Source organism: Virgisporangium ochraceum (genome assembly GCF_016863655.1).
GTDB classification, from domain to species: Bacteria; Actinomycetota; Actinomycetes; order Mycobacteriales; family Micromonosporaceae; genus Virgisporangium; species Virgisporangium ochraceum.
This window is the reverse complement of the sequence record NZ_BOPH01000083.1, coordinates 56,722-154,109: the sequence shown is the minus strand read 5'-3', so window position 1 is coordinate 154,109 and position 97,388 is coordinate 56,722. Positions and strand designations below refer to the sequence as shown.

General features: G+C 74.1%; 86 protein-coding genes (1 of these 86 running past the window's edge). 48 read left to right on the top strand and 38 right to left on the bottom strand.

Annotated elements, in window-relative coordinates; genetic code table 11:
• Nucleotides 1-93: 93 nt before the first annotated feature.
• The 9 genes from Voc01_RS29500 to Voc01_RS29460 all read right to left on the bottom strand — a co-directional run bounded on the left by Voc01_RS29500 (nt 94) and on the right by Voc01_RS29460 (nt 13,809).
• Nucleotides 94-1,083, bottom strand: a complete 990-nt coding sequence (locus Voc01_RS29500) for a LacI family DNA-binding transcriptional regulator (protein ID WP_203930849.1) — start codon at nt 1,081-1,083, stop codon at nt 94-96.
• Nucleotides 1,084-1,151: 68 nt separating this feature from the next.
• Nucleotides 1,152-3,509, bottom strand: coding sequence for an ATP-binding protein (locus tag Voc01_RS29495; RefSeq protein ID WP_203930848.1), 2,358 nt, complete (start codon nt 3,507-3,509; stop codon nt 1,152-1,154).
• Nucleotides 3,510-3,517: 8 nt separating this feature from the next.
• Complete coding sequence (locus tag Voc01_RS29490) at nt 3,518-4,390, bottom strand: alpha/beta fold hydrolase (protein WP_203930847.1); 873 nt, start codon at nt 4,388-4,390, stop codon at nt 3,518-3,520.
• Nucleotides 4,391-4,478: 88 nt separating this feature from the next.
• The gene (locus Voc01_RS29485; protein ID WP_239160567.1) at nt 4,479-7,250 is read right to left on the bottom strand and encodes an FtsX-like permease family protein; all 2,772 of its coding nucleotides are present in this window, start codon (nt 7,248-7,250) and stop codon (nt 4,479-4,481) included.
• Nucleotides 7,247-10,321: an ABC transporter permease gene (locus Voc01_RS29480; protein ID WP_203930846.1), complete on the bottom strand. Its 3,075-nt coding sequence runs from the start codon at nt 10,319-10,321 to the stop codon at nt 7,247-7,249. The genes Voc01_RS29485 and Voc01_RS29480 overlap by 4 nt, the downstream gene beginning before the upstream one ends.
• Nucleotides 10,318-10,995: an ABC transporter ATP-binding protein gene (locus Voc01_RS29475; protein ID WP_373873884.1), complete on the bottom strand. Its 678-nt coding sequence runs from the start codon at nt 10,993-10,995 to the stop codon at nt 10,318-10,320. The genes Voc01_RS29480 and Voc01_RS29475 overlap by 4 nt, the downstream gene beginning before the upstream one ends.
• Entirely contained in the window at nt 10,992-11,861 is an 870-nt protein-coding gene (locus Voc01_RS29470) for an ABC transporter ATP-binding protein (protein WP_203930845.1), read from the bottom strand. The genes Voc01_RS29475 and Voc01_RS29470 overlap by 4 nt, the downstream gene beginning before the upstream one ends.
• 9 nt (nt 11,862-11,870) lie before the next feature.
• The gene (locus tag Voc01_RS29465) at nt 11,871-13,058 is read right to left on the bottom strand and encodes a hypothetical protein (protein ID WP_203930844.1); all 1,188 of its coding nucleotides are present in this window, start codon (nt 13,056-13,058) and stop codon (nt 11,871-11,873) included.
• Nucleotides 13,059-13,077: 19 nt separating this feature from the next.
• On the bottom strand, nt 13,078-13,809 hold the full coding sequence (locus Voc01_RS29460; protein WP_203930843.1) for a carbonic anhydrase family protein: 732 nt from the start codon (nt 13,807-13,809) through the stop codon (nt 13,078-13,080).
• Nucleotides 13,810-14,040: 231 nt separating this feature from the next.
• Between Voc01_RS29460 and Voc01_RS29455 the strand changes: the two genes are divergently transcribed.
• On the top strand, nt 14,041-15,537 hold the full coding sequence (locus Voc01_RS29455) for a gamma-glutamyltransferase (protein WP_239160566.1): 1,497 nt from the start codon (nt 14,041-14,043) through the stop codon (nt 15,535-15,537).
• A 27-nt stretch (nt 15,538-15,564) separates the two neighbouring features.
• Here Voc01_RS29455 and Voc01_RS29450 read toward each other — a convergent pair whose 3' ends face one another.
• Entirely contained in the window at nt 15,565-15,708 is a 144-nt protein-coding gene (locus Voc01_RS29450; RefSeq protein WP_203930842.1) for a hypothetical protein, read from the bottom strand.
• 399 nt (nt 15,709-16,107) lie between these two features.
• Here Voc01_RS29450 and Voc01_RS29445 point away from each other — a divergent pair, with 399 nt between their 5' ends.
• From Voc01_RS29445 to fdhA, 4 genes are all read left to right on the top strand, one after another.
• Complete coding sequence (locus Voc01_RS29445) at nt 16,108-16,980, top strand: helix-turn-helix domain-containing protein (RefSeq protein WP_203930841.1); 873 nt, start codon at nt 16,108-16,110, stop codon at nt 16,978-16,980.
• A 26-nt stretch (nt 16,981-17,006) separates the two neighbouring features.
• A complete protein-coding gene (locus Voc01_RS29440) occupies nt 17,007-17,720 on the top strand; it encodes a 2OG-Fe dioxygenase family protein (protein ID WP_203930840.1) in 714 nt (237 codons plus the stop codon).
• The gene (locus tag Voc01_RS29435; protein WP_239160565.1) at nt 17,717-18,739 is read left to right on the top strand and encodes an ADP-ribosylglycohydrolase family protein; all 1,023 of its coding nucleotides are present in this window, start codon (nt 17,717-17,719) and stop codon (nt 18,737-18,739) included. The genes Voc01_RS29440 and Voc01_RS29435 overlap by 4 nt, the downstream gene beginning before the upstream one ends.
• A gap of 166 nt (nt 18,740-18,905) precedes the next feature.
• On the top strand, nt 18,906-20,123 hold the full coding sequence (gene fdhA, locus Voc01_RS29430) for a formaldehyde dehydrogenase, glutathione-independent (RefSeq protein WP_203930839.1): 1,218 nt from the start codon (nt 18,906-18,908) through the stop codon (nt 20,121-20,123).
• Nucleotides 20,124-20,235: 112 nt separating this feature from the next.
• Here fdhA and Voc01_RS29425 read toward each other — a convergent pair whose 3' ends face one another.
• From Voc01_RS29425 to Voc01_RS29410, 4 genes are all read right to left on the bottom strand, one after another.
• Nucleotides 20,236-22,713 (bottom strand): DNA gyrase/topoisomerase IV subunit A, encoded by a 2,478-nt coding sequence (locus Voc01_RS29425; protein WP_203930838.1) that lies wholly within the window; start codon nt 22,711-22,713, stop codon nt 20,236-20,238.
• Between the two features lie 14 nt (nt 22,714-22,727).
• Nucleotides 22,728-24,773 carry a DNA gyrase/topoisomerase IV subunit B gene (locus tag Voc01_RS29420; RefSeq protein ID WP_203930837.1) on the bottom strand — a complete coding sequence of 682 codons (2,046 nt, stop codon included), beginning with the start codon at nt 24,771-24,773 and terminating at the stop codon, nt 22,728-22,730.
• Between the two features lie 180 nt (nt 24,774-24,953).
• Nucleotides 24,954-25,649 (bottom strand): hypothetical protein, encoded by a 696-nt coding sequence (locus Voc01_RS29415; RefSeq protein ID WP_203930836.1) that lies wholly within the window; start codon nt 25,647-25,649, stop codon nt 24,954-24,956.
• Between the two features lie 1,729 nt (nt 25,650-27,378).
• Nucleotides 27,379-28,356 carry an ArsR/SmtB family transcription factor gene (locus tag Voc01_RS29410; RefSeq protein WP_203930835.1) on the bottom strand — a complete coding sequence of 326 codons (978 nt, stop codon included), beginning with the start codon at nt 28,354-28,356 and terminating at the stop codon, nt 27,379-27,381.
• Between the two features lie 66 nt (nt 28,357-28,422).
• On the opposite strand from Voc01_RS29410, the gene Voc01_RS29405 reads away from it, so the two are divergent.
• Entirely contained in the window at nt 28,423-29,640 is a 1,218-nt protein-coding gene (locus Voc01_RS29405; RefSeq protein ID WP_203930834.1) for an MFS transporter, read from the top strand.
• Here Voc01_RS29405 and Voc01_RS29400 read toward each other — a convergent pair.
• From Voc01_RS29400 to Voc01_RS29380, 5 genes are all read right to left on the bottom strand, one after another.
• Nucleotides 29,571-30,032, bottom strand: a complete 462-nt coding sequence (locus tag Voc01_RS29400; RefSeq protein ID WP_203930833.1) for a DUF427 domain-containing protein — start codon at nt 30,030-30,032, stop codon at nt 29,571-29,573. The genes Voc01_RS29405 and Voc01_RS29400 overlap by 70 nt on opposite strands.
• Nucleotides 30,033-30,165: 133 nt before the next feature.
• The gene (locus Voc01_RS29395) at nt 30,166-31,374 is read right to left on the bottom strand and encodes a hypothetical protein (RefSeq protein WP_203930832.1); all 1,209 of its coding nucleotides are present in this window, start codon (nt 31,372-31,374) and stop codon (nt 30,166-30,168) included.
• A 49-nt stretch (nt 31,375-31,423) separates the two neighbouring features.
• The gene (locus Voc01_RS29390; protein ID WP_203930831.1) at nt 31,424-32,635 is read right to left on the bottom strand and encodes a hypothetical protein; all 1,212 of its coding nucleotides are present in this window, start codon (nt 32,633-32,635) and stop codon (nt 31,424-31,426) included.
• Nucleotides 32,632-33,147 (bottom strand): SigE family RNA polymerase sigma factor, encoded by a 516-nt coding sequence (locus tag Voc01_RS29385; protein ID WP_203930830.1) that lies wholly within the window; start codon nt 33,145-33,147, stop codon nt 32,632-32,634. The genes Voc01_RS29390 and Voc01_RS29385 overlap by 4 nt, the downstream gene beginning before the upstream one ends.
• Before the next feature lie 77 nt (nt 33,148-33,224).
• Nucleotides 33,225-34,046: an AraC family transcriptional regulator gene (locus tag Voc01_RS29380; protein ID WP_203930829.1), complete on the bottom strand. Its 822-nt coding sequence runs from the start codon at nt 34,044-34,046 to the stop codon at nt 33,225-33,227.
• A 131-nt stretch (nt 34,047-34,177) separates the two neighbouring features.
• Between Voc01_RS29380 and Voc01_RS29375 the strand changes: the two genes are divergently transcribed.
• The gene (locus tag Voc01_RS29375; protein ID WP_203930828.1) at nt 34,178-34,522 is read left to right on the top strand and encodes a VOC family protein; all 345 of its coding nucleotides are present in this window, start codon (nt 34,178-34,180) and stop codon (nt 34,520-34,522) included.
• Here the strand turns inward: Voc01_RS29375 and Voc01_RS29370 are convergent.
• On the bottom strand, nt 34,509-35,234 hold the full coding sequence (locus Voc01_RS29370; RefSeq protein WP_203930827.1) for an alpha/beta fold hydrolase: 726 nt from the start codon (nt 35,232-35,234) through the stop codon (nt 34,509-34,511). The two genes, Voc01_RS29375 and Voc01_RS29370, sit on opposite strands and share 14 nt — an antisense overlap.
• Before the next feature lie 43 nt (nt 35,235-35,277).
• Here Voc01_RS29370 and Voc01_RS29365 point away from each other — a divergent pair, with 43 nt between their 5' ends.
• Entirely contained in the window at nt 35,278-37,206 is a 1,929-nt protein-coding gene (locus Voc01_RS29365) for a GMC family oxidoreductase (protein WP_203930826.1), read from the top strand.
• Here the strand turns inward: Voc01_RS29365 and Voc01_RS29360 are convergent.
• Nucleotides 37,183-38,133: a phosphotransferase family protein gene (locus tag Voc01_RS29360; RefSeq protein WP_203930825.1), complete on the bottom strand. Its 951-nt coding sequence runs from the start codon at nt 38,131-38,133 to the stop codon at nt 37,183-37,185. The genes Voc01_RS29365 and Voc01_RS29360 overlap by 24 nt on opposite strands.
• A 126-nt stretch (nt 38,134-38,259) precedes the next feature.
• Between Voc01_RS29360 and Voc01_RS29355 the strand changes: the two genes are divergently transcribed.
• The 15 genes from Voc01_RS29355 (at nt 38,260) to Voc01_RS29285 (ending at nt 61,026) form a co-directional block, all read left to right on the top strand.
• The gene (locus Voc01_RS29355; protein ID WP_203930824.1) at nt 38,260-39,432 is read left to right on the top strand and encodes a sensor histidine kinase; all 1,173 of its coding nucleotides are present in this window, start codon (nt 38,260-38,262) and stop codon (nt 39,430-39,432) included.
• A complete protein-coding gene (locus Voc01_RS29350) occupies nt 39,429-40,097 on the top strand; it encodes a response regulator (protein WP_203930823.1) in 669 nt (222 codons plus the stop codon). The genes Voc01_RS29355 and Voc01_RS29350 overlap by 4 nt, the downstream gene beginning before the upstream one ends.
• A 72-nt stretch (nt 40,098-40,169) precedes the next feature.
• Entirely contained in the window at nt 40,170-40,922 is a 753-nt protein-coding gene (locus tag Voc01_RS29345; RefSeq protein ID WP_203930822.1) for an alpha/beta fold hydrolase, read from the top strand.
• Entirely contained in the window at nt 40,919-42,004 is a 1,086-nt protein-coding gene (locus Voc01_RS29340; RefSeq protein ID WP_203930821.1) for an acyltransferase family protein, read from the top strand. Before Voc01_RS29345 ends, Voc01_RS29340 begins: the two co-directional genes overlap by 4 nt.
• Complete coding sequence (locus Voc01_RS29335; protein ID WP_203930820.1) at nt 41,926-45,504, top strand: DUF4132 domain-containing protein; 3,579 nt, start codon at nt 41,926-41,928, stop codon at nt 45,502-45,504. The genes Voc01_RS29340 and Voc01_RS29335 overlap by 79 nt, the downstream gene beginning before the upstream one ends.
• The gene (locus tag Voc01_RS29330) at nt 45,501-48,722 is read left to right on the top strand and encodes a DUF4132 domain-containing protein (RefSeq protein ID WP_203930819.1); all 3,222 of its coding nucleotides are present in this window, start codon (nt 45,501-45,503) and stop codon (nt 48,720-48,722) included. Before Voc01_RS29335 ends, Voc01_RS29330 begins: the two co-directional genes overlap by 4 nt.
• Nucleotides 48,719-51,976, top strand: a complete 3,258-nt coding sequence (locus Voc01_RS29325; protein WP_203930818.1) for a DUF4132 domain-containing protein — start codon at nt 48,719-48,721, stop codon at nt 51,974-51,976. The genes Voc01_RS29330 and Voc01_RS29325 overlap by 4 nt, the downstream gene beginning before the upstream one ends.
• Nucleotides 51,973-53,091 carry an ATP-binding protein gene (locus Voc01_RS29320; RefSeq protein WP_203930817.1) on the top strand — a complete coding sequence of 373 codons (1,119 nt, stop codon included), beginning with the start codon at nt 51,973-51,975 and terminating at the stop codon, nt 53,089-53,091. Before Voc01_RS29325 ends, Voc01_RS29320 begins: the two co-directional genes overlap by 4 nt.
• A complete protein-coding gene (locus Voc01_RS29315) occupies nt 53,091-55,382 on the top strand; it encodes a DUF5682 family protein (protein ID WP_203930816.1) in 2,292 nt (763 codons plus the stop codon). The genes Voc01_RS29320 and Voc01_RS29315 overlap by 1 nt, the downstream gene beginning before the upstream one ends.
• Nucleotides 55,379-56,560, top strand: coding sequence for a VWA domain-containing protein (locus Voc01_RS29310; RefSeq protein WP_203930815.1), 1,182 nt, complete (start codon nt 55,379-55,381; stop codon nt 56,558-56,560). The genes Voc01_RS29315 and Voc01_RS29310 overlap by 4 nt, the downstream gene beginning before the upstream one ends.
• Nucleotides 56,557-58,557, top strand: coding sequence for a YehQ family protein (locus Voc01_RS29305; protein ID WP_203930814.1), 2,001 nt, complete (start codon nt 56,557-56,559; stop codon nt 58,555-58,557). Before Voc01_RS29310 ends, Voc01_RS29305 begins: the two co-directional genes overlap by 4 nt.
• 97 nt (nt 58,558-58,654) lie before the next feature.
• Nucleotides 58,655-58,999, top strand: a complete 345-nt coding sequence (locus Voc01_RS29300; protein ID WP_203930813.1) for a hypothetical protein — start codon at nt 58,655-58,657, stop codon at nt 58,997-58,999.
• Between the two features lie 36 nt (nt 59,000-59,035).
• Nucleotides 59,036-59,236 carry a DUF6186 family protein gene (locus Voc01_RS29295; protein ID WP_239160564.1) on the top strand — a complete coding sequence of 67 codons (201 nt, stop codon included), beginning with the start codon at nt 59,036-59,038 and terminating at the stop codon, nt 59,234-59,236.
• 71 nt (nt 59,237-59,307) lie between these two features.
• Nucleotides 59,308-60,081 carry an MBL fold metallo-hydrolase gene (locus Voc01_RS29290; RefSeq protein WP_239160563.1) on the top strand — a complete coding sequence of 258 codons (774 nt, stop codon included), beginning with the start codon at nt 59,308-59,310 and terminating at the stop codon, nt 60,079-60,081.
• Nucleotides 60,082-60,183: 102 nt separating this feature from the next.
• Entirely contained in the window at nt 60,184-61,026 is an 843-nt protein-coding gene (locus Voc01_RS29285; protein WP_203930811.1) for a septum formation family protein, read from the top strand.
• Nucleotides 61,027-61,035: 9 nt separating this feature from the next.
• On the opposite strand, the gene Voc01_RS29280 is transcribed toward Voc01_RS29285, so the two are convergent.
• Nucleotides 61,036-61,419 carry a VOC family protein gene (locus Voc01_RS29280; protein WP_203930810.1) on the bottom strand — a complete coding sequence of 128 codons (384 nt, stop codon included), beginning with the start codon at nt 61,417-61,419 and terminating at the stop codon, nt 61,036-61,038.
• Between the two features lie 30 nt (nt 61,420-61,449).
• On the opposite strand from Voc01_RS29280, the gene Voc01_RS29275 reads away from it, so the two are divergent.
• Both Voc01_RS29275 and Voc01_RS29270 read left to right on the top strand, forming a co-directional pair.
• Nucleotides 61,450-62,019, top strand: coding sequence for a DinB family protein (locus Voc01_RS29275; RefSeq protein ID WP_203930856.1), 570 nt, complete (start codon nt 61,450-61,452; stop codon nt 62,017-62,019).
• 9 nt (nt 62,020-62,028) lie between these two features.
• A complete protein-coding gene (locus Voc01_RS29270; RefSeq protein WP_203930809.1) occupies nt 62,029-62,439 on the top strand; it encodes a VOC family protein in 411 nt (136 codons plus the stop codon).
• Here the strand turns inward: Voc01_RS29270 and Voc01_RS29265 are convergent.
• The 3 genes from Voc01_RS29265 to Voc01_RS29255 all read right to left on the bottom strand — a co-directional run bounded on the left by Voc01_RS29265 (nt 62,426) and on the right by Voc01_RS29255 (nt 63,857).
• Nucleotides 62,426-62,791, bottom strand: coding sequence for an RNHCP domain-containing protein (locus Voc01_RS29265; RefSeq protein WP_203930808.1), 366 nt, complete (start codon nt 62,789-62,791; stop codon nt 62,426-62,428). The two genes, Voc01_RS29270 and Voc01_RS29265, sit on opposite strands and share 14 nt — an antisense overlap.
• 136 nt (nt 62,792-62,927) lie before the next feature.
• Nucleotides 62,928-63,335 (bottom strand): RidA family protein, encoded by a 408-nt coding sequence (locus tag Voc01_RS29260; RefSeq protein ID WP_203930807.1) that lies wholly within the window; start codon nt 63,333-63,335, stop codon nt 62,928-62,930.
• A 30-nt stretch (nt 63,336-63,365) separates the two neighbouring features.
• Nucleotides 63,366-63,857, bottom strand: coding sequence for a VOC family protein (locus tag Voc01_RS29255; RefSeq protein WP_203930806.1), 492 nt, complete (start codon nt 63,855-63,857; stop codon nt 63,366-63,368).
• 39 nt (nt 63,858-63,896) lie between these two features.
• Here Voc01_RS29255 and Voc01_RS29250 point away from each other — a divergent pair, with 39 nt between their 5' ends.
• Complete coding sequence (locus Voc01_RS29250; RefSeq protein ID WP_203930805.1) at nt 63,897-64,835, top strand: AraC family transcriptional regulator; 939 nt, start codon at nt 63,897-63,899, stop codon at nt 64,833-64,835.
• A gap of 175 nt (nt 64,836-65,010) precedes the next feature.
• Here the strand turns inward: Voc01_RS29250 and Voc01_RS29245 are convergent, their stop codons facing one another.
• On the bottom strand, nt 65,011-65,340 hold the full coding sequence (locus Voc01_RS29245) for a winged helix-turn-helix transcriptional regulator (RefSeq protein WP_203930804.1): 330 nt from the start codon (nt 65,338-65,340) through the stop codon (nt 65,011-65,013).
• Nucleotides 65,341-65,396: 56 nt separating this feature from the next.
• On the opposite strand from Voc01_RS29245, the gene Voc01_RS29240 reads away from it, so the two are divergent.
• The 7 genes from Voc01_RS29240 to Voc01_RS29210 all read left to right on the top strand — a co-directional run bounded on the left by Voc01_RS29240 (nt 65,397) and on the right by Voc01_RS29210 (nt 71,157).
• A complete protein-coding gene (locus Voc01_RS29240; RefSeq protein WP_203930803.1) occupies nt 65,397-66,008 on the top strand; it encodes a carboxymuconolactone decarboxylase family protein in 612 nt (203 codons plus the stop codon).
• A complete protein-coding gene (locus tag Voc01_RS29235; RefSeq protein ID WP_239160562.1) occupies nt 65,965-66,984 on the top strand; it encodes a zinc-dependent alcohol dehydrogenase in 1,020 nt (339 codons plus the stop codon). Before Voc01_RS29240 ends, Voc01_RS29235 begins: the two co-directional genes overlap by 44 nt.
• 26 nt (nt 66,985-67,010) lie before the next feature.
• Entirely contained in the window at nt 67,011-67,490 is a 480-nt protein-coding gene (locus Voc01_RS29230) for a hypothetical protein (protein WP_203930802.1), read from the top strand.
• A 4-nt stretch (nt 67,491-67,494) separates the two neighbouring features.
• Entirely contained in the window at nt 67,495-67,998 is a 504-nt protein-coding gene (locus Voc01_RS29225) for a nucleotidyltransferase domain-containing protein (protein WP_203930801.1), read from the top strand.
• 76 nt (nt 67,999-68,074) lie between these two features.
• Entirely contained in the window at nt 68,075-68,452 is a 378-nt protein-coding gene (locus Voc01_RS29220) for a hypothetical protein (RefSeq protein ID WP_203930800.1), read from the top strand.
• A 19-nt stretch (nt 68,453-68,471) separates the two neighbouring features.
• The gene (locus Voc01_RS29215) at nt 68,472-70,394 is read left to right on the top strand and encodes a S9 family peptidase (RefSeq protein ID WP_203930799.1); all 1,923 of its coding nucleotides are present in this window, start codon (nt 68,472-68,474) and stop codon (nt 70,392-70,394) included.
• Between the two features lie 40 nt (nt 70,395-70,434).
• Nucleotides 70,435-71,157 (top strand): class I SAM-dependent methyltransferase, encoded by a 723-nt coding sequence (locus tag Voc01_RS29210; RefSeq protein ID WP_203930798.1) that lies wholly within the window; start codon nt 70,435-70,437, stop codon nt 71,155-71,157.
• 1 nt (nt 71,158) lies between these two features.
• On the opposite strand, the gene Voc01_RS29205 is transcribed toward Voc01_RS29210, so the two are convergent.
• The 4 genes from Voc01_RS29205 to Voc01_RS29190 all read right to left on the bottom strand — a co-directional run bounded on the left by Voc01_RS29205 (nt 71,159) and on the right by Voc01_RS29190 (nt 75,689).
• Nucleotides 71,159-71,719, bottom strand: coding sequence for an OsmC family protein (locus tag Voc01_RS29205; RefSeq protein WP_203930797.1), 561 nt, complete (start codon nt 71,717-71,719; stop codon nt 71,159-71,161).
• Entirely contained in the window at nt 71,716-72,870 is a 1,155-nt protein-coding gene (locus tag Voc01_RS29200) for an FAD-dependent oxidoreductase (protein ID WP_203930796.1), read from the bottom strand. The genes Voc01_RS29205 and Voc01_RS29200 overlap by 4 nt, the downstream gene beginning before the upstream one ends.
• A gap of 62 nt (nt 72,871-72,932) precedes the next feature.
• Nucleotides 72,933-74,546 (bottom strand): alpha/beta fold hydrolase, encoded by a 1,614-nt coding sequence (locus tag Voc01_RS29195; protein ID WP_203930795.1) that lies wholly within the window; start codon nt 74,544-74,546, stop codon nt 72,933-72,935.
• Between the two features lie 9 nt (nt 74,547-74,555).
• Nucleotides 74,556-75,689, bottom strand: a complete 1,134-nt coding sequence (locus Voc01_RS29190; RefSeq protein ID WP_203930794.1) for a hypothetical protein — start codon at nt 75,687-75,689, stop codon at nt 74,556-74,558.
• Between the two features lie 131 nt (nt 75,690-75,820).
• On the opposite strand from Voc01_RS29190, the gene Voc01_RS29185 reads away from it, so the two are divergent.
• From Voc01_RS29185 to Voc01_RS29165, 5 genes are read left to right on the top strand one after another with little or no spacing between them, the layout of a single operon-like run.
• Complete coding sequence (locus Voc01_RS29185; RefSeq protein ID WP_203930793.1) at nt 75,821-76,150, top strand: ArsR/SmtB family transcription factor; 330 nt, start codon at nt 75,821-75,823, stop codon at nt 76,148-76,150.
• A complete protein-coding gene (locus Voc01_RS29180; protein WP_203930792.1) occupies nt 76,147-77,142 on the top strand; it encodes a maleylpyruvate isomerase family mycothiol-dependent enzyme in 996 nt (331 codons plus the stop codon). Before Voc01_RS29185 ends, Voc01_RS29180 begins: the two co-directional genes overlap by 4 nt.
• A complete protein-coding gene (locus Voc01_RS29175; protein WP_203930791.1) occupies nt 77,139-77,594 on the top strand; it encodes an NUDIX domain-containing protein in 456 nt (151 codons plus the stop codon). The genes Voc01_RS29180 and Voc01_RS29175 overlap by 4 nt, the downstream gene beginning before the upstream one ends.
• 4 nt (nt 77,595-77,598) lie before the next feature.
• On the top strand, nt 77,599-78,267 hold the full coding sequence (locus Voc01_RS29170) for an MBL fold metallo-hydrolase (protein WP_203930790.1): 669 nt from the start codon (nt 77,599-77,601) through the stop codon (nt 78,265-78,267).
• Between the two features lie 39 nt (nt 78,268-78,306).
• A complete protein-coding gene (locus tag Voc01_RS29165; protein ID WP_203930789.1) occupies nt 78,307-79,092 on the top strand; it encodes an inositol monophosphatase family protein in 786 nt (261 codons plus the stop codon).
• A 27-nt stretch (nt 79,093-79,119) separates the two neighbouring features.
• On the opposite strand, the gene Voc01_RS29160 is transcribed toward Voc01_RS29165, so the two are convergent.
• Complete coding sequence (locus Voc01_RS29160; protein ID WP_203930788.1) at nt 79,120-79,560, bottom strand: VOC family protein; 441 nt, start codon at nt 79,558-79,560, stop codon at nt 79,120-79,122.
• A gap of 110 nt (nt 79,561-79,670) precedes the next feature.
• On the opposite strand from Voc01_RS29160, the gene Voc01_RS29155 reads away from it, so the two are divergent.
• From Voc01_RS29155 to Voc01_RS29145, 3 genes are read left to right on the top strand one after another with little or no spacing between them, the layout of a single operon-like run.
• Complete coding sequence (locus Voc01_RS29155) at nt 79,671-80,747, top strand: hypothetical protein (RefSeq protein WP_239160561.1); 1,077 nt, start codon at nt 79,671-79,673, stop codon at nt 80,745-80,747.
• A 10-nt stretch (nt 80,748-80,757) separates the two neighbouring features.
• Nucleotides 80,758-81,888 (top strand): erythromycin esterase family protein, encoded by a 1,131-nt coding sequence (locus Voc01_RS29150; RefSeq protein WP_203930787.1) that lies wholly within the window; start codon nt 80,758-80,760, stop codon nt 81,886-81,888.
• Nucleotides 81,889-81,929: 41 nt separating this feature from the next.
• A complete protein-coding gene (locus Voc01_RS29145; protein ID WP_203930786.1) occupies nt 81,930-82,565 on the top strand; it encodes a hypothetical protein in 636 nt (211 codons plus the stop codon).
• A gap of 49 nt (nt 82,566-82,614) precedes the next feature.
• Here Voc01_RS29145 and Voc01_RS29140 read toward each other — a convergent pair whose 3' ends face one another.
• Nucleotides 82,615-83,445 (bottom strand): PHP domain-containing protein, encoded by an 831-nt coding sequence (locus tag Voc01_RS29140; RefSeq protein WP_203930785.1) that lies wholly within the window; start codon nt 83,443-83,445, stop codon nt 82,615-82,617.
• A gap of 82 nt (nt 83,446-83,527) precedes the next feature.
• Here Voc01_RS29140 and Voc01_RS29135 point away from each other — a divergent pair, with 82 nt between their 5' ends.
• The 4 genes from Voc01_RS29135 to Voc01_RS29120 are packed head-to-tail and all read left to right on the top strand — an operon-like array spanning nt 83,528 to nt 85,138.
• Nucleotides 83,528-83,854, top strand: a complete 327-nt coding sequence (locus Voc01_RS29135; protein ID WP_203930784.1) for an NAD(P)H-binding protein — start codon at nt 83,528-83,530, stop codon at nt 83,852-83,854.
• Complete coding sequence (locus tag Voc01_RS29130; protein ID WP_203930783.1) at nt 83,854-84,270, top strand: hypothetical protein; 417 nt, start codon at nt 83,854-83,856, stop codon at nt 84,268-84,270. The genes Voc01_RS29135 and Voc01_RS29130 overlap by 1 nt, the downstream gene beginning before the upstream one ends.
• Before the next feature lie 29 nt (nt 84,271-84,299).
• On the top strand, nt 84,300-84,662 hold the full coding sequence (locus Voc01_RS29125; protein WP_203930782.1) for a metalloregulator ArsR/SmtB family transcription factor: 363 nt from the start codon (nt 84,300-84,302) through the stop codon (nt 84,660-84,662).
• Complete coding sequence (locus tag Voc01_RS29120) at nt 84,659-85,138, top strand: SRPBCC family protein (protein ID WP_203930781.1); 480 nt, start codon at nt 84,659-84,661, stop codon at nt 85,136-85,138. Before Voc01_RS29125 ends, Voc01_RS29120 begins: the two co-directional genes overlap by 4 nt.
• Here the strand turns inward: Voc01_RS29120 and Voc01_RS29115 are convergent.
• The gene (locus tag Voc01_RS29115; protein ID WP_203930780.1) at nt 85,120-85,947 is read right to left on the bottom strand and encodes an SAM-dependent methyltransferase; all 828 of its coding nucleotides are present in this window, start codon (nt 85,945-85,947) and stop codon (nt 85,120-85,122) included. The genes Voc01_RS29120 and Voc01_RS29115 overlap by 19 nt on opposite strands.
• A gap of 58 nt (nt 85,948-86,005) precedes the next feature.
• Between Voc01_RS29115 and Voc01_RS29110 the strand changes: the two genes are divergently transcribed.
• Nucleotides 86,006-86,353, top strand: coding sequence for a DNA polymerase ligase N-terminal domain-containing protein (locus Voc01_RS29110; RefSeq protein ID WP_239160560.1), 348 nt, complete (start codon nt 86,006-86,008; stop codon nt 86,351-86,353).
• A gap of 188 nt (nt 86,354-86,541) precedes the next feature.
• On the opposite strand, the gene Voc01_RS29105 is transcribed toward Voc01_RS29110, so the two are convergent.
• The 3 genes from Voc01_RS29105 to Voc01_RS29095 form a co-directional block, all read right to left on the bottom strand.
• Nucleotides 86,542-91,245, bottom strand: a complete 4,704-nt coding sequence (locus Voc01_RS29105; RefSeq protein WP_203930779.1) for a DNA repair ATPase — start codon at nt 91,243-91,245, stop codon at nt 86,542-86,544.
• Nucleotides 91,242-93,176, bottom strand: coding sequence for a flotillin family protein (locus tag Voc01_RS29100; protein ID WP_203930778.1), 1,935 nt, complete (start codon nt 93,174-93,176; stop codon nt 91,242-91,244). The genes Voc01_RS29105 and Voc01_RS29100 overlap by 4 nt, the downstream gene beginning before the upstream one ends.
• A 92-nt stretch (nt 93,177-93,268) precedes the next feature.
• The gene (locus tag Voc01_RS29095) at nt 93,269-93,886 is read right to left on the bottom strand and encodes a hypothetical protein (RefSeq protein ID WP_203930777.1); all 618 of its coding nucleotides are present in this window, start codon (nt 93,884-93,886) and stop codon (nt 93,269-93,271) included.
• 125 nt (nt 93,887-94,011) lie between these two features.
• On the opposite strand from Voc01_RS29095, the gene Voc01_RS29090 reads away from it, so the two are divergent.
• Entirely contained in the window at nt 94,012-95,151 is a 1,140-nt protein-coding gene (locus Voc01_RS29090) for a PucR family transcriptional regulator (protein WP_203930776.1), read from the top strand.
• Here the strand turns inward: Voc01_RS29090 and Voc01_RS29085 are convergent.
• The gene (locus Voc01_RS29085; RefSeq protein WP_203930775.1) at nt 95,141-96,151 is read right to left on the bottom strand and encodes a Gfo/Idh/MocA family protein; all 1,011 of its coding nucleotides are present in this window, start codon (nt 96,149-96,151) and stop codon (nt 95,141-95,143) included. The two genes, Voc01_RS29090 and Voc01_RS29085, sit on opposite strands and share 11 nt — an antisense overlap.
• Before the next feature lie 129 nt (nt 96,152-96,280).
• Nucleotides 96,281-96,766: a GNAT family N-acetyltransferase gene (locus tag Voc01_RS29080; RefSeq protein ID WP_203930774.1), complete on the bottom strand. Its 486-nt coding sequence runs from the start codon at nt 96,764-96,766 to the stop codon at nt 96,281-96,283.
• Nucleotides 96,767-96,869: 103 nt separating this feature from the next.
• On the opposite strand from Voc01_RS29080, the gene Voc01_RS29075 reads away from it, so the two are divergent.
• Nucleotides 96,870-97,388, top strand: partial view of a DUF817 domain-containing protein gene (locus Voc01_RS29075; protein WP_203930773.1) — the 5' portion only. The gene runs 285 nt beyond the window's last position; the window shows 519 of its 804 coding nt (coding positions 1-519); its start codon is at nt 96,870-96,872; its stop codon lies off the right edge, out of view.

Sequence of the window (97,388 nt, the reverse complement as noted above, 5' to 3'; positions counted from 1 at the left end):
AGCGATCAACAGACGCCCGGACCCTCGCGAAGACAGAGCGTCCGAACGCACGGTGACACACCACGACTGCGTACGAGTCAGCGACTCAGGACACTAGGTGCTGGCCCGGACGACCAGGGTCACGGGGAAGTGCTGGCGGTGACCGGGAGGGGGGTCGCCGGCCAGCAGGAGGCGGGTGGCGGCGGCGGCCATGTCCTCCACCGGTAGGCGCATCGTGGTCAGGGGCGGGTTGGCGCACACCGCGGCGATGCTGTCGTCGAAACCGACGATGCTCACGTCGTCGGGGACGCGCCGTCCGGTGGCAGTGATGGCCTGCACGGCACCGGCGGCGGTCAGGTCGCACGCGACGAACATGGCGTCGAGGTCCGGGTGCCGGTCGAGCAGGTCGCGGGCGGCCCGGTAGCCGCCCTCGCGGTCGAAGCCGCCGTCGGCGCTCAGGTCGGGGAGACCCAGCGTGCGGATGGCACGCCGGTGTCCGGTGCGGCGGTCGATGGCGCACGGGTTGGTGGCGGGGCCGTGGATCGCGGCGATGCGGCGGCGGCCGCGCTCGTACAGGTGGGTGACCGCGGCGACGGCGCCGCCGACGTTGTCGGCCTCCATGCCGGGAACGGACGGCGCGGTGCGCACCAGCGACACCGTGCGCCGGCACCGGCGGTGCAGCCGCGCGGCCAGGGCCGGGGTGATGTCGGCCAGCACGACACCCAGGCCGGCGTGGTCGGCGATCTCGTCGATGGCGTGTTCGACCGGGTCGGAGTCGCCCAGTTGCAGCCGCACCTGGGCGCCGAAGCCCTCCACGACCGGCAGGATGCCGGCCAGGACGCGGCTGAAGTACGGGTGCGTGCCGAGCCAGCCGATCCCCTGGTTGTAGGTCACCGCGACGACGTCGATCGTGCGGGGCCGGCCCGACGCCAGCGCCCGCGCCGACTCGTTCGGCTGGTACCGCAGGTCGGCGACGGCCGCGCTGACCCGGGCCCGCAGCGGCTCCGAGGCGCCGGGCGCGTTGTTGATGACGCGGGACGCGGTGGCGCGCGAGACGCCCGCCGCCCGCGCGACATCCTCGATCGTGGGCCGCTCCCTGCTCATCCGACCCGCACCCCCCTCCCAGGCTCCGAGCCGCCGCAGCGCCGTGAACCGTAGCGCCGAGAGCGCTCTCAGCGAAAGCGTCCCAGCTCCGCCAGGACCGCGGCGACCTCCAGGGCGGCACCCCGGTCGTAGGCCGCGTCGAACGTGCCGGCGGGCAGCATCGGGCGCACGACCCGGTCGCGGATCACGGCGTAGTGGATGAAGTTCGCGGTGTCGTGGAACAGGCCGCCGCCGCAGGCGCCGAGCAGTTCGGCGGCGCGCTCCGGGTCGTCGCGGCAGGCCGCCGCGTACGCCAGGGCCAGGACGCAGTCCGCGTCGGCGTTCCGGCCCTCGGACTCGGCGCGGTGCCGGGCCCGGGCCAGGTGCGGCAGGTACCCGGAGCCGGCGGCCACGTGCGCCAGGGCGTAGCAGAACAGCATGACCCAGTTCTCGCGCAGCCCGCTGCCGTGGATGTTCTCGGCCTGCCGGTCCATCCACCGCAGCAGCGCCGGCCCGTCGCGGTCGACGAGCGCGTCGACCCACGCGGCCCAGATGCAGATGTACCGGTCGTACCCGTCGGTCACGGGGGTCAGCAGGTCGACGAGTTCCGCGCTCACGCGGTCCCGCTGCCCCGACACCTGGAGCACGACGGCGCGGAACGCCCGCGCGAGCCGGTGCAGGTCGGGTTCGCCGGCCTCGTGCGCGCGCCCGGCGGCGGCGGTCAGGCCCGCCACGGCCCGGTCCGGCTGGCTGAACTGCGACAGCGACCGGTAGACGGTCGCGATCACCGCGGCGGCCGGATCGTCGACGGCGGGCGCGAGCGCCTCGGCGGCCGCGGCGGCGTCGGCCATCAGGCGCGGGTCGCCGGAGCCGAGTCCGAGGTCGGCCTCGACGATGTGCAGCCACAGGCGGTCGCGCGGGGCGAGGTCGCGGCCGCGCAGGTCGGCCACCCACCGCAGGCCCTCGGCGTACGAGACGGCGTTGCGCCACACCGTGCTCAGCCCGACAAGGAGGTCGACCGCGTCGGCGAACCGGTGCCGCGCCAGGCTCTCGTCGAACGCGAGCCGCACGTTGTCGAGGTCGTCGCGGGTGCGGGCGGCCAGCGTGGCCGACAGCCAGGCGTGCGCGCGGGGCAGGGCGGCCGTCCGCGCGACGACGTGGCGGCGCACGCGTTCGGTGGTGTCGGCGCGCCGGCCGGCGTCGAGGCGCTGCCAGGCGAACAGCCGGATCGTCTCCAGCAGCCGGTAGCGGCCCTCGTGGACAACGAGGCTCTTGGCCACCAGGTCGGCGAGGAGCGTGACGGCGTCGTCGTGGAGCGCCTCCACCGCGGCCAGGTCGAAGCCCGCCGGGAACACACCCAGGCGTTCGAACAGGTCCCGCGACGTCGGCGACAGCAGGTCGTAGCTCCACTCGATGGTGCGGGCGAGCGTGGCGTGCCGCCCGCCGGCCCGCGGCCGGCCGCCGACCAGGATTCCCAGCCGGTCGTCGAGCCGGCCCAGCAGATCGTCGAGCGTGAGGTGACGCAGCTGCGCGGCGGCCAGCTCGATCGCCAGCGGCAGCCCGTCGAGCCGCAGACACAGGTCGACCACCGCGGGGTCGGTGGCGGTGATCGACCGTCCCGTGGCGGCCGCGGCCCGCTGGACGAACAGCGTCGCGGCATCGGCACCGAGCGACCCGAGGGCGTGGACCGCCTCGCCGTCGACCCCGAACGGCTCCCGGCTGGTGACCAGGATGCGCAGCCCGGCGACGCCGTCGAGGAGCGCGTCGACGACGGTGGCGGACTCGTCGAGCAGGTGCTCGCAGTTGTCGAGCACGAGCAGCAGCCGCCGCGAACCCAGTGCTCCCACCAGCGCCGCCAGGTCGCCGGCGCCCTCGACGCCGGTGGCCTCGGCGACCGCCCGCACCACGTCGGTGCCGTCGCGGGCCGGCGCCAGTGCCACGAACGCCACCTCGGTGCCGGCCCGACGGGCCACCTCCAGGGCCAGCGTCGACTTGCCCGCACCGCCCGGTCCGGTGATGGTGACGACGCGGTGCTTCCCGAGGAGGCCGTCGAGCGCGTCGAGGTCGCAGACGCGGCCGACCAGCGGGGCGCGGGGCGGCGGAAGCGAACCGGTCGGCTGCCACCGCGGGGAGAAGGCGGTCTCGACCGCCCCGACGAACCGGTACCCGCGCCCGCGTTCGGTGCGGATCATCGCCTGGGCGGCACCGTCGTCGCCGATCGCGGCGCGGGCCGACTTCACCCGCGAGGCCAGCGCCGAGTCGGTGACGAACTGGTTGCCCCACACCGCGTCGAGGAGCTCGGCCCTCGGGATCATGCGGTCGCGGTGGGCGACCAGGTAGGTGAGCACGTCGAACACCTGCGGTTCCAGGTGCACCCGCGCCCCGTCGACGGTCAGTTCGCGCGCGCCGGCGTCGAGCCGGCAGGCCCCGAACGCGTAGACCGTCATGCCGCAGGCTACTCCATGACGAACCCCACCACGTGCGCGACGACGTCGGGGTCGGCGAGCAGCCGCCGGTGGCCGAGGCCGTCGGTGGTGCGCATCCGGGCGCCGGGCCAGGCCGCGTACACGTCGGTGCCATCGGTGACCGGGATCGACCGGTCGCCCCGGTCGTGGACCACCAGCGCCGGCGGCAGCGCCACCGCGCGGGCCAGCGCGGGGACGTCGAAGTGGTGCAGCGGCGCACCGATGCGGCGCTCGACGCGGCGGACGAGCCGCCGGTGGGTCCGCTCGCCGCAGCCGAGCAGCGCGGCGAACCGGCGGGCGTACCCGGCGGCGCTGGCCATCGGCGCGAGCAGGGCCACCCGCCGGGCGGGCAGTCCGTCGGCCAGCGCCGCCACCACCGCCGTGGCACCCAGCGAGTGCGCGACCAGCGCGTCCGGGGTCCCGAACTGGCCGACGACCGCGGTGAGCGCCGCGACGAACTCCGGCAACGACGAGGCCCGCGGCCCGAACGCGCCGGCCGCCGACGTGCCGTGGCTGGGCGCGTCGAACGCCACCACGCGGCGGCCGCGGGCGACCAGCGGTGCCACGAACGCGTGCAGATCCTCGCGGCGACCGGCCCAGCCGTGCACGAGGAGGACGGTCGGGCCGCCGCGTCCCCACACCGCCCCGCGCACGGCGCGGCCGTCGAGCGTGACCTGGAAGAGGCGCCCGCCCGCCGGTCTCTTCGGCGCGGCCCGGGCGGGTAGCCGGAACCAGATGCGCTCGGCCCAGCGGGCGCCGGCCCAGGGGGCGACGTGCTCCAGGACCCGGAAGGCGGCCCGCACCGGCGTGGGCGCGGTGTGGAAGCGGACGACGGTGGCGGTGCGTTCGGTCGTAACGGTCATGTGGACACTGTCCGTTCCCGGGGCGCCGGCTGCTTGGACGCGGGATGGAGGGTGGATGGAGACGCGCGTCGACGGGGGCTCCGTCGAGTCAGCCGCCGGCTCGGAGGACCTCGCCGAGCAGCCGCCGGCGGCGGAGGGCCGCCTCGACGGGAACGACGACGGCCACGGCCGCGAGCAGGGCCACCGCGACGACGCCGAGGCCCCACCACGGGACCACCAGCGGCGGGTCGTCGGTCTGCCCGGTCAGTACGAGCAGGGACAGGGGACCGAACGTCGCCGCCGCGAGGAGCAGCCCGAGCAGGGGACCGCCCACGGCGGCCACGACCACCGGGGGCAGCAGTTCGCCGGCCGCCACCCGGCGGGTGTCGCGTTGGCGCAGGCCCAGGGTGCGCAGGCGGCTGAGGGTCTGCCAGCGCTCCGGTGCGCCGGCGGCCGCGCCCAGGCACAGGGCCAGCAGGCCCAGGGTCAGCAGGACGGCCGCCGTCACCAGCGCCAGCCGCAGCAGGCCGGCGGTCAGCGGAGCGGTGCGGCGGTCGTGGGCGACAGCCGCGCGCGAGACCACGTCGGCGGCGGTGCCGGCGGCGTCCTCGGCGCGGGCCGCCGCATCGGCGCCGGGCCCCCGCAGCCACACGGTGTCCGGCACCATGTCCACGCCGGCGGCGGCCAGGGCGGCGGCGTCGACGATGACGACGTCGGGAACGTCGCCGACGTACGGGGCGGTGCCCACCGCGCGCAGCGGCACCGGGTCGGCGCCGTCGCGGGGGAGTTCGAGCCGCATGCCCGTGCGGAGGGTCCCGTCGCCGGAGCGGACCAGGGCCGGCACCTCGCCGCCGGTGCCGGACGCGAGCCGGGACAGCTGCGGTGCGTCGGGCAGCGGGGTCGACGCCAGCAGGCGCTGGAACGCGGCGGCGTCGACGACCACGAGGCGCGGCGTGGCCAGCGTCTCGCCGGTCAGGACGCGGGCGCCGTCGGTGACCTGGGCGGGCACCACCTGCCGCACGCCCGGCGCGGCCGTGAGGCGGCGTACCAGGTCCACCGTGGACACCTGGGCGGCGGGGTCGGCGCTGAGGTCCAGGCGGGCGTCGGCGCCCACGGTCCGCCAGGCGCCGTCGGCCACGCCGCGGTCGGCGGTCGCGTCGAGGGTCAGCGCGAACGCGGCCAGCGCGGCCGCCGACACCATCGCCAGCACCGGCAGCGCGCGTCCGGCCGTCGCGGCCGCCCGCGCCGTGCCGACAAGCGCGAGGGGACCGCGTGAGCGCAGCGCCCGGCGCAGCGCGAGCCCCAGCGTGGCGGGCAGCAGCCGCAGCAGGACGAGCGCGCCCGCGATCACCCCGAGGGCGGGCGCACTGGCCGGCAGCGCGGCACCACCCCCGGAGAAGGACCCGTCGGCGGGGGGCAGGATCCCGCGTTGGTGCAGCGCGACGACGGCGGTGGCCGCGGCCACGGCGACGGCGATCTCGACAGCGGCCCGGCGCAGGTCGGCCGTGTGCCGCAGGAAGCGCCGCGCCGACCGGTTCGCCGGCGCCCGCCGGTCGCTGGTGGCCCGGGCCGCGGCGAGCGTGCCGAACCCCGGACCGGCGAACGCCGCCGCGACCACCACCGGCAGCGCCCACCACCACGACACCCCCGGCGTCACCGCGCGGGCCACGGCCACGCCCACCCCGGCGGCGAGCACCGCCAGGAGCACCGACTCGACGAGCAGTTCGGCACCGAGGTCGGGCAGGCCCGCGCCGCGCTGACGGGCGGTGGTCAGGGCCCGGGCGCGGCGGCGCACCAGCAGGTCGGCGGCGAGCAGCAGCACCAGCACCGCACCGGCGAGCACCGCGACCAGCAGCACCGACGCCTGCGCCGACGCCGCGTCGACCCGGGCCCGCACCGCGCGCAGCTCGACGTCGAGCCGCGACTCCCACTTGAGGACGTCGTCGCGGGCGGCCGAGGAGCCCGACCGCACCTTCAGCGCCACGACCGACTCGGCGACCGCCTCACCTCTGTCGACGGTCAGCACGTCCGGCCGGGGCGCGAACCGGACGGTGCGGACCAGCTCGTCGGACTCGAACGCGAGCCGGGCGTCGGGCAGCGAGTCGGGGGAGAGCAGACCGCCCAGCCGGGTGGTACCGATGCCGTCGGAGCCGCTGACCGGGTGCACCAGCCACGGCGCCAGCCGCCACCCGGGGTCGTCGTCGGGCCGGAAGACGCCGCTGATCACCACGTTCATGACCCGCTTGCGCTCGTCGACGAGCGGGATGCGGTCGCCGGGGCGCACGGCGAGCGCGGTGGCGTCCACTTCGGACAGTCCGATGTGGACGGACCAGGGTGGGCCGTCGTACGGCGAGGTGGCCTCGCGGGCGACGCTGGGACCCGGCGGGCCGCCGGCGACCCAGGTGACCCGGCCGGCGCTGAACGGCCCGCGGTCGTCGGCCAGGTAGGTGAGCTGGAACGTGCGCAGCACGCTGCCGTCGGTGACCCGCAGGGACGGCGAGGTGACGATCGCCGACGGGGGACCGAGTGCCGCCCGCAGCCCCGGATCGAGGGCGCTGGAGGCGCGGCGGCGGAACGCGTCGACGTCCTCGGCGAGGTCGGGCGTGCGGTCCCGGCCGCCGCCGGGAGCGTCGTCGGGGAGCCAGCCGGCGTGGACGAGGACGTCGGCGCTGTCGCCGGCCCGGGCGATGGCCTCGCGGACGGCGTCGTCGGCGGTGGTGCGCAGCAGCGGCGGAGCCGCCGTCGACAGCAACGTGACCACGGCGACGACGACCGCGGCGAGCAGGAGGGGACCGGCGTCGGCCCGGGCCCGGCCGCGCACCGACGGCCAGTGCAACCGGGGAAACCAGTGCAACCGGGGAAACCAGCGCGCCGGGCTCACGCCGTCACCCGCAGGTCCGCCGCGTCGGCGCGGCGGGACTGCAGCGTCGCCACGACCGTCACCGCCACCGCGCAGCCGGCCAGCAGCACCGCGAACAGCACGGCCTCGCGGCCCCAGGGCCAGTGCGGCAGGACGACCGGTACCGGTTCGGCGCCCGTGTCGGACCGGATCATGTGGGGAGCCACCAGCCAGGTGGCCAGCGCACCGACGAACGCGCCGGCCAGCAACGGCGGCAGCAGCACCGCGGCGTGCTGGCCGAGCAGCACCGCGCGGATCTCGCGCCGCGACACGCCCAGCCCGCGCAGGCGCGCCACCTCCACCGCCCGGGCGCGCAGGTCGAACGTCACGTGCAGGGCGATGCCGGCGAACAGGAGCAGTGCCGCGGCCGGCACCAGCAGGCGCAGCGCCGCCGGCAGGCCGGCCCGTGGCGGGCTGCCGGTGAGCCGGGCCGTCTCGCCGGCACGGGTGGTGACGGCGCCGAGGTGCAGGCCGGCGAGCCGCTCGGGGGCGTCGGCGCGCGGGTTGCCGACCCACCAGGCGTCCATGGGGAACGTCGGGTCGCCGCCGCGGATGACGGCGCGGGAGAGCAGGTCGACGTCGGCGAGGATCGCCGACGCGCCCGGTGCGCCCGGCACCGACGGCACCACCGCGGTGATCAGGGCCGTGACCGAGGTCGTGCCGACGGTGAGCGAGACCCGGGAACCGGTGCCCACCTTCAGCTCGGCCGCGAACCGCTCGGAGACCGCCACCGGAACCGATCCCGGGTCCTCGAACGCGGTGGCGACCAGGGTCCGCGGGCTGTCGTAGACGCCGTAGAACTGGGCGTCGGCGGTGAGCGTCAGGGCGGTGGGCGTCGCGGCGACGGCCGGGTTGGACAGCCGGCCGGGCTCCGGGGGAGCGGAGAACGCGTGCCAGGGACCGGAGCCGCCGGGCATCGTGAGGGTCACGGCGACGGCGGCCGGGGACGGCTCGACCTCCGTCGACGTCATCGACAGGAACACCGCGACCAGTCGCCCCGCGCAGCCGGGCAGCGGGTGCGGGCGGCCGTCGAGGGGGAACGGGTCGCCGGTGCACGAGGTGCGCAGGCCGGTGCCGTCCTGCACCAGCAGGCGCGGGGACACCAGCACCGGACCGGTGCCGGTCGAGGTGCCGGAGATGCTCAGGCCGGCCGGCACCGGCGCTCCCACCACGGGCGCCACCGGCACCAGACCCGCGCTCACGTGCGTCCACTCCGATCCCTTGCCCGAACGGCCGCGCAGCAACGACGCGGCCCGGCCGGTGTCGAGCGCGACCAGGCGCGGCGCCGCGCCGCCGCCGCCGACCCATTGCCCGACGGCGATGCCGCGGTCGACCGCGGGGCTGACGGTGCCGCCGGTGGCCGCGGAGACCGCTTCGCCGTCGCCGGATGCGGGCGGGGCGGCGACGCGCAGCGCGAGATCGGTGCCGACCGACAGATCGGCCTGGTCGTGCTGCGAGCGCTGCCAGGTGGCGTCGAATGCGGTGCCGAACGTGCCGGCGGCGCACGCGAGGCTGATCAGCAGCCCGGCGGCGACCGCGTGCGGCCGCCGGGCCGCCTCGAACGCGGCCAGCGGCCACGCGAGGCCGCGCGAACGTCGCGCCATCCGGTCGGCGGCCTTCAGCACCGGGACCGCGACGCGCAGCGCCAGCGCGGCACCGGCGGTGAGCAGCAGCGCCGGCGCGGCGACCCGGACCACGTCGGCGCGGGTGCCGGAGCCCGACGGCTGGGTGGCGAGCTGCCAGTACCCCACCACCGCGAACGCGAGCAGCAGCAGGTCGGCGCCGGAGCGGGCGAACCGGCGCTGCGACGCCGGCACCACGAGCACCGCCGCGAGCCCGGCCGCGCCCGCGACCACCGCGAGCACCTGCCACCCGGTGACGCGCGGCGACGCCGCCAGCCCGGCGTCGACCAGCGGTGGCAGGTGCGTCAGCCACGCGTGGACCGCCGCCGACGCCGGCACCGCGACCGCGGCGGCGAGACCCGCCAGCACCAGCGCCTCGACGCCCGCCGCCGCGGCGAACTGCCCCCGGCTGATCCCCAGCGCCGACAACAGGTCGGACTCGGTCGAGCGCACCCCCGCGGTGAGCCGGCCGGCGAGCGCCAACGCCGTCGCCGTGAGCACCGCGCCGACCACGGCGACCGCGAGCACCGCAGCGACGGTGACCTGCTGCTGCTCGCGCGCCTGCCGCAGCGTCGCCGGCAGGAACGACTCGACCCGCTGGATCCGCACCCGGTCGCCGAGCGTGCGGTCGAGCCGCCGGTCGGCGCCGGTGATGCTCGTGGTGACCGCGTCGAGGTCGGCGCGGTCGGCGCGGCTGAGGTCGGGCCGGGCGGTGACCTCCAGCCGCTCGATCGTGGACGCGCCGGCGAGCAGGTCCTCGATGGTGACGAGGAACGGGCCGTAGGCGTGCACCGGCTGCATGCTGCGGCCGTCCTGGAACGCGAAGTCGTAGCCGGCGCCGCCGAGCGGGTCACGGTCCCAGCCGGTGCCGCCGAGCGGACGGGCGACGCCGACCACGGTGACCGCGACCGCCGCCGCCGGATCCTGCCGCAGCTCGGCGCCGAGGCCGACCCGGTCGCCGGGCTTCAGGCCGAGCACGCGCGCGGTGGACTCGAGGATCACGGCCTCACCGGGCGCGCCCGGCCACCGCCCGTCGACGAGCTGGGCGCGGGCGGGCAGGTCCTCGACCGCGGCGAGGTAGGTCTCGGCGGCCGACCCGTTGCCCTCCGGCGCCGACGGCAGCGACCGGATCGCCGACGACGCGCGGGCGACCGTCGTCGACGCGAACGGGCTCAGGGTCTGCGTGAGGAGTGCGCGGGTGTCGGCCGCGACCGAGCGGGCGTCGGCGCCCTTCATGTCGACGGTGAACGCGGTGACCCTGGTGTCGTCGGGATCGGCGCGGGCGGCGACGACCTCCAGCGCGCGCTCGCCGGTGCGGGTCACCAGGAGCGCGCAGGTGCCGAGCAGGGTGGCGCCGATCGCGACCACGGCGAGCAGGGCGGCCAGCAGCGGCCACTGTGCCCGGGCGCGGCGGCCGACGAACCTGATCACGCGCGGCCACCCGCGTCGGCGCCGCCGACCCGGCCGTCGCTGATGGTCAGAACGGTGTCGGCGAGGGCCATCATCACGGGGTCGTGCGTGGAGACGAGGACCGTGATCCCCTCGGACTCCACGACCCCCCGTAGGAGCGCCATCACCGACAGGCCGGTCTCCGCGTCGAGCTGGCCGGTGGGCTCGTCGGCGATCAGCAGCCGCGGCGACGCGGCCAGCGCGCGGGCGATCGCCACCCGCTGCTGCTGGCCGCCGGACAGCTGGTCGGGCCGCTGGCGCGCGTGGTCGGCGAGCCCGACGAGGTCGAGCAGCGTCGCGACCCGTTTCTCCCGCTCCTGGGGATCGGCGCGGGCCAGCCGCAGCGGCACCCCGACGTTCTCGGCCGCCGACAGCACCGGGATCAGCCCGAACGTCTGGAACACGTACGCGACCTTGTCCCGCCGCAGCCGCGACAGCCCGTCGTCGTCGAGCGCGGTGACCTCGGTGCCGTCGACGAGCACCGACCCGGTGTCGGGCCGGTCGAGGCCGCCGACGACGTTGAGCAGCGTCGTCTTGCCGGAGCCGGAGCGACCGACGAGCGCGGTCATGCTCCCGCGTTCGACCCCGAAGCTGACATCGGTGAGCGCTTTCACGGCGCCGAAGCTCCGGCTGACGCCGGTTACCTGGAGGATCACGCGTCCGGCCTGATCTCTACCCGGTCGGCCTCCAGCGTGAGGCGCACCCGGCGGGTCAGCGCAAGCGCCTCCCGGTAGTCGCGTGGCACCTGGACCCGTCCGGCGCGGTCCATCACCGCGTACTCCTCCGCGATCACGTGCGTGTCGCCGTTCTCGGCGGTGGCGGTGCGGCGCAGCACCTCGCTGCTGGTGCGCCCGTCGCGGATCGCGACGGTCCGCTCGACCTGGCCGCTCACCGCGGGATCGTGGGTCACGACCACGACGGTGACCCCGAACTCGCGGTTCACGGTGCGCAGCGCGCCGAACACCTGCTCCGACGTGGCGGTGTCGAGCTCGCCGGTGGGCTCGTCGGCGAGCAGCACGCGCGGCCCGTTGGCCATCGCGGTCGCGATGGCCACCCGCATCTGCTCACCGCCGGACAGTTGCGCCGGTCGCCGGTCGGCCTTGTCGGCGATGCCGAGCGCTGTCAGCAGCTCGGTCACCCTTTTGTGGGACTCTTTCTTGGACGGAGTGCGCGCGGCCGTCATCGGCAGGTCGACCATCTGCCGGGCGGTGAGGTACGGGACGAGGTTGCTGGCGGTCTGCTGACGCACGAACCCGACGGTGTGCCGCCGGTAGTGGACCCGGTCGCGGCGCGACATCGACAGCAGGTTCCACCGGTCGACCCGGGCCCGCCCGGCGGTGGGCGCGTCGATGCCGGCGAGGATCGACAGCAGCGTCGACTTCCCGGATCCCGACGCGCCCACGACCGCGATCATCTCGCCACGGTCGACCACGAGGTCGAGCCCCTGCAGCGCCTGCACCTCGACCGAGCCCGACTGGTAGATCCGCACCAGGCTCTCGCAGACGATCAAGGGTTCGGACATGCGGCGATCTTAAGGTCGGACGGCGGCCGCGCGCAGCGCACCCAGCTCCACCGAGGACGGCCAGACCCGCGTGTGGTAGCGCGGGGGCGACCACCCGGGCTCCCGCTCGATACCGGTGACCCGGACGACCGTGTCCCACGGCACGAGGCTGGTCCTCCGGGCTCCGTCGACGACCGCCACGTACTCGGTCTCGGGGAGCAACGTGTCGACGGTGTGGCCCCACACCGAGATCGAGTACACGCTGCCGTCGTCGCGCTGGCCCATCGAGTACGGCGCGAGGACGGCGTCCCTGTGGTTCTCCCGCTGTGCCGCGTACTCGGCGGACGCGAGGAGAACCTCCGACCGGTGCAGGGCGGCGTGCAGCGGGTCGCCGTCGGGCACGGTGTAGGGGACGACCCGGCCCTCGCCGTCGACGGTGTACGCCTGCGGCGAGATCGTCTGGGCCGACTCGAGGTACTCCTTCTCGGCCAGCTCGAGCAGTCCGGCGACGGCGTCGGGCCCGTCACCGACGACCGTGAGCGTCGACCCGTCGGCGATGAACGCGACGGGACGCGCGCCGAGCGTCCGCCCGAGGCCGGCCAGCCATCCGTCGAGCACGAGGTGCGCGGTGTCGGGCACGCGCAGGATTCCGCGCTCGTCGAGCGTGACCGGGGTGGGCTGCGGGTCGTGCCCGGCCCGGTCGTGCCGCGCGCGGTCTGGCCCGGCCGGGTCGTGCCCGGCCCGGTCGGGCCGGGCACGGTCGGCGAGGTTGCGGCGGGCGCGGTCGAACAGGGCCGCCGGGTCGACGCCCCACCGGGCCGGGTCGTCGGCGAGCACGTACCGCGTGCTGCCGGGGTGGTCGACGACCACCAGTTCGTCGACGAACGGCAGGAACGCGCGGGCGAGGTGCCGCCCGGTCCGGTGCACGGGGCCGAGCACCGGACGCAGGCGCGGCGCGACGAACTCCCAGTCGGTCACCGTGGCGGCCGAGCCGACCTGGGCGGCCGCGAACCGCTGGATCCGGCGCGTCAGCTCGCGGACCGGGACGGTGCCCCAGTTCAGGAACGCGCCGGAGAGGTCGGCCACCTTCGGCGTGCCGTCCGGAAGCGTGAACCGCAGCCGGAATTCGCTGTCGTCGTAGTCGATCCTGCTCCCCCCGGCCACGCGCACCGCGATGGCCACCCGGCGTGCGAACCGGTCTCTCGTCGGATCCCCCATGGGCGAGGAACGTACCGGATCATTGCCGTCGGTAGCTGACCCTCCGACCCTTCAACGGTTGTACCTCGCGGGAGTTCCCGTGCGGGAACAGCCGGCGGTAGGCGACCGTCCCGGCCGCCGCCACGGCCTGTGCGTGCTGGAGGACCAGCCACGACACCGGTTCGCTGTACGGCGCGGTGGTCAGCGATCCCTGGTACCGGAACGTCGACAGGTTCCGGGGCAGCGACGCGGCGAGGTCGACGGTGACCGGGCGGACCTCGCCGCACTCCTCGGGGAGGTGGCGCGGCACCTGTTCGCGGTGGCCGCCGGGCACCAGGAACAGGCCCAGGACCAGCGTCTCGCCGGCCGGTCCGCGGTGCACGAAGTGCTGCTCGACCGAGTAGTGGCGGCCGTCGAGCGTGTGCTCCGACGGCGTATGGAAGTGGTACTGCAGAAGCTCGTAGCGGGTGGTGCCGAGCCGCACGTGCGCGACGCCGGCCGGCACGTCGGCCTGGACGACCTCCTCCTCGCCCCGCTCGGTGCAGACGCCGTCGCGGCTGACGTAGCGCAGGGTCAGGTCGGCGGAGTGCGGGTACCCGATCCGCAGCGCCGGCAGGCCGGGTGCGGGAACCGCGTCCCGCGACCGGATGGCGATCGGGCTCTGGAAGGGCGGCTGGGGCGCGGATCCGGCCTGTGCGGCCGCGGGAATCGCCGTTCCGACGGTGGCCGCCGCAGGAACGCCGAAGACGAACGCGCGCCTGGAGATGCTCATTCGGACACTCCCATCGTTAGATTCGTTGATTGTGGTGGAACGCGGTGACGTGGAGGCGGACCTCATGCCCGACTCTGGGGTGGGAACTGGGGTCGGCGGCGCCCCTGTCGACGGCTGTACGGGCGGCCTCGCGGGCGGCGCTGCTGGCGGCCTTTCGGGTGGCTCTGGCGGCGGCCTTGGCGGTGGCCTCGCCGGTGGCTGTACCGGCGGCCTTGCGGGCGGGCGGTCGTGGTGACGGGCGACGTGGCCGGGAACGCGGCCGGGAACGCGGCCGGGAACGCGGCCGGGAACGTGGCCGGGAACGCGGCCGGGAACGCGGCCGGGCACCGGGCGGCGGTGGCGGGTGTGGCGGCCGGGCATCCGGCGACGGCGCGGGTGGGTCTGTCGGTGCTCGCCGCCGGTGGCTCCGCCGCCGACGCGGCGGTGGCGGCCGTGCTGGCCAGTTGCGTGGCCGAGAGCGTGTTCACCGGCATCACCGGTGGCGGCTTCGCCACCTACTACGACGCGGCGACGGGTGAGGTCACCGTCCTCGACTTCTGCTGCGCGATCCCCGGCCTCGACGCCGACGTGACGGGCACGTCGATGATGCCCATCGACGTCATGTTCGGGACGGTGCCGGTCGAGTACTCGATCGGCGGCGCCAGCGTGGCGGTGCCGGGCGTGCCGGCCGGGTGCGGCGAGGTGCACCGGCGCTGGGGTCGGCTGCCGTGGCACGAGGTCGTGGCGCCGGCGATCGACCTCGCGCGTGACGGGGTGGCGCTGCCGGTGCAGCAGGCCCGCACGCTGGCGAACCTCGCGCAGGCACTGGCGTACGGCGCCGGCTCGGCGATCTACGTCCGCGACGGCCGGCTCCTGGCCGGTGGCGACCTGCTGTTCCATCCGGGGCTCGACGAGGCGTTGACGATCCTGGCGTCGGAAGGGCCGTCGACGTTCTACACCGGTCACGTGGCCGACCTGATGGTCCGGGCCGCCCGGGAGGACGGCGGGTCCCTGGGTCCGCGGGACCTCGCCGGGTACCGGGTGCTGCCGTCGCCGGTGGGGCACGCCGGGCTGCACGGTCACCGGGTCTTCGCCCGGCGGGACGACCTCGGCGAGATCGTCGCCACGATCGACGGGCTGCCCGACGACCTGGCCGCGCTCGGACCGGCCGACCGGACGGTGACGCTCGCCCGCGCGCTCGCCGGGTACGGGCCGCAGACGATCGGCAACACGACGAACGTGACCGTGGTCGACGCGCGGGCGAACGCGTGCGTGGTCACCACGACGCTCGGGATCGGGTCGGGTGTGTGGCTGCCCGGCCTCGGCGTCCACCTGAACTCGATGCTCGGCGAGGGCGAGCTGATCACCCCGGGCCTGGCGCCGGGCGCGCACATGGTGTCGAACATGTGCCCGCTGGTCGTCCTCGACGCCGACGGGCACCTGACCCTGGCGGCCGGGTCGGCCGGCGCGTCGCGGATCCGCAGCGCGCTCGTGCAGACCCTGGTGAACGTGCTCCTCGACGGCGACGACCCGGACACCGCCGTCGGCCGGCCGCGCCTGCACCCGGTCGGGCCCGTGGTGCACGTCGAGCCGGGGCACTCGGAGGAGCAGTTGTCGGCGCTGGCGTCGGCAGGCTTCCAGGTCTCCGGGTGGGCCGACCGCGACCACTACTTCGGCGGGGTCACCGCGGTGGGGGAGTCCGGCGCCGCCGGAGATCCGCGGCGCGGCGGCGCCGGTGTGACGCTCTGATCGGCGCCTGCGATCAGCGCTTCTCGATCAACGTGCCGACACGCTGGTCGACGGTGCCGGAATCTCCCGCGGTGGTGACGACTCCGCGGCGCAGAACCCCAGGAAGAACCCGGCGACGAGACAACAGAGAACGATCTTGATCAGGGCCGAGAAGTCGGCCAGGACCATCATGCTGAACCTCCGATGGCACGCTCACGCATCGGAGACCTGACCGGGAGGGGAGCCTGCGCCCTGGCTCATGTACATCCCGACGAAGGGGACGTATACTCCGCAGAAATCAGTCCACCGAGGCTGGTTGGTGTGTGTGGGTCGTGCCGGCCGTGTCCAGCGATCGCGGCACGTTCCCGTCATGCAGTGTCGCTAGCGCCCGCTTCTCGTGATTCCAGTTCACGGGAGCGGGCGTTTTCGTTGACCCCAGGAAGGCGCTCGTCTGGCACCACCTCGACTCCTGTTGGGATATCGATTCAGTAAATCCCTGATTCTGAGTTTGACAGAATGGGATTCCCAGAGGAACCTCTTGCACCGAGTCGTCTTGCAGATGGCACATCCCACTCAGCGAGGTCCAGGACTATGACGGGCAAAACGGGCCCGATCGTTCCGCGCCGCAAGCTGGCGGAGGAGCTGAAGCGCCTCCGTCTGGCCCAGGGGCGCACCCTCGAACAGGTCGCCGCGACGACGTTGATCTCCACGTCGAAGCTGTCGCGCCTGGAGAACGCCCAGGGCAGCCCCCAGGCCCGCGACGTCCGCGACCTCATCCAGGAGTACGGCGTCGACCGCAACGACGCCGACCGCCTCATGCGTCTGGTGAGCGCCGCCCGCCGGCAGGGCTGGTGGAGCGACTACTCGTTCCGGACCGAGGGCTTCACCGCCGACCTCGACGTGCACGTCGCGTACGAGTCCGAGGCCTCGATCGCGCGCATCTACACCATCCCCTTCTTCCCCGCGCTGCTGCAGATCGAGCCCTACGTACGGGCGCAGTACAGGACGATGGAGCCGTGGCGCAGCGGCGAGGAGGTCGAGCAGCTGGTGCAGCTGCGCGAGCGTCGCCGCAGCCTGCTCGACCCGAGCGACGAGCGGCCGGCGCTCGACCTGGTCGTGGTGTGCCACGAGTCGGCGCTGCACCAGGTCGTCGGCACCCCGGAGATCCTCCAGGACCAGCTGCGGGCGATCGACGCGGCCTTCGACCGTCCCAACGTGAACATGCGGATCCTGCCGTTCACCGCGTCCCCGCCGTTCACCTGCACCTGCAGCTACACCTACTGGGAGTTCGGCGACTCCCTGGACAGCGACGTCGTGCACATCGAGACCCACGCCGGCTACCGCCTGCTCGAGTCCGACGAGAGCCTCTCGCAGTACCGGCGGTACTTCGACGAACTGCTCCGCCGGTCGTTGACACCTGAAGACTCCCGGGCCCGGGTCCGCTCGGCCATCCGCGACAGTTGACGGCCGCAGGCCGCGAAGGGACAACCGTGACGACCACCGAGGTGCTCCCGCGTGTCAGCGCGCGGCCGTTGTCCGCCGTCTGGGAGAGCCTGGCGAAGAACGACTTCGCGCTGGTCACCGACGCGCGGCTCGGGCTGCCGGCGGAGCTGCGCCCGTACATGGCCCGGCGGTTCTTCAGCGACGGGGTGCTCGAGGCCGACCACCCCGGTGTGCACAAGGACCGGGAGCGCGCCCGCGACGTCGTCCGGTACCACTGGTCGGGCGACCGCCTGACGCTGCGCGAGCACGACGAGACCGAGATCCGCAACCGCAGCGGGTTCATGGGTACCCGCACGGTCAACCGCGTCACGCTGCTGACCTACCCGCTGATGGACCTGTGGATCCGGACGGTGCTGTCGGCCGTCCCGCCGTACCTGCGGCAGGAGCGGGGCACGTTCGGCATCAACTTCTTCCGTACCCGCACCACCGTGGTGGCCGGTCCGCACCAGGACGACGAGGAGTTCGTCGTCATCTACGTGGTCGACAAGGTCGGCGGCGGCGCCGAGAGCACCCTGCACCGGTTCAACGACCCCGACGAGGTCGTGTTCCGCCGGACCCTCGAACCGGGCGACCTGCTGATCTTCCGCGACCAGGCGTTCCTGCACAGCGCGTCCCCGCTCGTCGCCGCCGGTACCACCGGCGCCCGCCGCGACGCGGTCGTCTGCACCGTGGACTACCACGACACGTATCCTCTGGCGTGACCACCGCGACGGGCGCCCTGTTCGGACTCGCGTACGGAGACGCGCTGGGGAAACCGACGGAGTTCCTCAGCGTCCCGGAGATCCACCGCCGGTACGGACCCGGCGGCCCCCGCGACCTCACCGGCGAGCCGGCGCTGGTCACCGACGACACGCAGATGACGATCGCGGTCGGCCGGGCCCTGTTCGACGCGGACGCACCGACGCCCGGGGTGCTGGAACCGTTGCTGCGGGCCAGGTTCGTGGAGTGGGCCGCCAGCCCGGAGAACAACCGCGCGCCCGGCATGACGTGCCTGCGCGCCTGCGGCGGTCTGGCCGAGGGCCTGCCGTGGGTGCGGGCGACCGTGGCCGGCTCGAAGGGGTGCGGCGCGAACATGCGGGTCGCGCCGGTCGGGCTGGTCGGCAGCTACGACCTCGACACGCTCGCGGGCGTCGCGCAGCTGCAGGCCGCGCTGACCCATGGCCATCCGACGGCGCTGGCGGCCAGCGACCTCACCGCCTACGCCGTCCGGCTCCTGCGTGACGGCGCCGCGCCCGCCGACCTGCCCGCCGCCCTGCGCGAGCGCTGCCACGACCAGCGCACCACCTACCGCGGTGACTGGCTGGCCGGCCTCTGGCAGCAGCCCGCCGTCGACTCGCCGGTCGCGTTCATCAGCCGCGGGTGGGACGAGTGCCTCGACGTCCTCGACCGCCTCGACGTCGCGTTGGGCATCACCGACGACGGGGGAGACGCGTGCCGGGTCACCGGTGAGGGCTGGGTCGCCGAGGAGGCGATGGCGACGGCGCTGCTGTGCGCGGTGCGGCACGCCGACGACCCGGTGACCGCGCTCGCCCGGGCCGCAACCACCTCCGGCGACTCCGACTCGATCGCGTGCCTCGCGGGCGCGTTCCTCGGCGCGGCACACGGGATGACGGCGTGGCCGCTGGAGTGGCTCGACCGCATCGAGTACGCGGCCGAGCTCGCCACGCTCGGCCGGGCCTGGGATTTTCCCGCGGGTGCGACCTTGGAGGCGCGGGCGTAGCCTCGGTCGGAGGACACGGTGCGTGCGATCGCCCTCGAATGCGACGTCGCTACGCCACATCCACCGCCGCCTTCCTACGTACACGCGGCCCGCGACGATCGCGTGCCGCACGCGGCCCTCGACGATCGTGCGCGTCACCGGAGTTCCCCCGGAAGGAGCGCAGCACATGTCCGGAAACAAGGCCGTCGCCTACATGGGTCCCGGCAAGGTCGAGGTCCGGTCCACCGAGTACCCGACGTTCGAGCTGAAGGACGGGCCGGGCGTCAACCCGGCGAACGTGGGACGCAAGACGCCGCACGCGGTCATCCTCAAGAGCGTCGCCACCAACATCTGCGGCAGCGACCAGCACATGGTCCGCGGCCGCACCACCGCGCCGGAGGGCCTCGTGCTCGGGCACGAGATCACCGGCGAGGTCGTCGAGACCGGGCCGGACGTCGAGTACATCAAGGTCGGCGACCTGTGCTCGGTCCCCTTCAACATCTCCTGCGGACGCTGCCGCAACTGCAAGGAGGGCAAGACCGGCGTGTGCCTGAACGTCAACCCCGACCGGCCCGGCTCGGCGTACGGGTACGTCGACATGGGCGGCTGGGTCGGCGGGCAGGCCGAGTACGTGATGGTCCCGTACGCCGACTGGAACCTGTTGAGGTTCCCCGACCGGGACCGCGCCATGGCGAAGATCCTCGACCTCGCCATGCTGTCCGACATCTTCCCGACCGGCTACCACGGCTGCGTCACCGCGGGCGTCACCACCGGGTCGACGGTCTACATCGCCGGCGCCGGACCGGTCGGGCTCGCTGCCGCGACATCGGCGTTCCTGCTCGGCGCCGCGGTGGTGATCGTCGGCGACCTGAACGAGCAGCGGCTGGCGCAGGCCCGCAGCTTCGGCTGCGAGACGGTCGACGTCTCGAAGGGCGACCCGTCGCAGCAGATCGAACAGATTCTCGGCACGCCCGAGGTCGACTGCGGCGTCGACGCGGTCGGGTTCGAGGCACGCGGTCACGGAGCGGAGGCCACCAAGGAGGCACCCGCCACCGTGCTGAACTCGCTGATGGACATCGTGCGCGCGGGCGGCGCGCTCGGCGTCCCCGGCCTGTACGTCACCGGTGACCCCGGCGCTTGGGACGACGCGGCCAAGGTGGGCTCGCTGTCGATCCGGCTCGGGCTCGGGTGGGCCAAGTCGCACGCGTTCTACACCGGCCAGTGCCCGGTGATGCGGTACCACCGTCAGCTGATGATGGCGATCCTGCACGACCGGGTCTCGATCGCGAAGAACGTCAACGCGACGCCGATCCCGCTGGACCAGGCACCACGCGGCTACCAGGAGTTCGACGAGGGGGCCGCGCGCAAGTACGTGCTCGACCCGCACGGCATGATCAGGGTCTGATCATGCGGCCGCGCGCCGTGCGGCCAAGATCTCGACGCGAGGAAGAAACCTGTAGCAGGCCTACAGGTTTCTTCCTCGGATGGCGATCATGGGCGCCGGACCCCGCCGGCTCTTACGCGTTCTCGATGAGGTGGCCCACCAGTTCGGGCCGCTGGCTCGGGGCGCCCGAGCCGTCGCGCCGCGGATCCACCTCGGGCAGGTCGACGGGTTCGCCGGACCGCTTCGACGCGACCGGACGGGGGCCCACCCACGCCACCTCGAGCTTCACCTCGCCGCGCAGGAACCGCTGCGACCGCACCCCGCCCGTGGCCCGCCCCTTCGCCGGGTAGGCCGCGAACGGCGTCACCTTGACCCCGTTGCCCGTGGACGTGACCACCATGGGCGCGCCGTGCTGCGGATCGTCGGTGGCGACCGCGCCGAAGAACACCACCTCGGCGTCGGCGGCGAGGCTGATCCCCGCCATGCCGCCGCCCTTGAGACCCTGCGGCCGCACCAGCTTGGCCGGGAACCGCAGCAGCGACGCGTCGGACGACACGAACACCAGCGCCTGGCTCGCGTCGGTGAGCCAGGTGCCGCCGACCACCTGGTCCCCTTCTCTCAGGCCGATCACCTCGAACTCGTCGGACCGCACCGGCCAGTCGGGCGCCACGATCTTCACGACGCCCTGCCGGGTGCCGAGCGCCAGCCCGGGGGAGTCGGTCTCACCGAGCGGGGCCAGCGCCACCACGGTCTCGCCCGGGTGCAGCGGCACCAACTCGGCCGCCGACATGCCACCGCGCAACGACACCGTGCCGACCCGCTGCGGCAGCACCGGCAGCGACAACACGTCGGTCTTGAACGCCCGACCGGCGCTCGTGACCAGCAGCACCTGCGCCCGCGCGGTCGTGTGCACCATCGACCGCACGGCGTCGTGCCGGTCGCGGCCGCTGCGCCGGCGCCCCTCGACCGCCTCCTCCGACTCGGCCGCGGTGCGCGCCACCAGCCCGGACGCCGACAGGATCACCTGGCACGGGTCGTCGGCCACCTCCAGCGGACCGGCCGGCACCGACGCCGCCAGCACCTCCTTGAGGTCGCCGTCGATCAGCGACGTGCGCCGCTCGGTCGAGAACTGCTTCGCCACCGCGGCCAGTTCGTCGGAGACGACCTTCCTGAGAACCTTCTCGTCGTCGAGGATCCGGGACAGCTCGGCGATCTCGTTCTCCAGCTTGGACTTCTCGGCCTCCAGCTCCAGCCGGTCGAACTTGGTCAACCGGCGCAGCGGCGTGTCGAGGATGTAGTTCGCCTGGATCTCCGACAGCTTGAACGTCTTCATCAGCCCTTCGCGGGCCGCCTGCGCGTTCTCGCTGTTGCGGATCAGCCGCACCACCTTGTCGATGTCGAGCAGCGCGATGAGCAGGCCCTCGACGAGGTGCAGCCGGTCCTGCCGCTTCTTCCTTCTGAACTCGCTGCGCCGTCGGACGACCTCGTACCGGTGGGCGAGGAAGACCTCCAGGAGCGCCTTGAGGCCCAGGGTCTGCGGCTGCCCGTCGACGAGCACGAGGTTGTTGATGCCGAAGGACTGCTCCAGCGGCGTCAGGCGGTACAGGTCGGCGAGAAGGGCCTGCGGGTTGACGCCGACCTTGCACTCGATGACCAGCCGGATCCCGTTCTCCCGGTCGGTCAGGTCCTTCACGTCGGCGATGCCCGTCAGCCGCTTCGTGCGGTTCACCTCGTCGGTGATCTTCTCGATCACCTTCTCGGCGCCGATGCCGTACGGCAGCTCGGTCACCGTGATCGCCTGCCGTCCGCGCGAGCCTTCGAGCGGACCGGTCTCCGCGCGCGCCCGCATCCGGACGACGCCGCGACCGGTCTCGTACGCCCGGCGCACCTCGTCGAGCCCGAGGAGGCTGCCACCGGTGGGCAGGTCGGGCCCGGGCACGAACTCCATCAGCTTGTCGAGCGTCGCGTCGGGGTAGCGGATCAGCCAGCGCGCGGCCTGCACGACCTCGCCGAGGTTGTGCGGGATCATGTTGGTCGCCATGCCGACCGCGATGCCGGACGTGCCGTTGACCAGCAGGTTCGGGAACGCGGCGGGCAGTACGGTGGGCTCGCGGAGCGAGCCGTCGTAGTTCGGCTTGAAGTCGACCGCGTCCTCGTCGAGCTCGCCCACCAGGCGCATCGCCGCGGTCGACAGCCTCGACTCGGTGTAGCGCTCGGCGGCCGGTCCGTCGTCGGGGCTCCCGAAGTTGCCGTGACCGTCGATGAGCGGCACGTTCAGCGAGAAGTCCTGCGCCAGCCGCACCATCGCGTCGTAGATCGCGTCGTTGCCGTGCGGGTGGTACTTACCCATCACGTCACCGACGACGCGGGCCGACTTCACGTACGCCCGGTCGGGCCGGTAGCCCTGCTCGTACATCGACCACAGGATCCGCCGGTGCACCGGCTTGAGCCCGTCGCGCGCGTCGGGAAGGGCCCGCGCGTAGATGACCGAGAACGCGTACTCGAGGTACGACGTCTCGATCTCCGTCGTCAACGGGTTGTCGATGACGTTCGCACCCGCGCGGTCGAACGACGAGAGGTCGACCTTCGGTCCGGTGTTCTTCCGTGCCACTTCGTTCGCCTCCCTTATGCGTCGATCGCGTCGCGGTCGACCCGCCGGGCCGACTCGACCAGCCAGTTCCGGCGCGGCTCGACCTTCTCGCCCATCAACAGGTCGAGGACCCGCTCAGCGGCGTCGACGTCCTGCATCGTGATCCGGCGTACCGACCGCGTGGCCGGGTTCATCGTGGTGGCCCACAGCTCGTCGGCGTCCATCTCACCCAGTCCCTTGAACCGCGGAACCGGCGTGATCACCTGGCGCCCCGACTTCTGCAACCGGGCGACCGTCTGCTCCATCTCCGCCTGCGTGAACGTGAAGATGGTCTCGGCGTTGCGCCCCTTGGTCTGCACCTTGTGCAGCGGCGGCATCGCCGCGTACAGCCGACCGAGCTCGATGACCGGCCGCATGTACTTGGCGAACAACGTGATCAGCAACGTGCGGATGTGCGCCCCGTCGACGTCGGCGTCGGCCATGATGATGACCCGCCCGTACCGCAGCTGCGCCGGCTCGAACGTGCGCCCGGTGCCGGCACCGAGCACCTGCACGATCGAGGCGACCTCGATGTTCTTCAGGGTGTCGGCGAGGCTCGCCTTCTGCACGTTGAGGATCTTGCCCCGGATCGGCAGCAGCGCCTGGTACTCGGACGCCCGCGCCATGCGTGCCGAGCCGAGGGCGCTGTCCCCTTCCACGATGAACAGCTCGCTGCGGTCGACCCCGGTCGACCGGCAGTCGACCAGCTTCGGCGGCATCGACGCGCCTTCCAGCGCGGTCTTGCGCCGTGCCGCGTCCTTCTGCTGCTTCTGTGTGAGGCGGACCCGCGCCGCCTCGACGATCTTCGTGAGGACGATGCGCGCCTCGGTGCGGGTCCTGCGGTCCTCGACCCACCTGCGGAGCTGTTGCTCGACGACGGCCTGCGTGACCTTGGTGATCGCGGCCGTGCTCAGCTCGTCTTTCGTCTGCGAGGTGAACTGCGGCTCGGGGATGCGCACGTGGACGACGGCGGTCATACCCTCGAGCACGTCGTCGACCGTGGGCGGGTCCTCCTTGGGACGCAGCAGGCCGCGCGTGTTGCGGATCGCGTCGGTGAGCGCGCGCACCGCGGCCCGCTCGAAGCCGCGGCGGTGGGTGCCGCCGTGGGTGTTGCGGATCGTGTTGGTGAAGCACTCGACGGTCCGCTCGTAGCCCGTGCCCCACCGGAGCGCGATCTCGATCTCGGCCTTGCGCTCGACGTTGGCCCGCATCACGCCGTGGTCGTCGGCGGCGTTCTCCTTGTACCGGCCCTCGCCGGTGATCATCACGGTGCCGCAGACCGGCTTCTCCCCGGCGGGGGTCAGGTAGTCGACCATGTCGAGCAGGCCGTGCGGATAGGTGAACGTCTCTTCGCCCTCGGGCGTGCGCAGCACGTAGCTGACGCCGGGCACCAGGAACGCGGTGTTGCGCAGCTTGCTGCGGACGGCTTCGACGTCGAGCGCCGCCCCCGGCTCGAAGTAGCGCTGGTCGTACCAGTAACGAATGGATGTGCCGGTGGACGCGTTGCGCTTCATCCGGCCGAGCACGTGCAGCCCGGCCTCCGGCGTGAACGGCGCGTCGGGCCCGTCGCCGTCGAAGACCCCCGGCACCCCGTTGCGGAACGACATGTGGTGGACCTTGCCGCCACGACTCACCGTGACGTCGAACCGCAGCGACAGCGCGTTGACCGCCGAGGCGCCCACCCCGTGCAGGCCACCCGAGGTCTTGTAGCCCGACCCGCCGAACTTGCCACCGGCGTGCAGCCGGGTGAGCACCAGCTCGACCCCGGACAGCCCCGACTTGGCGTTGATGTCGGTCGGGATGCCCCGCCCGTCGTCGTCGACCTGCACGGATCCGTCGTCGTGCAGGGTGACCACGACGCGCGTGGCATGCTCGGCAACCCCCTCGTCGGTGGAGTTGTCGATGATCTCGTTGGCGAGGTGGTTGATGCCGCGGCTGTCGGTGGACCCGATGTACATGCCGGGCCGTTTCCGGACGGCGTCGAGCCCCTCGAGATGCGTGAGGTCATCTGCCCCGTACAGGGACTCGGCTTGTGCAGTCAACTCGGCGTACTCCACTTCCGGGCGGATAGTGCCCGGCGAGCCTAACCAGGAGGTGCGACAAGTTCAGCGACGGGCGGCCGGGCGTGTCGAGTTTCACCGGAATGTCGGTCCTTCGGTCCGGCCCGGACAGTCGACCGCGGAGGGTCCCCGGATGGGTTCCCTCCGCGGTCGAACGTGTCGTCAGCGTCGCGCGCCGAGCCGGTACATCCCCACACCGGCCAGCAGCATGAGCAGCGCCAACAGGGCCAGACCGGCGATGCCGGCTCCGGTCAACGCCAGCGCCGCCGGAGCTCCACCGGAACGGGCGGCGATCACCGTCGCCCCACCGGACCGCGAGCCGGTCGCGGTGACCGAGACCGGCGTCCCGCTGCCGCTACCGGTGCCGCTACCGGCGCCGGTGCCGGGTCCCGGGTCGGAGCCGGGTTCGGTCCCCGGCTCCTCTTCCCCGGAGCCGCCGCCGGAGCCGCTGCCGGAGCCGCCATCCGTCCCGTCATCGCCATCGACGCCGCCCAGGACGACGGCGGCATCGAGCGACAACGGCCCGAACCCCACCGAGGCCCCGATCGCCGCACCACTACCGACGGTGACCTCCGCGTCGACGGCCACGGCAGCGCCGAGGCCGACCTCCGCGTCGACGTCGACGACATCGCCGAGGCCAACCTCAGCGTCGACGGTCGCGGCGTCGCCCAGGGCAACCTCCGCGTCGACGGTGGCAAGCGATCCACCCTCGGACGACGACCCGACGGTCACCTCCGCGTCCACCGCGAGAAGCCCACCGTCCGAAGTGGACTGTCCGCCCACCGTCACGTCCGCGTCGACGGCCGCGAGCGACCCGTCACCATCCGACGACGATCCCACGGTCACGTCCGCATCCACGGCGGCAAGCGAACCCCCACCCGAAGATGACGAACCCACACTCACGTCAACATTGACAGCCGCGACCGGCGCCGACGGAGCGCCAACGGCGGCCGTCACAGCGACACCCGTCCCGCCCGGGGAAGCCGGACGCCGAGCCGGTCCCGTGATGCTGACGCTGACAAGGGAGTTCCCCCCATCCGAATCCGAGCCGCCATGCCGGCCGAGGCCGAGGTCGGCGTTGATCGTCAACACGGACGCCGGCGGAACCGGCTCCGTAGTACTTGTCTCGGCGGACGCTGCCGTCGAGCCGAGGGCCCAGGCCGCACCGGCGAAGCCGGCGGTCACGAGGCCACGAAGGATCCAACGATTCATGGTGCACCTACCAGGATTGAGAATGTGTAGTGGCGTCTCGTTCCTGGTGGGGTCAGCCCGGCCGATCCGGCGGGCCACGGGCCGGCAGGCCCACGCGGGTCACCGACTCCTGCGGAGCGGTCCGCCCTGCCGTCGTCGGCCAGGCAAGCTTCAGTGCGAGCGTCGCCGCACCCGCGGGCGCCGCCCGGTCACCCCCGGCCGCGCCCACCCCGGCGCCCGGCGCCGTCGTGAGCAGGGCGGACCCGTCCGGTAGCGGTTGCGGCCAAGGTCCAAACGGCAAGGTGACGCGCATGGGCGCGGGCCGGCTACGTCCGCTTTCCGCCGTACCACCGAGCCCCCGCGTGGACCCCGACCCGAGCGAGCGCACCACCACCCACCGCCCCCGCAGTCCGGTAACCGGATCCACGGAGTCCGACGGAACAAAGGCCACCACCAGGAATCCGTCCCCAGGCCCCAGACCAGGTGCCGAGACCCCAGGCTGTGCGACCCCGGGTACGGGGATCCCAGGAGCAGAGATCCCAGGTATGAGAACCCCTGGTACGGCGACCCCTGGTACGGCGACCCCTGGTACGGCGACCCCTGGTACGGCGACCCCTGGTACGGAAACCCCTGGTAGGGAGACCCCGGGTAGGGAGGTCCCCGGGATCACGACACCGGGCACGTAGATCCCTGGCACAGAGAGGCCGGGCACGTAGATGCCAGGGACCGAGATTCCCGGAACCGATACTCCGGGAATCGCGATCGGGGGAAGGGAGGCCGGCGGCGCCGGGACAGACGGCGTCGACATCGGCGGCAACGTCACGGACGGGACCGAGACCGGCGGAACTGTCACCGACGGAACAGTCAACGGCGGAGTCGTGATCGGCGGAGTCGTGATCGGTGGCGTCGAGGTCGGCGGCACGGACACCGAGGGCACCGTCACAGGTGGCACCGTCACAGGTGGCACCGTCACAGGTGGCACCGTCACCGAGGGAACGGTCACCGAGGGAACGGTCACCGAGGGAACGGTCACCGCGGGCACCGATACAGGAGGCACCGACACAGGAGGCACCGAGACAGAAGGCGTCGAGAGAGAAGGCGCCGAGACAGAAGGCACCGTCGGCAAGGGTAGGCCGGGCAGGCCATCCGCAACCGCGGGCTCCGTACCCCACGATCCCAGCAGCTCGGCCGCGACCGCCACCAGTGCACCCGCACCACCCGCCACCAGCAGGCGGGCCAGATGCCCGAACCTGCCTCGCGAAGCGATGCCGATACGCCGTTCCATGACTGCGAAGTGTGCTCTTCCAGCTACTCAGCGTGCAATGGCCGGCACCCGAGCTGCACCCGGCACTCGGACCAACGGGCCCGGCCCGGTGCCCGATCGCCCGACAGACGCTCACCCACCCACGAGTGCATCACCCAGCGGAGTGCGCCGGTACAGCACCGAGCGGCCCGCCCTCGCCCGGTCGACCAGGCCGGCTTCGAGCAGCACCGCCAGGTGGTCGCCCACCGCGCCTACCGCCAGCCGGTTGGCCCGGGCGAGCTGGGTCGTGCTCGCGGGTTCGGCCAGTGCTACCAGGAGCTGTGCCCGCGACCGTCCGATCAGGGCCACCAGCGCGTCCGCGGGCCGCTGCCCCGACGGCTCCAGCAGGGCGGCCGTCCCCCGCGCGGGATAGATGACCGCCCTTGGCCACGGGTCGTCGTGGTGGGCGGCCAGGCCGGGCCACACGAACACCGAGGGCACCAGGGTCAGCCCGGCGCCGCCCAGGGTCACCGGACCGCCGGGCATACGGGCGATCTCGATGCCGCCGGCGTTCCAACGGACCGCGTCGTGCAGGCCGGAGAGGGCCGCGGCCCACCCGCCCCGGCCCAGCTCGCCGGCCCGGTGCACCACATCGCGTTCGCAGATGGCGCGGAGCTGGGGCCAGTCGGGAGCCAGCAGTTCGTGCCAGGCGGTTGCCAGGGCGTCGGCGATCCGTGCCACGGCAGAACGTCCGCTCAATGTTGCGCGCACACGTGCGTCCAATAATGGCTGGCGCCCGACGAAGCGCCTGATCTCGGCGCGCGCGACCGACGGCGGCGTCGCCCTGATCATCGACAGGTCGTCGTCGATGGACTGGGTGAGGCTCGCCGGCGGCGGCGCGATGAAGCCGGCGCCCTCGCGGGGAAGGTACAGCGCGAGCACCGCGTCGAGCTCCGAGTCGCGGCGCAGCGCGGCGAACCGCGGACGCAGCCGCGCCCGCCACGCCGGCGGCAGCGCGGAACGGCCGGTGCGCCCGTTGAGCGAGCGGAGCAGGCTGTGCAGCTCGAACATCGGCGAGACGGCGAACCGCGTGGCGAGCAGGTCCTCGGGCGTCACCTCGAACCGCAGCACGCCACCGACCTTACGCCCACGAACGAAACATTCGCCGCACCGGAAGGGAACGACGAAGCTGGCACCGTGACGACCTACGGGGGAGTGCTCGCCGAGCCGCGGTTCCGCGCTGTGTTCGTCTGCCGGCTGCTGGCGGTGGCGGCCGAGACGCTGCGCATCCTCGCGCTGTCGGTGCTGGTGTACGACACGACCGGGTCGCCGTTCCTCGGCGCGCTCGCGTTCGGCGCCGGCTTCGTGCCGCAGGCGTTCGGGGGCGTGCTGATCGGCGCGCTCGCCGACCGTGCGCCGCCGCGTCCGCTGATCGTCGCCGGTCACCTCGTCGCCGCCGCCACGACGGCCGCGCTCGCCGCGTTCCCGTTGCCGGCCGGGTGGTGCATCGCGGTGGTCGCGGCCGCGGCCTTCGTGGCGCCGGTGTTCAGCGGCGCGTCCGGCCGCGTGGTCGCGATCGTCCTCACCGGCGACGGCTACGTGCTGGGCCGCTCGCTGCTCGGGATGACCGGCTCGGCCGCGCAACTGGTCGGCCTGGCCGCCGGCGGCGCGGCGCTCGCGACGCTCGGCGCCCGTCCCGCACTCGCGCTCGGTTCCGCGGCCTGCGTCGCCGCCGCCGTGTGGTCGGCCGTCGGCCTGCGCGGCCTTGTCGCATCGTCGAAGAGCGATGGGACGCTCGTGAGCGCGAGTTGGCGTGGCACCGTTCTCTTGTGGCACGACCGTACGGTGCGTCGCCTCCTCCTGGCGATGTGGCTGCCGTCGACGTTGCTGGCTGGCGCCGAGGCGCTGTTCGTCTCGTACGTCGGCGCCGACAAGGCGGCCGTCGCGCCGATGTTCGCCGCCGTTCCGGTGGGCATGTTCGTCGGCAACGTGGTCGTCGGGCGGTTCGTCGACGCGGAGCGGCGCGAGCGGCTGGCGGCACCGCTGGTGGTGCTGATGGGCGCGCCGCTGACCGTTCTCGTCGTGACGCCGCCGCTCCCGGTGACCCTCGTGCTCCTGGTCGCCTCCGGCGCCGGCCTCGGCTACTCGCTGGGCCTGCAGCGCCAGTTCCGCGACGCGGTGCCCGAGCGGTTGCAGGGCCTGTCGTTCACGCTGCTGTCGACCGGTCTGATGACGGTGCAGGGCATGGGCCCCGTCGTCACCGGGGTGCTCGCCGAGTGGACCGGCGCGGCGCCGGCGATCGCCCTGGCCGGCCTGGCGACCGTGGCCACCGCGCCGCTGGCCCGCTACCAGCCGTGCGTGCCCGGCCCGCCCTTGAGCGGCCCGACGATGTCGGAGGTGACCCAGCCGCCGTAGAAGTCGCCCGGCTGCGGCGTGACCACCTCGCCGTCGACGGCGCATTCGTCCACAAGGGACGGATAGAACGCGAGCCGCCCGGTGAGCACCTCGTACCCGGTCACCGGCTCCTCGTACGACCACGCCGCGCGCGGTACCGTCGTGTCGCCGACGACCAGGTCCCAGTAGTCGGCGACGCCCTTGAACTCGCACACGGTGCGGCGCCCCGACCGGCGCAGCCCGGCGGCGACCGCGTCGCGCGGCACGTAGTAGACCGGCGGGTGCGAGGTCTCCAGCACCCGCACCGCCTCCACGGTGTCGACCACGGTGACCCCGTTGTGCCGCACGGTGATCCGCCGTGAGGTCGCCTCCACCCGCGGCGGACGCGGGTAATCCCATACCGACTCGGTCATGCGCCCATTATCCGTCAGCCACCCGGCACCGCTCGGGCCATGATCGAAAGTGTTGGCGACTTTGTGCTGTTCCGCGGGCGGTGGAACCGCGAAAGGTCGCCACCACTTTCGATCATGCAAGCGGGTGCGGTCCTCAATCGCGTTGGCGGTCCCGGGCGGCCAGGTACACGGCTCGGACCGCCAGGGTGCGCTCGACCTCCTCCAGGATCGGGGTGAAGAAGCGGCGCCGGTTCTCGGTGTCGAACATCGAGGTCACCGCGAAGTACATGCTCCCGAAACCGGCCAGCAGGGCGGCGTTGCGGGGCAGGGCCGCCGGGATGTCGGGGAACGCGGCCAGCGGTCGGGGTGGTTCGCCGATCCACTGCTCGGCGGTCGCCGGGTCGACGACGATCAGGCCGAGCACCACGAAGAACGCGAACAGCCACAGGCCCACGACGATCGCCTGCACGAGCTGTCTCGACGCGAGCATCACCAGGAGGCTGTTGATCTGCCGGTCGGTGAGCGGGGGTGGGCGCAGCGCACCGTCGGAGGCGAGCGCGTCGACGGGTACGCCGTCGAGCGGGGTGCCCTCGCATGCCTTCTTCAGCCGCGGCACGCGCAGGTCCTGCTCGACCTTGCCGATGTCCTCCCGGAGCCGGCCGGCGGCGGCCAGCACCGTGACGCCGACGAACAACGCGAGCACCGCGACCAGCCGCCACCACGTCATCCGGTTCATCGCCTGCCACAGCTCGCCGGTGAAGAAGAAGAACAACGTGACGAACAGCAGCATCGGCAGGGCCCGGCTCTGCAACCGCAGGGTGTTGCGCAGGTCCTGCCAGGCGTTGCGGACCGAGCGGGCGAGCAGCGGCAGCACCCCGAACAACGTGGTCAGCCGCGCCACCTCGAACAGCGCGACGAAGATGAGGCTGAAGCCGACCACCGCCCCGACGAAGCCGGTGCGGCCCTCGGTGATCTCGCCGGCGCCCACGTCGGGGGAGGCGACGGTGCTCGACACCGCCAGGTCCAGCAGCGGAATCAGCAGCGGCATCGCGCCGTACGCCACCAGCACGAGGATGACCGCCCGGCGCGGGAACGTCGGCAGCAGCCGGAACCGGTTGAGCAGGATCCCGGCCACGACCCCACCGACGAGCACGACGAGGACCGCGACGAACCGGCCGACCGGCGACACCTCGTCGCGCAGCGGCCACAGCAGCCCGGTGACCGACACCAGCGCCAGGAACGGCACCATCCGCGGCAGGATGTGGCTGGCGAAGCTGTAGTCGGCGATCAGTACCGGCATCCCGCGACGGATCAGCCAGCCCTCGGTCTGCCGCACCACCGAGGGCGAAACGGTAACGGTCACGCGGCAGATCATCGCGGACGGGCCGCCCGTCCGCACGTCGCCCGGCGGGTCAGCCGGGGCAGCGCCAGGTGACGAGGTCGGTCTCCGTCGAGCCGATGAGCGTCGTCCCGTCGGGGCCGACCGCGTGCACCCCGGCGTCGGGGGTGTCGCCGAGCGTGATCTCGCGGGCCCTGCGGTCGGGCGCCACCAGGACCCGCGTGTCCACGTCCCCCGCCACGACGAACCATCCGGTGCGGCTACCGACCGGCACCCCGACCAGGTTGTCGAAGATCTCCACCACGCCGGTGCGCAGGTTCCACCGCACCGGGTTGACGAACGCGGCCAGCGGTGTCTGGCCGTCGCTGAAGGTGACCTGCATGCCCGCGGACGTGCCGTACAGGTGGTCACCCTCCAGGGTGACGCCGATCATGGACCCCCCGGCGCGGAGCTGGCGCGGCACCGCGACCGACAGTCGTTTGCCGTTGGACCTGTGGAGGACGACGGTGCCCGCACCGGGGTCGCTGTCGGAGCGTCCGCGCACCGACACCACCGTGCCGTCGTCGCGGATCCCCAGCGGTCGCGCGCCCGGCTCGGCGATGACCCGGTGCCGGTCGGGCGCGCCGGACGGCCACACGACGAGCGCGGTGGTGCCGTCGGACCGTTCGAGCAGGCCCAGGGCGTCACCCCGGCCGTTGACGTGCGTCACCTCGGCCCGGTCGAACCCCGCCGGGGTCGGCAGCGTCCGCACGGTGCCGTCGCTGTAGGTCCAGTTGAGGGGGGACGCGGCGTCGTCGTGACCGACGACGGTGCCCGACCCGTTCACGTCGGTCGCGGTGACCTCGGGCGTGGCGCCCGCGACGGTGAACACGGTCGGTTCGCCGCGGTTCCACCAGCTGATGCGTTCGACGCCGCCGGTGCCGACCACCTGCTCCGCGTTCGGGTCGGCGGCGTGGAAGCCGGCGGTGGCGTCGGCGACCCGGCGCAGGGGCGTCGCCCAGCAGCCGGTCTCGCCGGACAGGGTGGCGGTGCGGTGCACGACCCGCGGCTTCGTCGACAGGCCGGCGGCCTGGTCGCGGCGGTGGTCGAGCCACGTCGCGGCGCCCACGCCGGTGACCACGAGGGTGACGACCGTGAGCGCGGCCGTGACGACCGACGCCCGCCGCCACCGCCGCCGGGAGCGCTTGCCCCGGTCGAGGAGCGTCTGCGGGTCGAGGCTGGTCGACGGCACCGGGGACTCGCGCATCAGCGTCCGGACCTCTCTCATCGTGGAGTCGTCGCTCATGTCGAGCTCCTCAGCTCGCGTACCTGCGGCGTCTCCCCGACCCCCAGCACCCGTCTCAGCATGATCAGGCCCCGGTTCGTGTGGCTCTTCACGTTGCCCTCCGAGCAGCCGAGGATGCGGGCGACCTCGGCGACCGGCAGGTCGCAGAAGAACCTGAGCACGAGGACGGTGCGCTGGGCGGAGGTGAGCTCGGCGAGCGCGGCGCGCAGCGAGTCGCGCTCCTCGACGTGGTCGTCGGTGGTGTGCGCCTGCTCTGGGACCCGGTTGGTGAGCAGTACCCTGGCCCAGCGCATGCGGCGCTCGTCGGCGTACTTGCGGACCAGGACGCGGTGCACGTAGGCGTCGATGTTCTCGGCCGCGCGGACCCGGTTCCAGTGGCGGTACAGCGACGTCGTGGTGGCCGAGACGATGTCGTCGGCCCGGTACGGGTCACCGCAGAGCAGGTACGCGGCGCGGTGCAGTGCCGGCAGGCGCGCCGTCACGTACTCGACGTACTCGCTGTCCCGGTCCATGTCCGCCTTTCCGCGCCGCTTCCCCTGTCAGACGCGCGGCGCCCGGGCGCGGGTTGCGTTCGGACATAACTCGCGTTCTACGCGAGCAGGCGGCGGACGGCGCTGGGTGGCTCGCCGAGGTGCTGACGCATCGTGCGGCACAGGTGCGCCTGGTCGGCGAACCCGAGATCGGCCGCGAGCGCGGCGAGGTCGTCGGCGCCGGCCTCGAGCCGGTCGAGTGCCCGCTCGACGCGGACCCGGTTGCGGTACCGCGTGACCGGCACCCCGAGGTACCGGCTGAACGCCCGGCTGAGCCGGAACGGCGACACGCCCAGCAGGGCGGCGAGCGGCAGCAGCCCCCCGGCGGCGGGGTCGTCGGCGCGGATCGCCTCCCGGGCGCGCGCGACCAGGGCGAGGTCGTGGTGCGGCGGCTCCCGGAGGTCGGGCGTCCGCACGACGCCGGCCAGCAGCGCGACCAGCCGCTCGACGACCGCGTGCTCGACGTCACCGGCACGGGCCGCCCTCACCAGCCGCCGGTGCGCAAGGTCGACCCGGGCATCGACGTACACGGCGTGACCGGCCGGCCCACCACCGGTGAGCGACGGCCCGGGCTCCTCTCGGGTGAGCGCGCGCCACAGCGCCGGCCCGATCTGGACCGACGTGCACACGTCGCCGCCGGCCGGGTGCGCGAAGTGCTCCTCGTCGCCGGGGAGGCCGAGGTAGCCGACGCTCGGGTCGAGGTCGGCGACCTGCCCCCGCACCCGCCGGCGGAACCGGCCCCGCCGCACCAGCACCAGCCGGTACGCGGCGTGTCCCTCCGGCGGCGACCAGCCCGCGCCGTGCCGGCCGCCGAGCGGGCTGCACGTGACCGCGGCGACCGTGAGCCCCGGCCGGGCGGCCAGACCAACCACTGACAACACCCGACCGACGTTACGCCCCGGGTACGACAGAAACCCGCCGCAAACATGTTCAAGCCGCGGCACCCGGTGCACGGGCAGGCTCGTGGACCGGAGCCGGGCACAGGGCCCGGCCACCGGAAGGGAACACCGCGATGACAGTGACCGCCATCATCCTCGACTGCGCCGACCCGGCCGCCCTGGCCGACTTCTACAGCCGGGCGACCGGTTGGAAGGTCACCTCCGCCGACGACGACTTCGTCTACCTCGGCGACGGCGGACCGGTCCAGCTGGCGTTCCAGCGCGTGTCCGGCCACGTGGCACCCGACTGGCCCGGCCCGGCGAAGCAGGCCCACCTCGACATCCGGGTCGACGACATCGACCGGGCCACCGCCGACCTGGTGGCGGCCGGCGCGACGAAGCCGGACTTCCAGCCCGGCGACGGCTGGGTGGTCCTGACCGACCCGGCCGGCCACCCGTTCTGCATCAGCGCGGGCTGAGCAGCGGGAGCAGCGCGGCCGGGTCCTCGACGTGGGCGTTGTGCCCGAGCCCGGGCAGCGTGACCGGCTCCGGGACCAGGGCCGCGAGCTGCGCGTCGGAGACCATCGGGTCGAGCTCGCCGCGGGCCAGCGTCACCGGCACGGTGGCGGCGGCGAGCAGCGCGGCCATGCCGGGCTCGCCGACGCCGAAGGCGGCCGGGTCGAACGTGGTGCGCCAGCCGTCGCCCGTCGCGGTGACGGCCGCGTCCAGCGACGGGTCGTCGGGGTCGACGAGACCGTCGAGGCCGGCCACCCGGAGGTGGCGTCGGACCGCCTCGGCGCGGGTGGCGAACGTCTGCGCCGGGCGCCCGGCCAGCGCCGCCGCTCTGGCCAGCTCCTCACCGGTCCACTGGACCTTGATGCCGACACCGACGACGGCCCGCACACCCGGGCGGGCGGCGAGGTGGAGCGCGACGACGCCACCGAACGAGTGACCGACGACCACGGTGCCGCGCGGGTCGACCAGGCCGGCGACGGCCTCGGCGACGGCGGCGAACGAGTAGGCCGGCAGGGGTGGGGAGCCGCCGTGGCCGGGGAGGTCCGGTGCGACCCACGCGGCGCCGTCGAGGTGTCCGGCGAGGCCGGTCCACACGTCGGCGGTGGCGCCGAGGCCGTGCAGCAACAGCAGCGTCGGCGGCCCACCGCCGCCGGAGCGGACGCGCAGATCGTTCATCGGACCAGCATCGCCCATCGGCGGCGGTGACATACTCCGGGGGATGGACGTTCAGCGGTTGCGGGCCGCGGTCGACGCGGTCGTGCCGCGGGACGACGTCGCGTCCGCGTCGGAGGCGGGCGGACTGCGGTACTGGGCGCGGCTCCTGGAGCACGACCGTCCCGAGTGGACGGACCGGGTGACCGCGGTGCTCGACCTCCTCGACGAGCGCGCCGGCGGCCGGTTCGCCGACCTCGACGCCGGGGCCCGGGAGCGGGTGCTCGACGGGCTCCTCGGGAACGCCGGGTACCTGTGGTTCGCCGACGCGGTGAACGCCGGGTTCTACGCCGATCCGGGCAACCTCGGCAACGACGGCGCGGTCTCGTGGCGGATGGTCGGCTGGGACCCGGGTGCGCCGCCCGTCCGCGAGGTCGGCGCGCCGGCGGTCCTCCGGCCCGCGGACCTGCGGACGCGGTACGACGCCGTCGTGGTCGGGTCCGGCGCGGGCGGCGGGGTCGCTGCGTGGGCGCTGGCGCGGTCGGGACGGTCGGTGCTGCTCGTCGAGCGCGGCGGGCTCACCGCGCCACGGAACGACCACCTGCGCAGCCCCCGCGTCGACGGGTCACTGGCGTACACGTTCGGCGGCGGGACCCGCGTGTACGGCGCGCAGGCGTGGCGGTTCACGCCCGAGGACTTCGCGATGGCCGGCACGTACGGGGTACCCGACGGCAGCGCGCTCGCCGACTGGCCGATCGGCTACGACGACCTCGAACCGTTCTACACCCGGGCGGAGTACGAGATCGGCGTGTGCGGGTCCGACGCGCCCCATGCCGGCGCGACGCGGCGGTCGCGGCCGTACCCGATGCCGCCCGGTCCGGTCACCGAGTCGGCGCGACGCCTCGGCGCGGCCGCGCGGACCCTCGGCCTCAGCACGGTTGCGGTGCCGCTCGCGGTGAACTCCGTGCCGTACGACGGCCGGCCGGCGTGCGCGGCCTGCCGCGAGTGCGTCGGGTTCGCCTGCCCGGTCGACGCGAAGAACGGGTCGCACAACACCGTGCTGGCCCGCGCGGCGGCCACCGGCAATCTCAGCGTCCTGCTCGGCACCCGGGTGCGGCGCGTGGTCACCGACGCGCGCGGCACGGTGACCGGCGTCGAGCTGTCGGACGGCCGGCGCGTCGACGCCGCCGACGTCGTGGTGGCCGCAGGCGCGGTGGAGTCGGCCCGGCTCCTGCTGTGCAGCACCAGCGACCGCGAACCCGACGGGCTCGGCAACAACCACGACCTGGTCGGCCGGCACCTGCAGGGTCACGTGTACGGCGGCGCCGTCGGCGTGTTCGACGACGTGGTCGCCGACCTCGTGGGTCCCGGACCCGCCATCTCGACCCACGACTTCCGCCACCGCAACGACGGCCTCGTCGGTGGCGGCATGCTCGCCGACGAGTTCGTGCCCACGCCGGTGAACACCTACGCCTACCTCCGGCAGGCCGGGCTGATCGGTCCGCACGGTCTCGCGGCCAAGAACGGGATGCGGCACCTGACCCGGCGGATGCAACGCGTCGTCGGGCCGGTGCAGGAGGTCACGTCGGCGGAGTCGCGGGTGCGCGTCGACCGGTCGGTCGTCGACCGGCACGGGATCCCGGTGGCGGTGCTCAGCGGCGGGCTGCACCGCAACGACCTCGCGGCGCAGCGGCTACTGGGTGAGCGCGCCGCCGACTGGCTGCGCGCCGCCGGCGCCACGACCGTTGTCGCGTACGGGCCGCCGCGGGCCGACCTGCCCAGCAGCGGACAGCACCAGGCGGGCACGTGCCGCATGGGCACCGACCCGCGCACCTCGGTCACCGACCCGGCCGGCCGCGTGTGGGGCCACGACAACCTCCGGGTCGTCGACGCCTCGGTCCACGTGACGAACGGCGGCGTCAACCCGGTGCTGACCATCTTCGCCAACGCCTTCCGCGTGATGCACCACTGGCTAGACGGGGCCCAGGCGCCGTAGCGCCGCCTCGACGGCGGCCTCGACGCGGGCGGTCATGCCGGGCACGTCGACGGGACGGCGCCCGGCGACCTGGCCGCGGATCCACTTCGACCCGCTGTCGTCGTAGTGGAGCAGGGCGTACAGGTCCCACCACGGGTCGAGGGTCACCCCGGCGACCGACTCGTAGAGCGACCGGAGCCGCTCCGCCCATCCGGGCGAGTAGAGCGCCGCCAGGTACCGCCGGCAGTGCCCGACGTCGATCGCGCGCGACCCGCGATGGATGGAGTTCCAGTCGGTCAGCCCGGTGATCCTCCCGCGCGACCACAGGATGTTGACGGGCAGGAGATCGCAGTGCAGGAAGACGGCGGGGTCGTCGGGTGACGGCGCCGCCATCGCGCGGAACGCCGCCGTCCACACGGCAGGCTTCCGCGCGTGCGCCGGCACCCGGAACCCGTCGCGCGGAGCGATCCAGGAGTCCGCCCACGGTCGGAACGTCGTCGCGGGGAGGTCGAGGGAGTGCAGCGACGCGGCGAGCTCCGCGATGCTCGTCAACCAGGACCCGGGGTCCGCCGGGTCGAGGTCGACGTGCCCCGGCAACCGGGTCATCAGCAACGAGGGCGCGCCGCCGGTCGAGGCACCGGCGACGTCGGCGGCCAGGATGCCCGGAACCGGCAGCCCGCTTCCCGCCACGACTCCGAGGTTGGCGATCTCCTTCTCCAGGGCCTCCCGCAGGCCGAGCCCGCCCGGATACTGCCGCAGGACGACGAACGTGCGCACGCCACCCCGCTCGACGATCAGCCGGTTGACGGCCGAGCAGACGCCGCCGGTCATCCGGCGGTAGCCGACGACGCGACTGCCCCGACCCATCGACGCCGCGACCCAGGCGAGGGTCTCCGGGGAGGGCCGGCGCTGCCTGAACCCGTCGTCCCGCCAGTCGCCGTCGGTCATGGGCGCGAGACTATTCGTCGCGGGCGCCGCCGGGCGAGTCGGTTGCTGGCCTGATACCCCGGTAGGGGGCGCGGAACATACCGCGGTAGGCAGAGCCGGGCCCCGCCCGGCACGTAGCCTGACCACGTGGACCCGAGCACCATCATGCGCGATCTGCGGATGCTGGCGGTCGGCGCCGGCGCGCCCGGCACCCCGCCCCGGCGGCCGTGGATCCTGCGCCGGTTCGGGCTGCCGCTGCTGCTGCTGGGAACGCTGGCGGTGGGCATGGGCGCCGTGTCGGGCGTCAGCCACGGCGGGGCGGCGCAGGTCGTCGCGTTCCTCGGGGTGGTGCCGCTGACGCTGCTCTGGTACCGCCCGCTCGTCGCCTGGCGGCTCGCGGCGCTCGTGGCCGTCCTTTCGTTCTTCTTCCCCTTCCCCGACGCCGCCGACTGGCCGTGGGCGCCGGCGTCGATCCCGGTGTTCCTGGCGGTGCTGTTCGGGGTCGCGGCGACCCAGCGGGCGGTCGTCACGCTGGGAGTGTGGCTGGTCACCGGCCTGCTCGTGCTGTGGCAGGCGAGCAGTGGCAACGGGCCCGGCATCATCATCTTCGTCACGATCGTGATGCTGGTGGGTGACCAGGTGCGGCGCCGCCGGCGCACCCAGCGCGACCTCGAGTCGGAGCAGGAACGCAGCGCCGTGCTCGCCGAACGCACCCGGATCGCCCGCGAACTGCACGACGTGGTCGCCCACCACATGTCGATGATCGCCGTGCGCGCGGAGACCGCGCAGTACCGGCTCGGCGCCGTCGAGGAGCCCGTGCGCGCGGAGTTCGGCCAGATCTCGGCCGCCGCGCGGGAGGGCCTGGCCGAGATGCGCCGGCTGCTCGGCGTGCTGCGCAGCGACAACCAGGAGACGCTCACCGCGCCGCAACCGGGCCTCGGCGACCTCGACGACCTCGTCGCGACGGCGCGCGCCGCCGGCGCCGACATCACCCTGCGGCCACTGGACGATCCGTCCGGCGTGTCGCCGGCGGTGGAGCTGACCGCGTACCGGGTGGTGCAGGAGGCGCTGTCCAACGCCGGCCGGCACGCGCCGGGGGCGCCGGTGTCGGTCGCGCTCACGCGGGTCCACAATGGACTGGATGTGACGGTGCGCAACGGGCCCACGGACCGGCCGGCGACGGACGCCGGGCCGGGGCACGGGCTGCGCGGCATGCGCGAGCGGGCCGCGATGCTCGACGGGACACTGACGGCGCAACCGGCCGCCGACGGCGGGTTCGTGGTGCACGCCGTGTTGCCGGTGACGGAAGGGGACCGATGATCCGGGTGATGGTCGTGGACGACCAGGCGATGGTGCGCGAGGGGTTCGCCGCGTTGCTGGCCGCACAGCCCGACATCACGGTGGTGGGCGACGCGGCCAACGGCGCCGACGCGGTGACAGCCAGCCGCCGGCTCGACCCAGACGTCATCCTCATGGACGTGCGGATGCCCGTGATGGACGGCCTCGCCGCCACCGAGCGCATCCTCGACGTGCCGTCGGGCGCGACCGCGCCGAAGGTACTGATCCTCACCACCTTCGATCTCGACGACTATGTGTTCGGCGCGTTGCGGGCCGGCGCCAGCGGATTCGTGCTCAAGGACGCGCCGTCGGCTGAGCTGGTGCACGCGGTGCGCGTCGTCGCGTCGGGGGAGGCGCTGCTGGCGCCGTCGGTCACCCGCAAGCTGATCGCCGACTACACGCGGCGCGGCCGGCCCGACAACCGGCGGCACTCCGCGGCGCTCGGATCGCTGACGCCGCGGGAGACCGACGTGCTGCGGCTCATCGCCGACGGCCGGTCGAACCAGGAGATCGCGGAGAACCTGGTGCTCGCCGAGCAGACGGTGAAGACGCACGTGAGCCGGCTGCTGACGAAGCTGTGTCTGCGTGACCGCGCGCAGGCGGTGGTGTTCGCCTACGAGAGCGGGCTGGTCGTTCCCGGGAACTGATACTCCGGAGCCACCTACGGTGGGCTCCGTGGGGTGACGCCCGACGGGCATCCACGTCCATAGCTTCACGACATGACCTCGTGGATCCTGCGCACCATCGCCGCCCTCGTGATCGGCGCGCTGCTCGCGATCGGGCTGCCGGAGGCGCGGTCGCCGCTTCCCGCGGCCGTGCTCGCGGTCGCCGGTGACCTGTCGACCGCGACCCGGATCGCCGTCCTGGTACCCGGTGCCGACACGACACCCGCGAACTTCCACAGTGGACTCGGTGGCGTGCTGCGCCGGTCGCCGGCGTGGCAGGCGCGGCAGCTCGCCGACGCCGCCGGTCCCGGTACGGCCGTCGTGGCGTGGCTCGGATACGACACGCCGCGCGGGATCGGCCGCACGGCGATCCGGTCGGAGCGGGCGGTCGCGGCGGCGGACACGTTGGTGCGGTACGTCTCCGGCCTGCCTCCACATGCGACGGTGGTACTGGTCGGGCACAGCTACGGCAGCGTCGTGCTGGCGTACGCCGCGCCGCGGCTGCCGGTGGCCGTCACCGACCTCGTCGCGATCGGCAGCCCCGGCATGGACGTCGACTCGGTCGCCGACCTCCGCACGACCGCACGGCTGTGGGCGGGCAGCGCGCCCGACGACTGGACCCGGCGGATCCCGCCGCTGCGGGTGTTCGGCGCCGGACACGGCCGCCACCCCACCGACCCCGCCTTCGGCGCGCTGCCGCTCGACGTGCACGACGCCGACGGTCACGACGGTTACTTCCAACCCGGGACGGTGTCGCTCGCGAGCATCGCCGGTGTGCTCGACGAGAAGGCGGTGGTGTCGCTGTGAAGAGGGACCGTTACCTGGACGCGCTCCGGGCCGGCAGCCTCCTGGTCGTGGTGGCCTGGCACTGGTTCGGCACCACGCTGGACCCGTCGACCTACTCGACCCGGCCGAGCGTCTCGGCGCCGGGGCTCTTTCTCGCCAGCTGGGTGCTGCAGGTGATGCCGGTGTTCTTCTACGTCGGCGGCTGCCTGCACCTGAAGGCGTACCGGCCGGGGTACGTGCGGTCGCGGACCGTCGGGCTGCTGCGCCTGGTGGCCCCGCTGCTCGCCGGCTGGGCGGTGATCGGCGCGGTGCTCGCGGCGCTCGGCGGGCTGGAGTGGGCCCGGTCGACGGTGGAGTTCGCGCTCAGTCCACTGTGGTTTCTCGCGGTGTACCTGATGCTGGTGGCCCTGCTGCCGGTGGCGGTGTGGCTGCACCGGCGGCTGGGCCTCGGCGCGCTCGCCGTGCTCGGCGCCGTCGCGGTGGTGGTCGACGTGCTGCGGATCGGGTTCGCGCTGCCCGGGGTCGGCTGGGTCAACCTCGTGGTCGTGTGGATGCTGGCGCACCAGGCCGGGTTCCACCACGACCGGCTCGTCGCCGCCCGCCGGACCGTGGGGTACGGGCTGCTGTCGGCCGGCGTGCTCGGGCTGACCACGCTCGTGGTGGTGTTCGGGTACCCGGGCTGGCTGGTGGGCGTCTCCACGGAGAAGTGGTCGAACATGTCGCCGCCGACGGTCGCGATCGTGGCACTGGTCGCGCTCCAGGCCGGTCTCATCAGGCTCGTCCAACCGTTCGCGACGCGGGCGCTCGCCACGCCGCGGGCCGGCCGGATCCTCGACCGGCTCAACCGGTACGGGATGCCGGTGTACCTGTTCCACCTCAGCGCGTTGCTGCTGGCCGTCGTGACCGGGTGGGTGGTCGCCGGTCTCGCGCTCGCGTTGGTGGTGCGGGTCACGGGGCGCGATTTGTCGGTGGGGGTCGCTAAGGTGGCCCGCGTCGATCGGAGACGCGCGACGAGGGGGACGGCGTGCAACGGTTCGAGCTGGTCGCGGGTGCGTCCGCGAAGTTCTGGGAGGTCGGGCGCGACGACGTCACGGTCACCGTGAGGTTCGGGCGCCTCGGCACCGCCGGGCAGGCCCGGGCGACGACGTTCGGCTCGGTCGCGGAGGCCGAGGCGCACCTCGCGAAGCTGGTCGCCGAGAAGGCGACGAAGGGCTACCGGCCGATCGCGTCGATGTCGCTCGTTGCGGTGACGGCGCCGGTGGAGACCGTCGACGAGGAGTCGCTGGTTCTTCCGGACCGGTGGCGGGCGGCCGCCTGGCCCCGGCGCGACCGGGAGGTTCCCGTCGTCACGCCGGCGCGGCCGGGAACCGAGCTCGACCTGCTGCGCCGCAACGCCGACGCGCTGCGCGAGCGGCTCCACAGGGTGATCACGCGTCCCGACGTGCGTGCGGCCGGCCTGGCCTACCTCGACGCGCGGCTGGCGGCGGCCGGTGGCGGCGACGACCCGTTCGGGGCGGCCGTGCTGATCGTCGCGGCCGGCACGGTCGTGCCGTACCGCGACCGCGACCTGCTGGCACCGGTCGCCGACGACTGGGTCGCCCGGCTCGGGTACGGGTTCGCCGCGGCGGCCACCGTCGAGCTGGGCGGGCTCGCGCTGGCGGGTCCGAACCGCTACCTCGACGACGCGGTCGGTGTGGTGCGGGTCGGTACCGCCGGGTTCCCCGACCACTACCTCCCGCACTGGTTCCCGCTGGCCGTGCGGACGCGCGTGCTGCTCGCCGCGGCCGGCGGGCCCGACCGCGACGGTGCGGTCGCTGCCCTCACGCGGTACCGCGCGGGGCGGCACGAACACCACCGCGCGCTCACCTCGTTCCTGCTGCCCGACCGGCTCGACTGGGTCGCGGCCGACTGCGTCGACCTGGCGTCGACCACCTACCACCTCGTCGGTTACGCGCTCGGTGCCGCCGCGCACACCGCCGACCAGGTGCGGGCGATGACCGCCGCCGGGCGGCTCACCGAGGCCGGCCACGACCCGCCGTTGCTGGCCACGCTGATCACGGGCGTCGGCACCGGGATCGCGCCGGTGCTGTCCGAGTGGGTCGACCGGGTCCAGCAGACCGCCGACGTCGTGCGGCAGGTGTGCACGGCGCTCGCGCTCGTGCCCACCGACGAGGCGTTCCGGCTGCTCCTGTCGCGGGCCGACCACCGGCATGCGCGGGCGGCGCTGCTCGACGCGATCGACCGGTTCCCGGTCCGTGCGCTGCGCCTGCTCGCCGCCGCGCCGGCCGACGACCGGGCGGCGGCCGGGCTGCTGCGGTCCCACGTGCTCGGCCACCCCGACCTGGTGGAACGGGCGCTGCCGGGCCTGCCGGCGGCGGCGGCCGCGCGGGTCCGGTCGATCGTCGACGGCGCCGCGGCGGTCGCGGTCGCGGCCGTGGAGGCGCTGCCGCCGGTGCTCGCCGACCCGCCGTGGGCGCGGCGGAAGCCGGCGGCGAAGCCGGTCGTCGTCGGCGGGCTCACCGCGCCGGTCGAGGCGGCGATGGCCTGGGAACCCGGTGAACGGGAGGCGTTCCTGGCCCTGAAGGCGTCGGTCGCCGACCTGACGCGGGGGAACAACGAGGGGTTCGGCTGGGCCGAGCTCGCGGCCACCGAGTTCGACGGACGCTCCCGCTACCAGGGCCGGGCCGAGGTCCCCATCATGGTGCACGCGCCCGACGAGGTCACCCGGCCGCGGCTCGCCGGCTGGGTGCCGCGCGCCGCGTGGCAGATCGGCGCGGTCGCCCCGGCGCTGGCCGGCCGGTACGAGCTCGACGTGCTGCCGACGCTGCTCGCGCTGACCCGCGAGCACACGTGGGACCTGCTGCCGGCGCTGATGCCGTACGCGTCCAGCGAGGTGGCGGTGCTCGTCGCCGGCTGGTACGGACTCAGGACCGTGCGGGCCGACGCGGCCGTGTGGTTGAGGCGGCATCCGGGCGTCGCCGCCCGCGCCCTGGTACCGGCCGCGGTCGGGAAGGTCGGGGTGGCCCGGCGCAACGCCGAACGGGCGCTGCGGGTGGTCGCCGGCGCGGGTCACCGGGCCGAGGTGCTGGCCGCCGCGGCCGACCACGGCACGGCGGCGCTCGGCGCGGTCCAGGCGTTGATCGACACCGATCCCGTCGAGGTGCTGCCGGCGCGGCCGCCGGCCGTGCCCGACTGGCTCGATCCGGCGCTGCAGCCGCAGGTCGTCCTCGCCAACGGCGCCGGCGCGCTGCCGCCCGACGCGGTGCGCCACCTGTGCACCGTGTTCGCGTTGTCGACGGTCGCCGAACCGTACGCGGGCGTGGCGCAGGTGGTCGCCGCCTGCGATCCGGAGTCGCTGGCCGGCTTCTGGTGGGAGGCGTTCACCCGGTGGCGGCAGCTCGGGTACCCGAAGACGGCCGGGTGGGTGCTCCAGGCGCTGGGGCTGGTCGGTAACGACGAGACGGTCCGCCGGCTGGCGCCGCTGGTCCGGGTCTGGCCGGGGGAGGGCGGGCACACCCGCGCCGTCGCCGCGCTCGACGTGCTGGCGGCCATCGGCACCGACGTGGCGCTGATGCACCTGAACGGGATCGCGACCTCCGTGAAGTTCGCGGGCCTGCGCGAGCGGGCGCAGGAGAAGATCACCGAGGTAGCCGCCGGCCTCGGGCTGACCGCCGGCCAGCTGGCCGACCGGCTGGTGCCCGACTTCGGACTCGGTGCCGACGGGAGCCTGGTGCTCGACTTCGGGCCGCGGTCGTTCACGGTCGGGTTCGACGAGCGGCTGCGGCCGTACGTCGTCGACGGTTCAGGCGCCCGGCGGGCCGCGCTGCCGAAGCCGGCGGCGAAGGACGACCCCGACCTGGCGACGGCCGCCGTGGCGCGGTTCGCGGCGCTGAGGAAGGACGTGCGCACCGTCGCCGCCGACCAGCTCCACCGGTGGGAACGGGCGATGGTGACCGGTCGCGAGTGGACCGGCGCCGAGTTCCGCCACCTGTACGTGGGCCACCCGTTGCTGGTGCACCTGGTGCGGCGGCTCGTCTGGGTCACTGGCGACGGCGCGTCGTTCCGGGTGGCCGAGGACCGGACGTTCGCCGACGTCGACGACGAGGTGTTCACGGTCGCCGACGACGACCGCGTCCGGGTCGCGCACCCGCTCGACCTGGGCGACACGGTCACGGCGTGGTCCGGGCTGTTCGCCGACTACGAGCTCCTGCCGCCGTTCCGGCAGCTCGACCGCGAGACGTACGCGCTCACCGACGACGAGGCCGCGGCGAGGCGGCTCGACCGGTGGACCGACGTCACCGTGCCGACCACCCGGCTGCTCGCCCTGGAACGGCGGGGCTGGCGGCGCGGGGCACCGGAGGACAACGGCGTGCAGGGCTGGTTGCAGCTCCCGGTCGGCGACCTCGTCGTGGTGGCGGAGGTCGATCCCGGCATCGTCGTCGGCGACCCGGGGATGTTCGCCGAGCAGCGGATCGTGCGGGTGTGGCTGAAACGGCCCACCGACCGGTGGTGGGTGACCGACCGGGAGGGCGCGCGGTTCGGGGTCCTCGGTCCGGTCGCGGCGTCGGAGCTGCTGCGTGACCTCACGGAGGTGACCTCGTGACGTGGGCCTGGCCGAAGGGCTGGCTCGACCAGGTGCTGCCCCGGCGCTCCGGTGGCGGCCGGCTCGGCGGGGTCCCGGTGCCGCCACGGCTCGACGTCGACGGTGGCCGGCACCTGTTCACCGCGGCGGTGGAGAACCTGCGGCCACACCTGGAGGCGCCCGATCCGGTACCCGACCTGAACGCGGCCGCGCTGCGGTACCTCGACGGCGACCCGAGCCCGCTCGGGCTGGCGGCGCTGCTCGCGCCGCGGCTCACCGGCGACGAGACGTGGTCGGCCCTCGCCGACGTGGTGTTCTCCGTGCACGGGCCCGCGTTCGCGGCGCGCACGGTCGCGGAGCTGGCGGGGCTGACCGGGCGGTGCTACGGCCGGTTCTTCTCGCTGGAGCGGTTCACCGGATGGACCGGCTGGGACCCGCGGGCCGACTGGTCCGGGGTGGCCCGGCTGATGCGGGTCCGCCTCGCCACGGTGTCCGACGCCGACCACGTGCGGGTCGTCGCCGCGCTCGCGCCGTACCGTGCCGGGCCGTTCGCCCAGCGGGCCCTGACGTCGTACCTCGTGCCCGACCAGGTCCCGTGGGTGGCCGCCGACTGCGCCGACGCGGCTTCGTCGGGCGCGCTGCCCGACGCGCTGCTCCTGTTCGGCGCGGCGGCGACGGTCGAGCAGTTCACCCAGGTGGCCGCCGTCGCCCGGGCCGGTGCCGGGCCGACGACCGTCGGCGGGGTGGCCACGCTGCTCGACGTGCTCGGCACCGACGCGGTGCCCGTCCTCGAGTCGTGGGTGGCCCACCGGCACACGCGCGACACCCTCGAGCCGGTGTGGACCGCGCTCAGCGTGCTGCCGTCGGATGCCGCGCTCGACGCGCTGGTCACGCGGGAGCCGAGCCGGTACGCGACGGCGTTCGTCCGGCGGGTGATGACGCGCGAGCCGGAGCGGGCGATGGCGGCGCTGGCCCGGGCCGGCGGCGTCGACCTGCTCCGCGACCACGTCGTCACCCGGCCCGACGTCGCGGAGCGCGTGCTGCCCGGCCTTCCCGACGCCGCCGCAGCGCGGATCCGGGCCCACCTGTCGCCGGCCGGCACCGACGACGGTCGGGTGCCGGTCGACGAGCTGCCGCCGCTGCTGCGCCGTCCACCGTGGACACTCAAGCGGCGGGCGCGGCCCGTGGTCGTCGAGGGGCTGGTCGCCGCGCCCGAGGTCTCGATGGTGTGGGCGCCGGGGGAGCCGGCGCCAGACCCCCGCCAGCGGCTGCGCAGCGGCGCGAAGCCGGTGACGCCGGACGAGGTCGAGTCGCTGCTCGCCGGGGAGACCTGCTGCGACGAGCACCGGCTGCGCAACCTCGCGCTGTGGCCCGACGACGTGCTCCGCCCCGTCGCCCACCGGATCCCGGTTCCGGTCAACCGCGACTCGTGGGGTACCAGCGACACGCAGTGGCTGCTGGCGGTCCGGTTCGGGGCCGACGCCCTGCCCGCCGTGCTCGCGCCGGCCCGGGAGGCGCCGCGATTCAACTCAGCCCCGCTGCTGCCGTACGGCGCCACCGAGGTCGCGGTGCTGATGGCCGGGCTGCTGCGGCTGGCGTCGATGAAGGCGTTGGCGGGGGAGTGGTTCACCCGGCATCCCGGCGTCGCCGCGCGGGCGCTCGTCCCGCCGGCGCTCGGCGCGGCCGGTCCGGCCCGGCGGCAGGCGGAGAAGGCGCTGCGCCTGCTCGTCGCCGAGGGCTTCGAGGGCGAGGTGCGGGCGGCCGCCGCCGGGTACGGCCAGCCGGCCGCCGACGGCATCGACACCCTGCTGCGCACCGACCCGCTGCACCTGCTCCCCGGCCGGGTGCCGGCGCTGCCGGCCTGGCTCGACCCGCGGCTGCTGCCGCCGCTGCGGGTGCCCGACGGGCGGGCGCTGCCCACCGACGCCGTCATCCACGTCCGCACCGCGCTCGCACTGTCCACAGTGGACGAACCGTACGCGGGTGTCGACGTCGTCCGCGGGACCTGCGACCCCGCCTCGCTGGAGGCGTTCGCCTGGGCGATGGCCGACCGGTGGGCCGACGCCGGGTACCCGGCCCGCGAGCGCTGGGTCTACACCGCGCTCGGCCTCGTCGGTGGCGACGACACGGTCGAGCGGCTGGTGCCGCAGCTGGAGCGGTGGCAGAGCAGCGGCGCGCAGGCGCGAGCGGTGCTCGGTCTCGACATCCTCGGCGCGATCGGCACCGACCGGGCGCTGATGCACCTCGACCGGTTCGCCCGCAAGGCGAAGACGTGGTCGCTGCGCAGCGGTGCCCGCGCGCGCATCGAGGCGGTCGCCGAGGCCCGCGGGCTGACCCCGGAGCAGCTCGCCGACCGGCTGGTGCCCGACTTCGACCTCGACCGCGACGGGCGCATGACGCTCGACTACGGTCCGCGGCGGTTCGTCGTCGGCTTCGACGAGCAGTTGCGCCCCTACACCGCCGACGCGCACGGCGCCCGTCTGAGGACGGTGCCGAAGCCCGCCGCGAAAGACGACCCGGAGCGCGCGCCGGCGGCGTACTCGCGGTTCGCCGCGTTGAAGCGGTCGGTGCGCACGGTCGCCGCCGAGCAGGTACGCCGGTTCGAGAAGGCGATGGTGTGGCGGCGACGCTGGCCCGGTGCCGAGCTGGCCACGCTGTTCGTCGCGCACCCGCTGCTGCAGCACCTCGTCCGGCGGCTGGTCTGGATCACCGACGACGGGCACGCGTTCCGGATCGCCGAGGATCGCACCTACGCCGACGTCGACGACGACCGGTACGCGCCCGCCGACGACGCGCTCGTGGGCGTGGCGCATCCGGTCGAGCTCGGCGCCACGGTGAAGGCGTGGTCCGAGGTGTTCGCCGACTACCAGATCCTGCAACCGTTCCCGCAGCTCGGCCGCGAGACCGACACGTCGGCCGAACCGCTCGACCGCTTCGTCGGGCGCACCACCACCGGCGGCCGGGCGCTCGGCCTGCGCAGCCGCGGCTGGGAGCTCGACGACCCCGACCGCGGCCACTCCTTCCGGCTCGCCCTGCCCGGCCAGACCAGCGTCAGCGTCTGGTTCGACCCCGGCATGGAGTTCCTCGGCGGGTTCGACCCGGCCGCGCCCCAGACCGCGGCGCGGATCGACGTCCGCTCGGGCGTCGACGAGATCGCGTTCGAGCGGCTCCACCCGGTGAGCCGGTCCGAGGTGCTGCGCGACCTCACCCACGTCCTCGCACAGGGAAGCAGACGATGAGCGAAGACCGGTTCGAGTGGCCGCCGGCGTGGCGGCGCAGGGTGCTGCCGCGGCGCGGCGGGATCCGCGTCCCTCCGCCCGGGCCGGCGCCGGAGGCCGACGCGTCGGCGCTCGCCCGGCGGGGCAACCGGGTGCGGGTGGCGCTGGAACGGCCCGGCCACGAACCCGACGTGGTCGAGGCGGGGCTGCGGGCCATCCCGGTCGTCACGCGGTCCGACGACGCGGGCACGGGGCAGACGCCGTTCGGGGTGGCCGTCGCGGTCCTCGCGAGCCTCGCCGCGGTCACCGGCACCGAACGCGACGAGATCGACGGCGTCGCCGACCTGCTGGTCGTGCGGTACGGGCCGGTGTTCGCCGCGCAGACCGTCGCCGAGCTCGGCGGGCTGTGGACCGGTGCTCCGGCGGCGGGACGGGCACCGGTGATCCGCCGCCGCACCGCCGCCGACGGGCCGGCCGAGGTCCCGCCGCCGTGGGCCGGGTTCGCCGGGCACGTGCGCCGTCACCTCGGCACGGTGTCCGCCGACGGGCACCGGCAGGTGGTCGACGCGCTGGCCGCGTACCGGGGCGGGGTGCTCCCGCAGCGGGCCGCCACGTCGTTCCTCGTGCCCGACCGCACCGACTGGGTCGAGGCCGACGTGGCGCTCACCGGCCGGCGGGCCGGCGGCGAGGGCTGGCTGCTGCTGCACGCGGTGCGCGACGCCGACCGGGCCGGCGGCCTCGCGCGTGACCTGCCCCCGCTCGCGCTCGTCGGTCGCCCGGAGGTCGTCGCGACCCTCCTCGACGGGGTCGGGCCGGCGGTCGCGCCGGTCCTCGACGCGTGGGTCGACCGCGTCGGGTTCGACCCGGCCACCGTGCGGCTGCTGCTGTCGGCGCTGGCCCGGGTGCCCACCGACGACGCGTACCGGATGCTGCTCGACCGGGCCGCCCGGCCGTTCCTGGCGGAGGCGACGCGGCGGTTCCCGCACCGGGCGCTGCGGCTGCTCGCCGCCGGGGGACGCGACAGGCAGCTCCTGCGCGAGCTGGTGCTCACCCGGCCCGACGTCGTCGACCGGGTCCTGCCGGCGCTGCCGGCCGAGGCGGCGCAGCGGGTCGAGCGGATCCGCGACGGGGCCGCCACCACCGTCGTCGGCCCGGATGCGCTGCCCCGGGTGCTGGTCGCTCCACCGTGGACGGTCGCGGGGGAGCGGCCGGCGCCGGCGGTGGTCACCGGGCTCGCCGCGGAGCCGGAGAACGCGATGGCGTGGCGGCCCGGCGAGCGGGAGGAGTGGCTGGCCCACCGCGACGCGATCGCGACCACCCGCGACGACGGCGGACCGCCGACGGCGCACCAGAGGCTGACGCTCGTCGCCTGGGGACCCGTCGGGGCCGTCCGGTCGGCGCTCGCCGACCGGATGCGCTCGTACGTCCCGGAGCCCGACCGGTGGATGCCGGTCGTCGTGGCGCGCTTCGGGCTCGACGTGCTGGAGTTCATGCGCGCGCGGGCGGAGGAGTACCCGTCGGGAGTGGCGCGGTACCTCATGCCGTACGCGAGCGGCGACCTCGCCCCGATGATGGCCGGGTGGTACGCGCGGCGCCGGGCCGGCCGCGCCCCGGCGGTGGAGTGGCTCGACCGGCACGCGGCGGTGGCCGCCCGAGCCCTCGTCCCGCTGGCGCTGGCCCCGCTGGAACCCGGCGGGTCCGCGTGCTCCCGTCGCGACGCGGAGGAGACGCTGCGGATGCTGGCCGCACGCGGTCACGACGTCACCATCCGGGAGGCCGCGGCCGGGTACGGCCCGGCGGCCGCCGACGGCATCGCCGCGCTCCTCGACACCGACCCGCTCGACGTGCTGCCGGCGAAGATCCCGACGCTGCCCACCTGGATCGACCCGCGGCTGCTGCCGCCGGTGCGGCTGCGCGACGGCGGCGGCGTGCTGCCCGCCGACGCGGTGCGGCACCTCTGCACGATGCTCGCGATGTCGCGGCTCGACGCCCCGTACGCGGGCGTCGCGGACGTGCGGGCGGCCTGCGACGCGGCCGACCTCGGCTGGGCGCTGTTCGAGCGGTGGGTGCGCGCGGGCATGCCGAGCCGCGACAACTGGGTGCTGCCGGCGTTGGGACTGATCGGAGACGACGAGACGGTGCGCCGGCTGAGCCCGGTGATCCGGTCGTGGCCGAGCGGCGGCGGCTACCCGCGCGCGTTCGTCGGGCTCGACGTGCTCCGCGCGATCGGCACCGACGTCGCGCTCATGCACCTGTACGGGATCGCGGAGAAGACGCGGCACAACCGGGTCCGGGAGCACGCGCGCACGCGGATCGCCGAGATCGCCACCGACCGCGGCCTGACCCTCACCGAGCTGGCCGACCGGGTGGTGCCCGACTTCGGCCTCGACGCGAACGGGGGCCTGGTGCTCGACTTCGGGCCGCGGTCGTTCGGTGTCGGGTTCGACGAGCAGCTGCGGCCGTACGTCGTCGACGGCACCGGCCGGCGGCGTTCCGCGCTACCGAAACCGGGCGCGAAGGACGACCCCGACCGCGCGCCGGCGGCCGTGAAGCGGTTCGCCGGGCTGAAGAAGGACGTGCGCACCGCCGCCGGCGACCAGATCCGCCGGCTCGAACGGGCGATGGTCGACCAGCGGCGGTGGTCGGCCGCCGACTTCCGCACCCACCTGGCCGGGCACCCGCTGGTGCGTCACCTCGTCCGTCGGCTGGTGTGGGGCACCGACACCGGCGAGACGTTCCGGGTGGCCGAGGACGGCACGTTCGCCGACTCCGGCGACGACGTCTGGGCGCTCCCCGCCGACGCGACCGTGCGGATCGCGCACCCGGTCGACCTCGGGCCGGCCGGCAAGGAATGGGCGGAGGTGTTCGCCGACTACGAGATCCTGCAACCGTTCCCGCAGCTCGACCGGGAGACGTTCGCCCTCACCGCGGCCGAACGCGCCGCGCCGGCGCTGCTGCGCTGGAAGGGCCGGGTGGTGCACACCGGCCGGCTGCTCGCGCTGGAACGGCGCGGCTGGCAGTGGGGTGACGTGCGCGAGGGCGGTCTGCGACCCTGGTTCGAACGGGCCCTCCCGGGCAGTACCCTGATGATCATGATCGACCCCGGTATCCCGGTCCTCCAGCCGATGGGCATCACCGAGCAGTGCATCGACGAGGTCGTGATCCGGTGGCCGGGCGGCGACCCGTGGTCGTCCGACGGCCCGCTCCCGATGGGCACGCTCGACGACATCGCGGCGTCGGAGCTGATCCGCGACCTGGAGGACGTTGTCCGATGACACTTCGCGTACAACGGCCGCCGGCCGAGGTGCGGTACGCCGACGAACTGGCCCGCCTGCGGGCCGCCGACGACGGCGAACGGCCGCCCGGCTGGGCGTTGAGCCTCACCGCCGCCCGCCGGTTCGTCGTCGGCGACGAACGGGACGGGATCAGCCGCAAGTTCGTCGGCGATCCGTCGCTGATCGACCGGGCGCTGGTCACCCTGGCCACCAACCGGGGGCTGCTGCTCGTCGGCGAGCCCGGCACGGCGAAGTCGCTGCTGTCGGAGATCCTGGCCGCGGCGGTCAGCGGCGACTCGACACTCACGATCCAGGGCGGGGCCGCCACCACCGAGGACTCGATCCGCTACTCGTGGAACTACGCGCTGCTGGTCGCCGAAGGGCCGTCGGAGCGGTCGCTGGTGCCGGCGCCGCTGCTGCGCGGCATGGCCGAGGGACGCACGGTGCGGTTCGAGGAGATCACCCGGTGCCCCCTGGAGGTGCAGGACTGCCTGCTCTCGCCCCTGAGCGACCGGGTGCTCGCGATCCCCGAGCTGAGCGGCGGCAGCAACCGCTGGTCGGCCGCCGAGGGAGGCGACGGCTCGATGGTGTTCGCCCGCGACGGGTTCAACATCATCGCCACCGCCAACACCCGCGACCGGGGCGTCAACGAGATGAGCGCCGCGCTCAAGCGGCGGTTCAACTTCGAGACCGTGTTCCCGATCGCCGACCTCCAGACCGAGCTGGCGCTCGTGGAGGCGGAGGCGGGAGCGCTGCTGCGCCGGTCGGGGGTCACGGTCGCGCCGCGGCGTGACGTGCTGGAGGTGCTGGTCACCACGTTCCGGGAGCTGCGCACCGGCCAGTCGGGGCGCGGCGACGCGATGGAGCGCCTGAGCACCGTGATGAGCACCGCGGAGGCGGTGTCGGTGGCGCACGCCGTCGGGGTGCGGGGCTGGTTCCTGCGCGGCGAGGCCGGCACCGCGGAGGACCTGGTGTCGTGCCTGGCCGGCACGGCGGCCAAGGACAACGCGGAGGACCTGGCGAAGCTGCGGCGCTACCTCGACCAGCAGGTCAAATGGCGTCGGGACGGGCAGTGGCCGGCACTGCACGCCGCCCGCCACCTGCTCCCGGGCTGATGGAAACGGTCGGCGTGCCCGGAGGCGGCTCGGGGGTCACCTTTGTCGGGGTGCGGCATCATTCGCCGGCGTGTGCGCGGTTGGTGGAGGCGACGGTCACCGCGTTGCGGCCGGCGTACGTGCTGGTCGAAGGGCCGGCCGACCTCAACGGGCGCATCGAGGAGCTGTTGCTCGGCCACGAGCTGCCGGTCGCGATCTTCAGCAGCTACCGCGACCCGGAGCGGACACACGGCTCGTGGGCGCCGTTCTGCGGGTACTCGCCGGAGTACGTCGCGTTCACGGCCGGCCGCGCGGTCGGCGCGCGGCTGCGGTTCATCGACCTGCCGGCCTGGCATCCGGCGTTCGCCCACCGCACGAACCGGTACGCCGACGCCGAGCAGCGGTACGCCACGGTGGTCGAGCGGCTGTGCGCCGAGTTCTCCGTCGACAACGTCGACTCGTTGTGGGACCACCTGATCGAGATCGACGGGTCCGACGGGCTCGCCGACCGGCTCGCCGCGTACTTCGACCTGGTGCGCGGCGACGGTGCGGCCGGCGACGACGACACGGCCCGCGAGGCGTACATGGCGCGCTGGATCCGGGCGGCCGCGGCCGACGCCGGCGGTCGGCCCGTGGTCGTCGTCACCGGCGGGTTCCACCGGCCCGCGCTCATGCGTCTGGTCAGGGACCTCGAGGGGACCGGGAGCGGCTGGCCCGACGTGCCCCGCCCGCCCGACGACGCGGTCGGCGGCAGCTACCTGGTGCCCTACTCGTTCCGCCGCCTCGACGCGTTCGACGGCTACCAGTCCGGCATGCCGTCGCCGGCCTACTACCAGGACCTGTGGGACCACGGGCCGCAGGCCGCCGCCGACCGGCTCACCGGCGCCGTCGTCGCCCGGCTGCGCGCGCGGAGCCAGCACGTGTCCACCGCGTCGCTGATCGCCGCGCGGGCGACGGCGAGCGGGCTCGCGATGGTGCGCGGCCACCGGTACCCGGCCCGCACCGACGTGCTCGACGGGCTCGCCGCCACGCTCGTCGGCGAGGCGCTCGACGTGCCGCTGCCCTGGTCGTCGCGGGGCACGCTGCGGGCGGGCAGCCATCCGGTGGTGGTCGAGATGGTGGCGGCCCTCAGCGGTGACCGGGTCGGCCGGCTGCACCCCGACACCCCGCTGCCGCCGCTGGTGCACGACGTCGAGGCCGAACTGGAGCGCCACCACCTCGACGGCGCCCGCACCGTCGACCTCGACCTCACCACCGGCCCGGGCCGCGCCGCCAGCCGGGTGCTGCACCGCCTGCGCGTGCTGCGGATCCCCGGCGTACGGCGGGAGTCCGGCCCCACCACCGGCGCCGACCCGGTGTTCGAGGAGCGGTGGACGCTCACGCCCGTCACCGAAAGGCTTCCCGCCCTCATCGAGGCCGGCGCGTACGGCGGCACCCTCGACGCCGCCGCCACCGCGCGGATCGAGGAGCGCGCCGAGGCCAGCGGCGACGTCGAGGTGCTGGCCGGCGCCCTGTTCGACGCCGCGCTGTGCGGCATCGGCACGGTGTCCGACCGGATCCTGCGCCGCATCGACGCGTCCGTCGGCGCCGCGCCCCACCTCGGCCCGCTCGGCGCGGTGCTCACCGTCACCCTGATGCTGTGGCGGCACGACCGGCTGCTCGGCACCGCGCGCAGCCCCGCCTTCGGGCGGGTGATCGGCGCGGCGGTGCGCCGGGTGCTGTGGCTCGCCGAGGGCCTGCACGGAGGACCCGCGCCGGCCGACCCGGCGCGGCTGAACGCCCTGGTGGCGACCCGCGACGCGGTCGTGCACGCCGGCGACGCCGTCGGCGCCGACCGTGGACCGGCGCTCGACGTCATGGCGCGCATCGCCGTCGACCGCACCGCACCGCCCGACCTGCGCGGCGCCGCGTTCGGGTTCACATGGTCGCTCGGCGCGCCCGCCGGTGACGCGGCGACCGCCGTCCGCAGCGCGGCCCTGCCGGACACCGTCGGCGACTGGCTCGCGGGGCTGTTCGCGCTCGCGCGCGAGGAGGTCCTGCACGCCGACGGGGTGATCACCCTGCTCGACGACCTCGTCGACGGCATGCCCGAGCACGACTTCCTGGTCGCCCTGCCCGCCCTGCGGCAGGCGTTCAGCTGGTTCCCACCCCGCGAACGCGAGGTCATCGCCGGCCTCATCCTCACGCGCCGCGGCCACCGGGGGACGGCCCGGGCCTTCCTCCGCCAGACCGTCGACCCGGACACCCTGCTCCGCGCGCGGACCCTGGAGCACCGCGTCGACACCGTACTCGCCCGGGAGGGCCTGGCATGACCCTGGATCCGGGGCTGGAGCGGTGGCGGCTGGTGCTGGGGGAGGCCGGCGGCGCCGTCTGCGGCGGGGGCGGGCTGTCCGGTGACGGGGCGGGACGCGACGCCGCGCTCGACTGGCTGTACGGCCGCGACGAGGACCTGGCGAAACGGGGCGTCAGGCGCGGACCGGGAGCGGGCCGGGGCGACGGCTGGGGCGACGACGGGGGCCCGGGCGGACGCGAAGGGGGCAGCGGACCGTCGCAGCTGACCACCGTCGACTGGCTCGACGCGATCACGCGGCTGTTCCCACGCGAGACCATCGAGCGGCTGGAACGCGACGCGGTCGAGCGGTACGAGATCCTCGACGTGGTCACCAACCCCGACGTGCTGTCGCGGATCGAGCCCAACGCCACGCTGCTCAAGGCGGTGCTGCGCACGAAGCACCTGATGAACGCCGACGTGCTGCGGCTCGCGCGCCGCATCGTCGAGAAGGTGGTGCGGGAGCTGGTCGAGAAGCTGGCCCGCGAGGTGCGGGTCGCGTTCTCCGGGCCGCGGTCGCGCACGCCCAGCCGCTTCAAGCTGGCCCGCAACTTCGACGTGCGGCGCACCATCCGCGACAACCTCGAACACTACGACCCGCAGCGGCGCCGGATCGCGGTGCAGACCCCGCACTTCCTGTCGCGCACGCGCAGGCACCTGGAGCGCTGGCAGGTCATCCTCATCGTCGACCAGTCGGGGTCGATGGTGTCGTCGGTGATCCACTCCGCGGTCACGGCGGCGTGCCTGTGGGGGCTGCCCGGGGTACAGACGCACCTGGTCGCGTTCGACACCGAGGTCGTCGACCTGACCAGCGACGTCGACGACCCGGTCGAGCTGCTCATGAAGGTGCAGCTCGGCGGCGGCACCGACATCGCCCGTGCGGTGGCGTACGGTGCGCAGCTCGTCGAGCAGCCCCGGCGGGCCATCCTCGTGGTGATCACCGACTTCTACGAGGGCGGCAGCGAGGCGGCGCTGCGGCGTACCGTCAAGGACCTCGTCGGACAGGGGACGACCGTGCTCGGCCTCGCCGCCCTCGACGAGGAGGCGAACCCCAGCTACGACCGCGAGCTCGCCCAGAGCCTCGCCGACCTCGGTGCGCACATCGGCGCGATGACCCCCGGCGAGCTGGCGGCGTTCGTGGCCGAACGGGTCGGGCGATGAGGGCCGACCTGCTCGCGTTGACCACCGACGCGTTGACCACGCTCACCAACCGGGGGCTGGTCAAGCGGGCCTCCAAGGAGGTCGAGGCGGCGGCGCCCGCACTGGTGCTCGCCGACGACGGCACGCTCACCGGCACGTCGGCCGACGGGATCGTCACGACGGTGCCGGTCGGGGGCGGGCTCGACGCGGCGACATGCACATGCGGGGCGAGCGGGGTGTGCCGGCACGTGCTCGTGGTGGTGCTGGCGTACCAGGGCTCTGCGGCGTCCGACCCGGGTACGGCGTTGCCACGCGACGCTGACACAGGGGCGTCACCACCACGTGCGTCATCTGACAAGAGCGCGAGCGACGGATGGACGCCGGGGACGTTCACCGACGAACAGCTCGAGGCGCGGATAGGGCGACGACTGATGACCGCGGCCCGGCGGGCGGCGCGGGCCGGTTACGTGGCGCGGGTGGTGCGGGCGACCGCGACCGACCCGGCGCCGCGCGCGGAGCTGAGCTCGTGTTCGGTGCGGTTCCTGGTGCCCGGCGACCTGGGATTCACGCACACCGATGCGGTGAAGGGCGCGCGCGACGACGTGATCGCGTTGGCCGTGTGGGCGTTCCGCGTGGCCGACGAGCGGCATCCCGGTGCGGCCGACGTGCAGGTGCAGGTCCAGGTCGGTGAGGTCGCGGACGCCGTCGAGGCCGGGCTGGTGGAGGCGGTCGCGCTCGGAGCGGACGTGTTGCGGACCGGCGCGGTGCACGCCGGCGCGGGGCTCGCCGGCCCGGTCGCCGCCGTGCGGCGCACGCTCGACGCGGCCGGGCTGCGGTGGCCGCTGCTGGCCGTCGACGACCTGGCCGAACAGCTCGCCGCGTACGCCGACCGCAGCACGCGGTACCGCCCCGACCTGCTGGCCGACCTGGTCACCGAGCTGCACGCCCGGCACCGGGCGGTAGGCGGCGGCGGATCCGGGCTGCGGTCGCGGATCCTGGGCACCGAGGAGGCGGCGCAGACCCCGCTGCGGCGGCTGCGGTTGGACGGGCTGGGCTGCCGCGTCCGCGGCTCCGAGACCGAGCGGGTGGTGGAGATCTTCCTCGCCCACCCGGACAGCGCCACGGTGCTGGTCGTCCGTCGACTGTGGACGGTCGCGTCGTTCGGTGAGCGGGTCGCCGGCCGGCGGGTCGGCGGGGCCACGGTGGCGGCACTGGCGGCCGGGTCGGTGGTCACCGAGTCGGCGGTGCGCAGCGCCAGCCGCGCCGTACGCCTGGGTACGGGGAACATCGCGAAGACCACGGTCGGCCCGTCGGCCGGGGCGTGGCACGAGCTGCCGTCGAGCCTCGTGGTGCGCGACCTGATGGCGGTCGCCGAGGAGCTCGACGGCCTGCCGCCGCGGTTCGTGCGTCCGCGCGTCGAGGCGGAGCTGGTGCGGGTGGTGGAGATCGCGGAGGTGCGGGAGCTGTCGTACGCGCCCGGCGCGCAGCGGCTCGACGCGGTGATCGCCGACCGCGAGGGCTGGACCGGCGTGGTGTCGTCGACGTACCGGCCCACCGCACCGGGCGGCCTGGACTCCCTCGCCCGCGCGCTGCGGGGCGAGTACGGGCGGCCGCGGTTCGTCAGCGGGCCACTGCGCCGGCACGCCGGTGCGGTCGTCGTCGATCCGCTGGCGGTGGCGGTCGACGGTCGGGTGGTGGTCCCGGACCTCGCCGTGGACGAGACGGGCGTCGTCGTCTCCCCGGGCGTGCCGCCGGCCGCCGACCCGATCGACGTCGCGGTCGAGGGCGCGATGTCGGTGCTGGCGGAGGTCGCGCACCGGGGGCTCGACCACCTGCCGGCCGGGTTCGGGGAGCGGGTCTCGGCCGCGGCGGGGGAGTTGTCGCGGGTCGGGCTCGGCCGGGCCGGCCGGGCCGTCTCCGGGTTCGCGGAGACGCTGAGGGCCGGGCCGGCGGACGACGCGGTGACGGCCTGGGTGGACGCGTGGCTGCGGCTGGCGGTGACGTCGGATCTGCGTTGACCGTGCCGAGCGGCGCGGTGACCGGTGGCGTGGGCCGGCGTCGGTCGGCCCACGCCACGGGGCCGGACCGGGATCGCGGCGGTCCTATGCTGGGCCGGTGGTGGGCCTCGGGATCCTGGGGTACGCGGGGGTGGCGGCGTTCTGCCGTCCGCTGACGCTTCCCGCGCTGGTCGCCGTGATGCTCGTCGGGGTGCCGGTGGCGTGGTACGGGATGCGCAGACGGCCCGCGGTGACCGCACCCGTCGGCACCCCCTCCGTGGCGGTGTGGGGCGGGCTCGGTGCCGTGGTGGTCGCGGTGGAGGTCGCGCTGCTCGCCGGTCCGAACGACCTCGCGTGGCCGACGCTGAGCACGTTGCTCGACCCGGTGCTGGCGACGTATCCGGGGCGGGTCGTCGGGTACCTGCTCTGGCTCGGCGCCGGGGTCTGGCTGGTGCGCCGGTGACGCGGCGGGTCGTTGCGTGACGCCGCGGGTCGTGGCGTGACGCCCCGGGACGTGATCGCGCTGGCGTTCGTGGGCCTGGTGGCCGCGGCGCTCGTCGTCGAGTGGTGGGCCCGGCGGTCCGGGTCGGCGGTGTCTCCGCTCGGCAGGACCGTCACGGCGGCGCTGGCCACGCGCACCGGGCGGGTGCTCGTGTTCGGGGCCTGGCTCTGGACGGGATGGCACTTCCTGGCCCGGTGAACCGGGGTACGGGTGACCCGGTGGCCCGCGGGTGCCCCGTGCGGTAGGCATGAACGGTGAACGATCGCAGAATGACCCGCAGGCGCCTACTGGTGACCGCCGGCGCCGGAGTCGTGGGGATCTCCGTCGTGACCACGGTGACCGGCTGCTCCGGCGACAAACCGTCGACGCCGTCCGCCGCACCGCCGTCCGCGCCGCCCTCCTCCGCGCGGCCCTCCGCCGCGGGGCCCCCGGCCTCGGCCGAGGCGGCGGGGGAGTCGCTGGGCGGCTGGCAGCGGGTCAACCTGTCGTTCGTCTCCGCCTACATCCTGGTGCGCGGCGGCGAGGCGGCGATCGTCGACCTCGGTACGCCGGGGTCGGGGACGGCGATCGAGGCGGGACTGACCGCGGCCGGTGCCAGCTGGGGCGCGGTCAGGCACGTCATCCTGACCCACCGGCATCAGGACCACGCGGGTGGCGCGGCCGAGGTGGCGCCGAAGGTCACCGCCGGGTCGCTGTACACCGGCGCGGCCGACGTGAGCGCGATCCGGGTGCCGGTCAAGCCCGTCGGCGACGGTGACGAGATCTTCGGCCTGCGGATCATCGGGACACCCGGGCACACGGCCGGGCACATCGCGGTCTTCGACCCTTCGACCGGCGTTCTCGCGGCCGGAGACGCGCTGCGCACGACCCAGGGGCTGGCCGGACCCGACCCGCGCAACACCGCCGACATGACGCAGGCGGCGGCGTCGGTGCGCAAGATGGCGGCGCTGGACGTCCGCGTGATCCTGCCCGGCCACGGCGCGCCGCTCACCACCGGTGCGGCCGAGGCGCTGGCGAAGCTCGCGGCGTCCCAGCCGGGCTGAACCGCGCCGCTCGCGCCGGGGTCGCGCCGGCAGCGTTGCGGACCTGTAACGGACGCGGTTCCGGGTACCGGACGGACGGATCGATACCTCGACCATTGTCGAATGGAACGGGCATGGGGGCGGTGGCTCGTCGCTGCGGTCATCACGGTGACGGTGGGTGGCTGCGGCACACCGGGTGACGGCGACCTCGTCGACGACTGGACGGCGATGGTCGACGCGAAGGCGAAGGTGCCGGGCGTCGGCTGCCACGACGCGCCGGTGCGGTTCATCTACGAGACCAACACCGTGACGCGGCCACCGATCTCGTGCGACGAGGCGCACACGATCGAGACGTTCCACGTCGGGCAGGTCCCGGACGCCCTGACCGCCAGCCCGAGCGAGGGCAGCGCCGACTACGTGCGCCTCTTCGAGGCGTGCGAGGGCCTCGCGGTCGAGTTCCTGGGCGGGCAGTGGTTCGACGCCCGGGTCGGGCTCGGCGTCACCGTCCCGTCGTCGCTGCAGTGGGAGGGCGGCGGCCGGTGGTTCCGGTGCGACCTGATGGAGACCGTCAACACCTCCGACGCCGTCTCCCGGCGCCGCGGCACCGTCCGCAACCTGGCGAAGGCCGACGCGGCCGTGGCCCGTCGCTGCTTCACCGCCGTGGGCCTGCAGTCGGACGGCAGATGGGACTACCTGAACCCCACCGACTGCACCCAGCCGCACGACGCCGAGTACGCGGGTGCGTTCAAGGTGCCCGGTACCCAGCGGCCCACCGACCCGAAGGGCTCCGGGCTCTACAAGCAGTGCTACGACGTCATCGACCGCTACGTCACCGGCTCGAGCCGCCTCGGCTACATGGCCTCGCTGGGCAGCCAACGGGTGTGGAACCGCGGCGACCACTACGTACGCTGCTACGCCTGGCACGACAAGGGCGAGGTCACGGGCAGCGTCAAGGGGACCGGCTGAGCGTCCGGCTCACGCCACGCAGAACTCGTTGCCCTCCGGGTCACGCATCACGAGGTGGCCGAACTGCCCGCCGTACAGCTGTTCGCCGGTCACCGTCGCACCGGCCTCGACGAGGTCGGCCGCCTTCGCCCGGGCCAGCCGCTCGCGTTCGTCCGGGTCCCACGGCGGTTCGCCCGCCACCCGGAGGTCGACGTGCACCCGGTTCTTGGCGACCTTGCCCTCGGGTACCCGGAGGAAGCTGATCGCCGGTCCCTTCCCGTCCGGGTCGACGATCGAGGCACCGTCGGGGTCGTCGTAGCCGGGCTCCGGCACGTAGCCGAGCGCGTGGGCCCAGAACCGGGCGAGCAGGTGCGGGTCGGCCGCGTCGCAGCCGAGCGTCCAGTGCGTTGCCATGCCGCGGACCCTACGGGCATGATCGGGCCCGTGCTGGACGACGCGGCCAGGGCCGCCAAGGACCACCTCTACACCGACCTGGCCGACGTGCGGAAGGAGATGGTCGCGACGCTCGACGGCCTCGGCGAGTACGACGTGCGCCGGCCCCTGACGCCCACCGGAACCAACCTGCTGGGCCTGGTGAAGCACCTGGCACTCTGGGAGTCGCGGTACCTCGGCGAGGTCTTCGACCGGCCGTTCCCCGAGCCCCTGCCCCGCTGGGACGACGTCGGGCAGCGCGGCACCGACCTGTGGGCCACCGGGACGGAGACCCGCGAGGAGATCGTCGACCGGTACCGCCGCGTGTGGGCCCACTCCGACGCGACGGTCGGCGCGCTTGCCCTGGACGCGCCCGGCCACGTCCCCTGGTGGCCGCGCCCCGACGTGACGCTGTTCGGGGTGCTGGTGCACCTGCTCACCGAGACCACCCGGCACGCCGGACACGCCGACATCCTGCGCGAGACCCTCGACGGCCGGACGGCCGCCGCACCACCCCGCGACGCCGCCTTCTGGGCGACCCGCCACGCGACGGTCGAGCGGGCCGCCCGCGCCTGGACCTAGGCTCCTGCCATGCGCACGCTGCACCTGGGCCTGCGGGTCACCGACCTGGACCGGTCGCTCGCCTTCTACACCGCGGTCGGCTACACCGTGCTCGGCACCGTGCCCGAGACCGGGTTCGGCAGCCTCACCATGCTGAAGCTGCCCGACGACCCGTTCGCCAGCCTCGAACTCGTGCACGACGCGGCCCGGCCGGTCACCGACATCGGCGCCGTCAACCACCTGGTCATCCAGGTCGACGACCTGGACGCGGCGATCGCCGGGTTCGCGGCCAACGATGTCACGGCCGAGCCGCCGGCCGACCTGGGGCCGGGCATGCGCACGTCATGGCTCACCGACCCCGACGGGTACCGGATCGAGCTCGTGCAGTGGCCGCCCGGCCACCCGGCCGGCATGACCGAGGCGGACTTCAGGAGTGCGTGACCTCCCCGACGACCGGGACAGCCATGGCGTACGGGACCGGCGGCATCGCCAGCGGCATCGCGGCCAGCTGCATCAGCAGGAGCACGTTGTCGTCGCCGGCGGTGCGGTTGAGCCGCAGGCGTCCGCAGCCGGTGCATCGATGGATCAGCACCCATCGACGCTCGCCGCGTACGGTGACCGCGATCGGTTCCATGGCGCCGGAGCAGCCGGCCCTGCGGTCGCCGGGGACGTTGCGGTCGAGATGGCGGGACCAGAGACAGTGTGGACAGTGGTTGCGGTGCGACGTACCCGGCGCGTCGAGTGAGACGTCTACACCGCAGTGGCCGCAGCGGAAGGAGCGGGCGAAGGACATGCCTGGAAGCCTTTCGAGGAACAGGTGACACACCGGGCGAACATCGATCTCGCCTCCTTCCTCGAACGGGCCCCACACCGGGGCCGGACGGGCGCCAGCGAACCAGCGCCCGCGGTCCCGGTCAAGCGAATATCGATCACACGAGGACGGCGACGGCCTCGATCTCGACGAGCATGTCCGGCTCGGTGAGCGCGGCGACCCCGACGAGCGTCACCGGCTTCACCGGGTCGATGCCCAGCTTCTCCGCCGCCCGCACCGCGCCGGCGATCACCAGGTCGAGCTTGTCGGGCGTCCAGTCGACGACGAACGCGGTCAGCTTCGCCACGTCGGCGAACGTGCCGCCGACCGCCTCCACCGCGATGTTGATGTTCGTCAACGCCTGCTCGACCTGGGCCGCCAGATCGCCGGCGCCGACCGGGTTCCCGGCCGCGTCGCGGGCGACCTGCCCGGAGATGTAGGCCGTGCGGCTGCCGGTGGCAAGGCCGATCTGGGCGAAGTTCTCGGGTGCGGGAAGGCCGTCCGGATTGATCAGCTCGACGGGCATGGGTGCTCCTTCGGCTCGGGTCGTTCCTTTCTACGAACCGTACGCCGAGACGTTGGCGGCCAGGCGCGGAGACGCGTAGTGACCGGTCTCGACGCCACCGTCGCCGAAGACGACGCCGGTGAATCCCTCGGTCGGCAGGGTGAAGTGGTAGAAGCGCAGCACCGTGCCGTCGGGGTCGGTGACGTCGAGCACCGCGCCGGTGGGTCCGTCTGTGACGCCGCTGTGCGGGAAGCCCTCGCGGTCGCACCGTTCGGCCAGCCGTACCAGGGCGTCGCGGTCGGCGGGCCGGAACGCGGCCACGTCGAAACCGGTGAGGTCGGGCGTCGACGCGCACACCTCGCGGTCGCGCAGCGCGATGTTGAACCGGCCGTCGCGGTCGATGAGACCGGCGCCGCGCACCACGTCGCGCTCGACTATCTCCACCCACAGGCGCAGGTCGAGGAGCCGGGAGTAGAAGTCGACGCTGCGGGCGAGATCGGTGACGGGCAGCTTGACCTGGAGAAAGCCGAGAATGTCGCTCATGCGATCGACGGTAGGACCGGCTGGTCGGACAATCCATGCGTGACCGTCCGGGAAACCACAGCGTCCGTCCAGCCGCCGGTCGACGTCCTCAGCACGCTGCTGCGGGAACTCCGCCTCGAGACCGCCGCGTACCGGTGGCTCGAGCTCGGCACCCCGTTCCGCGTCGGGTTCGACCAGGCGGGCGTGCGCGGGGTCCACATCGTCGCGCGGGGGCGCTGCACGTTGGTCCAGGCCAATGGGACCGTGACCGCGCTCGACACCGGCGACCTCGTGATCCTGCCGGGCGGCGACGCGCACGAGCTGTGCTCCACGCCGCGCACCGGGCCGGTGGTGTCGGGCATCGAGGTGGCGGCGCGGACGCCCGGCACGCGGCTGCGCATCGGCGGGTCCACAGTGGACACCGTGGTGGTGTGCGGCGCGTTCCTGGTAGGCGAGAGCGGGCATCCGGCCCTGCGCGGACTGCCCGACGTGCTGCACGTGCCCGGCGGCAGCGGCCTCGGTCCGTACATCGACGCGCTGAGCGCCGAGGCGTTCGAGGGCGGGCCGGGCAGCGACCTGGTGATGGCGCGGCTGTCCGACGCGTTGCTCGTGCGGGCGCTGCGGTACCACGCCATGACCGTCGACCGTCCCGGCTGGCTCGCCGGCCTGCGCGACCCGTATGTGTCGGCCGCGCTGGGTGCCCTGCACGCCGACCTCGGTCGACAGTGGACGGTCGCCGGGCTGGCGCGCACGGCCGGCCTGTCGCGGGCGGCGTTCGCGGCCCGCTTCACCGAGCGGGTCGGCGAGCCGGTCATCCGGTACCTGCAGGCGGCACGGATGCAACGGGCGCGCACGCTGCTCCGCGCGGAGCGCGCCACGGTCGCGTCGGTGGCGGCCCGGGTCGGCTACTCCTCGGACGTGGCGTTCGCGGCGGCGTTCCGCCGCGAGGTCGGCTGCGCCCCGGGCGAATGGCGCCGCCGGGCACTCGCCGCCGGCTGACGCGGCGCCGCCGGCTGACGCGCGCCGCGGGCTTACATAAACGACGCTCGATCCAGTGTGGTTTTCGGCGCGCTTCCTGCACTGGATCGAGCGTCGTCGATCGCCACGTGAGGGGCGGCGGCGCGGCGCGTCTGGGGACCGGGTAAGGGGGCGGCTGGGCTGGAAGTGGGCCGGGTCACGGAGGGGTCGGGTGCCAGGTCCGCGCCCAGGTCTCCAGCGGCGCGAGCGTGTCGAGCAGGGTCCGGCCCTGGTCGGTGAGGCGGTAGCCGTCCTCGGTGCGTTCCACGAGGGCGGCTTCGCGTAGCTCGGACAGGCGCTCGGCCAGCACGCTCGACGAGACGCCGTCGCACCGGTGCTGCAGGGTCCGGAACGTCGGAACCGGGTCGGCGCGCAGTTCCCACAGGACACGCAGCGTCCAGCGGCGGCCCAGCAGGTCGAGGATCGCCATCACGGGCCGCCCGGAGCGGGACCCGCGTACCGGGCGGCCCGGCAGGGGAGTCGACACGTGCTCACTCCGTCCCATTGCTTTTGTTTCCGAAGCACTGATGATAGCGTGCCGCCATGCTTCGGAAATCGAACCAGCCGCGGGTGGACACCGAACCGCCGTACGACGACGACACCGCCGCGGCCCTGGAGGCACTGGGCCCACCGCTCGCCCTGTTCCGCGCGCTCGCCCGCCGCCCCGACCGGGCCCGCGCCATCCAGGGCTGGGGCAGCTACTACCTCTCCCGCCGGTGCGCGCTGTCGCTGCGGCACCGGGAACTGGTCATCGACCGCACGACGGCACTCTGCGGCGCCGAGTACGAGTGGGGCGTCCACATCGCGCTCCTGGCGGCGAAGGCCGGCCTCACCGACGCGCAGCTCCGCTCCGTGACCGGCGGAGCCGCCACCGACGCCTGCTGGACCGACCCGGCCGACCGGGCGGTGCTCGCCGCCGTCGACGCCCTGCACACCCGGCACGACCTCACCGACGACGAGTGGGACGCGCTGACCGCGGCGGTCGGACCCGACGGCGTCGTCGACCTCATGCTCATCTGCGGCTGGTACCACGCGATCTCCTACGTGGTGCGGGCCGCCCGGCTCCCCGGCGAGCCCGGAGCGCCGACGTTCGACTCGGTAACCTGGCCCGATGACGACCCTCAACCTCGCCGCGCGGTTCCACGCCGCCCGTGACCTGCGCCTCGCGGAGGAGCCGGCACCGGTGCCGGTCGACGGCGAGAGCCTCGTCCGCGTCACCGCCGTCGGGCTCTGCGGGTCGGACCTGCACTGGTACGAGGACGGGGGCATCGGCGACGCCCGCATCACGCACCCGCTCGTCGGCGGTCACGAACTGGCCGGCGTCGTCGAGGGTGGAAGCCTCGACGGCGTCCGGGTCGCGGTGGACCCGGCGGTGCCGTGCCTCGCGTGCGACCTGTGCCTGCGGGGGCACCCGAACCTGTGCCGCGCGCTGGTCTTCTCCGGCCACTCCACCCGCGACGGCGGGCTCCAGCGCTACCTGGCCTGGCCGACCGCGCGGCTGCACCCGCTGCCCGACGCGCTCACCGACGCCGACGGGGCGATGCTGGAGCCGCTCGGCGTCGCCGTGCACGCCGTGGACCTCGGGCACATCCCGCTGGGCGGGTCGGTCGCGGTCATCGGATGCGGGCCCATCGGGCTGCTGCTGATCCAGGTCGCCCGGGCCGCCGGCGCCGCCCGGATCGTGGCCGCCGACCCCCTGGAGCACCGCCGCCTCGCCGCCACGGAGCGCGGCGCCGACGAGGTGCTCGACCCGGCCGACGGCGCGTACGTGTCGGGGCTCGCGGCGTTCACCGCCGGCCTCGGCGTCGACGTCGCGTTCGAGATCGCCGGCACCGACCCGGCGATCGCCGCCGCGATGGACGCCGTCCGCCCGGGCGGACGCGTCGTGCTGGCCGGGATCCCCGGCACCGAGACGTCGGCGTTCCCGGCGAGCGTCGCGCGGCGCAAGGGGCTGACGATCGTGATGGTCCGCCGGATGAAGGAGGTCTACCCGCGGGCGACGGCGCTGGTGCTGGCGGGCCTGGTCGACGTGCGCGGACTGGTGACGCACCGGTTCCCGCTCACCGCGGTACGGGAGGCGTTCGAGGCGGCGGTCACCCGTCCCGGGCTGAAGGTGATCGTCGAGCCGTGACGCCGCGCCGGGCCGATGATGGCGGGATGGACGTGATCGCGCAGTGGGTCCGCACGTCGTGGACGAAGGCCTCGCGGGGCGGCGCCGCGGCGGCCCGTCGCAACGCCGTGCCGGTGGGGTTCCCCGTGCCGCGCGGACCATTGCCGCTGTGGCACGAGGTGCTGCTCGACGAGGCCACCGGCTTCGCGCCGCGGGAGACCTGCGCGTCGGCGCTTCCGGACCGCGGGCGGGTCACACTGGCCGAGGTCGACGGCCGGCTGCGGGTCCGGCTGACGCCCGCCACCTTCGGCATGCCGGACCGCCGTCGCCGCCCGCCGGCGGTGTGGCTGCGCGCCGGCGAGTGGGTCCGCTGGCACATCAACTACCGTTTCTCGATGCCGGTCGCCCTCGGCGGCGCGTGGTCCTACCGCCTCGACACCCTCAACCTCGCCTACGGGCCGGCCGGGCCCGACCTGTTCGCCGGCACACCCACCCGGCTGGTCGACGAACGAACCGCACTGAGATAGGAGCGTGGTGGCGGCACTGGGTCGGCCCGAGCGGCAGCAGCGGTACCTCGACCTGTTGCGGGAACGGGTGACGGCGTTGCCGTGGGTCGAGGTGGTCGTCGTCATCGGGTCGTTGGCGTCCGGCCGGGCCGATGGGGTGAGCGACGTCGATCTGCTGGTGGGCGTCCACAAGGGAGCGTTCGCCGCGGCGTGGCGCGACCGGGAGCGGCTGCGCGTGACCGGCGCGCTGTACGGCTGGGACCACTGGCACGACGGGTCGAAGGGCGCCGGGACCCACAAGTGGCTGACCGCCGACGCCGTGCTCGTCGAGGTGCTTCTCGGCGAGGCGACCAGCGGGATCCGGCTGGCGCCGCCGTGGCGCGTGCTCGCCGGCGATCCCGGCGCGGCCGGGCGGTGGCCGCCACGGCCGCCCATCCCGCGGTCCGAGCTGAGCGGGAGCACGGACGGCCTGCACCCGGTCGAGGTGGCCTACGACGACTTCAAGGCACGGCTGAGGGCGTCGACCTGAGTGCGTCCGGTTTCCGACGCTGGTTGGCGCCGCGACGCTGCTCCCCGCCGCGCCGGCCGCGGCCGTACCGACGCCGGTGCCGAGCCGGACGGGGACCATCTCGGTCGCCGGTGCCGGCACCTGCCGCGAAGGCTCCGCGGAGGGCCGGCTCACCTGGGCACCGGAGAGCCTCGTGCGGTCGGTGCGGGTCACGGCCGTGGTGACCGACGACGAGACCGGCGGCTGCGACAACTTCCCCGACACCGACGCCGTCTACACCGCGTACTCGGGAACGACGGTCGTCGACACGATGGAGATCGAGGCCGACAACTCGGTGGTCGCGCGGAGCTTCGACCTCACCGGCGCGCTCACGTCGATCGACCGCGTCGAGGTGTCGATCTGCTGGTTCCCGCTCGTGCCGATCGGGTCCGACCCCGTGCTGACGTGCGTGGTGGACAGCCGCCGCATCAGCTGAGGGTCCGCTATCGTGCGGTGTGACCGAAACGCAGCTTGCCGCCGAGGCGGTGGTCGACGGTCCGGTGCCGCGGGAGGTGGCCCTGTCGCCGGACGGCCGGTGGGCCGTGTACTCCGTCGCCGCCTGCGGCCGGGTGGGCGACCACCCGGTCGGTGACCTGTGGCTGGTGGCCGTCGACAGCGGGGTCGACGGCGGGAGCGGGAGCGACGGGACGCCGAGGCGGTTGACGTCGGGCAACTCGGACGACGCGGCGCCGCGGTGGGACGCCGATTCGTCCGTCGTGTACTTCCTCTCCGACCGGGTGGAGCGGGGAACCGCCCAGGTGCACCAGGTCGACCCGGTCAGCGGCGTGGTCTCGGCGGTCACGGCGTGGGACGGCGGGGTGTCGGGCCACCGTCCGCTCGCCGGCTCCGTCGCGTTTCTCGCGGCCGACGAGCCGTCCACTGAGGACAGACGGCGCCGGGACGAGCGTGACGACGCCCGGGTGTGGAGCGAGCACGTCCGCCCGGACCGGTTGCGGCTGCTCGATGTGCGGACGGGCGAGGTGCGCACGCCGGACGGCTTCGGCGACCGGCACGTCGTGGACGTCGTCGAGCACCCCGACGGGGGACCGCTCGCGGTGCTGACCTGGTCGACCCCCGAGATCGACCCGGGGATGCTGAACACGGCGCTGCACGTCTTCGACCCGCGCACCGGCGCGGTGCGCGACCTCGGGCCGGCCGCGCTCGACGCGTCGTCGCCGGCCTGGTGGAACGCCGACGACGGCTGGCATCTCGCGTACCTCGGTCAGACCGCCCCGGTGGGCGGCACCGTCGTCCTCGACGTCGCGGTCGACGCGCCGGCGGGGGAGCACCGCGTCCTCACCGCCGGCGCGACGGTCTGCCCGACGGAGCTGGTGCAGGTCCACAGTGGACAGCCGCTCGTGCTGGTCGCCGACGGGCTCGACACCGCGGTGCACCGGCTCGACGCGGGCCTCGTCGAGGTCTGCCGCCTCCGCGGCGAGGCGAGGAGCCTGACAGCCGACCGGCCCGGCGCACGAGTGGCGACGGTGCTCAGCGCGTCACCCGAACCCTGGAACGTCTACGCGGGACCGACGCGCGGACCTCTCACGCGACGGACCGATCTGCGGCCGGAACTGCGTGACGTGCGGTGGGGAACGCAGGAACGCCTGCGGTACAAGGCAGCCGACGGGCTCGACCTCGACGGGCTGCTCGTGCTGCCGCCCGGGCTGACCCGCGCCGACGGGCCGTTCCCCCTCGTGACCCTGGTGCACGGCGGACCGTACGGCCGCTACACCGACCGGCTCATGCTCGACTGGTACCCGTCGGCGCAGTGGCTGGCGGCCGTGGGCTACGCCGTGTTCCTGCCGAACCCGCGTGGCAGCACCGGATACGGCCACGAGTTCGCGGCGCGGGTCGCCGGAGCCGTCGGCCTCGACGAGTTCGGCGACATCTGCGCGGGCGTCGACCTGCTCGTCGACGAGGGCGTCGCCGACCCGCGGCGGCTCGGCATCGGCGGGTGGAGCCACGGCGGTTTCATGGCCGCGTGGGCGGTCGCGCGCACCGACCGGTTCCGGGCCGCGGTGGTGGGCGCCGGAATCAGCGACTGGGGGATGCTCGCCGCGACCGGCGAATGGGGACCGTTCGAGGCCGCGCTCGGTGGCGGCAACGGCTGGGACGGACCGGGTCCGCACCCGCACCACCGGCTCAGCCCGATCTCGTACGCCTCCCGCATCCGGGCGCCGGTGCTGATCCTGCACGGCGAGAACGACACGAACGTCCCCCTGTCGCAGGCGGAGTTCCTCCACCGCGCGCTGCGGCGGTTCGGGGTGACGCACGAGTACGTCGTGTATCCCCGGGAGGGACACCCGATCCGCGAACGCACGCACCAGCTGGACGTGCTGCGCCGCACGCGGTCCTGGTTCGACCGGTGGCTCGGCTAATTGGCTCGTGCGCGGCCCGCGCGGTCGTTACGGTCCGTCGGTGACCGACGATCCCTTCCGCGACACCGACCTCGTCGAGCTGTACGACCTCGACAACCCGGCCGGCCCCGACCACGCCCACTACCGCGCGCTGGCCGACGAGACCGGCGCCCGCTCGATCGTCGACCTCGGCTGCGGCACCGGTCTGCTGACCCGCTCGCTGACGGGCCCGGGCCGCACCGTCACCGGCATCGACCCGAGCCGCACGATGCTCGACCACGCCCGCCGCCAGCCGGGCAGCGACGCGGTGACGTGGATCCTCGGCGACGCGTCCGTGCTCGAACCGACCGCGACGGTCGACCTCGCGATCTGCACCGGCAACGCCATCATGCAGATCGCACCCGCCGACCTTCCGGCCACCCTCCGGTCGCTCGCGGGGGCGCTGCGACCGGGTGGAACCCTCGGCTTCGAGACCCGCGACCCCGCCTTCCGGGAGTGGGAGCACTGGACGACCGGGGTCACCGAGCGCGACACCCCGGTCGGGCGACTCCGCGAGTGGATGGAGGTCACCGAGGTCCGCGACGGGCGGGTGGTGTTCGACGCCCACAACGTGTTCCCCGACGGGACCGACCGCGTCTACACCAACACGCTGTACTTCCGCACCGCGGAGGAGTTCCGGGCGGAGCTGGAGGCGGCCGGGTTCACCGACGTCACGTGGGCCGGTGACTGGCAGGGCGGCGCGGGCGCGGGACGGCTGCTGGTGTTCCGCGCGACCCGCGGATAGCTCAGACCTCGACGTCGACCGGTACGTGGTTGGTCAGCATGTCGAACACGGCCGACCGCTCCCGTGACTGCTCGACGATCGCCCGCAGCACCTCGTCCGGTGCGTCGCCGGCCACGCTGAACCGCACCGAGACGCGCTCGAAACCGTTGCGGACGGCGGGATCCGGCCCCAGGATCCCGTTGAGGTCGATGTCGCCGGTCACGGTGGAGCGCACCTCCGTGAGCCGCACACCGCGCGCCGCCGCGATGTTGACCAGACCGGCGGTGAGACAGGCGGCGAGCGCGTGCAGCAGGTGCTCGACCGGCGTCGGCGCGTTGTCCCCGCCGACGAGCACGGCCGGATGGTCGGCGTCGAGGTCGAAGGCGCGCTCGTGGGCGCGCTCCTCGCCGACGCCGAAGAAGCCGTGGATCGTGCTGCGGTTGTGGGTACCCGTGAGCCACTCGTTCGTCGCGCGGAACTGGAACCTGGCGGCCGCCGGAGCGGCCTTCACCGCGTCGAGGGTGGCGAACAGGGTCGCGGTGTCGACCCCGTTGCGCATGCTGTCGTTCGTCGTCGTGGTCATGAGTTCTCCATTTCTGTCCCGGCGGCCGGCGCGGCCGCCTCGGGGTTGCCCGCGGCGGCCAGCGCGGCCGCCTCGGTGTCGACCGCCCGGCCGAGCCGGCGCATCAGGTCGGCGAGCCCGGTGACGGGCGGAAAGGTGCCGAGGGCACAGGTGACGTCGAAGATGTCGGCGACGGCCGCGTCCCGGTATTGCTGGAACGCGCCCAGTGCGGCCCGCTCGTCCGCCCGGCCGCGGAGCACGGCGTCCAGGTGGCCGGCGAGGATGTCGGCGTCGCGGAATGCGTCGCTGATGCCGTGGGCGCTGATGGGGTCCCGGTGGAAGCCGGCGTCCCCGATCAGCGCCCACCCCGCGCCCCACGCGGCGCGCAGGTGGTTCGGCGAGCGCATCATGCCGCTGACCGGCGACGTCCGCCGGCCGTCACGCAGCCGTCGCGCGAGGCCCGGTGCGAACCGCCGCACGAGAGCGTCGAGGTCGCGGTCACCGGTACCGGCCGGCGTGCAGATCCACACGCACGCCTCGCCGTCGTGGGTGGGGAAGATGCCGGCGAGCGCGCCGTCGGTCAGGAAGAACTCGATACCGGACCGGCTGAGCCCGGCGTAGTACGCGTAGCGCGACTGCCCGCCGTCCGGGCGGCGGCCGACCATCGCGGCACCGACGGAGCGGGCGATCCGCGAGTGCAGCCCGTCCGCACCGACGACGAACCGCGCGCTCAGCTCCACGCCGGGTCCGTGCACCCCGGTGACGCGGCCGCTGCCGTCGCGCCGCACGCCGGCGACGGTCAGGCCGGTGCGCAGCCGCGCGCCGGACCGCACGGCCGCCTCCGCCAGCAGGCCGTCGAGCACGTACCGGCGGGGCGCCAGCAGGTGGTCGATGCCCTGCGACGGCCGCAGCGGCCGGGTGACCGTCCCCTCAGGACGGTGGAAGGTGAGCTCGCGCAGCTCCGGTGCGCCGGTCGCCCGCAGCTCGTCGAGCAGACCCCAGCGGTGCAGCGCGACCATGCCGGTCCGGCTGATGTGGTGCGTCGACACGGTGTCGCCGCGGGGATCGGCGCGGTCGACGACGGCCACGTCGTGGCCGAGCCGGGCGAGCAGCCCCGCCACCGCGGAACCGGCGGCGCGGGCCCCGACGACGACCACGTCGTGAGTTGTCATGCCACCACGATCCGGCGGACCGCGCGGCGAGACTTGGTGGGAGCCTGAGGAGGTTCTGAGGATCAGACGACGACCTCGAACACCGGCAGCCCCGCGACGGTCGGCCCGTTGCGCGCCGCGAACGCCAGACCCCACCCGGCGACGAGCTCGGTGACCGTCCGCGACGCGAGCACCGAGCCGGGATCGGCCGCCCGGGCCAGCCCACCGGCGACGCTGACCGCCATCCCGGACAGGTGCCCGCCACGCCGCGCCACCTCGCCGGTGTGCACGCCGATCCGGACGGCGGTGCCGAGCGGAGCGAGCGCGTCGCGCAGGTCGCAGGCGGCCCGCACCGCGCGGCCCGGCCCGTCGAACGTGGCGAGGAGGCCGTCGCCGGTCACGCTGACGAGCTCGCCGCGGTGGCGCCGCACGCCGTCGCGCACCACGGCGACCAGATCGTCCGGGACCGGCGTGAAGCCGCCGGTGTCCGCGACCCCGACGAACACGACGGTGGCGAGGAACCGGTCCTCGACGGGCGCCGGCGCCGAGCCGGCGACGAACCGCTCGACCGCGGCCAGGATCGGCGCCGTGTCGCCGCTGAACAGGAAGTGGTCGCTGCCGGGAAGCTCGACCAGCTCGGCGTGTGGCATCCCGCGGACGAGGTCGTGCGCGTGCCCGATCCCGTACACCGCGTCCTCGCTGCGGTGCATGACGAGCGCGGGCACGTGGATGCTCGGCAGCAGCGCGGTCACGTCGATCGCGCTCATCAGCTCGACGAGCCGGCGCGCGGTGCCGGGCGTGGCGCCCTGGCGCTCCAGCCGGCCGAGAAAACGGCGGCCGGCCGCCGTGGCGCCCATCGACGAGGCGAGCCAGGAGTAGACGCGGCCGCTGCCCCAGCGCCGTTCCACCGCCGCCAGGTCGCGGTCGTGGGGCCGGTCGAGCCAGGGATGGCGGGCCCAGGTGCCGTGCAGGACAAGCCGTTCGACCCGCTCCGGGTGCGTGGCGGCCAGCAGGACCGACAGCGAACCGCCCTCGGACGAGCCGAAGACACTGGCCCGTTCCATGCCGACGGCGTCCATCACGACGCGGACGTCGTCGACCCGCTGGTCGAGCGGCGGCGCCTCGTCGCGGCCGAGCCGGTCGGACAGCCCGGTGCCGCGCTTGTCGAGCACGACGACGCGGCAGAACCCGCCGAGCCCGTGCAGGAACCGCGCGATCGCCGGGTGCTCCCACTGCACCTCGAGGTTGGTGGCGAAGCCGAGGATGAGAACGAGGTTCGGGCCGTCGCCGAAGCACTGGTAGGCGATCGAGGCGCCGTCGCTCACGACGTACCGGGTCGGTGGGACCGGGTGGAGGTCGACGTCCGGGTCCGGCGACGTGCCGTCGGCCACCTCGTCGAGTGGGCCGACGAAACGGTAGCCGCGGCCGTGCACCGTGCGGATGAGCCGTTGCTTCCGGCCGCTGTCGCCGATGGCCTGGCGCGCGAGCTTGATCGCCGTCGTCAACGCGGACTCGGAGACGAAACGGTTGCCCCACACCGCGTCGAGCAGCTCCTCCTTGGACAGCACCCGGCTGGGGTTCGCCATCAGGAGGACGAGGACGTCGAACACCTTGGGCTCGACGTCGACCGGCCGGCCCGCCGCGCGCACCTCGAACGCGTCGGTGTCGACCTCGAGGTCACCGGACCGGTACAGCATGAGCGCAGTCTAGAAATACGCCTCCGGACGGGGCACCCGCGCCGTGCCGCGGAAGCGGGTGCCGACCCGGCGGCCGGCCGGAACCCAGACCAGCTGCGGGCTCGTCGGAGGGCCCCACCACCAGAACGTTCCGGCGTACCGGTCGACCACCGGCGGCCCCCACCACCGGATCACGCCCGACTCCTGGTCGAGGAACGGCCGGAGCTGCGTCGAGGCGTCCAGCGACGGCCACAGCGGCGCCGACAGCGGCGCCGACAGGGCCGGGACCGGCGCGGCCGGCTTCGGCACGACGGCGGTCTCGGCGGACGTGGTGGACGAGGCCGGAGCGGTCGCCAACACCACCGCCGCGCCGATGACGACGACGCCCGCCAGCGCGGCGGGTACCTGCCAACCGGCCCGCACCGAGTCGCCGAGCAGGAGCAGCCCGACCGCCGACGGCGCGACGACCTCGCCGATCCACAGCACCGCGGTGACCGGGCCGACCTGGCCGTGCTGCAGCGCGTTCGTGTACAGGAGCATGCCGGACGCCGCGAAGACGAGCAGTGCCAGCGTCATCGGCTCCATGATCAGTGCCAGCAGGAACGCGGCCGTGTTCGCCGACTCCTCGGGCATCGGCAACGCGCGTCCACTCAGCGCCGCGCCACCGAACGCCGTGCCCGCCAGCGCGGCCACGACGCCGGGGGAGCCGACCTTCGTCGCGACCCAGCCGCCGGCCGCGACCGCCACCGCAGCCACGCAGAACCCCAGCCGCAGCGGACCCGACGGCGGCACCGCCTCCTGCGGCCCGGCGGACATCGCCAGGACCGTCAGCGCGGCGATCGTCACCATGACGGCGGCCACGTCGCGGCCGCGCAGCCGGGACGCCAGCACCAGCCGGGCGGCGACGACCGTGACCGCGAGCGACCCGGCGAGGATCGACTGGACCTGGTAGACCGCCAGCTCCCGCAACGCGACCATCGACGCGCCCCAGGCGAGCAGGTCGCACCCCACGCCCAGCAGGTACAGCGGATGGCCGAGCGTGCGCACCGTGCTGGTGCTGCGCATGGCGCCGATGGCCTGGAGGATCGAACCGACCCCGTAGCTGAGGGCCCCGAAGAGGGCCATTCCCAGCGCGACCCAGCCGGTGGCGGTCACCGCTTCCACCAGTCAACATGACCCTGCGTCGATTGAGGCATCACTCTCTGACAATACGACAGATTGCTCTCGGTGGATAGGTCGACTTCACTCAGTAGTTCAACTTGACGCTTGATAAAGTGGATGGTTGAGTAGCCCGCATGGAAGCTACGCAGCTGGACGCCGTCTTCACCGCGCTCAGCGACCGCACCCGGCGCGACATCGTGGCCCGGCTCAGCGCCGGCGAAGCGACCGTCACGGAGCTGGCCGAGCGGTACGCGATGAGCATGCAGGCCGTGTCGCAGCACCTCCGCGTGCTCGAACGGTCCGGCCTGATCAGCCGGGGCCGGCACCGGCAGACCCGGCCGTGCCGGCTGGAGCCGGCGGCGCTGGAGGTCGCGGGGTCGTGGATCGAGCAGAGCCGCCGCACGTGGTCCGAGCGCATGGACCGGCTGGAGACGCACCTCGCCCACCTGCAGGAGGACCGGTGACCGCTGACGAGCTGGTGTACCGGCGGGTCCTCCGCGCACCCCGCGAGCTGGTCTGGCGGTGCCTCACCGAGCCCGCCGAGCTGGCGCGGTTCTGGGGACCGGCCGGCATGACCACACCGGTCGACGGCATCGTCGTCGACCTGCGGCCCGGCGGCCGCTTCGAGACCCTGATGGTCGGCGACCACGGCAGCCACCGCATGGTCGCCACGTTCACCGATGTGGTGCCGCCCGGGCTGCTGGCCTGGGTCGAGCCGGCCAGCGGCATGCACACCACCAGCACGCTGACCGACCTCGGCGACGGCACCACCGAGGTCGCCATCCACCAGCGGCACGTGCCCGAGGCGATGCGCCGGCCCGAGGCCCGCGCCGGCTTCGCCACGTCCCTCGACAAGCTGGAGGCCCACCTGATGGTGAGAACGTGGGTGGCGTCGACCTACGGCGGGCTCGCCGGGCTGCTCGGGTCCGTCGACGCCTGGGACGCGCCGACGCTGTGCGAGAAGTGGCTCGTGCGCCACGTGGTCGCGCACGTGACGATGCCGGTGCGGCTGACCCCCGAGCGGTTCGGGGCGGAGCTGGCCGCGGCCGGCGGCGACTTCACCGTGCTGTCGGACACCGTCGCCGTCCGCGACGCCGCGCTGCCGCCCGCCGACCTCCTCGACCAGCTCCGCTCGCCCGAGCTGCACGCGTGGCAGCCGCCGGGCGGAGGCGCCGTCGGCGCGCTGAGCCACGCCGTCATCCACTCCCTCGACGTGACGCTCGCGCTGGGCCGGCCGGCGGTCGTACCCGGCGAGGCGGTGGCGGCCGTGCTCGACGCGCTCACCGCGGCGAACGGCGCCTGGTTCGGCGTCGACCTCACGGGCCTGCGCCTCGAAGCGACCGACACCGGCTGGTCGTGGGGAGCTGGCCGGACCGTGCGCGCGGGGAGCGGGGAACTGGTGGCCCTCCTGGGTGGCCGCACGCTCCCCGGCGGCCGTACGCCCGCAGCGGCGTGACCGCCGGACCGGCCGCGCCGGTGCTCGTGGTGGCGGACGCGTTCATCACCGACGGGGCGGGTCGGGTCCTGCTCACGTTGCCGACGTACCGGTCCGACTGGGTGCCGCCGGGCGGCGACCTCGAACCCGGTGAGACGCCGGAGGCGGCGTGCGTCCGGGAGGTCCGCGAGGAGGTGGGCCTGGTCGTCCGGCCCGCCGGTCTCCTGGTCGTGGACTGGTTGCCACCGCACGGGCACCGACCCTGGCCGATGGCCTACTTCCTGTTCGACTGCGGAACGGTCTCGGAGCCGTCGGTCGTCACGGAGCCGGGCGAGGTGCGACAGCACGCGTTCGTGCCGAGGGAAGCGGTCGCGGCCCTGGTGACGGCCGCGACCCTGCGTCGACTGACCCTCGCGGCGGCGGCGCGCGTCACCGGTCGGACCACCTACCCCGCCGATCCGCGCTTACAGTGAGGGCATGCGTCAGGTCGCCGACGGCGTCTTCGAGATCGGAATCTCCTTCGTGCACGCGCATCTCGTCGTCACCGACGACGGGGTGGTGCTCGTCGACACCGGGCTGCCGCGGCGGTCGGCGAAGGTCGAGCGGGCGCTGCACGAGGCCCGGCGCACCGTCGGTGACGTGCGGGCCGTGCTGTTCACGCACTGGCACGCCGACCACACCGGCGGCGGCGCCGACCTGGTCCGCCGCTCGGGTGCCCGGACCGTCGCACACACGCTCGACGCGCCGGTCATCAGCGGCGCGGTGCCGATGCCGTTGACGCCGCTGCAGAAGGTCACCCGGTTCCTCACCGGCACACCGGAACCCGTGGCGGTCGACGAGGTGCTCGGCGCCGACGGGCCCTTCTCCGTACCGGGGTTCACGGCGGTGCATACGCCCGGCCACACCGCCGGTCACGTGTCCTACCTGCTCGACCGCGACGGCGGCGTGCTGTTCGCCGGTGACGCGGCCGCGGGCGCCGGCACGAAGGTCCGGTCGACGCCGCGCCTGATGACGTCCGACGTGGCCGCGGCGCGGGCCAGCGTGGCCCGGCTCGCGGAGCTGCGGTTCGAGGTCGCGGTGTTCGGCCACGGCGGCGCGGTCACCGCGAGGGCCGCCGACCGGTTCCGCGCCCTCGCCGCCCGCTGATCGCCGTCCGGTGCGAGGGCCGTCGGCGAAGATGGACGCGTGAGCGACGACCTCGAGCTGGCGATCACCGCCGCGACCACCGGTGCCCGGCTGGCCATGGAGCACTTCGCCCGCCTCGCCGACCTCGGCCGGGAACACAAGCCCGACGGCAGCCTGGTGACCGAGGCCGACCGCGCGGTCGAGGCGGCGATCGTCGGTGTGCTCGCCGGTGCCCGGCCGACCGACGCGATCCTGGGCGAGGAGGGCGGCCAGCGCGGCGACGACCGCCGCCGCTGGATCGTCGACCCGATCGACGGGACGGTGTCGTTCGCCGGGGGACTGGACGTGTGGCTGGTGCTCGTCGCGCTGGAGTCCGACGGTCAGGTGGTGGCCGCCGTGGCGGCGGAGCCGGCGCAGCACCGCGTGTGGTGGGCCCAGCGGGGCGCCGGTGCCTACGTCGCCGACCTCACCGACGGCGGCACGGGTGGGGCCGAGCGCATCCGGGTCGGCACCGGGCCGACCACCGACGTGGCGGCCAGCCGCCTCGGAGTCGTGCCCGGCCCGGTCCCGTTGCCGGCGGACGCGCACGTGGTCTCGCGCCTGTCGGCGGTGACCGCGCCGCTGCCGTGGCCCGACCACCCGGGCCTGCTGGTCGCCCGCGGCGACCTGGACCTCGCCGTGCAGACCCGCGGCAAGGTGTGGGACTTCGCGGCACCGTCGCTGATCGTCACCGAGGCCGGCGGGTGCTTCAGCGGCCTCGCGGGCCAGCAGCACCCCCACTCCGGACCGGCGCTGTACTCCCGCGACCCCGACCTGCACCGCGCGGCGCTCGCCTACCTCGCCTGAGGCCCAGAGCCGGCCCGGCGCCCCGCCTCATCCGAGCTCCTGGGCCAGCCCGACGATGAGGCCCTCGGGCCCGCGGACGTAGCAGAGGAGGTACAGGTCCTCGTACCGCGCGACCGCGCCCACGAGGTCGGCGCCGCGGGCACGCAGCCGGGCGACGGTGTCGTCGAGGTCGTCGACGGCGAACATGACGCGCCGGATGCCCAGCGTGTTCGCCGGCGCGTCGGCCGGCTCGGGGCGGATCGCCGTCGGCGTGTGGAACGACGCCAGCTCGACGCGGCCGTGGCCGTCCGGGGTGCGCAGCATCGCGACCTCCTGCCGGGCACCCTCGATGCCGATGACGCTGTCGACCCACGCCCCCTCGACCGGCCCCCTGCCCTCGAGCTCCAGGCCGATCTCGACGAAGAACGAGACGACGGCGTCGAGGTCCTCGACCACGATGAGAACGTTGTCCATGCGTTGAACGGCCATGTGTGTCTCCTCCGATGTGTGCGACGGTGCCGGGACGCAGCCGCGGGGACGTTCTCGACACGCGTGCGTGCGTAGAGTCTGTGCGACCCATCGATCCCCCGGAGGCTCGCGTGGACGCCGCCGTCTTCCTGGTCGTCGTCGGTGCCCGGTTCGTCCTGCCGCTGCTGATTCCCCGCTTCCCCCTGCCCGCCATCCTCGGCGCGCTGGTGCTCGACGGTGTCGACCAGACGATCTTCCAGGCGTTCGGGTACGACCCGCCCGGCTACCAGGGCTACGACAAGGCCATGGACGTCTACTACCTGGCCATCGCCTACCTCGCGACACTGCGGAACTGGACCAGCGAGGCGGCCGTCCGGGTGGCCGGGTTCCTCTACTTCTACCGGCTCGTCGGCGTGATCGCGTTCGAGGAGACGCAGTGGCGCCCGTTCCTCCTGATCTTCCCGAACGTGTTCGAGTACTTCTTCATCGCCTACGAGGCGTACCGGCTGCGCCGCGACCCCGCCCGGGTCGGCTTCCGGGCCTGGGTGATCGTCGCCGCCGTGATCTGGATCGGGGTGAAGCTGCCGCAGGAGTACTGGATCCACATCGCGCAGCTCGACCTGACCGACCAACTGAGCGACAAGCCGTGGCTGTGGCTGGTGCTCGGAGGGCTGGTGCTCGGCGTGGTCGCCGGCCTGTGGTTCGGGCTGCGGCCCCGGCTGCCCGCGCCGAGCCGCCGGTGGGCGGTGCGCGCCGACCCGCTTCCCGAGGAGATGGACTCCGCCGCCGAGCGTGACCGGTGGTTCGCCACCAACGGGACCATCGGGTCGCGCGGCACCGTCGAGAAGGTGGCGCTCGTCGGCGGTCTCAGCGTCGTCTTCAGCCAGGTGCTGCCGGGCCTCCGGTCGAGCGGGACGGAACTGTTCGTCGGCACCGCCGTGTTCGTGGTGGTCAATGCCGCGATCACGGTGCTGGTCGCGCGCCGGTGGCACAGCATCCAGTCGTCGGTGGCGGCGTTCGTCGGCCGGGTGCTGGTGAATGTCGTGCTCGTGGTGACCGCGTCAGCGCTGCTCGGCCGCGACGACGGTGACTTCGACGTGAAGGCAGCGCTGTTCTTCGTACTGCTGCTGTGCCTGATCACGCTGCTCGACGACCGGTACCGACCGGTGCACGCCGTACGAAAGGTTCAACCGGAGGTTCAACGATAGCGTTCAGGGCATGGTCGACGCCGCTGCCGTGACCGCGCTGCTGCCGGTCCCACCGCGAATGCTCGCCCTCGGTGAGCCGGTGCACGGCGAGGGGACCCTCCTCGACGTGCGCAACGGGCTCTTCCGCCAGCTCGTGGAGCGGGAGGGCTACCGCACGGTCGCGATCGAGAGCGACTGCCTGCTGGCCGGGATCGTCGACGACTACGTCCGGACCGGCGACGGCGACCTCGACGACGTGATGGAGCGCGGCTTCAGCCACCGGTGGTTCAACGCGTCCGCGGGCAACCGCGACCTGGTCCGCTGGATGCGGTCGCACAACGAGGCCCGGCCTCCGGCGGAGCACGTGCGGTTCGCCGGGTTCGACGGCCCGCTGGAGATGACCGGCGCGCAGAGCCCGCGCCACGCGTTGATGGCCCTGCACGCGAGCCTCGCCGACCGGGTCGACTCCCTTCCGTGCACCGCCGGCGACCTCGACGACCTCCTCGGCGCCGACGACCGCTGGGCCGACCCCGGTGCGATGCGCGACCCGTCCCGGTCGGTGGGGCGCTCGCCGGAGGCCGACCGGCTGCGGCTGCTCGCCGACGACCTGGTGACCCTGCTCCACGCGCAGCTACCGGTCTCACCGGAGGACGACCTGTACGCCCGCACAGCCACCGGTCTCCTGCGGTACCACCGCTGGCTCGCCGACGACTCGCCCGCCCGGCTGACCCGGCTGGTGACCGCGCGCGCCGCGATGATGGCCGCCAACCTGCTCGCCCTCGCCGGGGAGGGCCCGACCCTGGTGCACGCGCACAACGGCCACCTGCAGCGGGCGAGGAGCACGATGCGCATGGGCGAGCAGGAGGTGGCGTGGTGGGGCGCCGGCGCGCTGGTCGCCGACCGGCTGGGGGAGCGGTACGCGTTCCTGGCGACGGCGATCGGCACGCTGCGCCACCACGGTGTCGACGCCCCGCCCCCGGACACGGTGGAGGGCCTGCTGTACGCCCGTCCCGGCGACAGCTTCGTGGTGGACGCCCGCTCCGTGGCCGGCCCGGGGCTGGTGCCGCGGACGTCGCCGTACCACGGCTACTCCGCCCTCGACCCGGCCGGCCTGCCCACGACCGACGCGGTCGTGTTCGTCAGGGAGGTCGCACCCCGCTAGGCTGCCCGTCCGTGGCATCGAGTGGAGCAGATGGATGGCGGGTGGCGTTCGCCGCCGTCACCGCGCTGGTCGCGACCGCGCTGGCGGCCTGCGACGGGGGCGGGTCCGACGCGGCGGGGCCCCATGCGGCGCGGCCCAATGCGGCGGGGTCCGGCGCGTCCGGACCCGGCGCGGCCGCGTCGACCGGCACCTGCCCCGCGCCGGAGGGCACCGGAGGACCACCCGCGAACACCGACCCGGCACCCGCCGGTCTGCCGGCGCCGGTCGCGTTCGGCCAGCCCCGGTCGACCGTCGGCACCGGGTTCGACCTGGAGGTCACGGTCTTCGACTACAAGCAGCCGGCCGGGTCGGCCTGCCCGGACCCCGACCGACCCGGCCACGAGTGGGCGGCGGCCGAGGTGCGGACGTGCCCCCGGACGCTGCCGCGCGGGCTCGAGTACGTCGCCGGGTGGTCGGTGTGGTCGGTGGCGTTCGCAGACGGGACGACGGCCAGCATCGGAACGCGCACGTTCCCCGGTTTCGAGGAGCCGCGGTACCCCGACGGAGCCGCCGTTCCGGCCGGCCAGTGCGCGCGGGGCTGGATCACGCTGCCGGTCCCGAAGGGCAAGCGACCGACGATGGTGCTGTACCGCCCGGTCGGCGACGTCCACGCGTGGACGGTGCCGCCGCCCTCCTGACGCCGCGGTTATCCGACGTCCTACCGCCCGGCGGGCACAGCCATGATCGTCATCCGGTGTGTGTCCACGGTTCGTAGAGCTTCTGGCCGGGACGGAACCCGTGCGCCTCGGCCGTCGCGGCCACCTCGCGGAAGTTCCGCGCGAGCTCGTCGGGCTCGTGCGCGTCGCTGCCGATGGTGATCGCGGTGCCGCCCTCCTCGCGCCACCACCGCAGGATCGTCGGCTGCAGCGACGGGAGGCACGAGTTGACCTCCAGCACCCGCCCGGAGTCGGCGGTGGCCCGCAACGCGTGCCGGAACTCCTCCTCGAACGGGGTGATGTCGACGGGACCGGTCCAGTACCGGAACGGGTAGTCGACGTGCGCCAGCACCGCGAAGGGGTGGCTGCCGGAGACCGCCCGCGCCACCTCCGCCAGGTACCGCCGCACCATGTCCCCGGCCGTCATCCGGCGCAGCAGCCCGGGCGGCTCGAAATAGACGTCGCCGACCGGCAGGCAGTGCAGCGAGCCCAGCACCCGGTCGAAGTCGCCGACGGCGAGCACGGCGGCGAGCGCGTCGGCGTGCCGGTGCGGCTCGCCGACCTCGAGACCGCTGAGGATCCGCAGGTCCGGGAACAGGTGCCGGCACCGCTCGATGGCCTCGAGGTAGCCCACCGCGTCGAACCTCGGCGGCGTCAGCGACCCGTCGGGTGCCAGCAGCGACACCGGGAACCCGTCGTCGATGGCCTCGGGGATCCAGACGGTGTGGTCGAGGTGCTCGGTGAACGCGATGGCCGGCAGCCCGAGCTCGACCGCGCGGGCGCAGGTGCTCTCCATCGCGCCCGCACGCGCGTCCCAGGACCATTCGCTGTGCACGTGGCTGTCTGCAGGATGTAGCGGCATGTACCGCAGCGTCCCATATCGGGCCGGTTGTCGGGATGCGGCCGCCACGACGGCGTTGAACGCACCTCGCAGACTGGGCCGCGTGAAGCTCACCATCCTGGCCGCGACCGGCGGCGTCGGCCGGCACCTGCTGCGGCAGGCCGTCGCGGCCGGTCACGACGTGACTGTCGTCGTGCGGACCCGCCGCGGCACGCTGATGGAGGACGTGCTGCGCGACAGCGACCTCGACTGGACCGTGTCGCGCCCGCCCCGGCTGCTGGAGGTGCGGCTGTGCCGCGGCTACCGGACCGCCGTCGGGCGCAACGTCCGCGGTGGCGCGTTCATCGCGCGCGCCGACGTCGCGCACCACATGCTGGCCGTGCTCGACCGGCCGGAGACGTTCCACCGCGACATCGGGATCGCGTACTGATGCGGCGCCGGCGCCTGCACCGGGTCACGTTCGCCCTGGCCGGGGCGTACAACATCGCCTGGGGCTGCTACGCGGTGCTCGACCCGCAGTGGTTCCACCGGGTCACGGGCCTGCCGCTGTCGAACTCGCCGCAGATCTTCGCGTGTCTCGGCATGGTGCTGGGCCTGTACGGCCTGCTGTACCTGGAGGTGGCCCGCCGGCCAGAGGCCGGCTGGCCGGTCGCGGCCGTCGGGCTCACGGGCAAGATCCTCGGACCGGTGGGACTGGCGTGGCTGATCGCCACGGGAACCTGGCCGGCCGACACGGTCATCATGATCATCACCAACGACCTGGTGTGGTGGGTGCCGTTCGCGCTCTACCTGCGCGACGCCTGGCCGGAGTTCCGGTCGACGTTCTCCGGGTCCGGGCTGGCCTGACGTGTAACCTATAGGTTACGCTTTCCGGCGTGGACGAGGTGGCGGGCGCGATCGCCGACCCGGTACGGCGCGAGATCCTGCAGATGCTGCACGGGGAGCGGCTGTCGGCCGGCGAGATCGCCGACCGGTTCGACATCAGCCGGCCCGCCGTCAGCCGGCACCTGCGGGTGCTGCGCGAGGCCGGCCTGGTGCGTGACACGGTCGACGGCCGGCACCGGGTCTACACCCTGGTCACCGGGCCGCTCGCCGAGCTGGCCGGTTGGCTGGAGCGGCTCACCGCCCCGTCGGCCTGGGAACGGGCCTTCGACGCCCTGGAGACCGAGGTCTACCGCACCCGTCGCGAGCGGCGCGCCGCCGCACCGGGTTCCGAACGACAGGAGAAGACCGCATGACCCTGACACCCACCGGCCGGCTGCTCGGCCGCGACCTCGTGCTGACCCGCACGTTCCGCGCGCCCGTCGAGGACGTCTGGGCGAGCCTCACCGAGTCCGACCGCACGGCCCGCTGGTACGGCCCCTGGCGGGGCGACGCGGCTCCGGGCGGCAAGATCGAGGTCCAGCTGGTCCAGGAGGAGGGCCAGCCCTGGGAGGCCATGACGATCGACGCGTGCGAGCCGCCGCACCGGCTGGCGCTGTCGGCGGTGAACGACTACGGCAGCTGGCACCTGTCGCTGGAGCTCACCGGGTCCGCGGGCGTCACCGAGCTGCGGTTCACCCAGCACCTCACCGACACCGAGGGCGTCGGCGAGTTCGGACCGGGCTGGGAGTTCTACCTCGACGCGCTGGTCGCCTCGCGCGAGGGCGGGCCGGCACCCGTCTTCGACGACTACTACCCGTCGATGAAGGCGTACTACGAGGCGCTGCGCTGAGGGATCCTCGCTACGCCGGCGTGCGCGAAGACCTCGGTAGGGCCGGGCCGCGGGGCCTGCGGGTCGGTCGGGCGCCAGTCGACCGGGCAGCAGATTCCCGGTGGCACCAGGTCGAGGCCGTCGAAGAAGCGCGCGACCTCCTCCTTCGACCGCAACTGCGCCCGGTCCTCCCGCCGCTCGGCCCGGGCGTTCGCCGCGTCGTACATCGCGACGTGCTCGGGTGGCATGAAGTCGGTGGTCGCGTTGCTGAGCACCAGGTAGCTGCCCGGGGGGACCGCGTCGACGAGGCGCCGCACGATCTCGTACGGCTCGTCCTCGTCGAGCATGAAGTGGAGCACCGCCACCAGCAGGATGCCGACCGGCTGGTCGAGGTCGAGCGTCGCGAAGACCTCGGGGCTGTTGATGATCCGTTCGGGCTGCCGCAGATCGGCGTCGATGTACGCGGTGCGGCCCTCCGGGGTCCCCTGGAGCAGGGCACGCGCGTGGGCCAGCACGAGCGGGTCGTTGTCGACGTAGACGACCCGCGCCGTCGGGTCGACCGCCTGGGCGATCTCGTGGGTGTTGTCGGGTGCCGGCAGGCCGCAGCCGATGTCGAGGAACTGGCGGATCCCGGCGTCGGCGAGGTACCGCACCGCCCGGCCGTGGAACCTGCGGTTCTCGCGGGCCCCGATGGCCACCGACGGCATGAACTGCTCGATCATCGCCGCGGAGTCGCGGTCGGCCTGGAAGTGGTCCTTGCCGCCCAGCCAGTAGTTGTACCGCCGCGCCGCGTGCGGCCGCGACGGGTCGAGCCTACGCTGATCGCCCATTATCGATACTTTCTACCATGCCGGTTCCGCCCCTCCGCGAGGGGGCAGACTGGGAGCCGTGGACGACCAGGGCCGGACGACGTTCGTGCTGCACGAGCACCGCAAGCCGCGGCACCACTTCGACCTGCGCCTGGAGGAGGACGGCGTCCTCCGGTCGTGGGCGGTGCCGCGCGGCCTTCCCGACGACCCCGGGCGCAACCGGCTGGCGGTCGCGGTGCCCGACCACGACCTCGACCACCTGACCTACACCGACGCCGACAAGGACATCGCCGACATCGGCTGGTGGGAGGAGGTCGACCGCAACGAACGCCGCATCGTCTTCACCCTCCACGGTCGCGGCGTCCCGAGGACCTACGCCCTGATCCGCACCGGCTCCGACTGGCTGCTGCACCTCATGAAGACCTGAGCGGTGCCGGCCGGCGGCGGCCGGCACCGCTCAGGCGGACAGCCACGCCCGGCGGGCCCGGGGGCGTGCCTTCGCCACCCGGGCGCGCCCTCTCCGGACGTGCGCCACGTCCCGGAACACGGGCTGGTCCGGCTGACCCGGCCGGCCCTGCCAGAGGAAACGCTCGTGCATTCTCGGCCGGAACGCGGTCACGGGCTGCCCAGGGACTCGAGGTAGATACGGTGGCCGTTGGGTGGTGGGACGGCCGCCGCCCGCAGGATCGCCGCCTCCAGGCGGTCGGTCAGGGTGGTGATGGCGCCCACCGCCCGGGCGACCGGGTCGTCGTCGGAGCCGCCCAGCAGCTGCTGGCGGCGGTAGGCCGCTGTCACGTGGTCCCACCGCTCCGCCTGCGCCGGCGTGTGACCGCCGCGCAGGAGCGCCAGCTTGAGCAGGTTCGCCTCGGCGTGGGGGCCGAGCGTCCGCGCCTCGCCGGCGTAGTGGTCGTCGACGAGCGCGTCGACGTCGGCCGTGTCCATGGTGGGGTGGACGCGCCGCGCGATCGCGTTCATGTCGCGGTAGGAGCCCTGCAGCAGGAACGGCGGCTCGGTGCGGCTGGCGTCGGTCTGCGCGGCCGAGTCGATGTAGGCGCGGTTGACCGCGAGCATCACGTCGCGCACGTGCGTCAGGAGCGCCGATGTGTCCTCTGTGGACAGTGCGGCCCGGGCGTTCTCCAGGTAGCTCTCCTCGAACAGGTCGTCGCGGCCCGACAGGACCTCGCCGAGGTCGAGCACGTCGGCGCGGTTGGCGAGCATGTCGGGCAGCCGGAACCGCTGTCCGGCCGAGGTGTACGGGTTGCCGGCCAGGCACACCGCGAACCGCGTACCGCGCAGGTCGACGGTGACCGCGCGCCCGTCACGGACGCTCTCGATGCGCCGGCCGGCGTCGCACAGCGGGACGAACCGCTGCAGCAGCTCCGGCGACGTGTGCTGGATGTCGTCGATGTAGAGCATCACGTTGGTGCCGAGCTCCAGCGCCAGGTTGATCTTCTCCACCTCCTGCCGCGCCGCGGCGTCGGGGGCGCCGTCGGGGTCGAGCGACGTCGTGCCGGTGCCGAGCGCGGGACCGTTCACGGTGACCAGGAGCAGACCCAGCCGGCTCGCCACGTACTCGACGAGCGTCGTCTTGCCGTACCCGGGTGGGGAGACGAGAACGAGTAGTCCGGACCGCTCGGTGGCGCCGGCCGGGTCGGTGGTACCGAGCTGGCGGGCGAGGTTGTCACCGATCAGCGGCAGGTACACCTCGTCGATGAGCCGGTTGCGGACGAACGAGTCCGGCACCGCCGGCCGGTGCTCGTCGATGCGCAGCCGGTCGCGCTCGCGCTCGACCAGTTCGGCACGGGCGGACCGGTACGCGCGGTAGGCCGGCACCTCGTGAACCTCGTGCTCCCGGGTGCGGGCGAGCAGGTCGTCGAGCCGGAACTCCAGCCGGCCGTCGACGACGCGGGGGTGCGCGCCGAGCAGACCCTCCACTGTGGACACGACGGGCGCGTCGACGCGGACGCGCTCGACGTCGCACACCAGCATCGCCACCGCCTCGGGGACGAACGGGCCGAGCCCGGTGAGCCACGCCGACGCGATCTGGTGCCGGGCGCCGGGACCGTCGTCGGGGTCGACCACGTCGCCGTGGTCCGCGCGGAAGCGCTCGAGAAGGTCGAGCGCCTCGACGCTGGCCACAAACGACGGTCCGGTCGCGAGCTCCTCCACCAGGTACTCGCCGACGAGGTCGCCGCCGGTGGGCAGCCCCGCGTCCGCGAGGAACCGGTGTGCCGCCACGCGCAGGTCGTCGGCGAACGCGCGCACCGCCTCGACCGCGCCGACGGTGTCGCGGGCGCGCACCAGGGCCGCCGCCCGGTGGGCCAGCCGCGGGTCGGGGTCGGCCAGGCCCCAGTAGAGCTGGGCGGCGGCACGCGCGTCGGGCGGGTACCGCAGCAGGCCGGCGGCGGCGCGCGCGTCGACGAGCGCGCCGAGGATCGCGGTGGCGTCGTGGTCGTGCACGCCCGTCACGTACCCCTCGTCGTGCCGGGCCGCGGCGGCCTCCCGGACGAGCGCGGCGAGGTCCGTGCCCGGCCCGCAGGCGGGGAGCAGGGACGCGGCGAGGTACTCGCCCCGGTACACCGTCGGCGACTCGGACACCACGGGCCGGTCCCAGAACCGCCGCGTCGTGGCGAGCCCGTCGTCACGGACCGGGCGGCGGTAGCCGGTGCCGGTGACCGTGACGGCGAGGTCGTCGCCGTGGGGGAGCACCGCGACCTCGACCGGCTCCGTGGTGACCGCGAACCGGTGCGCGCCCAGCCGGATCGTCGCGCCGCCGTCGTCGTACAGGTCGGCCCGGTCGCGGACCGTGCGGTTGGCGTCCTGGCGGGCGGCGACCAGACGGGCGGCCACGTCGACGGCCCGCACCGGCTCGTCGAGCCCGCGCAGCTCCTCGGCGAGCGCGCGCAGGCGGCCGACGAGCGGGTCGCCGGCGAAGTACGCACGCACCTCCTCCACTGTGGACAGCGCGGCAGAGCGGTGCGCGATGGCCGCGAAGACCCGCTCGCACGACGCGGCGACCCGGTCGACGCGGCGCGCCCGCTCGTCGAGCAGCGCCTGCTTGCGGGCCGCGAACGCGTCGGTGACCGCGGCGCGGGTGGCCGCCAGCGTGGCCTGCTGGTCCTCTTCGTCGCCTCCCCCGGCGACAAACCAGTCGTTGCTGCCGAACCGCGCCTCCAGGTCCTCCAGCCGTACCAGGAGCGAGGCGACCTCGGCGTCGCACCGCCGCGGTGTGTCGGCCAGCGCGAGAGCGGCCGTCACCGACTGCTGCAGCAGCGTCGACTCGGCGGCGAACGCCGCCCGGCTCTCGGCCGAGCGGACCTCCCGGACCCGCGCGTCCAGCGTCGCGCGGGTCCGGTTCAGTCCACCCAGGACGGTGCCGACCTGCTCCAGGATCCGGGCCCGCTGCCCCGTGTCAGCGGCGTCCAGGGTCCCGACGACGTCGGTCACCGCGCGCAGGGCGTCGACCTCCGCGGTGAGGCGCTCGGCGAAGGCGTCGGCGTCAGCGCCCGTGGCGACCTCGCGCGCGGCCGCGTCGAGACCGTCGAGCCGCGCGTGGTACGGCGCGAACGCGTCCGGCGCCGCGAGGAACTCCACGGCCCGCCGGCCCGCGTCGGCGGTGGCCGCGTCGAGCGCCGCGGCCAGGTCGTCGATCCTCTGTGGACGGACGTGCGGCCGCTCGCGGACGCCCGCGAGGAGACCGTGCGCCGCCCGCAGCTCGGCCAGCCGCCCGACCCAGCCGGCCGTGCTGTCCGGCCGCTCGCCCTCGGCCCGCCGCACGAGCGCCGTCACCTGCTCGGCGGCCTCGTCCTCCGCCGCACGGGAGGCGGCGACGGCCACCCGGGTCCGCTCGTACTCGTCCAGCAGCCGCACGGCCGCGTCGCGGACGGCCGCGACCGGCGTACGGAGATCGCCTACGCCGGCCTCGGCGAGCGCCGCGTCGCCGAGCCAGTGGTGCCGGTCGAGCAGCCGGTTGCCGGCGGCCGCGAGCGCCTCGATCGCCGCCGTGGACTCCGGAACGTCGCGCGCCGACCGGGCCAGCGCCAGACAGTCGGAGACCGCGCGGACGAGGTCGGCGTTGCCGATGCGCGCCAGCGGACCCTCGCCGGCCGGGCCGGCGGCCTCGTCGACGTACGGGGTGTGCCACGCCTGCACGGTGTGCGTGCGGGTCGGCTCAGCGCCGGAGTCCTTCAGCACCAGCAGGATGCCGTCGTCGGTCAGCGCGTGGCCGGTGCCCTCGATCGGCGCGACCACCTCGTCGCGCACCACGTCGTAGGGCACCAGCAACGAGCGTCCAGTGGTCCGGGCGTGGAACACGTACAGCAGGTCGGCACCGCCCGCCGGCCGCACGACGCGCTCGAACTCCATCCCCTCGTCGTCGACGTCGAACCCGCGGGCCGGGCCGGCGCTGAGGCAGTAGCCGCCGGGGAAGACGACGCCGCGGTCGTCGGGAAGGCGCCGGACGGCGCGGCCGAGCCCGTCGAGGCGCACGACCTCGCGGGTGTGGGTGTTGTAGGCGAGGTACCGGTCGGACTCCTCGCGGTAGGGCCGCACCCGCAGCAGCACCAGCGCACCGACGCGGGCGTACGCCACGTCGGCGTCCGCGAGGCTCTGCAACGGCTCGTCGACCGGCTCGCTGAAGACCGGGTCCCGGTCGTCAGCCGGCGTGACGGTCAGCGCACCACCGGTGGTCGACACGTGTATGGCGCCGTCGACGAGGAGCACCGGCCGCCGGTCGACCAGCACCTGGTCCTCCCGGCCGGCGGGCGTCCATCCGACGTCGGCCGGCGGCGGCGCCGCGCGCTCCCGCTCACCCTGGTTGTCCACATAGGACACCGAGCCGTCGGCCGCGACCGCCCACCGCAGCACCCGGATGTCGGTGGGGCGCGGGCCGACCTGGAACGTCGCCAGCAGCCGGTCGTCGAACACGCGCAGCCGGAGCAGCCGGGTGTGCCGGTGGTACCGGAACAGCTCGGCGAGGTCGGCGTGCAGCCGCTCGTCGCGCAGCCACGCCGCGCCCGACGGCGTGAGGTGGAACGTCTCGCCCTCGCGGTGGAACGTGTACGCGGCGAGCGTCCCCTCGAAGCCGACGACGAGTCTGCCGCCTACCCAGACCACATCCCGCGCGACGGTCGGTGCCGGGGTTCGGACACGTTCCAATCCGAGCACGCGCAGCGCGGTTGACGCGAACGTGGTCGCTCTTTGAGCGTCGAGCTTCTCCGCGGCCTTCGCCAGATCCCGGCCGTGCCGGGCGAGCCGGGCACGGAGCACCGCGTAGGCACCCGTGTCCGGCCCGACCGTCGTCGACGTGCCCCCCGTCACGCCGCCGCCTTCTCCGACCCGTTGTGGCGCATCTGCTGGAGCAGCAGCGCCGACAGGGCCGCGTTCGACACGTCACCGGAGTTGACCGAACCGAGCAGCTTCGCCAGGTCCTCGACCGGGTTCGCGGACCCCTCCAGCCACGGCCCCGCGAGGCTGCGCGCGACCGCCGAGTGGTCGACGAACCTGTCCACGCTCTTGCCCAGCGACACCGCGCCGACGAGCTTGTCGAAGAACTGGCTGTCGCCGCCGACGATGTCGACGTTGGCGTTCTCCAGCGCCGCCGACAGCACCCGCGCCTGCGACTCCGCCACCGACCGCTGCACCTCGATGCCCGCGAGGCGGACCTTCGTCTCCTGCTCCAGCCGCAGCCGGTACTCCTCGTGCTCCCGGCTCGCCTCGTCGAGGGCGGCCATCGCCGCGGCCTTGTCGGTGAGGCCCTCGGCCTCCGCCTTCATCCGGTCGCGGACCGCGTCGGCGGCGACCCGTGCGTGCTCGGCCGCGGCGGCCGCCTCGGCCCGGCCCACCTTCGCGATCGCGTCGGCCTCGCGCTCCTTGACCTCCACCGCGGCGAGCCCCGGTGCGGCGGTCTCGGCGCGGATGCCGTCGGCCAGCCGGGCCTTCGCGGCGGCGTCGAGCTCGGCGGCCTCGCGCCGGGCCTGTGCGAGCACCACCGACTCGCGGGCCTTGTGCGCGGCTGCCTGCTCGGCGGCCTCGGCCGCCTTGATGTCCTTGACGAGCTTCTCCTGCGCCTGCGCCTCGGCCTGGATGATGACGGTCTGCCGGGTGCGCTCGGCCTCCTCGACGGCGCGCAGCCGCTTGATCGCCTCCTCCTGCTCGGCAACCGTCTTCTGCACGGCGATCCGCTCGCGGATGACGTTCGCGATGTCCCGCTTCTCGGCCTCGACCTCCTTGTCCTTGGCGATCGTCGACAGCTCCACGTCGCGGTCGCGCTGCACGACCTCCAGCAGCCGGTCCTTCTCGATGCGCTCGGTCTCGATCGCGATGACCCGCTCGCGGTTCTTCGCCGCGACGGCGATCTCGCGGTCGCGGTTCTCCCGCTGGACGCTCAGGTGCTCGTCGGTGCGCAGCTGGGCCGTCTGCGCGCGCAGCCGCTCCTCGGCCTGCACCCGCTGGATCTCCGCCTCCTCGCGGGCCCGGACGATCTCGACCTCCCGATGCTGCCGGATCTCGGCATCGGCCTGCCGCCGCTGCAGCTCGAGGATCGCCTCCCGCGCCTCGACGTTCTGGCGGGTGATCTCCTTCTCCTCGGTGCGCTGGAACTCGTTGGTGTTGACGTGCTCGATCGTGGTGAGCTCGGTGATCTTCCGGATCCCCTGCGCGTCGAGGATGTTCGCCGGATCGAGCCGGTTCATCGGGGTCTGCTCGAGGAAGTCGATGGCCGCGTCCTCGAGGCTGTAGCCGTTGAGGTCGGTGCCGATGACCCGGATGATGCGGTCGCGGAACTCCTCGCGCTTGGTGTAGAGGTCGACGAAGTCGAGCTGCTTGCCGACGGTCTTGAGCGCCTCGGAGAACTTGGCGTTGAACAGCTCCTGCAGCGTCTCCCGGTCGCTGGCCCGGTCGGTGCCGATGGCCTGTGCCACCTTCACGACGTCCTCGGCGGTCTTGTTGACCCGGACGAAGAACGTGATGCGGATGTCGGCCCGGATGTTGTCGCGGCAGATCAGGCCCTCGCGGCCGGTCCGCTCGATGTCGATGGTCTTGACCGCGATGTCCATGACCTCGGCCTTGTGCAGCACCGGGAGCACGACGGCGCCGGTGAACGTCACGTCGACCTTGCGTACCTTGGAAATGATCAGCGCCTTGCCCTGCGGCACCTTGCGGAACAGCCGCGTGACGAAGACAGCGAGGCCGAACCCGGCCATGAGCAGCACAGCGAGCAGTACACCGATTCCCACGGTGATTTCGTCCACCGGACACCTCCTGTTTATGGGCGCGCGAGTCGTCGGGGGCCACGGTCAACGCGTGGCACCCGTCGAAGAAAGGGCTTACGGAGAAAGGGTTTTCAGATGGCCGGTTCGGCCGGCGTGATCCAGAACGCCTCGGTCTCGGCGTCGTAGTCGTAGATCAGCGCGGTCCAGCCGGCATCGGCCAGCGAGTACGCGGCCAGGCGCACCTGGATGATCGCGGTGGACCCGTCGTCGGCGGTCACCTCGGCCTGGCCGAAGTCGGGACCCACCTGGCCGGTGCGCACCACGCAGTGCCGGCCGACGAAGTCCATCCTGGACGGTGCGGGCCGGTGCGGGAGCAGGCGCCGGACCGGCACGACGATCGACCGGGTGCCGAGATACGCACCACCGAGCGCGACCGGAAGCACCACGGCGCGCGCCAGCGGAATGCCGCCCACGAAAGCGTTCCCGGCGAGGCTGAAGAACCACGCGAACGCGATCAGCACCGTGAGAACCACGGTGACGGGCACGCCACCGAGCCCGGCGGCGGTCATGGCGGAGGCGATCCCGCTGTCGGCCGCGGCGACGCCGTCGGCGTCGACGCCCGCCGCGTCGAAGAGATCGAGGTCGAGGAGACTGAGCAGAACCACGACCCAGTAGCCGACGGCCACCACGAGCAGGAACGAGAACAGAGCGGTCGGAAAGGCCAGTGTCGCCTCGATGAATTCCGCCACCGTTCCCACCTCCGCCTCTGTCGTCGCCTACATGATCGTGGAAGATGTATGACCGGGATAGAGCGCGGCTCGGCTACGGTGGCGGTGCGTTCACTGCCGGTTCCCGGCAACGAAGGAGGTAAGGGGTGCCCCGTTCACCGAGCCGCGCCGCGCTGGCCGAGACCATCGCGGCGATCGCCCGCCGCGCCGCCGCGTCGAGCGGCACCGACCCCGGTCTGCTGGAGGGGTACCTGGAGATCGTGCGCGATGTACGGCGCACCGGCCGGGGCCTGACCCGTAAGGAGCGCGACGACCGGCGGCTGCTCGGCCGGCGGGCGGCCGAGAACAACGTTCCGCTCGGCACGCTCGTCGACGTGTACCTCGGCGCCACCCGGCTCGCGTGGACCGACCTTCCCGACACCGGCACGCCGCGCCGGCACGACGTCACCGCGGCCGTGCTGCGCGCCGCGAACGAGGCGGTCGTCGCGCTCGCCGACGGCTACGACGACGCGCACCGCTCGGCCATCCGCGCGGAGGAGGCGCTGCGCCGGGAGTTCATCGACGACCTGCTCCACGGTGCCGACCCCGGCCGGCTGGCGGAACGGGCCGGCGGCTTCGGGCTGTACCTCGTGGCGCACCACGTCGTCGCGGTCCTCAACGGAGGCAACGCGTTCACCGACGCCGACGACCGCACGCGGAGTGTCGCCGACGCGGTACGGGGCCGGCTGGGCGGCACCGGTGTGCTGATCGCCACCAAGGAGGGGCTGCTCGTGTGCGTCGTGCAGAGCACCGACAGCGGTGCGGTGCTCGCCGACGTCCGTGCGGCGGTGGGGCACGAGCGTCCCGGCACGGTCGGGGTCGGCCGGCCGCATCCCGGTCCCGGCGGGGTGGCCCGCTCCTACGACGAGGCGCGTACGGCGCTGGAGCTGTCGTCGCGCCTCGGCGTCGCGGCCGACCACCTGCTCGGCGCGGATCTCCTTGTGTACCAGGTGCTCGGGCGCGACCGGGCGGCGATCGTCGACCTCGTCGAGACCGTGCTGTCGCCGTTGCAGGACGCCCGCGGCGGCGCGCGTCCCCTGCTCGACACGCTCACCGCGTACTTCCGCGCGGGCAACGCGACGGCCGCCGCGCGTGACCTGCACCTGAGCGTGCGCGCGCTGACCTACCGGCTGGCCCGCATCCACCGGCTCACCGGGTACGACCCGTCGAACCCCGACCACCGCTACACGGTGGAGACGGCCGTTCTCGGCGCGCGGATGCTCGACTGGCCCGAGGTCACCCCGTGAGGTGCCCGGCCCGGTGCGCCTGTTCCGCCGCGCGGATCGACAGCTCGGAGACCGTGAACGTGTGCTCCTGGCCGATCGCCGTCTCCGTACGCTCCTCCACGTCGCGGACGAGGTCGGGGTAGAACGGCAGCCGCACGTCGGAGCAGTCGACGTACCGGGTCTCCTGGCCGTCCACGAGGAACAGGTGGTCGCCGCCCGCCCGTCCGGCGGGATCCACGTACTTGCGTAGCTCGATGTAGCCGGCGGTGCCGAGGATCGTCAGCCGCCCGTCACCCCAGGTCTTCAACCCGTCGGGGCTGTACCAGTCGACGCGGACGTACCCGTGTGCACGCTCCGCCCGGAGCAGCACCTCGCCGAAGTCCTCGAACGACGGGCGCTCCGGCATCCCGTAGTTGGCGACGGTGCTCGCCACGATCTCGGCGTCGGTCGATCCGGTGTAGTAGAGGAACTGGTCGATCTGGTGCGAGGCGAGGTCGGTGAGGATGCTGCCGTTGCGTTCCACGTCGAAGAACCAGCCGGGACGCGTCGGCAGCTTCAGCTGGTGCGGTCCCAGTCCGATCGTCTGGACCACCGTGCCGATGGCACCGGCGTGCACGAGGTCCCCCGCGCGCACGGCCGACCGCACGTGCAGCCGTTCCGAGAACGCGACCACCCACCGGCGTCCCGTCTCCTCGACCGCGGCCCGGATCTCCGCGAGCTGCCCGGGCGTCGTGCATCCCGGCTTCGCGACGAGAACGTCCCTGCCGGCGCGCAACGCGGAGACCGCCACCGCCGCGCGCCGGTCCGGAACGTCGGCGCTGACGACTAAGGCCACGCTCTCGATCAGCCGCCGCGCGTCGTCGACGACGGGCAGGTCGGGGAACCGGGCCCGGCACTGCGCGAACACCGGTCCGGGCTCGGCGGTGTACAGGCCGGCGCAGCGCGCACCGGCCGCGAGCAGGCCGGCGATCATGTTCATCGCGTGCGGGTGCTCGATGCCGACGACTCCGAATGCGATCACGTTCAGTCCGTCCCCCTGGGCACGCCGGTGAACGTCTCACCGTCTCCGACGGCTCGCTCGCCCGTCGGGTGGGAGGTTATCAACCTCACAGCGCCTGGTTGACGTTGATGACCTCCCACCCGTTGCGTTCTAGCCGACGGGTTCGAAGCCCAGGCCCCGGTACAGGTTCAGGGCGGCCCCGTTGCCGTCCGCGACGCGCAGCGCCATTCTTGACCGCGTGACGTCCAGTGCCGCCGCGATCAGCGTGCGGCCCAGCCCACGCCGGCGGTGCGCCCGGTCCGTGAACAGCTCGATGACGAACGGGCAGTTCGGCGTGTCGGGCCACGGCGCCCGCCGCACCACCTGGACGGCGCCGACGAGGCCCCCTGCCCCGGTCTCCACGACGAGCGACGCCTCGGGCCACAACTCGCCGTACTCGCCGGCGAACGCCGCCCGGATGTCGGCGACCGCCTCCTCCCGGGTGGCGCTCGCCACGCCCGGGTCGTAGCTGGCGAAGTACAGGTCACCGAGAGGCTCGACGTCGTCGGGGGAGCAGGCGCGCAGCGTGTACCCGGCCGGCACCCGCACGGCCGGTGGTGGCAGGCCGGGGCGTACGAGCGTCAGCAGTTCAGCCATGACGATCACTCTGCCACCGAGCTCCCATGCCCTCGCGTCCGCCGAGCCTGAGGCACGCTTTGGGGAGTCGCGGCCCCGACCGGTCGCACTAGCGTCTGCGGGCGTGATCGTGCGGAGGTTCGTCGGGCAGTTGCTGCGGTTCGCGTGGCTGGAGGCGCGAAGCTGCCTGTTCGCCGTCGGGGTGTTCGGGTTGCTGGCGGTGTCGTCGGTCGTGCCGTTGCCGGTCGCCCGCTACGACGCGCTCCTGCTCGGCTGCCTCGCGCTCACGGCCGTCCTGTGGCTCACGGGCGTCGAGACGCGCCGCGAGGTGCTCGTGATCTGTGTGTTCCACCTGGTGGGGCTGGCCCTGGAGCTGTTCAAGATCCGCATGGGCTCGTGGAGCTACCCGGAGGAGGCGCTGACCAAGGTCGCCGGCGTGCCGCTCTACAGCGGCTTCATGTACGCGGCCGTCGGCAGCTACATCTGCGCCGCCTGGCGGCACCTGGACCTGCGGCTGGTCGGCTACCGGCCGGTGCTCACCGCCGTCGCGGCGGCGGCCGTCTACCTGAACTTCTTCACCCACCACTTCCTGCCCGACCTGCGGCTGCTCGCCGCCGCCGGCCTGGTCGCCGCGACGTGGCGC

What these genes read in the sequence shown, in the direction of transcription:
- Voc01_RS29080 (WP_203930774.1), bottom strand. Translation starts at nt 96,766, where the DNA reads ATGGCTGAACTGCTGACGCTCGTACGCCCCGGCCTGCCACCACCGGCC.
- Voc01_RS29390 (WP_203930831.1), bottom strand. Translation starts at nt 32,635, where the DNA reads ATGAGCGACGACTCCACGATGAGAGAGGTCCGGACGCTGATGCGCGAG.
- Voc01_RS29140 (WP_203930785.1), bottom strand. Translation starts at nt 83,445, where the DNA reads ATGCCGCTACATCCTGCAGACAGCCACGTGCACAGCGAATGGTCCTGG.
- Voc01_RS29450 (WP_203930842.1), bottom strand. Translation starts at nt 15,708, where the DNA reads ATGATGGTCCTGGCCGACTTCTCGGCCCTGATCAAGATCGTTCTCTGT.
- Voc01_RS29255 (WP_203930806.1), bottom strand. Translation starts at nt 63,857, where the DNA reads ATGAGCGACATTCTCGGCTTTCTCCAGGTCAAGCTGCCCGTCACCGAT.
- Voc01_RS29495 (WP_203930848.1), bottom strand. Translation starts at nt 3,509, where the DNA reads ATGACGGTCTACGCGTTCGGGGCCTGCCGGCTCGACGCCGGCGCGCGC.
- Voc01_RS29400 (WP_203930833.1), bottom strand. Translation starts at nt 30,032, where the DNA reads ATGACCGAGTCGGTATGGGATTACCCGCGTCCGCCGCGGGTGGAGGCG.
- Voc01_RS29205 (WP_203930797.1), bottom strand. Translation starts at nt 71,719, where the DNA reads ATGACCACGACGACGAACGACAGCATGCGCAACGGGGTCGACACCGCG.
- Voc01_RS29375 (WP_203930828.1), top strand. Translation starts at nt 34,178, where the DNA reads ATGACAGTGACCGCCATCATCCTCGACTGCGCCGACCCGGCCGCCCTG.
- Voc01_RS29365 (WP_203930826.1), top strand. Translation starts at nt 35,278, where the DNA reads ATGGACGTTCAGCGGTTGCGGGCCGCGGTCGACGCGGTCGTGCCGCGG.
- Voc01_RS29270 (WP_203930809.1), top strand. Translation starts at nt 62,029, where the DNA reads ATGCGCACGCTGCACCTGGGCCTGCGGGTCACCGACCTGGACCGGTCG.
- Voc01_RS29195 (WP_203930795.1), bottom strand. Translation starts at nt 74,546, where the DNA reads ATGCTGTACCGGTCCGGTGACCTCGAGGTCGACACCGACGCGTTCGAG.
- Voc01_RS29320 (WP_203930817.1), top strand. Translation starts at nt 51,973, where the DNA reads ATGACACTTCGCGTACAACGGCCGCCGGCCGAGGTGCGGTACGCCGAC.
- Voc01_RS29120 (WP_203930781.1), top strand. Translation starts at nt 84,659, where the DNA reads ATGACCCTGACACCCACCGGCCGGCTGCTCGGCCGCGACCTCGTGCTG.
- Voc01_RS29240 (WP_203930803.1), top strand. Translation starts at nt 65,397, where the DNA reads ATGCTTCGGAAATCGAACCAGCCGCGGGTGGACACCGAACCGCCGTAC.
- Voc01_RS29285 (WP_203930811.1), top strand. Translation starts at nt 60,184, where the DNA reads ATGGAACGGGCATGGGGGCGGTGGCTCGTCGCTGCGGTCATCACGGTG.
- Voc01_RS29200 (WP_203930796.1), bottom strand. Translation starts at nt 72,870, where the DNA reads ATGACAACTCACGACGTGGTCGTCGTCGGGGCCCGCGCCGCCGGTTCC.
- Voc01_RS29260 (WP_203930807.1), bottom strand. Translation starts at nt 63,335, where the DNA reads ATGCCCGTCGAGCTGATCAATCCGGACGGCCTTCCCGCACCCGAGAAC.
- Voc01_RS29265 (WP_203930808.1), bottom strand. Translation starts at nt 62,791, where the DNA reads ATGTCCTTCGCCCGCTCCTTCCGCTGCGGCCACTGCGGTGTAGACGTC.
- Voc01_RS29310 (WP_203930815.1), top strand. Translation starts at nt 55,379, where the DNA reads ATGACCCTGGATCCGGGGCTGGAGCGGTGGCGGCTGGTGCTGGGGGAG.
- Voc01_RS29130 (WP_203930783.1), top strand. Translation starts at nt 83,854, where the DNA reads ATGCGGCGCCGGCGCCTGCACCGGGTCACGTTCGCCCTGGCCGGGGCG.
- Voc01_RS29490 (WP_203930847.1), bottom strand. Translation starts at nt 4,390, where the DNA reads ATGACCGTTACGACCGAACGCACCGCCACCGTCGTCCGCTTCCACACC.
- Voc01_RS29345 (WP_203930822.1), top strand. Translation starts at nt 40,170, where the DNA reads ATGACCTCGTGGATCCTGCGCACCATCGCCGCCCTCGTGATCGGCGCG.
- Voc01_RS29185 (WP_203930793.1), top strand. Translation starts at nt 75,821, where the DNA reads ATGGAAGCTACGCAGCTGGACGCCGTCTTCACCGCGCTCAGCGACCGC.
- Voc01_RS29290 (WP_239160563.1), top strand. Translation starts at nt 59,308, where the DNA reads ATGACCCGCAGGCGCCTACTGGTGACCGCCGGCGCCGGAGTCGTGGGG.
- Voc01_RS29360 (WP_203930825.1), bottom strand. Translation starts at nt 38,133, where the DNA reads ATGACCGACGGCGACTGGCGGGACGACGGGTTCAGGCAGCGCCGGCCC.
- Voc01_RS29385 (WP_203930830.1), bottom strand. Translation starts at nt 33,147, where the DNA reads ATGGACCGGGACAGCGAGTACGTCGAGTACGTGACGGCGCGCCTGCCG.
- Voc01_RS29235 (WP_239160562.1), top strand. Translation starts at nt 65,965, where the DNA reads ATGACGACCCTCAACCTCGCCGCGCGGTTCCACGCCGCCCGTGACCTG.
- Voc01_RS29325 (WP_203930818.1), top strand. Translation starts at nt 48,719, where the DNA reads ATGAGCGAAGACCGGTTCGAGTGGCCGCCGGCGTGGCGGCGCAGGGTG.
- Voc01_RS29150 (WP_203930787.1), top strand. Translation starts at nt 80,758, where the DNA reads ATGGTCGACGCCGCTGCCGTGACCGCGCTGCTGCCGGTCCCACCGCGA.
- Voc01_RS29315 (WP_203930816.1), top strand. Translation starts at nt 53,091, where the DNA reads ATGGAAACGGTCGGCGTGCCCGGAGGCGGCTCGGGGGTCACCTTTGTC.
- Voc01_RS29160 (WP_203930788.1), bottom strand. Translation starts at nt 79,560, where the DNA reads ATGGCCGTTCAACGCATGGACAACGTTCTCATCGTGGTCGAGGACCTC.
- Voc01_RS29470 (WP_203930845.1), bottom strand. Translation starts at nt 11,861, where the DNA reads ATGTCCGAACCCTTGATCGTCTGCGAGAGCCTGGTGCGGATCTACCAG.
- Voc01_RS29445 (WP_203930841.1), top strand. Translation starts at nt 16,108, where the DNA reads ATGACGGGCAAAACGGGCCCGATCGTTCCGCGCCGCAAGCTGGCGGAG.
- fdhA (WP_203930839.1), top strand. Translation starts at nt 18,906, where the DNA reads ATGTCCGGAAACAAGGCCGTCGCCTACATGGGTCCCGGCAAGGTCGAG.
- Voc01_RS29305 (WP_203930814.1), top strand. Translation starts at nt 56,557, where the DNA reads ATGAGGGCCGACCTGCTCGCGTTGACCACCGACGCGTTGACCACGCTC.
- Voc01_RS29350 (WP_203930823.1), top strand. Translation starts at nt 39,429, where the DNA reads ATGATCCGGGTGATGGTCGTGGACGACCAGGCGATGGTGCGCGAGGGG.
- Voc01_RS29170 (WP_203930790.1), top strand. Translation starts at nt 77,599, where the DNA reads ATGCGTCAGGTCGCCGACGGCGTCTTCGAGATCGGAATCTCCTTCGTG.
- Voc01_RS29115 (WP_203930780.1), bottom strand. Translation starts at nt 85,947, where the DNA reads ATGGGCGATCAGCGTAGGCTCGACCCGTCGCGGCCGCACGCGGCGCGG.
- Voc01_RS29500 (WP_203930849.1), bottom strand. Translation starts at nt 1,083, where the DNA reads ATGAGCAGGGAGCGGCCCACGATCGAGGATGTCGCGCGGGCGGCGGGC.
- Voc01_RS29280 (WP_203930810.1), bottom strand. Translation starts at nt 61,419, where the DNA reads ATGGCAACGCACTGGACGCTCGGCTGCGACGCGGCCGACCCGCACCTG.
- Voc01_RS29370 (WP_203930827.1), bottom strand. Translation starts at nt 35,234, where the DNA reads ATGAACGATCTGCGCGTCCGCTCCGGCGGCGGTGGGCCGCCGACGCTG.
- Voc01_RS29465 (WP_203930844.1), bottom strand. Translation starts at nt 13,058, where the DNA reads ATGGGGGATCCGACGAGAGACCGGTTCGCACGCCGGGTGGCCATCGCG.
- Voc01_RS29230 (WP_203930802.1), top strand. Translation starts at nt 67,011, where the DNA reads ATGGACGTGATCGCGCAGTGGGTCCGCACGTCGTGGACGAAGGCCTCG.
- Voc01_RS29460 (WP_203930843.1), bottom strand. Translation starts at nt 13,809, where the DNA reads ATGAGCATCTCCAGGCGCGCGTTCGTCTTCGGCGTTCCTGCGGCGGCC.